General features: G+C 66.7%; 103 protein-coding genes, 1 tRNA gene and 3 pseudogenes (2 of these 107 running past the window's edge). 57 read left to right on the top strand and 50 right to left on the bottom strand.

The genetic code is table 11. The features are described from left to right. A protein-coding gene (locus tag QT386_RS07410; RefSeq protein ID WP_289273113.1) for an acetoacetate--CoA ligase crosses the window boundary here: on the top strand, positions 1–27 show its final stretch. The gene continues 1,926 nt to the left of window position 1, outside the view; the window shows 27 of its 1,953 coding nt (coding positions 1,927–1,953); its start codon lies beyond the left edge, outside the window; the stop codon is at positions 25–27. Further along, a complete protein-coding gene (gpmA, locus tag QT386_RS07405) occupies positions 24–773 on the top strand; it encodes a 2,3-diphosphoglycerate-dependent phosphoglycerate mutase (RefSeq protein ID WP_289273112.1) in 750 nt (249 codons plus the stop codon). The genes QT386_RS07410 and gpmA overlap by 4 nt, the downstream gene beginning before the upstream one ends. A gap of 136 nt (positions 774–909) precedes the next feature. Here the strand turns inward: gpmA and QT386_RS23385 are convergent. The 5 genes and pseudogenes from QT386_RS23385 to QT386_RS07385 form a co-directional block, all read right to left on the bottom strand. Next, positions 910–1,368: pseudogene (locus QT386_RS23385) on the bottom strand (transposase); the annotation flags it as partial. A gap of 111 nt (positions 1,369–1,479) precedes the next feature. Then, positions 1,480–3,546, bottom strand: coding sequence for a TonB-dependent receptor (locus QT386_RS07400; protein ID WP_289273111.1), 2,067 nt, complete (start codon positions 3,544–3,546; stop codon positions 1,480–1,482). Between the two features lie 67 nt (positions 3,547–3,613). Further along, complete coding sequence (locus tag QT386_RS07395; RefSeq protein ID WP_289273110.1) at positions 3,614–3,898, bottom strand: hypothetical protein; 285 nt, start codon at positions 3,896–3,898, stop codon at positions 3,614–3,616. Between the two features lie 47 nt (positions 3,899–3,945). Then, positions 3,946–4,425 (bottom strand): hypothetical protein, encoded by a 480-nt coding sequence (locus QT386_RS07390; RefSeq protein WP_289273109.1) that lies wholly within the window; start codon positions 4,423–4,425, stop codon positions 3,946–3,948. A 66-nt stretch (positions 4,426–4,491) separates the two neighbouring features. Beyond that, positions 4,492–4,866 carry a four-helix bundle copper-binding protein gene (locus QT386_RS07385; RefSeq protein WP_289273108.1) on the bottom strand — a complete coding sequence of 125 codons (375 nt, stop codon included), beginning with the start codon at positions 4,864–4,866 and terminating at the stop codon, positions 4,492–4,494. A gap of 136 nt (positions 4,867–5,002) precedes the next feature. Between QT386_RS07385 and glk the strand changes: the two genes are divergently transcribed. After that, positions 5,003–5,977 carry a glucokinase gene (glk, locus tag QT386_RS07380; RefSeq protein ID WP_289273107.1) on the top strand — a complete coding sequence of 325 codons (975 nt, stop codon included), beginning with the start codon at positions 5,003–5,005 and terminating at the stop codon, positions 5,975–5,977. Between the two features lie 88 nt (positions 5,978–6,065). On the opposite strand, the gene QT386_RS07375 is transcribed toward glk, so the two are convergent. The 3 genes from QT386_RS07375 to QT386_RS07365 all read right to left on the bottom strand — a co-directional run bounded on the left by QT386_RS07375 (position 6,066) and on the right by QT386_RS07365 (position 9,970). Then, positions 6,066–8,237, bottom strand: a complete 2,172-nt coding sequence (locus QT386_RS07375; protein ID WP_289273106.1) for a DUF1302 domain-containing protein — start codon at positions 8,235–8,237, stop codon at positions 6,066–6,068. Positions 8,238–8,300: 63 nt separating this feature from the next. Beyond that, positions 8,301–8,921, bottom strand: coding sequence for a carboxymuconolactone decarboxylase family protein (locus tag QT386_RS07370; RefSeq protein ID WP_289273105.1), 621 nt, complete (start codon positions 8,919–8,921; stop codon positions 8,301–8,303). Next, on the bottom strand, positions 8,918–9,970 hold the full coding sequence (locus QT386_RS07365) for an AraC family transcriptional regulator (RefSeq protein WP_289273104.1): 1,053 nt from the start codon (positions 9,968–9,970) through the stop codon (positions 8,918–8,920). Before QT386_RS07365 ends, QT386_RS07370 begins: the two co-directional genes overlap by 4 nt. A 175-nt stretch (positions 9,971–10,145) precedes the next feature. On the opposite strand from QT386_RS07365, the gene QT386_RS07360 reads away from it, so the two are divergent. From QT386_RS07360 to QT386_RS07350, 3 genes are read left to right on the top strand one after another with little or no spacing between them, the layout of a single operon-like run. Further along, positions 10,146–11,030, top strand: a complete 885-nt coding sequence (locus QT386_RS07360; protein WP_289273103.1) for an SDR family oxidoreductase — start codon at positions 10,146–10,148, stop codon at positions 11,028–11,030. Further along, positions 11,027–12,811 carry a CocE/NonD family hydrolase gene (locus QT386_RS07355; protein WP_289273102.1) on the top strand — a complete coding sequence of 595 codons (1,785 nt, stop codon included), beginning with the start codon at positions 11,027–11,029 and terminating at the stop codon, positions 12,809–12,811. The genes QT386_RS07360 and QT386_RS07355 overlap by 4 nt, the downstream gene beginning before the upstream one ends. A gap of 37 nt (positions 12,812–12,848) precedes the next feature. After that, positions 12,849–13,757: an ROK family protein gene (locus tag QT386_RS07350; RefSeq protein ID WP_289273101.1), complete on the top strand. Its 909-nt coding sequence runs from the start codon at positions 12,849–12,851 to the stop codon at positions 13,755–13,757. An 81-nt stretch (positions 13,758–13,838) separates the two neighbouring features. Here QT386_RS07350 and QT386_RS07345 read toward each other — a convergent pair whose 3' ends face one another. The 3 genes from QT386_RS07345 to ppa form a co-directional block, all read right to left on the bottom strand. After that, a complete protein-coding gene (locus QT386_RS07345; protein WP_289273100.1) occupies positions 13,839–14,192 on the bottom strand; it encodes a hypothetical protein in 354 nt (117 codons plus the stop codon). Between the two features lie 69 nt (positions 14,193–14,261). Then, positions 14,262–15,161: a FecR family protein gene (locus QT386_RS07340; RefSeq protein ID WP_289273099.1), complete on the bottom strand. Its 900-nt coding sequence runs from the start codon at positions 15,159–15,161 to the stop codon at positions 14,262–14,264. Between the two features lie 114 nt (positions 15,162–15,275). After that, entirely contained in the window at positions 15,276–15,806 is a 531-nt protein-coding gene (ppa, locus tag QT386_RS07335) for an inorganic diphosphatase (RefSeq protein WP_289273098.1), read from the bottom strand. Positions 15,807–16,040: 234 nt separating this feature from the next. On the opposite strand from ppa, the gene QT386_RS07330 reads away from it, so the two are divergent. Both QT386_RS07330 and QT386_RS07325 read left to right on the top strand, forming a co-directional pair. Next, positions 16,041–16,604: an adenylate kinase gene (locus QT386_RS07330; RefSeq protein ID WP_289273097.1), complete on the top strand. Its 564-nt coding sequence runs from the start codon at positions 16,041–16,043 to the stop codon at positions 16,602–16,604. Between the two features lie 106 nt (positions 16,605–16,710). Further along, positions 16,711–17,924, top strand: a protein-coding gene (locus QT386_RS07325; RefSeq protein WP_289273096.1) for an IS3 family transposase whose coding sequence is annotated in 2 segments (ribosomal slippage) — positions 16,711–17,068 and positions 17,068–17,924 — 1,215 coding nt in all. Because the reading frame shifts where the segments join, the coding sequence is not laid out codon by codon here. A 59-nt stretch (positions 17,925–17,983) separates the two neighbouring features. Here QT386_RS07325 and QT386_RS07320 read toward each other — a convergent pair. Together QT386_RS07320 and QT386_RS07315 are read right to left on the bottom strand one after the other, a co-directional pair. Then, the gene (locus tag QT386_RS07320) at positions 17,984–18,670 is read right to left on the bottom strand and encodes a general secretion pathway protein GspB (protein WP_289273095.1); all 687 of its coding nucleotides are present in this window, start codon (positions 18,668–18,670) and stop codon (positions 17,984–17,986) included. After that, on the bottom strand, positions 18,667–20,295 hold the full coding sequence (locus QT386_RS07315; RefSeq protein ID WP_289273094.1) for an ExeA family protein: 1,629 nt from the start codon (positions 20,293–20,295) through the stop codon (positions 18,667–18,669). Before QT386_RS07315 ends, QT386_RS07320 begins: the two co-directional genes overlap by 4 nt. Before the next feature lie 186 nt (positions 20,296–20,481). Here QT386_RS07315 and QT386_RS07310 point away from each other — a divergent pair. Both QT386_RS07310 and QT386_RS07305 read left to right on the top strand, forming a co-directional pair. Beyond that, a tRNA-Arg gene (locus tag QT386_RS07310) sits at positions 20,482–20,557 on the top strand. 126 nt (positions 20,558–20,683) lie between these two features. Then, the gene (locus tag QT386_RS07305; protein ID WP_289273093.1) at positions 20,684–23,662 is read left to right on the top strand and encodes a hypothetical protein; all 2,979 of its coding nucleotides are present in this window, start codon (positions 20,684–20,686) and stop codon (positions 23,660–23,662) included. Positions 23,663–23,752: 90 nt separating this feature from the next. On the opposite strand, the gene QT386_RS07300 is transcribed toward QT386_RS07305, so the two are convergent. From QT386_RS07300 to metG, 4 genes are all read right to left on the bottom strand, one after another. Then, entirely contained in the window at positions 23,753–24,109 is a 357-nt protein-coding gene (locus tag QT386_RS07300) for a hypothetical protein (RefSeq protein WP_289273092.1), read from the bottom strand. Beyond that, on the bottom strand, positions 24,106–24,753 hold the full coding sequence (nth, locus tag QT386_RS07295; protein ID WP_289273091.1) for an endonuclease III: 648 nt from the start codon (positions 24,751–24,753) through the stop codon (positions 24,106–24,108). Before nth ends, QT386_RS07300 begins: the two co-directional genes overlap by 4 nt. Then, the gene (locus QT386_RS07290) at positions 24,750–25,367 is read right to left on the bottom strand and encodes an RnfABCDGE type electron transport complex subunit B (RefSeq protein WP_289273090.1); all 618 of its coding nucleotides are present in this window, start codon (positions 25,365–25,367) and stop codon (positions 24,750–24,752) included. The genes nth and QT386_RS07290 overlap by 4 nt, the downstream gene beginning before the upstream one ends. A 133-nt stretch (positions 25,368–25,500) precedes the next feature. Continuing rightward, positions 25,501–27,546 carry a methionine--tRNA ligase gene (gene metG, locus QT386_RS07285; RefSeq protein ID WP_289273089.1) on the bottom strand — a complete coding sequence of 682 codons (2,046 nt, stop codon included), beginning with the start codon at positions 27,544–27,546 and terminating at the stop codon, positions 25,501–25,503. Between the two features lie 128 nt (positions 27,547–27,674). Here metG and QT386_RS07280 point away from each other — a divergent pair, with 128 nt between their 5' ends. Genes QT386_RS07280 through dcd form a run of 3 tightly spaced genes read left to right on the top strand, consistent with a single transcriptional unit; the run spans position 27,675 to position 29,838 of the window. Further along, a complete protein-coding gene (locus tag QT386_RS07280) occupies positions 27,675–28,130 on the top strand; it encodes a hypothetical protein (protein WP_289273088.1) in 456 nt (151 codons plus the stop codon). Between the two features lie 59 nt (positions 28,131–28,189). Next, the gene (gene apbC, locus QT386_RS07275) at positions 28,190–29,272 is read left to right on the top strand and encodes an iron-sulfur cluster carrier protein ApbC (RefSeq protein WP_289273087.1); all 1,083 of its coding nucleotides are present in this window, start codon (positions 28,190–28,192) and stop codon (positions 29,270–29,272) included. After that, the gene (dcd, locus tag QT386_RS07270) at positions 29,272–29,838 is read left to right on the top strand and encodes a dCTP deaminase (protein ID WP_104229613.1); all 567 of its coding nucleotides are present in this window, start codon (positions 29,272–29,274) and stop codon (positions 29,836–29,838) included. Before apbC ends, dcd begins: the two co-directional genes overlap by 1 nt. Before the next feature lie 209 nt (positions 29,839–30,047). Here the strand turns inward: dcd and QT386_RS07265 are convergent, their stop codons facing one another. Then, positions 30,048–31,061 carry an AraC family transcriptional regulator gene (locus QT386_RS07265; RefSeq protein WP_289273086.1) on the bottom strand — a complete coding sequence of 338 codons (1,014 nt, stop codon included), beginning with the start codon at positions 31,059–31,061 and terminating at the stop codon, positions 30,048–30,050. A 105-nt stretch (positions 31,062–31,166) separates the two neighbouring features. Between QT386_RS07265 and QT386_RS07260 the strand changes: the two genes are divergently transcribed. From QT386_RS07260 to QT386_RS07250, 3 genes are all read left to right on the top strand, one after another. Then, entirely contained in the window at positions 31,167–32,912 is a 1,746-nt protein-coding gene (locus QT386_RS07260; RefSeq protein WP_289273085.1) for an alkyl sulfatase dimerization domain-containing protein, read from the top strand. Next, positions 32,912–34,255, top strand: coding sequence for a hypothetical protein (locus QT386_RS07255; protein WP_289273084.1), 1,344 nt, complete (start codon positions 32,912–32,914; stop codon positions 34,253–34,255). The genes QT386_RS07260 and QT386_RS07255 overlap by 1 nt, the downstream gene beginning before the upstream one ends. Positions 34,256–34,566: 311 nt before the next feature. Next, on the top strand, positions 34,567–35,808 hold the full coding sequence (locus tag QT386_RS07250) for a hypothetical protein (protein WP_289273083.1): 1,242 nt from the start codon (positions 34,567–34,569) through the stop codon (positions 35,806–35,808). A 129-nt stretch (positions 35,809–35,937) separates the two neighbouring features. Here the strand turns inward: QT386_RS07250 and QT386_RS07245 are convergent, their stop codons facing one another. From QT386_RS07245 to QT386_RS07200, 10 genes are all read right to left on the bottom strand, one after another. Further along, entirely contained in the window at positions 35,938–36,336 is a 399-nt protein-coding gene (locus tag QT386_RS07245; RefSeq protein ID WP_289273082.1) for an MliC family protein, read from the bottom strand. Positions 36,337–36,355: 19 nt separating this feature from the next. Further along, a complete protein-coding gene (locus QT386_RS07240; protein WP_289273081.1) occupies positions 36,356–36,973 on the bottom strand; it encodes a hypothetical protein in 618 nt (205 codons plus the stop codon). 73 nt (positions 36,974–37,046) lie between these two features. Then, positions 37,047–38,039, bottom strand: a complete 993-nt coding sequence (locus tag QT386_RS07235) for a response regulator (RefSeq protein ID WP_289273080.1) — start codon at positions 38,037–38,039, stop codon at positions 37,047–37,049. Between the two features lie 18 nt (positions 38,040–38,057). After that, complete coding sequence (locus QT386_RS07230; RefSeq protein WP_289273079.1) at positions 38,058–39,416, bottom strand: sensor histidine kinase; 1,359 nt, start codon at positions 39,414–39,416, stop codon at positions 38,058–38,060. A 76-nt stretch (positions 39,417–39,492) separates the two neighbouring features. Next, positions 39,493–41,712 carry a bifunctional 23S rRNA (guanine(2069)-N(7))-methyltransferase RlmK/23S rRNA (guanine(2445)-N(2))-methyltransferase RlmL gene (gene rlmKL / locus QT386_RS07225; protein ID WP_289273078.1) on the bottom strand — a complete coding sequence of 740 codons (2,220 nt, stop codon included), beginning with the start codon at positions 41,710–41,712 and terminating at the stop codon, positions 39,493–39,495. 28 nt (positions 41,713–41,740) lie between these two features. Further along, positions 41,741–42,265, bottom strand: coding sequence for an O-acetyl-ADP-ribose deacetylase (locus tag QT386_RS07220; RefSeq protein WP_289273077.1), 525 nt, complete (start codon positions 42,263–42,265; stop codon positions 41,741–41,743). Positions 42,266–42,367: 102 nt separating this feature from the next. Next, a complete protein-coding gene (locus tag QT386_RS07215) occupies positions 42,368–42,985 on the bottom strand; it encodes an alpha/beta hydrolase (protein WP_289273076.1) in 618 nt (205 codons plus the stop codon). Between the two features lie 67 nt (positions 42,986–43,052). Next, positions 43,053–43,595 (bottom strand): DUF3592 domain-containing protein, encoded by a 543-nt coding sequence (locus QT386_RS07210; RefSeq protein ID WP_289273075.1) that lies wholly within the window; start codon positions 43,593–43,595, stop codon positions 43,053–43,055. A gap of 127 nt (positions 43,596–43,722) precedes the next feature. Further along, on the bottom strand, positions 43,723–44,370 hold the full coding sequence (locus QT386_RS07205; RefSeq protein ID WP_289273074.1) for a TVP38/TMEM64 family protein: 648 nt from the start codon (positions 44,368–44,370) through the stop codon (positions 43,723–43,725). 120 nt (positions 44,371–44,490) lie between these two features. After that, positions 44,491–45,297 (bottom strand): crotonase/enoyl-CoA hydratase family protein, encoded by an 807-nt coding sequence (locus QT386_RS07200; RefSeq protein WP_289273073.1) that lies wholly within the window; start codon positions 45,295–45,297, stop codon positions 44,491–44,493. A gap of 101 nt (positions 45,298–45,398) precedes the next feature. Between QT386_RS07200 and QT386_RS07195 the strand changes: the two genes are divergently transcribed. From QT386_RS07195 to QT386_RS07160, 8 genes are all read left to right on the top strand, one after another. Continuing rightward, on the top strand, positions 45,399–45,998 hold the full coding sequence (locus QT386_RS07195) for a TetR/AcrR family transcriptional regulator (RefSeq protein WP_289273072.1): 600 nt from the start codon (positions 45,399–45,401) through the stop codon (positions 45,996–45,998). 38 nt (positions 45,999–46,036) lie between these two features. Further along, a complete protein-coding gene (locus tag QT386_RS07190; protein ID WP_289273071.1) occupies positions 46,037–46,927 on the top strand; it encodes a fatty acid desaturase in 891 nt (296 codons plus the stop codon). Between the two features lie 10 nt (positions 46,928–46,937). After that, positions 46,938–47,105 (top strand): rubredoxin, encoded by a 168-nt coding sequence (locus QT386_RS07185; protein WP_289273070.1) that lies wholly within the window; start codon positions 46,938–46,940, stop codon positions 47,103–47,105. 425 nt (positions 47,106–47,530) lie between these two features. Continuing rightward, on the top strand, positions 47,531–48,466 hold the full coding sequence (locus QT386_RS07180; protein ID WP_289273069.1) for a tetratricopeptide repeat protein: 936 nt from the start codon (positions 47,531–47,533) through the stop codon (positions 48,464–48,466). A 97-nt stretch (positions 48,467–48,563) separates the two neighbouring features. After that, positions 48,564–48,989, top strand: coding sequence for a hypothetical protein (locus QT386_RS07175; protein WP_289273068.1), 426 nt, complete (start codon positions 48,564–48,566; stop codon positions 48,987–48,989). Between the two features lie 172 nt (positions 48,990–49,161). Further along, positions 49,162–49,560, top strand: coding sequence for a hypothetical protein (locus QT386_RS07170; protein ID WP_289273067.1), 399 nt, complete (start codon positions 49,162–49,164; stop codon positions 49,558–49,560). 79 nt (positions 49,561–49,639) lie between these two features. Continuing rightward, complete coding sequence (locus tag QT386_RS23380; protein WP_367401402.1) at positions 49,640–50,371, top strand: nuclease-related domain-containing protein; 732 nt, start codon at positions 49,640–49,642, stop codon at positions 50,369–50,371. Positions 50,372–50,556: 185 nt separating this feature from the next. Beyond that, the gene (locus tag QT386_RS07160; RefSeq protein WP_289273065.1) at positions 50,557–50,970 is read left to right on the top strand and encodes a hypothetical protein; all 414 of its coding nucleotides are present in this window, start codon (positions 50,557–50,559) and stop codon (positions 50,968–50,970) included. Positions 50,971–51,082: 112 nt separating this feature from the next. Here QT386_RS07160 and QT386_RS07155 read toward each other — a convergent pair whose 3' ends face one another. After that, a complete protein-coding gene (locus QT386_RS07155) occupies positions 51,083–52,063 on the bottom strand; it encodes an NAD(P)H-quinone oxidoreductase (protein WP_367401405.1) in 981 nt (326 codons plus the stop codon). Between the two features lie 210 nt (positions 52,064–52,273). On the opposite strand from QT386_RS07155, the gene QT386_RS07150 reads away from it, so the two are divergent. After that, positions 52,274–52,501, top strand: coding sequence for a hypothetical protein (locus QT386_RS07150; protein WP_289273063.1), 228 nt, complete (start codon positions 52,274–52,276; stop codon positions 52,499–52,501). A gap of 71 nt (positions 52,502–52,572) precedes the next feature. Then, positions 52,573–53,610, top strand: coding sequence for a PHB depolymerase family esterase (locus QT386_RS07145; protein ID WP_289273062.1), 1,038 nt, complete (start codon positions 52,573–52,575; stop codon positions 53,608–53,610). A 274-nt stretch (positions 53,611–53,884) separates the two neighbouring features. Here QT386_RS07145 and QT386_RS07140 read toward each other — a convergent pair whose 3' ends face one another. Next, positions 53,885–56,116, bottom strand: a complete 2,232-nt coding sequence (locus tag QT386_RS07140; RefSeq protein ID WP_289273061.1) for an NADP-dependent isocitrate dehydrogenase — start codon at positions 56,114–56,116, stop codon at positions 53,885–53,887. A 763-nt stretch (positions 56,117–56,879) separates the two neighbouring features. Between QT386_RS07140 and QT386_RS07135 the strand changes: the two genes are divergently transcribed. From QT386_RS07135 to QT386_RS07120, 4 genes are all read left to right on the top strand, one after another. Further along, positions 56,880–57,485 (top strand): TetR/AcrR family transcriptional regulator, encoded by a 606-nt coding sequence (locus QT386_RS07135; RefSeq protein WP_289273060.1) that lies wholly within the window; start codon positions 56,880–56,882, stop codon positions 57,483–57,485. A 199-nt stretch (positions 57,486–57,684) separates the two neighbouring features. Continuing rightward, on the top strand, positions 57,685–58,071 hold the full coding sequence (locus tag QT386_RS07130; RefSeq protein WP_289273059.1) for a carboxymuconolactone decarboxylase family protein: 387 nt from the start codon (positions 57,685–57,687) through the stop codon (positions 58,069–58,071). Positions 58,072–58,483: 412 nt separating this feature from the next. Then, positions 58,484–60,154 carry an MFS transporter gene (locus tag QT386_RS07125; RefSeq protein WP_289273058.1) on the top strand — a complete coding sequence of 557 codons (1,671 nt, stop codon included), beginning with the start codon at positions 58,484–58,486 and terminating at the stop codon, positions 60,152–60,154. Between the two features lie 394 nt (positions 60,155–60,548). Continuing rightward, a complete protein-coding gene (locus tag QT386_RS07120; RefSeq protein ID WP_289273057.1) occupies positions 60,549–61,271 on the top strand; it encodes a dienelactone hydrolase family protein in 723 nt (240 codons plus the stop codon). Between the two features lie 104 nt (positions 61,272–61,375). Here the strand turns inward: QT386_RS07120 and QT386_RS23375 are convergent. From QT386_RS23375 to QT386_RS07090, 6 genes and pseudogenes are all read right to left on the bottom strand, one after another. Further along, positions 61,376–61,597, bottom strand: a pseudogene (locus QT386_RS23375) (TauD/TfdA family dioxygenase); the annotation flags it as partial. A gap of 78 nt (positions 61,598–61,675) precedes the next feature. Next, a complete protein-coding gene (locus QT386_RS07110) occupies positions 61,676–62,566 on the bottom strand; it encodes a LysR family transcriptional regulator (protein ID WP_289273055.1) in 891 nt (296 codons plus the stop codon). Positions 62,567–62,586: 20 nt separating this feature from the next. Beyond that, the gene (locus QT386_RS07105; RefSeq protein ID WP_289273054.1) at positions 62,587–62,796 is read right to left on the bottom strand and encodes a hypothetical protein; all 210 of its coding nucleotides are present in this window, start codon (positions 62,794–62,796) and stop codon (positions 62,587–62,589) included. 19 nt (positions 62,797–62,815) lie between these two features. Further along, on the bottom strand, positions 62,816–63,130 hold the full coding sequence (locus QT386_RS07100) for a hypothetical protein (RefSeq protein ID WP_289273053.1): 315 nt from the start codon (positions 63,128–63,130) through the stop codon (positions 62,816–62,818). A gap of 47 nt (positions 63,131–63,177) precedes the next feature. Then, positions 63,178–65,253, bottom strand: coding sequence for a pyridoxamine 5'-phosphate oxidase family protein (locus QT386_RS07095; protein ID WP_289273052.1), 2,076 nt, complete (start codon positions 65,251–65,253; stop codon positions 63,178–63,180). A 61-nt stretch (positions 65,254–65,314) separates the two neighbouring features. Beyond that, the gene (locus QT386_RS07090) at positions 65,315–65,929 is read right to left on the bottom strand and encodes a glutathione S-transferase family protein (RefSeq protein WP_289273051.1); all 615 of its coding nucleotides are present in this window, start codon (positions 65,927–65,929) and stop codon (positions 65,315–65,317) included. Between the two features lie 251 nt (positions 65,930–66,180). Here QT386_RS07090 and QT386_RS07085 point away from each other — a divergent pair, with 251 nt between their 5' ends. From QT386_RS07085 to QT386_RS07075, 3 genes are all read left to right on the top strand, one after another. Further along, a complete protein-coding gene (locus QT386_RS07085; RefSeq protein ID WP_289273050.1) occupies positions 66,181–66,696 on the top strand; it encodes a nuclear transport factor 2 family protein in 516 nt (171 codons plus the stop codon). A gap of 93 nt (positions 66,697–66,789) precedes the next feature. Continuing rightward, positions 66,790–68,340: an LVIVD repeat-containing protein gene (locus QT386_RS07080; RefSeq protein ID WP_289273049.1), complete on the top strand. Its 1,551-nt coding sequence runs from the start codon at positions 66,790–66,792 to the stop codon at positions 68,338–68,340. Beyond that, positions 68,337–68,984, top strand: coding sequence for a DUF305 domain-containing protein (locus QT386_RS07075; RefSeq protein WP_289273048.1), 648 nt, complete (start codon positions 68,337–68,339; stop codon positions 68,982–68,984). Before QT386_RS07080 ends, QT386_RS07075 begins: the two co-directional genes overlap by 4 nt. A 2-nt stretch (positions 68,985–68,986) precedes the next feature. On the opposite strand, the gene QT386_RS07070 is transcribed toward QT386_RS07075, so the two are convergent. Beyond that, positions 68,987–69,619, bottom strand: a complete 633-nt coding sequence (locus QT386_RS07070) for a TetR/AcrR family transcriptional regulator (RefSeq protein WP_289273047.1) — start codon at positions 69,617–69,619, stop codon at positions 68,987–68,989. 95 nt (positions 69,620–69,714) lie between these two features. On the opposite strand from QT386_RS07070, the gene QT386_RS07065 reads away from it, so the two are divergent. Continuing rightward, positions 69,715–71,076 (top strand): FAD-dependent oxidoreductase, encoded by a 1,362-nt coding sequence (locus tag QT386_RS07065; RefSeq protein ID WP_289273046.1) that lies wholly within the window; start codon positions 69,715–69,717, stop codon positions 71,074–71,076. A 58-nt stretch (positions 71,077–71,134) separates the two neighbouring features. Here QT386_RS07065 and QT386_RS07060 read toward each other — a convergent pair whose 3' ends face one another. Both QT386_RS07060 and QT386_RS07055 read right to left on the bottom strand, forming a co-directional pair. Beyond that, positions 71,135–71,410, bottom strand: coding sequence for a hypothetical protein (locus QT386_RS07060; protein WP_289273045.1), 276 nt, complete (start codon positions 71,408–71,410; stop codon positions 71,135–71,137). Continuing rightward, positions 71,394–72,026, bottom strand: a complete 633-nt coding sequence (locus QT386_RS07055; protein WP_289273044.1) for a cation transporter — start codon at positions 72,024–72,026, stop codon at positions 71,394–71,396. The genes QT386_RS07060 and QT386_RS07055 overlap by 17 nt, the downstream gene beginning before the upstream one ends. 94 nt (positions 72,027–72,120) lie before the next feature. Here QT386_RS07055 and cadR point away from each other — a divergent pair, with 94 nt between their 5' ends. From cadR to QT386_RS07030, 5 genes are all read left to right on the top strand, one after another. Continuing rightward, positions 72,121–72,561 carry a Cd(II)/Pb(II)-responsive transcriptional regulator gene (gene cadR, locus QT386_RS07050; RefSeq protein ID WP_289273043.1) on the top strand — a complete coding sequence of 147 codons (441 nt, stop codon included), beginning with the start codon at positions 72,121–72,123 and terminating at the stop codon, positions 72,559–72,561. An 80-nt stretch (positions 72,562–72,641) separates the two neighbouring features. Beyond that, positions 72,642–73,043 carry a hypothetical protein gene (locus tag QT386_RS07045; protein ID WP_289273042.1) on the top strand — a complete coding sequence of 134 codons (402 nt, stop codon included), beginning with the start codon at positions 72,642–72,644 and terminating at the stop codon, positions 73,041–73,043. Between the two features lie 40 nt (positions 73,044–73,083). Beyond that, a complete protein-coding gene (locus QT386_RS07040) occupies positions 73,084–74,073 on the top strand; it encodes a dipeptidase (RefSeq protein ID WP_289273041.1) in 990 nt (329 codons plus the stop codon). A gap of 136 nt (positions 74,074–74,209) precedes the next feature. Next, the gene (locus QT386_RS07035) at positions 74,210–74,404 is read left to right on the top strand and encodes a hypothetical protein (RefSeq protein WP_289273040.1); all 195 of its coding nucleotides are present in this window, start codon (positions 74,210–74,212) and stop codon (positions 74,402–74,404) included. Next, entirely contained in the window at positions 74,376–74,810 is a 435-nt protein-coding gene (locus QT386_RS07030) for a DUF885 family protein (RefSeq protein ID WP_289273039.1), read from the top strand. The genes QT386_RS07035 and QT386_RS07030 overlap by 29 nt, the downstream gene beginning before the upstream one ends. A gap of 179 nt (positions 74,811–74,989) precedes the next feature. Here QT386_RS07030 and QT386_RS07025 read toward each other — a convergent pair whose 3' ends face one another. Beyond that, entirely contained in the window at positions 74,990–75,787 is a 798-nt protein-coding gene (locus tag QT386_RS07025) for a 5'-3' exonuclease H3TH domain-containing protein (RefSeq protein WP_289273038.1), read from the bottom strand. A gap of 244 nt (positions 75,788–76,031) precedes the next feature. On the opposite strand from QT386_RS07025, the pseudogene QT386_RS23370 reads away from it, so the two are divergent. Together QT386_RS23370 and QT386_RS07020 are read left to right on the top strand one after the other, a co-directional pair. Next, positions 76,032–76,432: pseudogene (locus QT386_RS23370) on the top strand (dihydrofolate reductase family protein). 89 nt (positions 76,433–76,521) lie between these two features. Next, positions 76,522–78,831: a DUF349 domain-containing protein gene (locus tag QT386_RS07020; RefSeq protein WP_289273037.1), complete on the top strand. Its 2,310-nt coding sequence runs from the start codon at positions 76,522–76,524 to the stop codon at positions 78,829–78,831. 27 nt (positions 78,832–78,858) lie between these two features. Here the strand turns inward: QT386_RS07020 and QT386_RS07015 are convergent, their stop codons facing one another. Then, positions 78,859–79,890, bottom strand: a complete 1,032-nt coding sequence (locus tag QT386_RS07015; RefSeq protein WP_289273036.1) for an RNA methyltransferase — start codon at positions 79,888–79,890, stop codon at positions 78,859–78,861. Positions 79,891–80,179: 289 nt separating this feature from the next. Here QT386_RS07015 and QT386_RS07010 point away from each other — a divergent pair, with 289 nt between their 5' ends. Next, positions 80,180–81,409: a pyridoxal phosphate-dependent aminotransferase gene (locus QT386_RS07010; protein WP_289273035.1), complete on the top strand. Its 1,230-nt coding sequence runs from the start codon at positions 80,180–80,182 to the stop codon at positions 81,407–81,409. Positions 81,410–81,526: 117 nt separating this feature from the next. Here QT386_RS07010 and QT386_RS07005 read toward each other — a convergent pair whose 3' ends face one another. The 5 genes from QT386_RS07005 to QT386_RS06985 form a co-directional block, all read right to left on the bottom strand. Further along, positions 81,527–81,937: a low molecular weight phosphatase family protein gene (locus QT386_RS07005; protein ID WP_289273034.1), complete on the bottom strand. Its 411-nt coding sequence runs from the start codon at positions 81,935–81,937 to the stop codon at positions 81,527–81,529. Beyond that, complete coding sequence (locus tag QT386_RS07000; RefSeq protein ID WP_289273033.1) at positions 81,934–82,647, bottom strand: MIP/aquaporin family protein; 714 nt, start codon at positions 82,645–82,647, stop codon at positions 81,934–81,936. Before QT386_RS07000 ends, QT386_RS07005 begins: the two co-directional genes overlap by 4 nt. Further along, entirely contained in the window at positions 82,644–82,961 is a 318-nt protein-coding gene (locus tag QT386_RS06995; RefSeq protein WP_289273032.1) for a helix-turn-helix transcriptional regulator, read from the bottom strand. Before QT386_RS06995 ends, QT386_RS07000 begins: the two co-directional genes overlap by 4 nt. 457 nt (positions 82,962–83,418) lie before the next feature. Continuing rightward, positions 83,419–83,907, bottom strand: coding sequence for a hemerythrin domain-containing protein (locus QT386_RS06990; RefSeq protein ID WP_289273031.1), 489 nt, complete (start codon positions 83,905–83,907; stop codon positions 83,419–83,421). A 126-nt stretch (positions 83,908–84,033) separates the two neighbouring features. After that, complete coding sequence (locus QT386_RS06985) at positions 84,034–84,168, bottom strand: hypothetical protein (protein ID WP_289273030.1); 135 nt, start codon at positions 84,166–84,168, stop codon at positions 84,034–84,036. 566 nt (positions 84,169–84,734) lie between these two features. Between QT386_RS06985 and QT386_RS06980 the strand changes: the two genes are divergently transcribed. The 6 genes from QT386_RS06980 to QT386_RS06955 all read left to right on the top strand — a co-directional run bounded on the left by QT386_RS06980 (position 84,735) and on the right by QT386_RS06955 (position 96,070). After that, positions 84,735–87,080: a fatty acid cis/trans isomerase gene (locus tag QT386_RS06980; protein ID WP_289273029.1), complete on the top strand. Its 2,346-nt coding sequence runs from the start codon at positions 84,735–84,737 to the stop codon at positions 87,078–87,080. Between the two features lie 18 nt (positions 87,081–87,098). Further along, a complete protein-coding gene (locus QT386_RS06975) occupies positions 87,099–88,298 on the top strand; it encodes a YheT family hydrolase (protein ID WP_289273028.1) in 1,200 nt (399 codons plus the stop codon). Positions 88,299–88,544: 246 nt separating this feature from the next. Then, positions 88,545–89,498, top strand: a complete 954-nt coding sequence (locus QT386_RS06970) for a glycoside hydrolase family 16 protein (protein ID WP_289273027.1) — start codon at positions 88,545–88,547, stop codon at positions 89,496–89,498. A 251-nt stretch (positions 89,499–89,749) separates the two neighbouring features. Beyond that, positions 89,750–92,077 carry an AAA family ATPase gene (locus tag QT386_RS06965; RefSeq protein ID WP_289273026.1) on the top strand — a complete coding sequence of 776 codons (2,328 nt, stop codon included), beginning with the start codon at positions 89,750–89,752 and terminating at the stop codon, positions 92,075–92,077. Continuing rightward, positions 92,074–93,969 (top strand): UvrD-helicase domain-containing protein, encoded by a 1,896-nt coding sequence (locus QT386_RS06960; protein ID WP_289273025.1) that lies wholly within the window; start codon positions 92,074–92,076, stop codon positions 93,967–93,969. The genes QT386_RS06965 and QT386_RS06960 overlap by 4 nt, the downstream gene beginning before the upstream one ends. A gap of 253 nt (positions 93,970–94,222) precedes the next feature. Beyond that, positions 94,223–96,070, top strand: coding sequence for a CocE/NonD family hydrolase (locus QT386_RS06955; RefSeq protein WP_289273024.1), 1,848 nt, complete (start codon positions 94,223–94,225; stop codon positions 96,068–96,070). Positions 96,071–96,075: 5 nt separating this feature from the next. On the opposite strand, the gene QT386_RS06950 is transcribed toward QT386_RS06955, so the two are convergent. From QT386_RS06950 to QT386_RS06935, 4 genes are all read right to left on the bottom strand, one after another. Then, positions 96,076–97,857, bottom strand: coding sequence for an ABC transporter ATP-binding protein (locus QT386_RS06950; protein ID WP_289273023.1), 1,782 nt, complete (start codon positions 97,855–97,857; stop codon positions 96,076–96,078). Positions 97,858–98,057: 200 nt separating this feature from the next. Next, positions 98,058–99,155, bottom strand: coding sequence for a crosslink repair DNA glycosylase YcaQ family protein (locus QT386_RS06945; protein ID WP_289273022.1), 1,098 nt, complete (start codon positions 99,153–99,155; stop codon positions 98,058–98,060). Positions 99,156–99,213: 58 nt separating this feature from the next. Further along, complete coding sequence (locus tag QT386_RS06940; RefSeq protein ID WP_289273021.1) at positions 99,214–100,590, bottom strand: sigma-54 dependent transcriptional regulator; 1,377 nt, start codon at positions 100,588–100,590, stop codon at positions 99,214–99,216. Continuing rightward, entirely contained in the window at positions 100,587–102,332 is a 1,746-nt protein-coding gene (locus tag QT386_RS06935; RefSeq protein WP_289273020.1) for an ATP-binding protein, read from the bottom strand. The genes QT386_RS06940 and QT386_RS06935 overlap by 4 nt, the downstream gene beginning before the upstream one ends. 96 nt (positions 102,333–102,428) lie before the next feature. Here QT386_RS06935 and QT386_RS06930 point away from each other — a divergent pair, with 96 nt between their 5' ends. The 9 genes from QT386_RS06930 to QT386_RS06890 form a co-directional block, all read left to right on the top strand. Further along, positions 102,429–103,496 carry a porin gene (locus QT386_RS06930; RefSeq protein ID WP_289273019.1) on the top strand — a complete coding sequence of 356 codons (1,068 nt, stop codon included), beginning with the start codon at positions 102,429–102,431 and terminating at the stop codon, positions 103,494–103,496. Next, on the top strand, positions 103,496–103,963 hold the full coding sequence (locus QT386_RS06925) for a hypothetical protein (RefSeq protein WP_289273018.1): 468 nt from the start codon (positions 103,496–103,498) through the stop codon (positions 103,961–103,963). The genes QT386_RS06930 and QT386_RS06925 overlap by 1 nt, the downstream gene beginning before the upstream one ends. A 192-nt stretch (positions 103,964–104,155) precedes the next feature. Then, complete coding sequence (locus QT386_RS06920; protein ID WP_289273017.1) at positions 104,156–104,845, top strand: thermostable hemolysin; 690 nt, start codon at positions 104,156–104,158, stop codon at positions 104,843–104,845. Continuing rightward, complete coding sequence (locus QT386_RS06915) at positions 104,842–106,338, top strand: AMP-binding protein (protein WP_289273016.1); 1,497 nt, start codon at positions 104,842–104,844, stop codon at positions 106,336–106,338. Before QT386_RS06920 ends, QT386_RS06915 begins: the two co-directional genes overlap by 4 nt. Continuing rightward, the gene (locus QT386_RS06910) at positions 106,335–107,021 is read left to right on the top strand and encodes a TenA family transcriptional regulator (protein WP_289273015.1); all 687 of its coding nucleotides are present in this window, start codon (positions 106,335–106,337) and stop codon (positions 107,019–107,021) included. The genes QT386_RS06915 and QT386_RS06910 overlap by 4 nt, the downstream gene beginning before the upstream one ends. After that, the gene (locus QT386_RS06905) at positions 106,991–107,794 is read left to right on the top strand and encodes an SDR family oxidoreductase (RefSeq protein WP_289273014.1); all 804 of its coding nucleotides are present in this window, start codon (positions 106,991–106,993) and stop codon (positions 107,792–107,794) included. Before QT386_RS06910 ends, QT386_RS06905 begins: the two co-directional genes overlap by 31 nt. 31 nt (positions 107,795–107,825) lie before the next feature. After that, entirely contained in the window at positions 107,826–108,455 is a 630-nt protein-coding gene (locus QT386_RS06900) for a tetratricopeptide repeat protein (RefSeq protein ID WP_289273013.1), read from the top strand. A gap of 788 nt (positions 108,456–109,243) precedes the next feature. After that, positions 109,244–110,353 (top strand): efflux RND transporter periplasmic adaptor subunit, encoded by a 1,110-nt coding sequence (locus QT386_RS06895; protein WP_289273012.1) that lies wholly within the window; start codon positions 109,244–109,246, stop codon positions 110,351–110,353. Then, positions 110,350–112,584 carry the 5' portion of an efflux RND transporter permease subunit gene (locus tag QT386_RS06890; protein WP_289273011.1) on the top strand. 837 nt of this gene lie beyond the right edge of the window, so only the first 2,235 of its 3,072 coding nucleotides appear in the window; its start codon is at positions 110,350–110,352; its stop codon lies off the right edge, out of view. The genes QT386_RS06895 and QT386_RS06890 overlap by 4 nt, the downstream gene beginning before the upstream one ends.

The following is a 112,584-nucleotide window of genomic DNA, read 5'->3' as shown; positions in this document are numbered from 1 at the left end:
AATCTTTCACCTGAGGCACTTAGATGACCAAGAAACTCGTCCTTCTCCGCCACGGCCAGAGCCAGTGGAACCTCGACAACCGCTTCACCGGCTGGGTCGACGTGGACATCACCGAGCAGGGCGCGCGCGAGGCCAAGGCCGCCGGCGAGCTGATGAAGGCCGAGGGCCTGCGCTTCGACTGCGCCCACACCTCGGTGCTCAAGCGCGCCATCCGCACCATGTACACCGCGCTGGACGTGATGGACCAGATGTGGATCCCGGTGAACAAGACCTGGCGCCTCAACGAGCGCCACTACGGCGCCCTGCAGGGGCTGGATAAGGCCGAGACCACCGCCAAGCACGGTGAGGAGCAGGTGAAGGTCTGGCGCCGTTCCTACGACATCCCGCCTCCGGCGATGGACATCAAGGACCCCGGCCACCCGGCCAACGATCCGCGCTACACCAAGCTCGACGCCCAGGCACTGCCCGGCACCGAGTCGCTGGCCACCACGCTGGACCGCGTGCTGCCCTACTGGCACGACGCCATCGCGCCGCAGCTCAAGGCCGGCCAGACCGTGCTGGTCACGGCTCACGGCAACTCGCTGCGTGCGCTGTACAAGTACCTTAACAACGTGTCGCCCAAGGAAATCCTGGAGCTGAACATCCCTACCGGCATCCCGCTGCTGTTCGAGCTGAACGATGACCTCACAGTGAAGTCGTTCCGCTACCTCGGCGATCCCGAGGCGGCGAAGAAGGCTGCCGAGGCGGTGGCGAACCAGGCGAAGGCGAAATAAGCCTTTGGTGGATTCTCAAGGGAAGGCTCCGAAAAGGGGCCTTTTCCTTTTTGTAGGCATGGATGTCGCCAGCAAGCTGACTCCTACAAAAACAGATCTGCTTCTGTAGGAGCCAGCTTGTGGCGACCTGTTCCCTCAACCATATGGCATCCCACAGCGGATAGTCGCCGATCGACTTCACCAGGCCTGACCTCAGCGGATTCGCGATGATGTAGCGCGCCACGCTACGCACATCTTCGTGATGTCGGAGCGCATGGTCATGGAAGGCGGACTCCCATAGAGGGCCCGTTTTGCCCATGGCCTTGTTCACGCGTACGGCACTCGACGACTTCAGGCGGCGGACGATCTCGGAGAGGCTGCGCTTTTCGCCGAGTTCCAACAGCCAATGAAGATGATCCGGCATCAGGACCCAGGCCAGCGTCCGGGCTCCTCCGAGCAAATTCTCGTCGTTGAGTAGCGGCGGGAGCATGCGCCCGACTTGCCAGTCGGCAAAGAAGGGTTCGCGGCCTGACGTCACTGTGGTGACGTGATAGATCTGCCCCGGAGTCGAGACGCGTCCCCTGCGCAATGCGACATGTCCAGAGTTCGCGAGCATGTTCTCGTCCCAGTGCGGTGTCGCCGGCAAGCCGGCTCCTACAGTACTAGCCTGTTCCTGCAGGAGCCAGCTTGCCGGCGACCGCCATCCGGAGAATGGGCCGCTCCGGCCTTACATCGACATCCTCAAGCCGACATACACCCCGCGCCCCGGTGCCGGCACCGCGTCCTTGATGAAAGAGGTGGCGCGGCGGATCTCCTCGTCGAGCAGGTTGGTGCCGCGCAGGTAGATGGAGGTGCCCTGCCGCTCGTCGCCCTGCACGCGCCAGGACAGGCTGGCATTCAGCAGGTCGTAGCCCGACGTCCGTGTCTCCAGCGATGCGATGCGGTCCTGGCTCTGGACGCGGATGTAGTCGAGGCTGCCGGCGAACTGCTGCCAGCGGCCGTCCAGGCCCAGGCCCCAGCGCTGCGGCGTGATGCGCGGCAGGTTGCCGCCGTCTTCGAGCTCGCCGCGCACCTGATCGGTGAACAGGCGCAAGTCCAGGTGCAGCGGCCCCTGGTTCAGCAGGGCATAGCCGGCGGAGGCTTCGTAGCCCCAGAACTTCGCGTCGGCCTGGCGGTAGTCCACCAGCAGGAAGTCACCCGCCGGATCGAGCACGCCGTCCTCATCCACGCGATCGGCCACCCCATCGGCATCCTGGTCGCTCTCGGCGAGATAGATGTAGTTGGCGACACGGTTGTAGTAGACGCTGGCCTGCAGGCTCCAACGCTCGCGGTGATAGTCGTAGCCCAGTTCCAGGTTCTGCGCGCGCTCCTTGCCGATGCCGTTGTCGCCGCGCTCGTAGGTGGCGGTGGCGGCATGCGGGCCTTCGGCGTAGAGTTCCTCGGGTGCCGGCGAGCGCTCTGAACTGGTGGCGTAGAGCTTCAGGTGCGAATACGCGCCGAGGTTGAACACCGAGCCCAGCGAGAAGCTCATCGGCGTGAAGTCGCGCGCCGGCAGGTTCTCGGGATCGTTGGTGTTACGGTCCACCCGGGCGCCGATCTCGATCTTGCCGAGACTCCACGGGCGCTCTTCCACGACGAACAGGCCGGCTTGGCGGCTCAGCACCGGCGGCACGTAGGCCTCGTCGCCGATGGCCTGGAAATCGCGCCAGTTGAGCTGCAGGCCGACCACGCCGCGGAAGCCAGCCAGCGGCGCGTGTACCGCTTCCACGCGACCCTGGTATTGGCGGTTGTCGAAGCGCGTGCCGGGCACGCCTGGCTCCTCGAATTCGGTGTGTTCGTACTCGGAGCTGCCGAGGCGCAGCTTCACCGATTCCAGGCCCGCCATCGGGTTGCGGAAGATGCCCTGGGCATCGACGCGGGTCTGGTGCATGTCGATGTAGGCGGCTTCCTCCACCGGCAGGCCGTACTGCGACTCGAAGCGGCTGACCGCCAAGCCCAGCGTGCGGCTGTCCTCGATCCAGGAGTAGGAGGCGCCGCCGGAGCGCGCCTCGACGTCGCTGTTCGGCAGGCGCCTGCGCGGGCCGCTGCCGTCGACGTTGGCAGGCCCCGCGAGGTCGTAGTCGCCGGCCTTGCGCCAGCCGAAGTCGGCGCGCAGCTGGTGCGGGCCGCTGCCGTAGCCGGCCTCGCCGCTGAAGGCGCCGGCATCGCCGTTGTTGCCCCAGGAGGTGTCGAAGCCGCCATGCAGGCCCTCGCGCACCTCTTCCGGCAGGCGCGCGTCGCGTACGTTGACCACGCCGCCGGAGGCGCCGTTGCCATAGAGCAGGGTGGCGGGCCCCTTGAGGATCTCCACCTGCTCGGCATGCGCCGGATCGATGGTCACGGCGTGGTCCGGGCTCAGCTCGGAGACGTCCATGGTCGACAGGCCGTTCTGCAGCACCTCGATGCGCGGGCCGGCCTGGCCGCGGATCACCGGGCGGCCGGCACCGCGGCCGAAGTCGGTGGTGGCGATGCCCGGCTCGTTCTCCAGCGTTTCACCGAGGGTACCGCGGCGCTTGCGCTGCAGCTCTTCGTCGGCGAGCACGGCGACCGGCTGCACCAGCTCGTCGGCAGTGCGGCCCAGGGCGCTGGCCTGTACGACGACAGGGGCCAGCTCGACCGCGGGCGCTGCGTCGTCGGCGGACGCGGCGAAGGGAAAGCTCATGGCCGCAGCGGGCAGGGCGAGCAGCGGGAACAGCGAAGGAAAACGGCGCGCGGCAGGCAGGGCCTGCGCGCCGCGGAAAGCGGAAGCGTTCATGGTGAATCCCGAGAGGAATGGATCAGGCAGCGCAGGCCGGCGGCCTGCGCAAAGCGGTGCAGCAGCTTCAGGCCTGGGTTTCGGGAGGGCCGCGGATGGGGCAGGCGCGGCGGGGTGAGGCGTAGGTGACGAGGGTGACGGCCGCCGGGGGGGCTTCGTGCGCGAAGCCCGCGAAGCTGACCGGCGCGCTGGCAGCCGGCAGGCCGGAGGCCAGGCTTTGCACATGGGCGCAGAGCTGGCAGTGCACGTCGGCACTGATGGCCGGATGCAGGCTGTCATGGGCGAACGCCAGCCACTGGCCCATCAGCAGGGCCAGGACAAGCAGCAGGGACTGGCGGGTCCGGATTCTCACGGGTGGCACGTTACGCAATGCCGAGGGGCGAAGTCCAGTGCCGCGATTCAGCGGCGGGAGCGTCCGTTGGGGCGCAGGGCTTCATTTACCAGCCCATGGCGCTGCAGGAAGGCGAGTGCGTCGGTACTGTCGCCAGCGAACCACGAGGCGGCGCTGCCGAGCACGAAGTTGTAGCCCCAGGCATCCATGTCGGCGAACAGGCGGGCCCGCGAGTAGCCGGGGAGCTCGTCCGCCAGCAGGGCCTGCAGGTAGCAGACCCCCATCTCCTCGGCGTCGCAACCGTTGGCGTCGGTATGCAGCGTGGCGCGCCGCGCGGAGTCCATGCAGATCCAGTGGCAGGCCTCGTGCAGGGCGGAATGCACCGGGGTATCGGCGCGCAGGTAGAGCGTGTCGCCCACCAGTCCGGCCTCGGTTTCGCCCCAGTAGCTGCCGGGGATGGTGGTACCCAGTGGCAGCCAATGCAGTTGCAAGCCATAGCGTGTCAGCAGGGTGTCGAGCACGCCTGCCGCCAGTTCGCCTGTCCGCATCACTTCCGGGTCCATGGCGCATTTTACGATGCCGGCCGCCCGGTGGTCCGGCGCAGGCGCCGGTTGCTAGAGCGTGCCGGGTCGCAGGCTGGCGGTCGGCGACTGCAGTACGGGTACCGCCATCAGCTCGCAGGCCTCGGCGCAGGCCCGACAGGCGGCCGCGCAGGCCTGGCAGTGCTCGTGAGCATGCTGCTCGCACTCGTCCGCGCAGGCCTCGCAGGCTGCGGCGCAGCTGGCGCAGATGTCGGCGGCCAGTTCGCTGCCCCGCGTCATCATCGCACTTGCCAACCGGCACAGCGCAGCGCAGTCCATATCGAGGCGGATGCAGCGGGCGATGGGAGTGACGTCTGCTTCGCGCAGACAACTGGCGGCACACAGGTCGCAGGCCGTGGCACAGGCATCGCAGGCGGCGATACACGCTTCGAATCTCTCGTTTGGCATCGGGAATCTCCGTCCGTGGAGGGGAAATGCTGGCGCCGTGACAGCGTCCATGCTGTGATTTGGAACCCTCGCCGCGTCGGGAGTTCGAAAGCGCGAGGGATCAGGGCGAAATGCAAGCAAAGAGAAGGGAGCGGACATGGAAGCTGCAAGCCTGCTGGTCGGTGACATCGGAGGGACCAATGCCCGCTTCGCCCTGGCCTCCCCCGGCGAGGGCCGGCCACGTCTGGAAGCGGTGATGCCACTACGCTGCGCCGACTTCACCGGGTTGGCGGAGGCCGTGGCGCATTACTTCGAGCAGACCGGTGCTGCGCGGCCCGAAAGGGCCTTGCTGGCAGTGGCCGCTCCGGTGACGGCGGACCGCGTCTGCATTACCAACAATCCCTGGGTGTTCTCGGTGGGCGCCACCGCGGCATCGCTGGGCCTGTCGCTGCGTGTGATCAACGACTTTGCGGCGGTGAGCCGTGCGCTGCCGCTGCTGCATGGCGAGGACCTGGTCTCCATCGGCACGGTGCCGCTGGCTGTCCCTGGACCGCGACAGACCTACGCGGTGCTGGGACCCGGTACCGGCTTGGGGGTCAGCGGGCTGATCGTCGAGGGCATACATGCCACGGTGATCGAATCCGAAGGCGGTCATGTCGATTTCGCTCCCATCGATGCCACGGAAGCCGAAATCCTGCGCCTGCTGGCGGAACGCCACGGACGGGTGTCCACGGAGCGCCTGGTCTCCGGCATGGGGATTGCCAGCGTATATGCCGCGCTCTGCGAAATCGCCGGGCGTGCGCCACAGGCGGATACTGCCGAGCAGATCGCGGCCCTGGCCGAGCGCGAACCGGAGGGCCTGGCGGCCCAGGCGCTGGATCGCGTCTGCGCGATGCTGGGCAGCTTCGCCGGCGATATCGCGCTAGCCTTCGGTGCCTGGCAAGGAGTCTTCCTGCACGGCGGCGTAGCGCAGAAGCTGCTGCCGCGCCTGCAGCGCGGCGCTTTCCGTCAGCGTTTCGAAACCAAGGGGCGCCATGCACCGCTGATGCGAGCGGTGCCGACGCAACTGATCATGCATCCGCAGGCGGGCTTGCTGGGCGCGGCGGCGTTGGGACTTCAAGCCGCCGCCTGACCCCGAGGCGGGTTGGCTCAGCCAACCGCTGCGTCGATGATCTACTCGGTCGATCGCTCGCGGTCGATTGCAGCGGCGTACGGCGCTCCTAGAAAGTGTATGCCAGGAAGGCGGTGAGGCTGTCGCGGTCACGCATGGTGTCGTTGGAGCCGCTGGAGCCGCGGTAGAACAGGCCGCCGGACCAGTCCTTGAAGAAGTAGAACTCGGAGCCGATCTGGAAGAATGTGCGGCCTTCCGCGAAACCCTGGTAGCCGGACTTCGGCAGCGGCGAGATGCCCTGCACGTCGTGACCCCAGATCAGCCAGGGCTTCATGTTCACGCCGAGAAAGACATCGTTGTATTCCATCATGACGCTGATGCGGTAGCCCCAGGCGAAGTCGTCGGCGAAGCCCTCGGTCTGCTGCGTGGGCGTCAGGCGCAGGCCCGGCACGCCGCCGGAGCCGGTGCCGTCGGCGCCTGGGCTGGCATGCGTGTTCTTGTGCAGGATGAAGCCTTCGAACTGCAGCCGGTCGCGGTCCGGCATGTCGATGACGTGGGTCACGCCGCCCTCGAGCAGCAGCAGGATCTGGTCGGTGCCGATGTCGAAGGGCAGGTCCGAGGGGGACAGGGCCTTGATCGCGGACAGGTTGAACTGGCCGACCTTCAGGCGCTCGTAGCCGCGGATGATCTGTCCCTGCTGGATCGAGCGCTCCGGCACGCTGTTGTCGTAACCGCGGTACACGCTAAGGAAATCCGGAATGAAGGTGCGCGCGCTGGGAATGGTGGCGAGCTGCGGAATGCCGACGACGATGTCCTGCCGCGGGAACAGCGGCTGGGCGGCCGTCATGATCACGTCGGTCAGTGCCACCTGCAGCGGCATGTTGGGGCGGTAGGCGTATTCGCCGGAGAGTGACCAGCTTCCCACCGTGGTGTTGAAGCTGATGCCGTACATCTGGATGTTCTCGGGGTAGTCCAGGAAGCCCTTGGGCGTGTCGAAGGGCAGGGCATCGTTGCCGTTGCTCAGGTCGATGTCGACCGGCGGGATGCCGCTGAGATTGATGCCGGTGTAGTGGTAGAGCAGGTCGGCCAGGTCCAGCGAGCCGCTGACCAGCAGCGGGCAGTCGAGCACGGCACCGACGATGTTGGTGGAATCGCGGATGCAGGATTCGTCGCCGGCGACCATGCTGAGGTAGGGCACGCGGCTGTGGTAGTTCGCCGCGTAGAGGCTGAACTGGGTGCCGCCGAGGAAGTCGTCCACGCGCCAGTTCAGGCGCAGGCCGTACTGGCTGCCGTCCTGGGGATCGTTGCTGCCGATCATCCGCGCCGTGGCGGAGCTGTCGGTGAGCAGCGTGGCCAGGCCCGAGATGTGATGCTCCCCGGTGGGGTCTTCGGGCGTCTGCCCTTGGGTCAGGATGAAGTAGTCGCGGCCGTTGGCGGCCTCGAACAGCGACATGAAGCCGCCAGCCGCCGCGGCGCGGGCCGGGCGCCAGCCGAACTGGTAGAACACTTCGGCGTCGAGGGTGTCGGTGATGTCGGCGGATATCACCGCCAGCGGCACGGGCTGGAAGGCGTCGGGAATCTGCGCGCCCGGCATCCAGAAGACGTTTTCGTCCGGCGGGTTGATCTCCGCCAAGCTGTTGAGGGCCACCAGGTTGCTCTCGCCCCAGCGCAGCACCTGCTGGCCGACGGCCACGTTGACCGTGTGATCGCTCAACTCGAAGCTGTGCGAGATGTAGGCCTGCAGCAGGTCGATGTCGGTGCCCAGGTCGCGCTCCACGGCCTGCGAGCGCCGGGTGTGGCGCGGCTGGTGCGTGGTGTCCGGGTGGTAGTCCTTGGCGTCGACGTTCACGGCGTCGAAGAAGCCCACGCCCGACAGCTTCACCAGGGTCTCGCCCCAGGTCAGGGCCATGTCGGCCTTGAGGCGGGCGACGGCGGAGGTCAGGTCGTACTGGTCGTAGTTGAGGTTGCCGTCATCGAAGGCGTGGCCGATGAAGGCGCCCTTGGCGTCCACCAGCCGTTGGTTGGGTTCGGAATCGCCGCCCAGGTCGATGCAGTCGTCGCGTGCGCAGAGGCCCTGCTGGCCCGGCACATTGAGCTTGCCGATCAGGCGCTCGTCGCGCTCCTCCATGCGCCACATCGCACCGATGCTGGCGCGGCCCGTCAGCGAGACGTTGACGTCTCCCCATTGGTGATCCATCGCCGCCGCCTGGCCGCAGCTCATCAGCCCCGCCAGCAGACCTGCCCGGCGGGCGCGACCGCCCGTCACAGCAAAGTGGTTCATTGCCGTCTCTCTCCTATGCCTGGTTGTTGGCCGCCTCTGGAGGGCGGCTTGTTCGTGGCGCGGCTAACTCATTCCGACGCGCCGGTGAAAGTCCTGCAGGACCTGCTCGATGGCCGGCTCCAGGGCGATGCCGCTGCTGTTGAGGAAGCCGGCCACCATCTGGTAGTGCCCGATCAGGATCGTGATTTCGATCAGCAGCGGCTCACGGTAGTGCGCTGCCAGCGCCGCCCAGGTCGCGGTGGAGATCGCCTGCTCGCGGGCCATGTCGTCGCAGGCCTGCAGCAGGGCGCGCTCGCGCTCGCCCTGCGCCTGTGACGGGCCCTGCGAGACACGCAGCACGTCCGCGTCGGACAGGCCCACGCCGAGGCCGATCTCCAGGTGCTGGCCCCACTCATAGCGGCAGCGGCAGTTCCAGCCGGTGCGCAGGATGATCTTCTCGCGCTCCTGCGCCTTGAGACGGCCGCCCGGCATGAGGCGCGAGGCAAAGAACAGCCAGGGCCAGAACAGGCGGCGGTTGATGTGGAACACCGGGAACAGGTCCGGCAGCTGCTTGCGGCCGAACATGCGGGCGCCGCCCGAGACGGCGCGGAACAGCAGGCCGCGCTGCGAGGGCGGCGGCGGCACCAGCCGCGGCTCGGCGTAGCGGACCCAGCCACCTTCGGGTTGGAGTTCGGTGATGCTCACGCGGCGGAACCTCCTTGCTGTTCCTTGCGGTACTGGCCGGGCGTCTGTCCGCCGCTGGCCTGCTTGAACCAGCGCAGAAAGGCCTGGTGCGAGTTGAAGCCGAGGAAGTCCGCGATCACGGTGACGGAGTCGCTGCTGCCGCGCAGGCGGCCCTGCGCCAGCTCCAGGCGTACCTCGTCGAGCAGCTCACGGTAACCGCTGCCGGCGTCGATCAGCTTGCGGTGCAGGCTGCGGCCGCTCATGCCGAGCTGCTCGGCCACGCGGTCGCGCATCGGCACGCCCTCGATGATCATCGACTGGATCAGGTGGCGCACCTCGTCGGTCAGCGCGCGCGGCTGCTCGCGCTCGGCCAGCAGCGCCTGGGCGTGGCGCTCCAGCAGGTCCTTGAGCATCGCGTCGCCATGCGGCAGGCGCATCTGCAGCACGTGATCGGGAAAGTTCAGGCTCGATTCGGGGCGATCGAAGTAGACCGGGCAGCCGAAGTGCTGGAAGTACTCGCGCGCTGCTTCAGGCGCCTCGGCACGGGAATGGCTGAAGTACACCGACTGCAGCATCTGCCGGCCGAGCAGCACGCGGGTGATGACGGCGAAGGTGCCCAGCACGTACTCGGTGGCCTGACGCTGCAGCGCCGATCCGCCCACCAGGCATTCCCAGCAGACCTGCAACTCGCCCGGCAGACGGCGTATCGAGGAGCGGCCGATGTTGCTGAGCAGGCCGCGGTAGCGGACCACCATGTCCAGCGCATCGGAAAAGGTGGTGCAGGCCTCCAGCACCAGGCCCAGCGGGCCGAAGGAGGCCGGCTTGATGTCCTGGGCGGCGTGCAGGCCTATCAGGGGATCGGGGTAGCGTTCGGAGATGGCCGAGAGCACGGACTCGATGACCGACAAAGGTACACGCCCTTCGCCGTCCACCAGCTTCTCACGCGACAGGCCAGCTTCGCCGAGCAGGTCGTCGAAACGCATGCCGATGGCTTCACCGCGGCCGATCATGTGCTGCAGATGGCGTGCGGAGATCCAGCCCGACAGGGGTTTGGCGGCGGTCGTCGACATGGGTGCAGCGAGGGATTCCGGTTCTGGGGTCCTGTAGCAAATCCTGCCATGCCCCCTGGAGGGCAGGGCTCATGGCCGATTTTGGTCCATGTCATGGCCGCTTTCGAGCCTGTCCGGCGGTGAGGGGGCTGCCTACCATGCCCCTCATACGACGCAATCCCGGCGGGATGACCCCATGAAGAATTTCAAGCAGAAGAAGGCCTTTGTCACCGGGGCCGCCAGCGGCATCGGCCGCGCCATCGCCGTGGCCCTGGGCCGGGAGGGTGCAGAGTTGTTCCTCACCGACATCAACGCAGCCGCCTTGGAGTCGGTGGTGGCCGAGATCCGCGGCGCGGGCGGCCAGGTGTCCATGAGCCGCGCGCTGGACGTGTCGGACCATGACGCCGTACAGGCCTATGCCCGCGACATCCACGCCGCCCACGGCAGCATGGACCTGGTGCTGAACGTCGCCGGCATTGCCATCTGGGGCGCGGTGGAGAACATGGAGCACCGCCAGTGGCGCCAGGTGATCGACGTCAACCTGATGGGGCCGATCCACGTCATCGAGAGCTTCCTGCCCGAGATGGTGCGCGCCGGGCGCGGCGGGCACCTGGTCAATGTTTCCTCCGCCGCCGGCCTGTTCGGCCTGCCCTGGCATGCGGCCTACAGCGGCAGCAAGTTCGGCCTGCGCGGTGTATCCGAGGTGCTGCGCTTCGACCTGCGCCGCCACAATATCGACGTCAGCCTGGTCTGCCCGGGCGGCGTCGACACCGGCCTGGTGCAGACGGTGCAGATCGCCGGCATCGACACCAGTGCGCCCTTCATGACCAAGCTGCGCGCCATGTTCCAGGCCCATGCCATCTCGCCCGAGAAGGCGGCCAAGGCGATCCTGTCCGGCATCCGGGCACGCCGCTACATGGTGTTCACGTCCATGGACATCCGCCTGGGCTATTTCTTCCAGGGCAAGTTTCCCATCACCTACGACATGGTGATGCGCATCATGAACCACGTAATGCACAAGGTGATGCTGCGCCAGGAGCGCGTCCGCGCCGACGCCGCCACGCGCGAGGGCCTGCAGTGAAGCGCGCGGCACTGCTGCTGGCCGCGCTGCTGCTGTCGGCTTGCGGTGCCAGCTCGGACCCGATGTCCCCGGGGGGGCAAGCCCCGGAGGCGGGCGAGGACGCGCCCAAGGTCACCGAGATCGTCAGCTTCGAGACCAGCGACGGTGCAGAGTTGCACGTGATGCTCACCGGCTACGGCGACCTGCGCGCGCGGCCGGTGATCGTCCAGTTCAGCCCCTACGGCGATCTCGGCCGTGACCTGCCGGACTTCGGCCCGGCCTACAACTACGCCTACGTCAACGTGCGCGGCACCGGCCAGAGCAGCGGCGTGTGGTCCGCCATCGGCGTGCGCGACCAGCAGGACATCGCGGAATTCCTCAGCTGGGCCTGCGGCCAGCCCTGGAGCAGCGGCCGCCTGGGGCTCTACGGCTTCTCCGCCAGCGCCATCGCGGTCTACAACTCGATGCACCAGAAGCTGGAATGCGTGCAGGCCGCGGCGCTGATGGCGGGCACGGCCGATCTCTACCGTGACCTGCTGTATCCCGGCGGCATGTTCAACCTGGTGCCCGGTGCCGCTGTGAGTTTCGGCGTAGGCCTGCCGCTGATCGCCGGTGGCTTCATCGACTTCTTCCAGAGCGGCCAGTTGCCGCTGGACGCGATCTTCTCCGGCGTGGGTTTCCTGGGCACGATCCTGCAGGTGATCCTGAACGTGGACGAGAACCCGTTCTGGATCGACCGCACGCAGCGCTTCGAGACCAACCCCAACCGCTTCCCCGTGCTGGCCGACACCGGCTTCTACGATGTGGAGTCGCGCGGTCCCTTCGAGAGCTACAAGCTGCTGCGCGACCAGGGTGTGCCGGTGCACCTGCGCGTCTTCGGCGCGCATGACGGCTACCCCAAGGGCACGCCGGGGCCGATGCCGGAATACCAGCGCTGGTTCGACCATCACCTGCTCGGCATCGACAACGGCATCGACCGCGAGCCGCGCGTGCAGATGCTGATTGGCCACGGCAGCTACGAGGCGCAGATCGAAGGCGCCGTCACCAAGATCGACGCCGGTGACTGGCCCGTGCCCGGTACGCGCTGGCAGACCTTCTTCCTGGATTCCCAGGGGGGCCATGGCACGCTGTCGCTCAATGACGGCGGCCTGTCGCCTGCAGCGCCCGAGCGCAAGGCCCTGCTGCCATACCTGGCCGTCACCTCGCTGCCCACCGCCACGGACCCCAATACCACGGGCACCGTCGCCTCGGCTGGCGCCCTGACGTTGTTCAAGGTCTTCCCGATCCTGACGGAGCTGCGGCTGATGGAGCCGCTGTCGCTGGCCTGGACCACGGCGGAGTTCACCCAGGACGTGGACGTGGTCGGCCCTGCGGCACTGACGGTGTTCGCCTCGTCCGCCTTGCTGGAGGCCGATCTGCACGCGGTGGTCGCCGACGTCTGGCCCGACGGCAGTGCCCACGCCGTGGGCCTGGGCCGCCTGCGCACCGGCTACCCGCACATCGTCGAGGCGCGCACCGTGCGCGACAGCCGCGGCGAGATCGTGCAGCCCTACAACGACTTCAGCGCCAAGGACCGGGCGCTGCCGGGGCAGACCCGGGAGTACCACGTGGAGTTCTGGCCGATCGGCAACCGCTTCGCCGCCGGCCACCGGCTGCGCCTCTACCTGGTCGGCGCCGCCACCTACACCGTGCCCACGCCGAGCCTGAACTTCGTCTCCATTGGCGGAGACACGCCCTCGCGCCTGCAGGTGCCGGTGTTGCCGGGCAGCGATGCCTGCCGGGCGACAGGGGCCAGCTGCTGAAAGCTAAGATGGTGCTTCTGAAAAGGGAGCGCATCGGATGTACAGGATCGGCATCGACCTCGGCGGCACCAAGATCGAGGGCGTGATCATGGGTGAAGACTCGTCCATCCTCGCCCGCCAGCGCATCGCGACCCCGGGTGGGGATTACGCGGCCACGGTGCAGGCCTGCGCCGATCTGGTCGCGAGCCTGGAGCGGGAGGCCGGCCAGGGTAGCCTGAAGGTCGGCTTCGGCACCCCGGGCGCGATCTCGCGCCTCACCGGGCGCATGAAGAACTGCAGCTCCACCTGCCTCAATGGAGAACGGCTGCAGCAGGACCTGGAACGCGCGCTGGGTCGCGAGGTCCGCATCGCCAACGACGCCGACTGCATGGCCTTGTCCGAGGCCAGCGATGGTGCGGCGGCGGGCGTGGCGGTGGTGTTCGGCGTGATCCTGGGCACCGGCGTGGGCGGCGGCATCGTGGTGAACGGGCGATTGCTGAACGGCCCCAACGCCATCGCCGGCGAGTGGGGACACAACCCCTTGCCCTGGCCGCGACCGGAGTGGGATGAGATTCCCGGGCCGCTGAACTATGACGGGCGCCATGGCGCCATTGAGAGCTGGCTGTCGGGCGAGAGCCTGGCGGCGGATCATTGGCGCGTGACGGGTGAGCGGTTACGTGGCGAAGAGATCGTGTCGCGGGCCGAGGCGGGTGACGCACATGGCGAGGCGACGCTGGCGCGCTACGAGGACCGTCTGGCGCGGGCGCTGGCCCATGTCATCAACCTGATCGATCCGGATGTGATCGTGCTGGGTGGCGGCCTGTCGCGCCTGCAGCGGCTCTACCGCAACGTGCCGGCACTATGGGGGCAGTGGGTGTTTTCGGATAGCGTCGAGACGCGGCTGGTGCCGGCGATGCATGGGGATTCCAGCGGCGTTCGCGGTGCTGCCTGGCTGTTCCCCGAATAGCCCTCGGTGCTTCGCAGGAGCGGCTGACAGCCGCGATGAGTCCGATCGCGGCTGTCAGCCGCTCCTACGAGTGCGTGTCCCTCACCCCACCGGCATCGGCCGCTTCTCCATGAAGCTGAGCACGCCGCGCACCACGCGGTACAGCCACCAGATGGCTACCACCAGGTAGACCACGAAGCCCACCAGCACCCACATCAGGATGGTGGCGACCACCAGCCACAGCAGGCCCCACCAGAAGGGGTGGATCAGCCAGCGGTGGTGGCTGCGGATGAATTCGTTGCTCGTTTCGTTGATCTTGATGTGATCGATGATCACGCCGACGATCGCGGCGGTCCAGAACGTGAAGGGCGCGACGATGTGCAGGATGTAGGCGACCAGCAGGGTGCTGCGCTCCTGCTCGGGGATGGCGTTGTCGACGGGAAGCGGTTGGTTCATCGCTGGGTTCTCGCATTGAGGGCGGGAAGGGTAGACGGTGCTGACTGCATCGCGGCTGAATCGCCGGGATCAGGGGCGCATGACCCAGCTGCCGCTGATCCGGAGCCGCTCGCTGACGATGCCGCGGTACTGCTGTGCGTCCTCGTAGCGGGCGAAGCCGCCGAGCACCACGCGGTGGCGCGGCCCGGTGGGAGTTTCGCTGGCGAGCACGTCCACCGGGTAGCCCAGCGCGGCGAGTCGCGCGGCCTCACCGGCGGCCTGCTTTTCCGTCCCCACCGACAGCAGCACCAGGCGGTAACGGCCGCCGGCATTGAGCGCCGCCTCCTGCGGGCGCATCTCGGTGGAGGGCAGCCAGCTGTCGAGCTTGTCCTGCGGGGTGGGGGAGATCGGCTTCGGCGGCTGGCCGCGCGGGACCACGTAGAAGGTCCTGGGCTGGTCCATGGTCTGGGCCGGGGTATCCGGGCTCCAGACCTGCACCGAGCCTTCCAGCAGGCACAGCAGGTCCTGGGTGTCGTCGCTCTTGCCGAACACGTCGGTGCCGCGGATGCCGGTGGTGACGGTGGGGCCGATATGGACGTCCAGGTCACGCTTGCGGAACTGCGCCAGCGCGCCGGTGGTGAAGCGGAAGGCGCCCTTGGCGAGCTTCAGCACGCCCTTGAGCAGGCCGGTATCGCTGCCGTCGTCAATCACCTGCAGGGCCGGCATCGCGAAGTCGGCGCCTTCGCCGAGCTTGATGGTACTGCTGTCCTCCAGCTCCAGGTGCAGGCGGCCGCCGGCACCGGTGGAGATGCGGTCGCCGGGGAAGACGGTGGCGCCGGGGCGCAGGGGCTTCCGCTGCTCGCCGCGCTCCACCCATACCGGAGGCTGCAGGGTCATGGCGCGCGCCAGTTCCGGTGCTTGGGCCGTGGCGGCCCCGCTGGCCAGCAGCGTCACGCAGGCAAGCCCCTGCAATCCCCCCTGCAACCGCATGCGAAATCTCCCCGTCCCTGGTGCGGACGAGTATAGGCAGGCGGTCGTGCAAAATGAAAAAGGCAGGCGCGAAGCCTGCCTTTTCCTACAGCCTTGTCGGAATCCGACCGGGTATCAGCCCTTGTAGTCGCGGATGCCCTTGGCGATTTCCTCACGCGCGGCGGCGGCGTCGCGCCAGCCGGCGATCTTCACCCACTTGCCCTTCTCCAGCGCCTTGTAGGAGCTGTAGAAGTGGTGGATCTCGTTCTTCACGCGCTCCGGCACGTCGGCCAGGTCCTTGAGGTGGTCGTAGGCGTTGTTGCTGACCTTGTCCACCGGCACGGCGAGCAGCTTGGCGTCGGTGCCCTTCTCGTCCTCGGTGTCGAGCACGCAGAGGGCGCGGCACTTGATGATTGAGCCAGCCACCACCGGATGCGGGGTGATCACCAGCACGTCCACCGGGTCGCCGTCGCCAGCCAGGGTCTTGGGCACGTAGCCGTAGTTGGCCGGGTAGGACATGGCCACGTTCATGAAGCGATCGACCATCAGCAGGCCGGTGTCCTTGTCCACTTCGTACTTCACCGGCGGGCCGTAGGCCGGGATTTCGATGACGACGTAAAACTCGTTCGGGGCCTTGTCGCCCGGACCCAGTGCTTCGATGCCCATGTGCTTGATTAACCTCATTAGTTGCCGGCTGGCGGGGGTGCGAACAAGCCAGGGGCCAGGGAGCACGGACGATGCGTCGGCGTTCCCTGGCCCCTAGGCTAGAGCCCCATAGTTTAATAAACTGCCGGCAGCCACGCATTTCCACCGGGCAAATGTCGCCGGTGGCCGTTTCAACCCCGGCGGGGGACTTCCTTAGGCGCCGCGGGTTCTACATAGAAAGAGGCTGAAAACAAGATGAGACTCGTTCTGCTGGGTGCGCCCGGCTCGGGCAAGGGCACCCAGGGTGAGAAGTTGGTCGCCCATTTCGGTATTCCCAAGATTTCCACCGGTGACGCCCTGCGCGCTGCCGTCAAGGCCGGCACGGAGCTGGGCAAGAAGGCCAAGGCGACGATGGACGCCGGCGGCCTGGTGGCCAATGAGATCGTGATCGGCATCGTCGAAGAGCGCCTGGGCCAGGCGGACGCACAGAAGGGCTTCATCCTCGATGGCTTCCCGCGCAACACGGCGCAGGCCGAGGTGCTGGACGGCATGCTCAAGCGCCTGGGCCAGCCGGGCATCGATAAGGCCGTGCACCTGCACGTGACCGACGAGGAGATCGTCAAGCGCCTGCTGGACCGCGCGCAGAAGGAAGGCCGCGAGGACGACAAGGAAGACGTCATCCGCAAGCGGATCGAGGTCTACAACGCCGAGACGCGCCCGCTGCTGGACTACTACAGCAAGCAGGGCAAGGTCGTGACGGTGGAAGGCATCGGCAGCCTGGAAGACATCTTCAACCGGATTCTGGCCGTTACGCGCTGAGTGGGGTGATGCAAAGAATAAGGGCCCGCTGATGCGGGCCTTTTTCACATCTGTGACCCGTCCTGCCCAGGGTTGACACCTTTTCGAAGTCGAGAAGGAGAGTCAAATGGAATCAAGGGTTAAGAGGACGCAGCGCGATTACACGATGGCCTTTAAGTTGGCGGTTGTGGATCAGGTGGAGCGGGGTGAGATGAGTAGTCGTCAGGCCCAGGATCGGTACGGCATCCAGGGTGCCTCGACGGTTCTGAAGTGGGTACGGCGATATGGCCGGCCTGCGGCGGTGCGGGCATCATGGGCTTCTTCAGGGAAGCCCATGATGAGTGAAAAGAAGTCACTGACCCCCGAGCAGCAGATCAAGCAGCTGGAGGTCGAGCTGCGGGAAGCCAAGGAGAAGGCGCAGTTTTTCGAGGCGGTGGTGGATGTCCTGAAGAAGGACTACGGGGTGGTGGTAAAAAAGCCTGTGGGCAAGTCCTGGCGCAAAAGCTCGTAGTGGGCTTGAGCGTGACCAGGGCTTGCCGCTACATGGGCATCAGCCGGCAGGCGTACTACCAGCGGCTGGCGTGCGCGCGTGAACGCGCGCAGGTCTGTTCCGAGGTGATCCAGCGCGTGGAGCAGATTCGCCTGCGCCAGCCGCGCGTGGGCACTCGCAAGCTGCAGCACCTGCTACGGGGTGACCTCCAGGTGGGACGGGACAGCCTGTTCAGCATCCTGCGCAACGCCCGGATGCTGGTCCCCAGCCGCCGGGCGTACCACAAGACCACCGACAGCCATCACCGCTTCCGCAAGCATCCGAACCTGCTCAGGCCGGACAGCGGCATCCAGCCCGTAGCCGGCGAGCAGGTCTGGGTCGCCGACATCACCTACCTGCCGACGCGGGAGAAATGCGTCTACCTGAGTCTGGTCACGGATGCCTACTCCCGCAAGATCGTCGGCTATCACGTCCACGACAGCCTGCAGACCGAGCAGGTCGGTGAGGCTCTGAAAATGGCGCTCAAGACCCGGCAGACGGCTCAGCGGCTGATCCATCACTCCGACCGGGGCATCCAGTACTGCGCGAACGTCTACCAGCAGATTCACCAGCAACACGGGCTGACTTGCTCGATGACCGACGGCTACGACTGCTACCAGAACGCCCTGGCGGAGCGCGTCAACGGCATCCTGAAGAACGAATTCCTCCTCCAGCGACCCGCCAACCTGGCGCAGGCCCGACAGATGGTCCGCCAGTCCATCCACATCTACAACCACGAACGGCCACACTTGGCCCTCAAATACAAAACGCCCGATGAAGTCCATCGGGCGTCTGTATCCAGCATACTTTAGCAACCAGCTTTATCCCGCATAGGTGTCAACCTACTTCAGGACGGGTCACCCGGGTCGCCCTAGCGGGTGATCGGGTACAGCGCCCGCTGTCCCTGCTGCTCGAAGACGATGCCGTCCGGCGTGATCTCGATCAGGCGCGGACCTTCCGCCAGGGCCTCTCCTTCCCGGTAACGGCGAGAGCCGATCATCACCCAGCGCTTGTCGCGACTGTGGTTGTAGACATGGACTTCCACCGTGAGCTGCGGGAAGGCGGCGCGCCAGGACGGCGGCATGTCGCGCACCAGCGGCAGCACCGGCTCCGCCATCGTGGCCGGTTCTTCCACCAGCTCCTCTTCCTGTACCGGCGGCGCCTCCGCAGGGGCGGCCCGCGCGGCGGGTGGCGGGGGCGCGGCCACTTCAGCCGGCATTTCCTCTTCCTCGACCGGCGGCAGCGCGGGTTCCGGCGGAGCCAGGTCGTCGAAACTGCTGACCGCGCCGGGTGCCGGCGCCGGCAGGGCTGCGGCGGGCGCCCGATCCGGCGTTGCCTCGGCCGGTGCCACCGCTGCGGGCGCGCGATGCCGCTGCCAGGCCAGCGTGGCGGCCGTGGCAATGAGCATCAGCACGGCCAGCCCCAACAGCAGCGGCCATAGCGGGCGCCGCTGGGGCCGGTGTAGGGCCGAGGGCTGGGTTACCGCCTGCATCGAGGGCGGCTGGCCGAGGTTGCGTTCGCGCTCGGCCTTGCGCAGCGCGTCGAGGATGTAGCTCATCGGGTGTTCCCCAGCAGCGTCGGCGTCGAAGGCTGGCCATCGCCCAGTGCGATCAGCGTGCGGGTGTTCAGCACGCCGTCCACCGGCAGGCCGCGCTGCTGCTGGAACTGGCGCAGCGCGTCCTCCAGCTTGCGTCCGTAATAGGTATTCACTTCCGGCGGGATCGCCACGCCGTCCAGCTCCGCCAGGCGCTCCCAGACCAGGGGCACGGCGGCGCTGCGGTCGCCCGGGCGCAGGGGGCCGTCGGCGGTATCGCGGCGCCACAGCAGCAGGAAGTCACCGCTCCACAGCTTGTCGAGCTCGCCGAGGGTGATGCGCACGGTGCCGAAGGGGGTGTCGAAGCCGGCGTGGGTGGTGGTGAGCTCGCGCAGCAGCACGTGCTGTTCGCCCTGCGGCGTCTTCAGCACCAGGATCGCCGCCCGGTTGATCTGGCCCAGGTCGGACCAGCTGCCGTTGCTGCGATAGCACTCCAGCCGGTCGCGGCTCAGCGCCTCGCAGGGGTTGCCCCCGCGCGGCAGGCGCAGCTGCGCACCCCAGAGGCGCACCAGCTGCCCCATCAGGTCCGGCAGCGGCTGCGGCATGCGCAGCAGCTGGTCGAGCTGGCTGGCGGGCATGGACGTCGGGGCGACTGCCGGCCGTTGCGGCACGGTCGCCGCCGGGGCGGGGCGGGCGGCGGGCGAGGCGGCGACCGCCGGGGTGTCGGCTTCACCGGCGGCCGGGGCGGGCTGCAGGCGCGGAGCGATCACGAAGGTGTAGAGGAAGGCCAGGGTACAGGCCGCCAGGGCCAGGGCACTGAGCGTCTCGATGCTGGCCCAGCGCCGCGGCGCGCCGGGGTCGAAGGTGGTCGGCAGCTCGCCGATGGCCTCGCGGGCGGCGTGCTTGATCATGTCCGGGCTGATGCGGCGCTGGCCCTGGGAATAGGCTCCCAGCAGCGCACGGTCGCAGACGATGTTGATCAGGCGCGGGATGCCGCGGGCATAGCGGTGGACCTGCTGGCAGGCCGCCGGGCTGAAGATCTCGGTCTCCGCCCCGGCGACCCGCAGGCGGTGCTGGATGTACTCGGTGGTCTCCGCGGCACTCAGCGGGGTCAGGTGGAAGCGCGCGGTGATGCGCTGTGCCAGCTGGCGCAGGTCCGGCCGGGCCAGCAGCTCGGACAGTTCCGGCTGGCCGATCAGCATGATCCGCAGCAGCTTGTCCTTGGTGGTCTCGAGGTTGGTCAGCAGGCGCACCTGCTCCAGCACCTCGGGCCGCAGGTTCTGCGCCTCGTCGATGATCAGGACCGTGCGGCGCCCCTCGGCATGGCTCTTCAGCAAATGGCTGTTCAGTGCATCGACCAGGGTCTTGAGTGTGACCGGCGCCTGGTAGCCGACGTGCAGTTCGTCACAGATCGACTGCACGAACTCCATTTCCGACTGCCTCGGATTGTGCACCATGGCCACGTCGACATCGGCCAGGCGCTGTTCCAGCAGGGTACGGACGATCGTGGTCTTGCCGGTGCCGACCTCGCCGGTCAGCTGGACGAAGCCGCCGTGCTGGCCGGTGCCATACAGCAGATGCCCCAGCGCCTCCTGGTGGCGCGGGGACATATAGAGGTAGGCAGGGTCCGGGGTGATGGCAAACGGCATCTCCCGGAGTTGGAAGAACTGGGTATACACAGGTTTGGGATCTTTGAAGGATCGGTCCTTGGACCGGTTCGAGTATAGCGGATGGCTTACAGCCGCTTGGACACGGTCGGCGCTACAATATTCCGGGCCGGTTGCCACGACACGTCGCGCGCCGGACCTCAAACCGTCGCCTGGCCATGCCAAGATGCCTTTGTAGCTCAGTGGATAGAGCGACCGCCTCCTAAGCGGTAGGTCGCAGGTTCGATTCCTGCCAAGGGCACCACCCCAGCGCGCACTTTGCACTCTACTTTCACTTGTCGCCTGATTTGCTTGTTTTGATTGATTTTGTGGGATAGCATCGGGCTGACTTTTACCTCGAGCCGCGGGGGACGCGGCGGGCTGGAGCAAAATGTTCAAGAACACTCGTGGGTTCCTGTTTGCCGTGGTTTCCACGCTTGCGCTTTCGGCCTGCGGCGGGGGTAGTGTCGGCGGCGATGGTGGCAACAACGGCGGAAATAACGGCGGCAACAACGGCGGTGGCAATCCCAATACTCCTGTCTATCGCCTGGGGGTTCTCAACGGCAGCACATTCACGCCGGGCACGATCGAGATCGGCAGCGCATCGGTAGCCGCCGGTGGTAGCACCACCCTGCGGGTCAACATCGTTGACACGGCCAACAATAATGCCCTGCTGACCGACCTGGTCGAGGTGACCTTCTCCTCGCCCTGCGCGTCCAACGACCGTGCGTCGATCGATTCTCCCGTGCTTGCCACCGGCGGCAGCGCCACGAGCAACTACCGTGCGCTGGGTTGCTCCGGCAGCGACCTGGTCCGCGCCACGGCGACAGTCGGAGGCGCCTCGCTCGTAGCCCAGGGTTCGGTCACGGTGCAGCCTTCGCCGATCAGCTCCCTGCAGTTCACCTCCGCCGCTCCCGCGGCGATCCGCCTGCGCGGAGCCGGCCAGCCGGAAACCTCGGCCGTGCGCTTCCGTGCGCTGAATTCCGCCGGCGGCCCGGTAGCCAATGTCAATGTGACCTTCAGCCTCGACACCACGGTGGGTGGCATCACGCTGAATCCCACCACCGGCACCACCGACAGCAACGGCTTCGTCCAGACCACCGTCCGGTCCGGTACCGTGGCGACCAGCGTGCGCGTCACGGCTCAGACCAGCCTGCCCAACATCCCGCCGGCACAGTCCGACTCGCTGGTCATCTCGACCGGCCTGGCCGATCAGGACAGCTTTTCGCTGAGCGTGGGCTGCTTCAACATCGAAGGCGGCGATTACGACGGCGTCACGACCAGTGTCAATATTCTTGCCGCTGATCGCTTCAACAACCCGGTACCTGATGGCACGGCCGTTGCCTTCCGGGCCGAGGGCGGCTCCATCCAGCCGCAGTGCCTCACTTCCGGTGGCGCCTGCAGCGTGACCTTCCGCAGCCAGAGCCCGCGCACCGGGGATCACCGCGTTACGATCCTGGCCACGGCCATCGGCGAGGAAAGCTTCACCGACGTAAACGGCAACGGCCGCTACAACGCCGGCGAGCCCTTCACGGACCTGGCGGAGGCTTTCCTCGACAATGACGAGGACGGCGTTCGCGATTCGGTGGAGCCGTTCCTGGACTTCAACAACAACGGCAGCTTCACGGCCGGCAGCGGCAACTTTACCGGCGTGCTCTGTGATTCCGGCTGCGACACGGCGACGTCGCTGCATGTGCGCGATTCGCAGCGCATCATCATGTCGGGCTCCGCCGCCACCATCCAGATTTCTCCCAGCCCCATCGATCTCTCTAACGGCGCCGTGGGCGTGAACGTGCTGGTCTCCGACAGCGCCGGCCAGCCCATGCCGGGCGAGACCACGGTGACGGCGACGACCTCGCTGGGCTCCATCGTGGGCGACAGCACGTATGTACAGCCCTGCACCAGTACAGCGGGGGCGTACCCCTACAACTTCGCGATCCAGCCGCCGGAAGGCTTGGATGAGCCCCGCTCGGGCGTCTTTACCATCAAGGTGACCACGCCCAAGGGTGTCGTCTCCACGCGTGCCGTGACGGTGACGTTCACGCCAGATCCTGCGCCGCCTCTGCCTCCGCCGGGCCCGCTGAACGCGATCAGCTTCGTTTCCGCCACGCCGACCACCGTCGGCATCAAGGGCACGGGCCTGAATGAAGTCTCCGAGCTGGTGTTCCAGGTGCAAACCACCAACGGCGGCCCGCTTCCGGGTCAGACGGTCACCTTCAGCCCGAACACGGTTGTCGGCGGCATCCAATTGGAGCCGACCAGTGCGGTGACCGACGCCAATGGTCGCGTAGTGACCCGCCTGCGCGCCGGTACGGTGCAGACCTCGGTGCGTGTCACCGCGACCGCCACCCAGGTCAACAGTGGCGTGGAAACCAAGGTTTCGACCGTCTCCAGCAATCTGACGATCACCACCGGCCTGCCCGACCAGGACAGCGTGTCGCTGTCGCTGTCGACGCACAACGCCGAGGGCCTCGATCGGGATGGCACTGAAGTTACGGCAACGATTCGTGCTGCAGACCGATTCAACAATCCGGCCCCGGATGGCACCTCCTTCGCCTTCCGCACCAATGGCGGCGCGATCGCGGGTAGCTGCATCATGACCAACGGCACCTGCTCGGCAACATGGCGCAGCCAGAACCCTCGCCGGCCGCGGACGCAGATTCTCGCCTTCGGCATCGGCGAGGAGAGCTTCGTCGATCTCAACGGCAATGGCCGGTATGACGCCGGCGAGCCGTTCCAGGATCTGCCGGAGCCCTGGCTGGACAACAACCTGGACGGCGTCTACAACGCGGGGTCCGAGGAATTCCAGGACTTCAACAGCAACGGCGTGCGTGACGGTCCCAACGGCAAGTTCACCGGTACGCTCTGCGATGCGGGGACGGCCCTTTGCGACACGCAGAAGAGCCTCTACGTGTTCGACACACAGGTGCTGACCATGTCGGCCTCGCGACCGGAAATCGACATCACGCCTCCGACGGGTGATGTTACGGTCAACGGTGGCAGCTTCGTGTTCGAAGACGGCAATGTCCCGACCGTAACCATCCCGACGCGGGCGGGAACCGGTGGCACGGTGACCTTCCGTGTCGTGATCCGTGACCGCAACGATCAGCCGATGCCGTCGGGGACGATCATCTCTCTGGTCAATGACGGAGGCGACGTGACGATCACGCCCACGGACGACTTCATCGTGCCGGATACCAACGACGATTCGGTCGCGGGCAACACCTACTCCTGGACGATTGTGGACGAGGCATATGTCCCGGGCGATCAGTTGGGCGCGCTGACACTGAGGGTGATTAGTCCCAGTGGGGTCGATACCCGCTACGAGCTGCGTTTGCGTCTGGATGACGTGACGCCCCCGGGCCCCTGACAGATTCGGTAGCCAGTGAAACGATGAAGAAGGGCGGCCTTGAGCCGCCCTTCTTTATTCTGGTGTGGGAAAAATCCTGCCAGCCCCTGCTCAGCCTCCGCGGCTGCGTGAGCGCAGCGCCAAGTATCCCCCTCCGAACAGCAGCATCAGCATCGCGCCCGCAAAGCCCTGTTTGACCTCCCGTCGCTCGCGGGCGATGTCCGCGTCGATCTCCTGGCGGATCTGGTTGCGCAGCCGCTCGCGGTCTTCCACCGAGGGCTGCAGGGTGGGACCGCGGCGTTCCAGGTCCATGGCGAGGTTCAATTCCACCGAGGCCTGCAGATCCTGCTCCGTGTATCGCGGGAGCTTGTACCAGCGTTCGCCGTGGTAGGCGCCGAGGCCCAAACCCAGGGTAACGGCGATGATCGGCAGGGCGTGCAGGCGTGGTCTGGGGGCGAGTGGTTTCATGGAATCGGGGGCGGCAGGCGTTTGTGCTTGTATTCGCAGAGGTCGGCGATGCGGCACTGCATGCACTCGGGCTTGAGCGCCTTGCAGACGTAGCGGCCGTGTAGGATCAGCCAGTGGTGGGCGTCGCGGCGGAATTCCTCGGGGGTGAACTTGAGCAGGCGGTCCTCCACCTGGCGCACGTTCTTGCCGGGAGCCAGGCCGGTGCGGTTGGACACGCGGAAGATGTGCGTGTCCACGGCGATGGTGGCCTCGCCGAAGGCCGTGTTCATCACCACGTTGGCGGTCTTGCGGCCGACCCCCGGCAAGGCCTCCAGCGCCTCGCGATCGCGAGGCACCTCGCCACCGTGCAGGTCCAGCAACTGCTGGCAGAGGCCGATGACGTTCTTGGCCTTGGTCTGGTACAGGCCGATGGTCTTGATGTGCTGCTTCAGGCCGTCCTCGCCCAGGGCCAGGATGGCTTCTGGCGTATTGGCGACGGGAAAGAGCCTGGCCGTGGCCTTGTTGACCCCGACGTCGGTGGCCTGGGCGGACAGCACCACGGCCACCAGCAGTTCGAAGGGCGTGCTGTAGTTGAGCTCGGTGGTCGGCGCCGGGTTGGCGTCGCGCAGGCGCGAGAAGATCTCGTGTCGCTTCTTGGGGTTCATGGGGTCTTGCTGGCCTTGGCGCGTGCGGCGGCCAGCGCACGGGCCACGGGGTCGGACGGCGCTTCACTGGGATCGCTGGCGGCGGCTCGCGCCTTCAGCAGGGCCTTGCGCTGCTCGTGCACGTTCCGGCGCTCATCGGCGATGCGTGCCAGGCGGCGTTCGCGCTGCTCATAGCGGTGGCGGAACTGCGGAGCCCGCGCTGGCATGGACAACTGCGGGGCCGGGATCATGGCGATGCAGTCCACCGGGCAGGCGGGGATGCAGAGCTCGCAGCCGCTGCATTCGGCCTCGATCACGGTGTGCATCAGCTGGCTGGCGCCGAGAATCGCGTCGGTGGGGCAGACCTGGATGCACTTGGTGCAGCCGATGCAGACCGGCTCGTCGATCACGGCGACGAAGCTTTGCGTGATCGGGACGCCGTTGACGGGGTTCATCGGGACAACCGGCTTGCCGGTGAGCGCGGCCAGCGCGGCGATGCCCTCATCGCCCCCCGGTGGGCACTGGTTGATGCCGGCGACGCCCCCGGCCACGGCCTCGGCGTAGGGCCGGCAAGCCGGGTAGCCGCAGCGCTGGCACTGCGTTTGCGGCAACAGCGCGTCGATGCGGTCGATCAAGAGCCCCTCGCCCGCTTGCGGGAGAGGGGAAGGGGAGAGGGGTTCTGTAGAACTCGCAGTGGTCACTTGCCTTGCCTTCTACAGAAGCCCTCTCTCCCGACCTCTCTCCCGTAAACGGGAGAGAGGAGAACGTCTACTTGATCCGCATGCCCGGCTCGGCGCCGTCGTCCGGCAGGAGCAGGAAGGGCTTGCCGTCGCCGTGGCTCGCGGCAAGCACCATGCCCTCGGACATGCCGAACTTCATCTTGCGCGGCGCCAGGTTGGCCACCATCACCGTGAGACGGCCGATCAACTGCTCCGGTGCGTAGGCGGACTTGATGCCGGCGAAGACCTGGCGCTTGCCCATCGGTCCCAGGTCCAGCGTCAGGCGTAGCAGCTTGTCGGCACCTTCGACGTGTTCGGCGTTCTCGATGCGCGCGACGCGCAGGTCCACCTTGCCGAAGTCCTCGATGCCGATGTGTCCGGTGTCGGAGGCGGGCGCGGGCGCCGAGGCCTTGGACTTGGCGGCGGCTTCGGGCTTCTTGTCGGCGGGCGCGGCGCTGGCGGCTTCTTCGGCGATCATGGCTTCAGTGGCCTTCGGGTCTACACGGGTGATCAGGGCGGCGTAGGGGCGGATATCGGTGCCCAGCAGGGGCTTGTGCGCGTCCGCCCAGGCCAGCGGCTGCTCGGCAAGCAGGAAGTGCTCCACCTGCGTGGCCAGGTTCGGCAGCACCGGCTTGAGGTAGATTGTCAGCTGGCGGAACAGGTTGAGGAAGGTGGTGCAGACCTGGTGCAGTTCGTCGCGCCGGGCATCGTCCTTGGCCATGGTCCAGGGCGCGAGTTTCTGCACCTCGGCGTTGGCGTCGTCGGCCATCAGCATGATCTCGCGCATGGCACCGGCGTAGTCGCCGGACTCGTAGAGGCGCGCCAGGTTCTCGGCCTCGGCGGCGAAGTCCTCGAACAGCGTGCGGTCGTGCATGGCCACGGCCAGGCGTCCGCCGAACAGCTTCTCGATGAAGCCGGCGCAGCGGCTGGCGATGTTGACGTACTTGCCTACCAGGTCGCTGTTTACGCGGTTGGTGAAGTCTTCCAGGCTCAGGTCCAGGTCGTCCGGGCCGTCGCCGAGCTTGGCGGCGAAGTAGTAGCGCAGGTATTCCGGGTTCAGGTGGTTGAGATAGGTGCGCGCACGGATGAAGGTGCCGCGTGACTTCGACATCTTGGCGCCGTTGATCGTCAGGTAGCCGTTGACGTGCAGGCGCGTCGGCGTGCGGTGCTGCGTGCCCTGCAGCATCGCCGGCCAGAACAGGCCGTGGAAGTTGACGATGTCCTTGCCGATGAAGTGATGCAGCTCGGCCTTGGAGCCGGCGGCCCAGTAGGCGTCGAAGTCCAGCTTGCGCGGGGCGCAGAGCGCGCGGAAGGCGGCCATATAGCCGATCGGCGCGTCCAGCCAGACGTAGAAGTACTTGCCCGGCGCGCCGGGGATGGCGAAGCCGAAGTAGGGCGCGTCGCGCGAGATGTCCCAGTCGCGCAGGCCGCCGTCGAACCACTCCTGCAGCTTGGCGCGGATCGAGGAATGCGCCACGTCGCCGGCCAGCCACTCCTGCAGGAAGGCCTGGAAGCGCGGCAACTCGAAGAAGTAGTGCTCGGAGTCCTTCATCACCGGCGTGGCGCCGGAGACCACGGAGCGCGGGTTCTTCAGGTCGGTGGGCGCGTAGGCGGCACCACAGTTCTCGCAGTTGTCGCCATACTGGTCGGCCGTGCCACAGCGCGGGCACTCGCCCTTGATGTAGCGGTCCGGCAGGAACATGTCCTTCACCGGATCGTAGAGCTGCTGGATCGTGCGGCTGGCGATGGCGCCGCCCTGCTTCAGCCGGGTATAGATCAGGCCGGCCATCTCCTCGTTCTCGGACGAGTGCGTGGAGTGGTAGATGTCGAAGGCCACGCCGAAGTCGCGGAAGTCGCGCTCGTGCTCGACCTTGACCCCGGCGATGAAGGCCTCCGGCGTCACGCCGGCCTTTTCCGCCGCCAGCATGATCGGCGTGCCATGGGCGTCATCGGCGCAGACGTAGTGCACCTCATGCCCCTGCAGGCGCTGGTAGCGCACCCAGATGTCCGCCTGGATGTAGCCGACCATGTGGCCCAGGTGGATCGGGCCGTTGGCATAGGGTAGGGCGTTGGTGACGAGGATCTGGCGGCTCATGGGCGGACAGGTATTTGTATGAGCTGGGATTATCGCACCTGCCGCCGGGTGGGGACAGTTCAGTCCCAATTCATCGGCGCGGCCTAAGCTGGGTTCCAGTCCTGCAAAGCGCCCTTCGGAGGCCCCCCATGACCCGCAAATTGCTCGCCCCCCTGCTGCTGGCCTTCAGTGCCACGCTGCTGCCGCTGGACGCGGCCTTCGCCCATCCGCCCGACTGGGCGCCGGCCCATGGCCATCGCGCCAAGCATCGCTACATGTACTACCCCTCCCACCAGGTCTACTACGAGCCCGCCAGCACCACCTGGTTCTGGCTGGACGGCGGCAACTGGCGCTTCGGCAGCCGCCTGCCGGTCTACTACCAGCAGTACACCCGGGGCGGCGTCTGGGTGGACCTCGACGATGACCGGCCCTACCACCGGCACGACTACGTGGTCCGCCATTACGGCCGCCCGCGCCCGGTCGTCGTGGAGCACCACTACCACGACCGCCCACGCAAGGTGGTGGTGGACCACCGCTACCATGACGACCGCCGCCATGGGCACAAGGGCAAGGACAAGCACCGACGGCACGATCGTCACGATTAACCCCGAGCCCGGCGCGAGCCGGGCTTTTTCATGGGGTGGCGGGTTAAACTCCCCGCCCCATGAGCGCCCTGACCCCTGATTCCATCGCCGCGGTCCTGGACCGCCACGTCCACCCACTGATCGGCCGCAGCCTGCTGGCGGCCGGCGCCGTGCGCCGCATCGAGGCCGGCCGCAAGCCGGCCATCGATCTGGAGATCGGCTTCCCCGCCGCCGGCCTGCGCGAGTCGCTGGCGGCCGCGGTTCGGGCCGAGGTCAAGGCGGCGCTGGGCATCGAGCCCGAGGTCCGGATCGGCTGGAAGATCCAGTCGCAGGCGGTACAGAAGAACCTGCAGCCGCTGCCGGGCATCCGCAACGTCATCGCCGTGGCCAGCGGCAAGGGCGGCGTCGGCAAGTCCACGCTCTCGGTGAACCTGGCGCTGGCGCTGCAGGCCGAGGGCGCGCGCGTCGGCATCCTGGACGCCGACATCTACGGCCCCAGCCAGCCGCAGATGCTGGGCAGCCGTGACCGCCCGCAGTCGCCGGACGGCAGGAACATGCATCCCATCGTCGCCCATGGCCTGCAGGCCATGAGCATCGGCTTCCTGGTGCCGCAGGACGACCAGCCGATGATCTGGCGCGGCCCGATGATCGCCCAGGCCCTGGGCCAGCTGCTCAACGAGACGCGCTGGGACGACCTGGACTACCTGGTGATTGACCTGCCGCCGGGCACCGGCGACATCCAGCTGTCGCTGTCGCAGCGCGTGCCGGTCAGCGGCGCCGTGGTAGTGACCACGCCGCAGGACATCGCCCTGCTGGACGCCAAGAAGGCCCTGCAGATGTTCCGCAAGGTCAGCGTGCCGGTGCTGGGCGTGGTGGAGAACATGAGCACCTTCTGCTGCCCCAACTGCGGCCACAGCACGCCGATCTTCGGCGAGGGTGGCGGCGCGAGCATGGCGCAGGACTACGGCGTGGAACTGCTGGGCCGCCTGCCGCTGGACATGCGCATCCGCCAGCAGGCCGACAGCGGCAAGCCCACGGTGGCGGCAGACCCGGAGTCCGATCTTTCCCAGCTGTACCGCGACATCGCCCGCCGCGCCGCCGCGGGCCTGGCCTACGGCACGGCCGACGACGCATTCCCGAGCATCGAGATCACGGAAGACTGATGAGCATCAAATCCGACAAGTGGATCCGCCGCATGGCGGAGCAGGGCATGATCGAGCCGTTCGCGCCGCAGCAGGTGCGCCACGCGGCCGACGGCCACAAGATCGTGTCTTACGGTGTCTCGTCCTACGGCTACGACGTGCGCTGCGCCGACGAATTCAAGATCTTCACCAACATCAACTCCACCATCGTGGACCCGAAGGCCTTCGACCCGAAGAGCTTCGTGGATGTGAAGTCCGACGTCTGCATCATCCCGCCGAATTCCTTCGTGCTGGCACGCACGGTGGAGTACTTCCGCATTCCGCGCAGCACGCTGGTGGTCTGCCTGGGCAAGAGCACCTATGCGCGCTGCGGCATCATCGTGAACGTGACGCCGCTGGAGCCGGAGTGGGAGGGCCATGTGACGCTGGAGTTCTCCAACACCACGCCGTTGCCCGCCAAGATCTACGCCAACGAGGGCGTGGCGCAGATGCTGTTCTACGAATCCGACGAGGTCTGCGAGACTTCGTATGCGGATCGCGGGGGCAAGTACATGGGGCAGCAGGGTGTGACTCTGCCGAAGACCTGAGCTTCGGATGCCTATCTGATTTCACACGGCATGCCGGCGACTACGCCGGTCAGGTGCTGTTGATCTCCGCTGGTTTATTTCGCCTAAGGGCGAGTCACTTTTTCTTTGCTTGCCCAAAGAAAAGACGTACTGCCCGCCGCGCCCACGAGGGCCCGGTGCGGTAGTTTGTATCCAAACAAACAGCATCTCTCTTCCAGAAGGAAGAGAGTTCAGGACACCGCGGGCCGCTGCTGCTCCTGCCAACTCGCCGGAGCCATTCCCGTCCATCTCCGGAACGCCCGCGCGAAATTGCTCGGGTCGGTGAAGCCCAGCAGCCAGGTCACTTCCGCCGCGCTGCGTCCCTGCCGCAGGTACGACAGCGCCAGCTCTCGCCGCGTCTCGTTCAACAGCTCCTTGTAGTTCGCGTTCTCCGCCGCCAGGCGGCGCAGCAAGGTGCGTGGCGTCAGCTTCAGGGCAGCGGCCACGGCCTCGCGCGACGGCTCTCCGGCGGGGAGCTGGCGGATCAGGTGCTCGCGTACGCGTTGCGACACCGGCTGGGCGTCGAAGCGGCCCAGGTAGTCGGCGGCCACCGCGTCGTAGTACCGCAGTTGCTGCGGGTCGGCGCCGGGCAGGGGCTTCTGCAGCTCGGCCAGGTCGAAGATCAGGCGGTCCTGGGGCTGGCCGAAGCGCACCGGGCAGCCGAAGGCCTGAACGTAGGGCGCGGTGTCCGGCGGCGCGGCGTGGCGGAACTCGCAGGCCAGCAGGGCCTCGTGCTGGGCGGAGAGGCCGCGGCCCAGTTGCACGGTAGTGGCCATGAAGGCCTCGAAGGCGGCGTGGGCCAGGGGCACGTCGTGGTGCGGTGGGCGGAATACCAGGGACAGCTGGCCGCCCTCCTGCTCCAGGGCGATGTGGGCGGCGTCGCTGACGATGCGCGAGTAGCGCGCCAGGCGCAGCAGGCCGTCGTAGAGGCTGGGGCTGATGACCAGGGCCGGGCCCAGGGCGTGGAGGGTGCCGGGCTGTACCTGCTTCGGCAGGTCAAGGGCGAAGGCGGGGTCTCCGGTGGCGGCCACCGCCAGCTGCCACAGGCGGGTCATGCCGCGCAGGGGGTAGCGGGCCTCGGGCTCCTCGCGGCGGGCGTAGTCCAGGCCGGCCTGGGCGAACAGGGCGGGGGCGTCACAGCCGCGGGCCTGCAGGGCCCTGGCGATGGCGGCGGCCCAGGTGGCGAGGGTGGTCGGTTCCGGCAAGGGTCGGAGGGGGTGTGGGTATCGGTGAAACACTGTCCCAAAAGGACCAGTCCTGCAAGCGGGCCCCGGCTTAAGCTGGCGCAAATCATCCTGGGAGGAGAACCCATGAAGCGTCCGACGACCCGTCCGATCGCCGCCCTGGCCGCCGCCGGCCTGCTGGCCCTGCTGTCCGCCTGCAAGGAGAAGGCTGCTCCCGCCGCGCCGCCGGTGACCAGCCCCGAGGCCCTGAGCGCGCACAGCGCCGAGTTCCGCAAGGAAGTGGTCAAGGCCGCCGAAGGCGTCTACGTGGCGGTGGGCTACGGCATCGCCAACTCCATCATGCTGGTGGGCGACGACGGCATCATCGTGGTCGACACCATGGAGGACGAGGCCACCGCGCAGGCGGTGCTGGCGGAGTTCCGCAAGATCACCGACAAGCCGGTCAAGGCGCTGATCTACACGCATTCGCATCCGGACCATATCGGCGGCGCGCGCATCTTCAGCGGCGGCTCCGATGCGGTGCCGGTCTACGCGCAGCGCGAGGTGATCCGCAACATGGATCGCACCACCTTCGAGCTGCAGGAGGCGATCACGCGCCGCTCGCTGCGCATGTACGGCCCGATGCTGCCGCCCGAGGAGATGGTCAACGTCGGCCTCGGCCCGGGCCTGGAGATCCACGAGGGCAGCAAGATCGACATCCTGCGGCCCAACAAGCTGTTCGACGAGAACCTCAAGGACCGTGTCGCCGGCATCGACTTCGAGCTGGTGCATGCGCCGGGCGAGACCACCGACCAGCTGTTCGTGTGGCTGCCCAAGCAGCGCGTGCTGCTGCCGGGCGACAACCTCTACAAGACCTTCCCCAACCTCTACACGATCCGCGGCACCACCTACCGCGAGCCGCGCCTGTGGGCGGACTCGCTGGACAAGATGCGCGCGCTCAAGCCCGCGGTGCTGGTGCCTAGCCATACGCGTCCGCTGCAGGGCGAGCAGCAGATCGACGAAAACCTCACCACGTATCGCGACGGCATCCGCTACGTCAACGACCAGGCCCTGCGCCTGATCAACCTCGGCTACACGCCGGACGAGATCGCGCCGCGCATCAAGCTGCCGCCGCACCTGGCGTCCTCGCCGTTCCTGCAGGAGTTCTACGGCAAGCCGGGCTGGTCGGCGCGCAGCATCTTCAGCGGCAACCTCGGATGGTTCGATGGCAATCCGACGAACCTGCAGCCGCTGCCGCCGGAGGAGCAGGCGCAGAAGATGATCGCGCTGGCCGGCGGCGCCGAGGCCATGCTGAAGCAGGCACGGGACGCCGACGCCAAGGGCGAGTCGCAGTGGGTGCTGGAGCTCACCGACTACCTGCTGCGAGCGCAGCCGCAGGCGGCGGAGGCCAAGCAGCTGCGCATCAAGGCACTGCGCGCGCTGGGCGAGCGCGAGGCCAACCCCAATGCGCGCCACTGGTACCTGGTCACCGCGCGCGAGCTGGCGGGTGAGTTCAAGCTGCCAGGGCGCATCATGCAGCCCACGCCGGAGATGCTGGCGCAGCTGCCGCTGAACCGCTTCTTCGACGCGCTGGCGATCAACCTCAACCCCGAGGCCTCGGCGGACGTCATGACCTCCGTCGCCTTCGAGTTCACCGACAGCCCGGAGCGCTACACCTACATCGTGCGCCGCGGCGCCAGCGAGGTGGTACCGGAGCTGCGCGGCGATGCCGACATCGTGGTGCGCGTGTCCGGCCAGGCCTTCAAGGAGATGCTGGCGAAGCTGCGCAACCCGGCGATCGCCCTGGTGCGCGACTTCGAGGTCACCAAGGGCGGCAAGCTGGAGTTTGCCAAGTTCATGAAGATGTTCGAGCCGATGGAAGAGGGTCACTGATGCTGCGTCTTGCCATTCCCGCGCTGGCGCTGCTGCTGGCCGCTTGTGGCGGCAGCAGCGCGCCGGGCACCGCCGCAGAGACGCCGTTGCCGCAGCCCACACCCGAGACCCAGGCGATCGCGCTCAACTGCAGCTGGCTGGTCCGCAGCGATCCGGACCTGCTGAACATCGCCTTCCCCGACGAGGCGGCGACCTATTGGGTGGCGGCCGTGCCGGCGCTACCGGGCATGCGCCTGCGCATCGAGGGCGAATACCCGCACTCGCGCTACTTCTCCTACAACGCCTATGACCCGGCGCTGCGTCCCACCGACGCCATCACCGACTACCAGCTTGACCCCAGCGAGGGCGGCAATCCCTACCGCAGTGCTGGTGCCACCCAGGGGCGCTATGTCGCCTACCTGAAGCCGGGCGCGGTGCCCGAGATGCGCGAGCCCAACACGATCTATGCCGGCAGCATCAACCTGCTGAATCGCGTCGACCTGCCCAACCCGGTGTGGCTGCTGATCTACCGCATCTACCTGGCCGAGGGCAGCCGCAGCGGCGGCGTGCCGCTGCCCAAGCTGACGTTGGAGACCGCGGGCGGCACGGCCACGCCGGTGGCCCTGGAGAGCTGCAACCCGCTGCCGCCCGAGGGCTTGCCGGGCCTGGTCAACGGCGTGATCCGCGACAGCAGCAATCCGCTGCCGGGCCTGCCGTTCCCGCTGGCGCCGAAGCAGCCGCAGATGGTGCGTTTCTACGGCCTGCCCGAGGCGCTGCGCCAACTGGTCAGCAATGCCGTGGGCTTCCAGCTGCCGCTGGGCGCGATCACCGGCGCCGATACCGGCGGCGGCTTCCTCAGCAACATCGACAATGCCTACGTCACCAGCATCGCCAGCCGCGACAAGGGTTCGCTGTACATCCTGCGGGCGCGCGCGCCGAGCCATGCACAGCGGCCCTCGGAGGCGCCGCTGGGGGCGGCGCAGCTGCGCTACTGGTCGATCTGCACCAACGAGTTCGTGACCCAGCGCTACGTCGATTGCCTGTCGGACTTTGAGGTTCCGGTGGACGCGCAGGGCTACTTCACGTTGGTGGTGTCGGACCCGGCGCAGAAGCCGGCCAACGCCACGGATGCGAACGCCATGGCCTGGCTGCCCTGGGGCTCGATCTATCCGGACTCGGTGCTGATCTACCGCCACATGCTGCCCTCGCCGCACTTCACGCAGGCGGTGCAGAACGTGCCCTACGGCACGCCGCCGGTGGACGTGATGGGCGAGTACCTGCCGCGCATCGCCTACTGCGACAAGGCGACGATCGAGGCGGCGGGCAGCGCGGCGCAGGCGTTCGCGGCTTGTGCCGCGGAGTAGGGCGGTATTCCTCAGGCGGCACGGAGAACGTCATGCAGCCGAGGGCCGGCGTCCAGTCGGGCGGGGGGGCACCCCTGTCCGGGACTGGATGCCGGCTTTCGCCGGTATGACGACGCCCTTCAAAGCTGGTATGGGAGGCAGGTGCGAGCGCTGGTGGTGGGAGTGACCGGCGTTCGCGGCTGACAGCCGCTCCTGCGGGGTCGGGGGGCGAGGCGGGCCTGCTAGTAAAAATCGCCTTGTCGCAAATATTTCACTTGGCATCCCGACGGTCGCAGGCATCCTTGCCGCTCTGACGACCTGACCGACTGCACATGTCCAAGCTCCTTCCGCGCCTGTCCGCCACCAGCTTCCTGCTGCTGCTCTGCGCCTGCGGCAGCTCCGACCCCATGGGCGATGGCCCGCGGCCTGGCACCCCCGCCGCTGCCAAGGTCTGCGATGCCTATGCCGGACCGGTCCTGGCGACCTTGAAGCATCAGCGTGGTGCATTGCACGAGCACAGCTCCTACTCCGATGGTGACATCCATTCGATCCCGGCTGACTACTTCGCCGCCGGCAAGGTGGGTGGGCTGGATTTCATGGGCAGCAGCGAGCACACCGACAACCTCGATCCGCTGGTGTTCATCTCGCTGGGCAGCGACTGCTTCACTACGCCGGACGGCCTGCTGACCTGCCTGACGCCCAGCGTCGACGAACTGAACAAGTGGGAGTCGATCAGCCAGCAGAGCGAGGCGGCGAGCGACGCAAGCTTCCTGGCCTTCCGGGGCTTCGAGTGGACCTCGGACCGTTTCGGCCACATCAACGTCTTCTTCGGCAAGGACCAGACCAACGCCAAGCTCGACGGCGGCTACCTGCTGACGATGGAGTCCTTCTGGAGCTGGTTCGACCGTTCGCCGGACACGCCGCTGCTGGGCGGTGGCAACGACAGCATCGCCATCTTCAATCACCCTGGCGACAAGACGCTGGGCGACTTCGACCCGGGCGGCAACTGGTGGAATCTGCGGCACGTACCGCAGGCCGACGAGCGCATGGTCGGCATGGAGCTGTACAACGGCGGCAGCAGCGATCGCTACGTCGATTGGTATGCACTGGCGCTGGACAACGGCTGGCACGTAGGCGCGGTCAGCGGCGAGGACGAGCACGGCACGAACTGGGCGTCGCCCGAGCTGCCGAAGACCGTGATCCTGGCGCCAGACCTTGCCCCGGCCACGATCAAGGACGCCATGCTGGCGCGGCGCATGTATGCCGTGGTCGGCGGCGAGGACCTGGAGATCGAGATGACCGCCGAGGGGCACCCTATGGGTGCGCGACTGGGCTGCGACGTCAATGCCAGCGTGCCGCTGCAGGTGTCCGTGCGTTACCGCGACGGCCGCAGCTACCCGGGGCGCATCGCGCTGTACGACAAGGCCGGCGAGCCGCTGCTGCGCAGCGGCGGTAGCCGCCTGGAGTACGCCCTGCCGGTGTCGGCGAACGAGCGCTGGTACTACGTGCGCGTGGAGAACGAGGCGGGCGAGGCGGTGGCCTATACCAGCCCGGTCTGGGTCAAGGCGCGCTGAGGAAGCCTGGGAAAGTTGCCGTTCGCCCTGAGCCTGTCGAAGGCTGAACGGCAACTGATTGACCGCCAGTGGGGAAGTCTGCTCGCGCTTCGACGGGCTCAGTCACGAACGGACTTTTTTGGAGCGTCCCTAGCCGGCGGCGGCCTGCAGCTTGCAGCCGCTGAAGACGGTCTTGCCGTCGCGCTCGAACGTGGCCTCGTCGCCCTTGCCCAGGAACACCAGCTTGTCGCCGACGTACCTGGCGCCGGAGGCGGACGGGGCCTGGCTCAGTTCCACGGCGTCTTCGCCGGGCAGGGTGACGGCGACCTTCTCGGACTCGGCGTCGAGCATGGCCACCGTGACCTTGGCGTCGCCCTCGCAACGGTAGAGCATGGTCATCGGCTGCGCCGTCGCCGGCTCCTCGATCACCACGTTCTCCGGGATCGGGGCAGGGGCGTCGGCGGCCGGCGCGGCCGCGGGAGGGGCCTCCGTGCCGCGCGAGCAGCCGGCGAGCAGGACAGCGATCAGCAGCAGGCGCAGGGCGGGCATCGATAATCCTCGGAAGGCCTCAGCGCGGGCGTAGCGGCGTCCAGTTCTCGCCGTTGTCCGAGGTCAGGATGTTCTTGGCGTCGGCGGCGAGATAGAGCTTGCCCCAGTAGCCATACTTGTAGCCGGTGTCGTCGTACTGGTTCGGGGCGCGGTCCAGGGCGTCGCCGCAGGCCGGCAGCGGCAGGTTGCCGACCGTCTTCCAGGCCCCCTCACCGTAGACGCTGCAGCTGCGCTCCTCGACCTGCGGGATCGGGGAGGACGGCTGTAGCACGTCGGCAGTGGCCACCGGTAGCGTGACCGGCTGCAGCGGCGCGGCGGCATCCAGGATCGCCTTGACCGAGCCACGGTAGCCGAAGGCGCTCCAACTGCGGCCCTGGTCCTCGGAGCGGTAGAAGTAGTTGTTGTCGGCGGCCAGCAGCTGGCGGCCGGCCAGGCCGAACTTGAAGCCCTGGCTGTTGTAGCCGAGCACCGACTGGTCCACGGCCTTGAGGCAGGATTCCAGCGAGCCGCGGCCCAATGTCTGCCACTGGCCATTGTCGTAGGCACGGCACAGCGCCGCGGGGGCATCCTGCGCGGCGGCGGCAAGGCTGGAAAGGCTGAGCAGCGCGAACAGCGCGGCGCGCATCGGGTGGACCATCTTCGACGCTCCTGGAATCGGGTGCGCCGACTCTACCACGCCGGCCCCTCCGGACCGACCCCCGGGCGGGGGATCAGGCGCCGGGGCTGGCCGCGGCGCCGCGGCCGCGGATGCGGCACAGCAGGCCCATCACGCGGTTGGCCACGGTGCCGCTGGCTTCCTCGGGCTGGCGGATCTTCTCCACCTGGTAGGCCGCGCGCAGCTTCGGCGCGTCGCGCAGGGCGCGATGATGGCGCAGGGCCGAGGCGATGTTCATGCCCAGTGGGCCGCGGCGCACCGGCTTGGGCAGCAGGCGATAGACCTGGCCCTGGTTGATCAGGCCGATGAAGACGCTGACGTCCTGGAAGGGCGTCAGAACCAGGGTGACCACCTCCGGGTGCTGGGCCTTGAGCAGCTTCAGCAGGGGCGTCACGGTCTCGCGCTTCACCACCAGCTCGGAGACGATCACGGCGATGTCGTGCTGCTCGATGGCGGCCATCGCGGCGTCCAGGGTCTGCGCCCACAGCACGCTCATCGAGGGGCCGACGATCTCCTGGACGGCCTGGACCACTTCGGCGTCGTCGTCGATCACGAGCAGGGTTTCGCCGGGTGCCGGCTGCTTGCCGGGCAGGGCCATGGCCACCGGCGCCACGAAGCTGCCGGTCTCGGTGAACAGCGGCTGCGGCGGGGCTACCGGGCCGGCGGCCATCAGCGCGCGCGAGATTTCGGCGGCCTGGCGCACGGTGTCGCGCAATTCGGCGGCGTCCCAGGGCTTGTTGATGAAACGGAAGATCTCGCCCTCGTTGACCGAGGCCACCACGGCTTCCAGCTCGGAGTAGCCGGTCAGCAGCAGGCGCATGGTGTTGGGCGATTTCTCGCGCACCTGTCGCAGCAGCTCGGCGCCGCGCATGATCGGCATGCGCTGGTCGCTGACGATGACATGCACCGGCTCGCGCGCGATGATGGCCAGGGCCTCGTGCGGATCGGTGGTGGCGTGCAGGCGGTAGTCGCCGCGGAACAGCATCGCCAGCGAGCGCAGGATGCGTTCCTCGTCGTCGATCAGCAGCAGCGTGGGCTTGGCATTCATGGGGGAGGTGTCTCGGCTTCAGGCGGCGATGGCGGCCACCCGCTCGGCCGGTTCGGCCGACGGCCCCGCCGCCTCGAGCGGCAGGCTGATGACGAATTTGGTGCCGCGGCCCGGCTCCGACACCACGTCGATGCGGCCGCCGTGAGCCTGCACGATCTGGAAACTGATCGACAGGCCCAGGCCGGTGCCCTGGCCGATGGGCTTGGTGGTGAAGAAGGGGTCGAAGACCTTCTTCAGGACCTCCGGCGGCATGCCCTTGCCGTTGTCCTGGATGTGGATGCGCACCCACTGATGGTCCGCCTCGGTGCGCAGCAGCAGCTTGCCCTGGTCATGTTCGATCGCCTGGGCGGCATTGGTCATGATGTTGAGCAGCACCTGGTTGATCTGCGAGGGCGAGCAGCGGATGTTGGGGATGTCGCCGAAGCGGCGGATCACCTCGACGCGCGCCTTCAGCACGTTGTTGGCGATCATCAGGGTCTGTTCCAGGCAGTCGTTGAGCGAGACGTCGGCAACGCGGGCCTGGTCCAGGCGCGAGAAGTTGCGCAGGCTGATCACCAGGTCCTTGATCGTGTCGACGCCGAACAGGGTGTCGCCGAACAGCGCGCGGGTGTCTTCCAGCAGTTGGTTCTCGCGCAGGTCCGCCATCAGTGCGGCGCACTGCGCCATCTGTTCGCCCAGGGCCTGCTCGTCGGCGGATTCGTCGTTGAGTAACTGGCCCAGCTTGTCCTGCGCGGCGATCACTTCGCCGAGCTGCTCGAACACGCCCTGGACCATCTCGACATTGTTGCGCACGTAGCCCAGTGGCGTGTTGATCTCATGCGCCACGCCGGCCACCATCTGGCCCAGCGAGGCCATCTTCTCGGACTGCACCAGCTGCGCCTGCGACGCCTGCAACTGGCCGTAGGCCTCGCCCAGTTCGCGGGCAGCCTGGTCCACACGGCGCTGCAGTGCCGAGATCAGGTCCAGCACGATGCCCATGCCGAGGTAGCGGCCCCGGTCCACGATCACGAAGTCCTCGGTGATCGGCGAGCCCAGCTTGGCGGTGATGTGCGCCGCCGCTTGCTCCAGCGTGCTGCTGACGTCCACCACCAGCGGCTCGGCGTTCATCGCCTGTGTCACCGCGCGTGGGCCGAAGATCTCGCGGCCGAAGCGGCGCAGGAAGATGCCGTTGAGGGTGTGGCGGCTCAGCGTGCCCACGGGGACGCCGTCCGGCGTCACGATGGGCAGGCACAGCATGCGGGCGTATTGCGGCTCCAGGAGGACGTCGGCGGAGGCGTCGATCGTCAGCCCGGGGCTGACGGGAGCCACCGTCTGCAGCAACGCGGCAACTTCGCCGCTGGCGACGGGAACAGGCAGGGATGGCGGCGCAGCGGTCATGGCCCCTTCAGGCTACGTGACCGCAGTTACGACTTTGTTGCAGTGACGAGGTGGGACCGCGTTCAGCCGCCGGAGGTCAGTCGCGCCTGATCTGCCAGCAGCGGTGCGCCGGCGGCGGACGCTTGAAGTCCTCGTCCAGCGTCTGCGCCGTGATGTCCTTGATGATCAGGCCTTCGAGCTGCGCCTCGTCCAGCTTGAAGCCGCGGCGGTTGGTGGAGAAGTACAGCACGCCGCCCGGCGCCAGCAGCGCCGCGCAGCCCTGGATCATCTCCACGTGGTCGCGCTGCACGTCGAGGATGCCTTCCATCTTCTTGGAGTTGGAGAAGGTCGGCGGGTCGCAGAAGATCAGGTCGTATCGCTCGCCGGGCTTGGTGCCGGCGATCTTGAGCCACTGCATGCAGTCGGCGCGCACCAGTTCATGCGGCGCCTGCGGCTTGGCCTTCCAGGGGCTGCCGCCGCGGGCGGGCCGATGGATATGGTCGCGGCGGTCGCGCAGCGTGCCGGTCTGCTGGCTGTCGAAGCCGTTGAGGCGCAGGTTCTCCGCGGCCCAGTCCAGGTAGGTGTTGGACAGGTCCACCGACACCGATTCGCTGGCCCCACCCATGGCGGCGTGTACGGTGGCGGCGCCGGTGTAGCAGAACAGGTTGAGGAAACGCTTGCGGGCGCTCTCTTCCTGGATGCGCTTGCGGATCGGCCGGTGATCCAGGAACACGCCGGTGTCGAGGTAGTCCTCGAAGTTCACGCGCAGCTTGCAGCCGTATTCGTCGATCTCCAGGAAGTGGCCGATCTCGTCGTGCTTCTCGTACTGCGCGGTGCCCTTCTGCGACTTGCGCATCTTGAAGTGGATGCGCGAGGCCGGCACCTGCAGGATGTCGCTGGTGTGCGCCAGCGCCTCGCGCAGGCGGATCTCGGCCTTTACCGGGTCCACAGTCTTGGGGGCGGCGTACTCCTGCACGTGCACGTGCAGTTCGCCGTCGGCCTGGTAGAGGTCCACGGCGATGGCGTAGTCCGGCAGGTCGGCGTCGTAGACGCGGTAGTTGGTCACGCCGCTGCGCTTGACCCACTTGCCCAGGTGCTTGAGGTTCTTCTGCAGGCGGTTGGCGTATTCCTCGCCGCCGCGCGGCTGCGGCGTGGCAGAGGCGGGGTTGATGTCGAAGTTCAGCAGCTTGGCCTGCAGCGCGCCGTTGTACAGCGAGTACATGCGGCCGGCGCGCAGGCCCAGGCGCGGGCCCAGGTCGGCGCGGCTGGTGAAGACCGCGGCTTTCCAGCCGGGGAAGTGCTGCTTCAGCGACATGCCGAACAGCGAGTACAGCTTGATGATCTCGCCTTCCGCACCCAGGCGTTCGCCGTAGGGCGGGTTGGTGATCACCAGGCCCGGCTGGTCGCCGATGGCGCGCGCTTCCAGGGCATCGCGCTGGGTCCAGTCGATCTTGCCGGTGAGGCCGGCCTGCGCGGCGTTCTTGCGCGCCGACTTCAGCGCGCCCAGGTCGACGTCGCTGCCCGCCATCGGTGGCAGCTTCTTCAGGCCTTCGTTGCGCCGCTCCACGGCCTCGGCATGCAGGTCGGCCCAGAGCTTGGGGCGGTGGTCCAGCCAGGCCTCGAAACCCCAGTGCTCGCGCATCAGGCCCGGTGCCACATCGCCGGCCATCCAGGCGGCCTCGATCACCAGGGTACCGGAACCGCACATCGGGTCCACCAGCGGCGCGCCCTGGGCGGCCAGCTGCGGCCAGCCGGCGCGGACCAGGATCGCGGCGGCGAGGTTCTCCTTCAGCGGCGCCTCGACCCCGCGCAGGCGATAGCCGCGGCGGTGCAGGCTGTCGCCGGCCAGGTCCAGGCTCAGCGTGGCCTGCTCCTTGTCCAGGTGCAGGTGGATGCGGATGTCCGGGTTGTCGGTGTCCACGTCCGGGCGCTGGCCCACGGTATCGCGGAAGTGGTCGACGATGGCGTCCTTCACCTTCAGTGCGGCGTAGTGCGTGTGCGTGATCGTGGGCGAATGGCCGGCGACCTCGATGGCGAAGCGGTGCGAGGCGGTGAACAGGTCGTCCCAGGCCAGTTCGCGCGCGGCGCTGTAGAGCGCGTCGGTGCCGCCTTCGATGGGAAAGCTGCGCAGGGGCAGCAGCACGCGGCTGGCCAGGCGCGACCACAGGCAGGCGCGGTAGGCCACGGCGGTATCGCCCTGGCAGGCGACGCCGCCCATGCGCTCCTTGACCTCGGTGGCGCCGAATTGAGTCAGCTCGGCGGCGAGCAGGGGTTCGACGCCGCGAGGCGTGGTGACGAAGAGGGGAAAGGCGGACATCCGCTAATTATCCCGTAAATCCGTGGGTTCAGGCGGGCGGGCGTGCCAGTTCGCGCTCGTAGGCGTCCAGGACCGCCTCATTGAAGCAGGCAAAGACCACCTCCAGCGGCTGCCCATGGGCCGTGACGAAGGCGCGCACCTCGCGCACGGCGATGGCGGTGGCAGCCGCCACGGGGTAGCCGTAGACCCCGCAGCTGATGGCGGGGAAGGCGATACGGCCCACGCCGTTCTCCAGCGCCAGACGCAGGCTGCTGCGGTAGCAGCGCGCCAATAGCTCCGGCTCGCCGGCGTGGCCGCCCTGCCAGATAGGCCCCACGGTATGGATAACGTGGCGGGCCGGCAGGCGATGGCCGCCGGTGATGCGCGCTTCGCCGGTGGGGCAGCCGCCCAGGCCGCGGCACTCGGCCAGCAGGCCCGGGCCGGCGGCGCGGTGGATGGCGCCGTCCACGCCGCCACCACCCAGCAGGCTCTCGTTGGCGGCGTTGACGATGGCGTCGACGCCCAGCCGCGTGATGTCGGCGATTTCGGCGTAGAGCTGGGGCGGCATATGCATGCCGCAGATAGTAGTCGGTAGATAGTAGATAGTAGTAACGGCCCGGGCACGCCTGGCTGCTACTACTATCTACAAACGACTATCGACTATCTGGCTTCTCGGCTACCAGGCGAAGCCGGCGGCCTGGGCCACGGCCGGGGTGGTGAAGCCGGGCCGGGCTTCGCGGCTGCGGCGCGGCAGGGGGCGCGGCGATTCGTGCTTGGCTTCCAGGCGCTCCAGCAGGTTCAGGCCGTCGGCCCAGGGGCCGTAGCCGCTGTCGGTGTTGACGTGGCCGGCGTCACCCAGGCTGAGGAACTCGCTGTCCCAGGTGGCGGCCAGGGCGCGGGCGCGGGACTGACTCAGCCAGGGGTCGGACTGGCTGCCGACCAGGATGCTGGGGATGCCCAGGGGCGCCTGCGGCAGCAGGCGGGTGATGCCGAACTTCTCCGGCGCGGCGGGCGCCACCAGCAGCAGGCCGCGGACTTTGGGCGCCACGCGGCGCAGGGCGTGGACGCTGGCCAGGGTGCCGAAGCTGTGTGCGATCAGCACCACCGGACGCGGGTCGGGGTTCACCGCCGCCACCACCTGGGCGCTCCAGCGCTCCAGGTCCGGCGTGTTCCAGTCGGCCTGCTCGACGCGCGAGGCGCCCAGGGCGCGCTCCCAATGGGTCTGCCAATGCCCGGGGCCACTGCTGCGCAGGCCGGGAACGATCAGGTACCGCAACTTGGTTTGCCAGCTCATGTGAATCCTCCAGTTGCCGGCAGGTTACGGGAGGCTCATCCAATGAAAAAGGAATTTGGAATTGTATTTATATTCCAAAACGAGCGTCACGCCGCTGGATTTCCAGCAGCTCGAAGGACGGCGTCGGCTCCTGCCAGGGGCGGCGCAGCAGGCCCAGCCCCAGGGCGGCGGCGGTGAGGGCCGCCAGGGCCGACCACAGGAGCAGCAGGGGGCGGCCTGTGTACTGCAGGGCGCTGCCGCTGGGCTCGGCGGTGTACAGATCGGCCGTCAGGGGCTGGGCCGGGTCATAGCGCACCCACAGCGGCTGTCCGGGTCCCAGCGGCTGGTCGCGCAGGAATCGGCGCTGGTGGCCGTCGTAGCGCAGCTCGTAGAGGTACTTCTGCGAGCTGGCGCCGCGATCCTGCGGCAACTGCTGGGCCTGCTCCAGCAGCAGGGTGGCGGGGGCGGTGCGGCCGTCGCGGTCCAGCGTGGCGGCGCGGCGCAGTTCCGACACCAGGCCGGCGCCCATCGCCAGGGCCGCCGCGATCAGGGCGACACCCAGCAGGCTGCGCAAGCCCTGCGGCAGCGTCGGCTGGGCGGTTTCGGGACGATTCCGGGTGGCGGTGGACATGGCGGACTCCGTGTTGCGGTGAGTGCAACCAGTGTCGTGCCGGCCCCTGTCAGGCGGCAGACACAGGGGAGGGCGGCTTGTACTCCTTTCTGTACTCCTGGTGTCGTATCCAGGGGGATACAGATGCCTATTCGTCCCGCTGTGCCCTACGCCGCAGCCAGGCCAGCCAGCCGGCGCCGGCGACCAGCACGGCGGCCATCAGGGCGTAGCCGGCGGGGCCGGGATCGCGCAGCAGCGCGCGGAGCTGGTGGCCGAAGGCGGTCACCAGCAGGTTGCCGGGCAGCAGGCCGATCAGGGTGCCGGTCATGAACACCCAGAAGCGCACCCGCAGGGCGCCGGCCGCCAGGTTCACCACGCTGAAGGGGGCGAGCGGCAGCAGGCGCAGGCCGGCGATGCCGGGCACGCCGCCCTTGCGCAGCAGGCGGCTGAGCTTGTCGATGCTGCGGATGTTCAGGGATTGCAGCCGATCCTGGCCGTAGCGCGCGCCCAGGCCGTAGAACACCGCGGTGGCGACCAGGCTGCCGCCCAGGGCATAGGCCAGGCCCAGGCCGGTGCCCATGGCCAGGATCACGGCGACGTTGAGCAAGGTGTTGGGAAACAGCACGGCGCTGGCACCGACATACAGGCCCAGGATCACCGGGATGGCCCAGGGGCTATGGCGCAGGCTGAACAGCCAGTGCGCGATCTCGCGCGGTTCGGCGTAGTCGTGCAGCGGGGTCCAGCGCCAGGCGCCGGCGACGATGAGGATGGCGGCCACCAGCACGGCGGCCGCCATCAAGGCGACCCTGCGGGATCCTTCCGCCTGGGAATTCATATGGGGCATGCGTCCTTGCCTGCCGGGGGGTGATGCCCTATCTGACCGGCAATCCGGCCGGCGGTTGCATCGCCTTGGCGATCAGCGCCCGGTGAACTGCGGCGCGCGCTTGGCCAGGGCGGCTTCCACGGCCTCGCGGTGGTCCTCGGTCTCGTGCGCCAGGGCCTGGAAGGCGGCGGAAAGCTGCAGCACGTCGCTGAGGCGCTGCTGCTGGCCCTCGCGCAGCAGGCGCTTGGACAGGCGCAGGGTCTTGGCCGGGTTGGCGGCGATGCGCTGGGCCATGGCCAGGGCTTCCGGCAGCAGGGATTCGGCCGGCAGCACGCGGGACACCAGGCCCAGGGCCTTGGCGGCGGCGGGGTCGATGCTGTCGCCGGTGAGGATCAGCTCGGAAGCGGCGGACAGGCCGATGATGCGCGGCAGGATCCAGGCGCCGCCGTCTCCCGGGATCAGGCCCAGGCGGATGAAGCTGGAGGCGAAGCTGGCTTTCTCGGAGGCCAGGCGGATGTCGCAGAGGCAGGCCAGGTCCAGGCCCAGGCCGATGGCGGGGCCGTTGATGGCGGCGATCATCGGCAGCTCGCATTCCCACAGGGCCTCGATGGCGCGCTGCACGCCGCGGCGGTAGCTGGCGCGGGTGTCCACGGCGCCGTCGGTGGCATCGGCGATGCCCTGGCGCTGGTGGATGGCCTGCAGGCTGCCGCCGGCGCAGAAGGCGCTGCCGGCGCCGGTGAGCACGATGCAGCTGGCGCGGCTTTCCTGGGCCTGGCGCAGGGCGGCGGCGAGGTCCTCGCAGTCGGACACCTCGGCGATGGCGTTGCGACGCTCCGGCCGGTCCAGGCGCAGGGTGACGACGTTGTTCTCGAGGCTGTAGTGAACGAAGGGACTGCTCATGGGGAATCCTGTGCGGTGCGCCAAGGGCGGCGAGCGTAGCAGGGCCGGGCAGGGCGGAGCATTCCTTGACATCGTTAAATTAACGACGTTAATGTTTCCCCATGCCACGGGCCCAGCTCACCACCGACGAACTCGAAGCCATGCGCCGCCGCCTGTCCGCGGCGGGGCTGGAGATCTATCGCGCGGAAGGGCTGGAGGGCGTCAGCTTCCGCCGGCTGGCCGAGCAGTTGAGCGTCAGCCACACGCTGCCCTACCGCTACTTCGACAACAAGGACGCGCTACTGGCGCGCATGCGCGTGGATGCCCTGGCGCGCTTCGAGGCCGAGGTGCGCGAGCACGAGTCGCGCGCCGACGGGCCGATGGCGCAGGTGCATGCGGTGGCCGAGGCCTATGTCGCCTTTGCCCACCACAACCAGGCGGAGTACCTGCTGATCTTCGCTACGCACCAGCCGGCGGTAGAGCAGTATCCGGAGGTGATGGAGGCGCGCCGCCGCATCTTCGAGCATGCCGTGGAGGTGCTGCAGCGCTGCATCGACGGCGGCCTGCTGCGTGGCGATGCGCGCGAGCTGGCCCACGCGCTGTGGGTGACGCTGCACGGCCTGATGAGCCTGCATGCCGCCGGACAACTGATACACGGCAAACCGCTGGACGAACTGGTGGAGCCACTGCTGGGGCGGCTGCTGAGCGCCTACAGGACCTGAAGCGGCCTTTAAAGCCGCGGTGCATCGGAGGAGAACCGATGAGCAAGACGATCGTATCGCTGGACAGCCTGGACCCTGAGCAGACCGCGCGTTTCCGGCAACTGACGGCCGCGCCGCCGCTGGCCTGGCCCACGGCGATCCTGTGGGCCATCCTGGTGATCAGCTTCCTGTCGGTGTACTGGCTCTGCGGCACCGGCCGCTGGCCGCTGTGGCTGGGCATGCTGCTGAACACCGGTGTGGGTTACATCGCCTTCAGTGTGGCGCATGACGCGATCCACCGTTCGATCTCCAAGAACACCAAGCTCAACGACTTCATCGGCCAGTCGGGCCTGAATGTGGTGCTGCCCTACGTGGACCTGCGCATGTTCCGCTGGGCGCACATCCTGCACCACCGCTTCGCCAACGGTGTGCGCGACCCGGACCAGGTGTTCCACGGCAAGTGGTGGACGCTGCCGTTTCGCTGGGCCTTCATCGACCTGTTCTACTTCGTCTTTGCGCTGCAGAACGGCGACAAGGTCTCCCGGCCCTTCCTCAACGCCTGCCTGCGCCGGGCGGCGGTGTTCGTGCCGGCGCTGCTGGCGCTGGTCTGGGCGGGCTACGGCATGGAGGTGCTGATGCTGTGGTTCATCCCCTCGCGCCTGATCCAGATGGCGCTGGGTTTCAGCTTCTTCTGGCTGCCGCACGTGCCGCACGACGTGTCGCAGGAGGAGAACTTCACCCGCGCCACCACGATCCGCCAGGGGCACGAGTGGTTCATGGGGCCGGTGCTGCAGTACCAGAACTTCCACCTGATCCATCACCTGTACCCCGCGACGCCGTTCTACAACAACGGCAAGGTCTACCAGTTGATCGAGCGCGAGCTGCAGCATAAGGAGCTGGCGGTGCAGCACGGCTTCGCCATCCATCCGACGATCCATCCGGCTCGCTGAGGGTCTGCCGATGCGACGCTACCAGTGCCGTTATTGCTCACACGTCTACGACGAACGCCTGGGCGATCCGGACAGCGGCATCGCGCCGGGGACGCGCTTCGAGGACATTCCAGATGATTGGATGTGTCCGGAGTGTGGGGCGGCGAAGTCGGACTATGACTTGATTGCGGAGCAGTGAGGGCTCGAGGAAGCCCGTTCGCTCTGAGGGCGAACGGCAACTTTCTTGAAGCGGATCTGATGTGAGGCCTGCTCTTAGGCCCAAAGCGAACATCGCGGTCGCCAAGATCAGCGCCTCAAAGCTAAACAGAGGCGAGCTGCTGCGCCAGTTCTCGTGCCGTGTTTTCGACCTGATTCATTCGTCAGGTTTTCTCCTCGGCGCATTCTGACTGATGCCGCGCGGATTGATAACCGATCAGGTGGTTTTGGTTTTAGCAGCAGCAAGGTAGCATCTGAAAGGCTCATCGGATTGCGCGGCATAAACCGCGCAGTCGACTTGGGCCCGTCCGAGCCTACTGCCTGACGCGCAAAAGTAAGACCTCGGGAGTGTGCAGGTTGTCGAAATTGAATGCTGCATTTAGGCAGTCTGATTCGCGTGAGGCTGCCATGCACACTTTTTTGAATCTCACGGGGGCAAATATGAAGCGATTCCTTGCAGCGATCCTGGCATGCCTTTTCGCTACCGTCGCCTTTGCAGGCGGCCCGCCGTCAGCGTCGTTCATTTTTGCCGGGCCTGTTGCAGAGCCGCAACCTGATGGCACGATGACCGTCCGTTTTAAGTACGTTCTGGCCGTACATTCGCTTAATCCCCAGCGGATTCAGGTCATCGACGCAGGTTCGGGGGCAATCATCATCGATGACGCTAAACCCGTTCTCCGTGAAAGCAAGTTGAAGCACCCTGATCCATCCATCGCTGTGTATGAATGGGAAGGCCGTAGCCCGCCTGAGGCCATTACCGGGTCTGAGCCGGCATGGCTTCATGACAAGAAGGACATGTCTGTCTCCCTGGAGCTCCGTGTCCACTCCGCGGAAAAGCCCCCCTTTTCGCTTGCTCAGCCAGCGAAATACAGCGCTGCTGCCAAGCAAGCAATACTGTCGGCAGTCGAATATAACCGCGCAGCGGCAAATGATTTTAAGGCGCAGCTTTCACGGGCGCAGGCGGGCGACCCGGAGGAGCAGACAAGCGTTGGCGTGAGGTATGCGCGAGGCCGCGGAGTTGCCCAGGACGATGCGGAGGCTGTCAAGTGGTATGAGAGGGCGGCGGCTCAGGGCCATGTGCAGGCCAAGGTCAATCTGGGTTACATGTATGAGAATGGGAGAGGGGTCCCCAAGGACTATTCACGTGCGGCTACCCTTTACGAAGAGGGAGTGGCATCGGGAAGCGCCGATGCGATGCGCAATTTGGGGTGGGCCTACGCGATGGGCCATGGCGTTCCGAAAGACAAGGAGAAAGCCCGCGAGCTGTGGAGCAAGTGCGCGGCCATGAAGGATAGCCAGTGCGAGGAAGCTCTCTTCATGATGCAGGCGATGCCTGGGAAGTGAAGTTGAACTGATGACGGATGGTGTACGCAGGATGCGTCCTTGCCTGCCTTTCGCGACCGGCGGGTCAAGGCCCGCCCTGCACGATCTGAAGGGTTCTATGAAAATTGGATTCATCGTTAGGCTCTCGGTAGTAGCCCTATCATTTGCTCAAGGGGCGCTCACCAGTCAGCTTGTTGCACCTGCTGAAGGCGTATCCGCTTCAATGTTGGTTGTCGTATTCCTATTCGGCATCGTCAGCATGCTTTTCGTAGTCGGAATGCAAAGAATCAATCCACGCTCTGCTTCTGTATGGCGTTATCCGAATTGGGATATCAATCCGTTTCTGCTGAATGAGCCCTTGCAGTTTTTCCACCTTGGCGGATATTCCTTCATCGCAGTTGGAGTCGGTAGCGCTTTACGCCTTTTAGTCCTTGGCCAAGCTATTCCAGTGTCCGTCATGTTTGCGCCGGCAGCTGGAGCGGGCGTATTAGCTGGTGTTTATGCGTGCACCATCGTTTATCGCGGCAAGATGGAGCGTGTGTAGGGCGGGTCTTGAGCCGCCTTCCGCGACCGGCGGGGCAAGACCCGCCCTACATGAGCTAACGTAGAAGGCCGCTATCGTGAGAAGTGTTCCTTCAGCATGGGCCGTGATCCTCATGTCTTTTGGGGTCCTCCTGGCTGCATGCTCGTCTGGAGCCCGAAAAGGTACGACTACGATGGAACGGCTCGTAGTGGAAGTAGAACCAACTATCGATGCACTCGTCCGAGAGTGGTTCAAGGGTCAGACGGCGGGGTTGGCCCCCGACGAACTTCCTTCGCCAGAGGAGATGGAAGAAGATATCTCAGAGATGCGGGCTCGTGTTTTGGCGAAGCTAGAACCAGCGCTTGAACACGGAAACTGCACAACAAATCGAGTGCCGAATGATTCCGTCAATTCACGCGTGCTCGGCGACCTCGTGGAAAGTTACAAGGGCTTAGAGAAGAAAACTCCAATCTTTACTTCCCTTGCACTCTCGAAGCGCAATCAACCAGGCTACATGTCAGGATGGCCGTTGTGCGCCATTCGACTCATTGCGGAAACTTCATTGGTAGATGCGCAGAGGATGATGAAGTGATGTTAAGCCGAAAAGTGCCTGTAGTGGACGTTCTCGCCTTAGGCGAGGCCGCCACTGAAGCGGGGCATTGGGCGGCACCATGAATTTCGATGACATCGCACGTGGCATCTCGGCTGTGTCAAATAGCGCGATGATTCAGCGCCTGTCGCAGCTTCTCCTTGATTGGCAGTTGGACAAAAAGACCACTATCTATGTCCTCCTCGCTCTTGCCGTTGGCTTCGTCATTGGTCGCTGCCGTGCCTCGCGTGCCGCCTCGTTCCAGAATCGTGGCGAGGCGCTGCTGTCCCGCGTCGCGCTGACGAACTTCGGTCCTCCTGACTATCATCTGATGAATCACGTTACCCTTCAGATGAACGACGGTACAACTCAGGTTGATCACATTCTCGTTTCTCGGTTCGGTGTTTTCGTCATCGAGGTCAAGGACTACAAAGGATGGATATTCGCCAACGCGAGTCAGGCGAACTGGACTCAGGTCATTTTCAAGTGGAAGTTCAGATTTCAGAATCCAATATTTCAGAATTTCCGGCACGTTCGAGCGGTGCAAGATTTGCTCGAATTCTTGCCGCCCGGCGCCATCAAATCGGTTGTCGTTTTCACAGGCGAAGCGGAGTTCATGACAGAGGTTCCCCAGGGGGTGTTTAGCATCCCCGGGCTCATTGACTACCTGCGTGGGCAGACGGTCGAAGTTATGTCCGTCAATCGAGTGCAGTTTTGCGTGGGCCGGCTTGAAACTGCGCGCCTTGCTATCAGTGGAAGAACGGATGTTGAACATGTTCAAAGCCTCGTACGGAGGCACGGTAGTGGGGCCTGACCCATCTGCAATCGAACGACTCAAAGCGTATATAGAGCGGGTCTTGGCCCGCCTTCCGCGACCGGCGGGTCAAGACCCGCCCTACACGAGCTGACAATAGACTCAAGGATCGACGCCCCCATCTTTGGTGAGTCAGCCCCATGAGCCCGAGAATTGGACGTCACGAAAGGTATGAGCGCGCTTCCATGCTAAAAAAGCTGCCGATCCCAAATTTCACTGAGAGACTCTACGGTTTCACGATCCCTAGCGCTGGAAAAGTATATGCGTGCGATCACGACGAGTCGTTCGAGATCATGCTCGGAGAGGCTCCCAAAATCGTTGTCTTGGAAGACAACCCGTATGAGTTCATCGGGTCATTTGAAAACGCGCTGGGCGCTTTCGGCGGCAAGCCAATCCATCAGATAAACGGAATTCGTGTCAGCTACTCGTTTGACGGAAGCGAAGACTACGTTGCGGTTGTAGTGTCTCTGGAGAACTCATCAGAAACAATATCGTTCCGGACGCTTTCAGGTGATTGGTTTGTCGCCACCTTGTCTGTGTGTGGAAGATATCTCGTGCTTGCAGAGCCATATCTTTTTGAATGCTATGAGTTCGTCTAGGCCAATCATGTTCAGCCAACGTCCCTGCTTCCTGAGCTAAGATCAGTACAGCAGGGAGTGGCAGTCGGCTCAGATCGGTTGAAGCATGCTGCCGGCGCCTGCCGCCTAACCTTCAGTCAACGCGCAGCACCAGCTTGCCGATGTGCTGCCCGGCTTCCATCACTCGATGCGCCTCGGCGGCCTGGTCCAGCGGAAAGCTGGCGTGGACCACGGGGCGGATCTTGCCGGCGTCGATCAGTGGCCAGACGTGTTTGCGCAGGGCCTGGGCCACACTGGCCTTGTAGGCCAGGGAGCGTGGCCGTAGCGTGGAGCCGGTGACGGTCAGGCGGCGCATCAGCACCTGGGCCAGCGGCAGTTCGCCGCGCACGCCGCCGAGCAGGCCAATGATGACCAGGCGGCCGTCGTCGGCCAGGCAGGAGATTTCCCGCTTCAGGTAGTCGCCGCCGACCATGTCGAGGATCATGTCCACGCCGCGGCCGTCGGTGAGGCGGCGCACTTCTTCGGCGAAGTCGGACTCGCGGTAGTGGATGGCGCGCTCGGCACCCAGGGCCTCACAGGCGCGCAGCTTCTCGGCGCTGCCGGCGGTGGCGAAGACGCGGTGGCCCAGGGCATGGGCCATCTGGATGGCGGTGACGCCGATGCCGCTGCTGCCGCCCTGCACCAGCAGGCTCTCGCCGGGCGCTAGCGCGGCGCGCTCGAAGACGTTGCTCCAGACGGTGAAGCAGGTCTCCGGCAGCGTGGCGGCCTCCAGCGCCGACCAGCCGGTGGGGATCGGCAGGCACTGCGTGGCGGGAGCGACGCAGTACTCGGCGTAGCCGCCGCCGTGCACCAGGGCGCAGACGCGGTCGCCGAAGTTCCAACCGGAGTCGCCGGGGTGGCCGCCGACGATCTCGCCGGCCACTTCCAGGCCGGGCAGGTCGCAGGCGTCGGGCGGGGCGCGGTACTGGCCCTGGCGCTGCAGCACGTCCGGCCGGTTGACGCCGGCGGCGCTGACCTTGATCAGCAGCTCGCCTTCGCGGGGGACGGGCAGGGGACGCTTGCCGGGCTGCAGGACGTCCGGGCCGCCGGGCTCACGGATCTCGATGACATTCATGGAGGTGCGCATGCTGCGGACTTTACTGCAGGCGGGGGCGAACCGGAGGGACGGGTCCGGAGTCGTGGCTCAGTCACGGCTCACTCGCGCCTCGATCGCGGTCCAATTGCCTGTAGGGGATGTCGGGCTTGCCGGGCAGTGAGCAAGGGCGGTTGCCGCCTTGAATGCGCGCGGGCCGGCTCGCAGTCTCGCCGCTGGAGATCGACGCCCTTGCTGGCGCTGTGCTCCGGCGTGATGCGCGGCCAGATCATGGGCCTGCCGCACGACACCCTGAAGGAGATGGTGGTGAGCTGCGTGGTGCCGCATGATGACGTGCAGGTGTACGAGGCGGCGTGCCGAGGCGTGTACCGAGCAGCTTGCTTCCAGCAGCGAGAGTGGCCCGGCGTTGCTGCGGTGCGGCATGGATGGCGACGGCCGATGTCCGGATTCAGCAATTGACGTCCGGAAGGATCATTTGAGCCCGGAGTGCGAACTTCTAATGTTCACAGGATTTCATCCTTGAGAAATCCATGAAGTTTCGTATTGGACTACTGTGGCTCGCGATTGCGGCTTCGTGCCTCTCGGCCTGTGACCGGGAGAGCGACGAGGCGGGAGTGGCCGACGAGACGGTCGAGATACATCACTCAGGCGAGCTTGGCCGGTATCGTGGATTGGTCTATATCCCCGGCTCTTCGGTCGGTGAATCCTCGGTTCCCCTGGTCGTGGTGATACACGGCGCCAATATGTCTGCGGAAGTCCAGCGCGAGGTGACGAGATTCGATCTCGTTGCGAAGCGCGAAGGCTTCATCGTCATGTATCCAGATCACGAGAACGATGCTCTCCATCCACTGCAGAGCTGGAGGTTCTACAACCCGACCGAGATGCAGCGGGGTGCTGGAGACGCCGAAGCGCTGGCTGCGCTGACGAGGAAGGTCCTGGATGGCTGGAATGTCGATCCGGAGCGCGTCTATGCCATCGGCCTGTCAGCGGGTGGATTCATGACCAGCATCCTGGGTGCCGCTTACCCGGACCTCTTTGCCGCCATCGGGCTCGTGGAGGCAGGCGGCTATGGCATCGGCCTCTTGGGTATCGCCCAGCCGGTTGGCCCACTGGTGTTGCGCCCCGAAATAACAGCACGATCTGCCCGGCAGGCAATGGGCCCTCGGGCACGCATTCTTCCTGTCATCAACTTCCAGGGCCAACAGGATCTCGCGGTACGGCCTGAGACTGGCGCTCACGCGGTGCAGCAATGGTTGATGACGAACAATCTGGTGGCGTCCGGGACGCTCCGCCAACCCTTTCAATTGACCCCTGCCGAATCGATCGGCATCGTTCCCGAGCGAGGATATCCGTACCAAATCGACATCTACAGGGATCCGGAGGGATGCCGGATGGCCGAGCAGGTCCGCATCGAAGGCATGGGGCATTTCTGGCCTGGGGAGGCCAGTGATCCTGGGCTGGCTGGAGTGCTTTCTCCGTCTCCGAATGGAGCGGAGCTCGCGTGGTCTTTCTTCAAGCGCTATCGCAAGTCCGACACCTCGCTTCCTTGCGTGGAATCAGCGTTGTGAGTTCGGCGTTGTGAGTGAGGCGTAGACCCGGTGTCCTATGAATCCAAGGTCGGATGGTCTCGGGCATCGGGCTTTTGGGCCTGGCGCTGCTGACGATGATGGGTTGCAGCGTCGGTAGGCAGGATGATGGCGGCCACATGACGAAAGCGTGTACGGGGTGGATCAAGATGCGCCCTGAATGGCCTGAACGGCCCATAAAAAAGCCCGCCTTCCGGCGGGCTTTTTTATGGGCCGTGCGTGTCGGATGACCCGTACGCGCGGTGACGGCAGCTGCCTACTTCCCCGCCAGCGCCGCATTGAACGCGGCGCTCGGCCGCATCACTGCGGCCAGCTTCTCGGGGTCCGGGCGGTAGTAGCCGCCGATGTCGGCCGGCTTGCCCTGGATTGCGGTGAGTTCGGCGATGATTTCCGTCTCCTTGTCGGCCAGCTTCTTCGCCAGCGGGGCGAAGTGAGCGGCGAGTTCGGCGTCCTCGGTCTGGGCGGCCAGGGCCTGGGCCCAGTACAGGGCGAGGTAGAACTGGCTGCCGCGGTTGTCGAGCTGGCCGGTCTTGGGCGAGGGGTTCTTGTTGTTGTCGAGCAGCTTGCCGGTGGCCGCATCCAGCGTCTTGGACAGCAGCGTGGCACGAGCATTGCCGGTCTTGATGCCCAGGTCTTCCAGGCCTACCGCCAGGGCCAGGAACTCGCCGAGGGAATCCCAGCGCAGGTGGTTCTCTTCGGTGAGCTGCTGGACGTGCTTGGGCGCGGAGCCGCCGGCGCCGGTCTCGTACATGCCGCCGCCGGCCATCAGAGGTACGATCGACAGCATCTTGGCGCTGGTGCCCAGCTCCATGATCGGGAACAGGTCGGTGAGGTAGTCGCGCAGGATGTTGCCGGTGACGGAGATGGTGTCCTGGCCGCGGTTCACGCGCTCCAGCGTGTAACGCATGGCGCGCACCTGCGACATGATCTCGATTTTCAGGCCCTTGAGGTCGTACTCCTGCACGTACTTCACTACCTTCTGGATCAGCTCGTGCTCGTGCGGGCGGTAGGGGTCCAGCCAGAACACGGCGGGCGTGTTGGACTGGCGCGCGCGGGTGACGGCGAGCTTGACCCAGTCCCGGATCGGGGCATCCTTGACCTGGCACATGCGCCAGATGTCGCCGGTCTCCACGTTCTGGGTCATCAGCACTTCGCCGGTGTCCAGGTCGGTGATGTTGGCGATGCCGTCTTCCGGGATCTCGAAGGTCTTGTCGTGCGAGCCGTATTCCTCGGCCTGCTGCGCCATCAGGCCCACGTTGGGCACGGAGCCCATGGTCCTGGGATCGAAGGCGCCGTGCGTCTTGCAGAAGTTGATCATCTCCTGGTAGATGCGGGCGAAGGTCGATTCCGGCATCACGGCCTTGACGTCCTTCAGGCGGCCATCGGCGCCCCACATCTTGCCGCCGTTGCGGATCATCGCCGGCATGGAGGCGTCGACGATGACGTCGTTGGGCGAGTGGAAGTTGGTGATGCCCTTGGCGGAGTCGACCATCGCCAACTCGGGGCGGTGGGCGTGGCAGGCGTGCAGGTCGCGCTTGATCTCGTCCTGCTCGCTCTGCGGCAGCTTGGCGATCTTGGTGTAGAGATCGACCATGCCGTTGTTGACGTTGATGCCCAGCTCGTCGAAGGTCTTGCCGTGCTTCTCGAAGGCGTCGCGGTAGAAGATCCTCACGCAGTGCCCGAAGACGATCGGGTGGGAGACCTTCATCATGGTCGCCTTGACGTGCAGCGAGAACATCACGCCGCTCTGGTGGGCATCCTCGATCTGGGTCTCGTAGAACTCGAGCAAGGCCTTCTTGCTCATGAACATGCTGTCGATGATTTCCTTGTCCTGCAGCGCCACGTGGGGCTTGAGGACCAGGGTCTTGCCGCTCTTGGTCAGCAGCTCCATCTTCACGTTGCGCGCGCGGTCGAGTGTCATCGACTTCTCGCCGTGGTAGAAGTCGCCCTTGTGCATGTGGGAGACGTGCGAGCGGGAGGCCTGGCTCCACGGCGCCATCGAGTGCGGATTCTTGCGGGCGTATTCCTTGACGGCCTTGGGTGCGCGGCGGTCGGAGTTGCCTTCGCGCAGTACCGGGTTGACGGCGCTGCCCAGGCACTTGGAGTAGCGCTTGCGGATCGCGGTCTCTTCGTCGGTCTTGGGCTGCTCGGGGTATTCGGGCAGGTTGTAGCCCTTGGCGCGCAGTTCCTTGATCGCGGCCAGCAGCTGCGCCACGGAGGCGCTGATGTTGGGCAGCTTGATGATGTTGGTGTCGGGGAGCAGGGTCAGCTTGCCCAACTCGGCGAGGTTGTCCGGAAGCCGCTGGGATTCGGTCAGGAATTCAGGGAATTCGCCGATGATGCGGGCGGCCAGCGAGATGTCGCTGGTCTTGATCTGGATGCCGGCCGGGGCGGCGAAGGCTTCGATGATCGGCAGGAACGACGCGGTGGCCAGCAGGGGGGCCTCGTCGGTCAGGGTGTAGATAATGGCGGGTTGCTCTTTGCTCAAGGGGAGTCTCCGGGCGTTCTTTATTTTTGAACCAGCAAGGAAATACTCAAGAAATGTTGCGACGCCATAAAAGGCGCGTCTCCATGGCTGGCCCTCTGCGCTGGGCTGCATGATAACGCGGCTGATGGCCACCGTTCGCCGGAAACGGCTTCCGGCAGCCATTTGCCGGCATCTCCGGGTGCCATAAACAGCCTGGGGAAATGCGTGCAGGTAAACGAGTGTAAACAGCGCGCCCATCCGCGTGTCCGGTGCGCAGAGTGGCCACGGCGGCCTGCGGGACTCGCGCCGATAAACCCAGGCTGCCGCTGGGAACATGTGCATCAGAGTGCGGGGTTGGAACTGCGCGCGCTCGGTGTGCGCCAAGCCGTCGAAGAACAGCTTGCTGCCATCCAGGCCCGGCGAATACGCCGCCCAGGGGGCGCCGCGGGCCAGCAGCGGCCAGAGTCGGATGATGTGGCCGCGGAGCCGAGGGGCAGCTTGCCTGCTGTGGGAACGGGTGAACTCCTGGTGTTGTTCCGGCTGTGAAGGCTGTCTCCGGATTTGCCCTCGAGCCCTGGCCGCTCTGGGGGGCGGTCACCTTGCCGCGTGGGTCCTTGAGCTCAAGGATCGTGTTCTGCGCGGCGGTTGGCGGTTTGATCGTGACTTTCCAGGTTCCTGTGGCTGACATGGGTATCTGTTTGGGTGATTTTGACTGAGGCCAGATTCGGCCCTTGATGTGAACTATAATGGTTCGTATAAGTTCCGCAGCTCTTAGCCCATCGGGATGACGAACAAGATCTACCGGCCGCATCTGTCGACCGCGAGCGACGCCCGTGCCGTGCGCACGCGCGAGGCGCTCCGTGTTGCCTTGCTGGACCTGCTGGAGTCCAAGCCGCTGGACCAGATCACCATCCGCGACATTGCTGCCGCAGCCAGCATCGGCTACACGACGTTCTTCCGCCATCACCCCACCAAGGAATCCTTGCTGGATGATCTCGCCGCCGAGGAAATCCGCAGTTTGATCGGCTTGGTGATGCCGGTGATGGATGCGCGCAGCGCCCGCGAGGGCTCGGAGGCGCTTTTCACCTACGTGGACGAGCGCCGCGCGCTGTGGGCCACGCTGCTCACCGGAGGTGCTGCCGGCGCCCTGCGCTCGGAATTGCTGCGCATCTCCATGGAGATTGCCGCGGAGCGTTCGCCGCCCAGCACCTGGCCGCCGTTCGAGGTGGTGACGCTGCTGGTGGTGAGCGGCACCCTGGAACTTCTGTCGTGGTGGTTGCGCCAGGCCAGTCCGCTGTCGATCCCCGAAATCGCGGAAATCCATCATCGCAACGTGGTCGAGCCGGCCTGGGTGCCCGGCCAAAAGCCGTCGGGGCAGGCCAAGGCCTGAGCACTCCGCCGGGCGGGTCGCCAGCATGGGCGATGCCGCCGGACCGGAAGCGGCAGCCGTCGATCTTCCTGGGGCAGTGGACCTTGGGCGCCGCGGAGCGCGGCGCAGAGAGCGGCTGCATCGGGATGCCGCCATGGATGCTCCCGGCGGCACTGGTCTGCGACGTAATATTTCACCCCAACTTTTCAGGAGCGAAACCATGACGAGCGAGAATCTCAAGAAGGGCCTGGCGCGCCGCACCGAGCTGCTGGGCGAGGCTTACGTGGCCAACGCCATGCACAACGCGCCGGAGTTCAACCGCGACATCCAGGAGTACGTCACCGAGGCGGTCTGGGGCAAGGTCTGGAGCAGCGGCGACCTGCCGATCCGCGAGCGCACCCTGATTACCGTGGCCCTGGTCAGCGCCATGGGCCGCACCAACGAGATGAAGGTGCACATCCGCAACGCGCTGCGCAACGGCATCAAGCCGGAAGAGCTCAAGGCGCTGTTCTTCCACGTCACCGGCTACTGCGGTGCGCCGGCCGGCCTGGAATGCCACCGGGCCTATCACGAGGTGGTCGCGGCGATGGCGGCCGAGACGCCGTAGTCCCGATTCGCCGGTGGAGCCCGGACGCCCGACGCCGGGCGGTGCCGGCCTGGACCTGGCCGCGGACGCAGCCGGCCCGGCGGATGGGCCCATGTGAGCGCGGCGCCAGGGACGTGATCGCCTAAACGGACAGCGGTGCGGAGGGCTTCACCAGCCAGGAGGTGGCGGCAGTCTCCCTGCCGCACGGCGAGCGCCCGCGCAATGCCAGCGGGCCACAGCGCCACCTGCGCCCGTGCAAGGGGGAGCCAGGCACTGGCACGGGAATCAAGCCGTATCGATCGGCGGGGCGGGGCGCGCGGCACGGCGAGCGGGTAGGCTGTATCGATGCACCGTCATCCCCAGGCATGAGTCACCCCGCCGCCAGCCTGGCCGTTTGCGGCGTGGCCGTGTGCGGGGAGCGGCCTGCGTCCGCATGAGCGCCCCGGCGGTCCAGCCTTCGCCCCGTCGCTGGGCCGCCTTCGAGCCGCTGCGTGAGCGCAGCTTCCTCATCATCTGGTCCGCCAGCCTGCTGTCCAATCTGGGCCAGCTGATCCAGGGCGTGGGCGCGGCCTGGGAGATGACGCGCCTCTCGTCCTCACCCGGCATGGTGGCCCTGGTGCAGACCGCCCTGATGCTGCCCCTGATGCTGGTGGCGGTGCCGGCCGGCGCTATCGCCGACATGTTCGACCGCCGCAAGGTGGCGATGCTGGGCCTGAGCCTTGCCACGCTCTGCGCCGCCACGCTCACCGCGCTCTCCGGCCTGGGCCTGGTCACGCCCTGGTTGTTGCTGGTCTTCTGCTTCCTGATCGGCTCGGGCGTGGCGCTCTACGGTCCCGCCTGGCAGGCCTCGGTGATCGAGCAGGTCAAGCCGGAGACCCTGCCGGCCGCTGTCGCCCTATCATCGGTCAGCTACAACATCGCGCGCAGCTTCGGCCCCGCTGTCGGCGGCCTGCTGGTAGTGACGGCCGGTGCAATGGCCACCTTCGCGATCAATGCCGTGTTCTACCTGCCGCTGCTGCTGGCCTTCTACATGTGGCAGCGCCGCCATGTGCCGCCGCGCCTGCCGCCGGAGCGCCTGCACCGCGCCATCATCTCCGGCGCGCGCTATGCCATCCATGCGCCGCCCGTGCGCAGCGTCATGGTCCGCGGCTTCGCCACTGGTTTTGCCGGCGCCTCGCTGTCTGCACTTACGCCGCTGGTGGCCCGCGATCTGCTGCACGGCAATGCCAGCACCTACGGCATCCTGCTCGGGGCCATGGGCATCGGCGCCATCGCCGGGGCACTGGCGGTCAGCGAGGTGCGCGAGCGCTTCAAGGCCGAGACCGCGGTGAGCCTCTGTTCCGTGGCGGCCGGCCTCATGGTGATCCTGCTGGGCCTGAGCCACAGCCTGCTGCTGAGTGTGCTGATCATGGCCGTTGCCGGTGTGTTCTATCTGCTGCATACCACGCTGCTCAGCGTGGGCGTGCAGCTGTCCACCCCGCGTTGGGTCGCGGCGCGGGCGCTGTCCTGGTTCCAGTCCGCGCTGACCGGCGGCATCGCCCTGGGCGCCTGGTTCTGGGGCGCGGTGACGACCGATTGGGGGCTGCAGGCCGCGCTCATCGTATCGGGCACGGTGCTGATGCTCACCCCCCTGGTCGGCCGCCTGTTGCCGATGCCGCCGCTGACGCCGGCCGCGATCGAGCCCTTCGAGATCGCCAACGAGCCCGAGGTGGCTCTGGCCATCACGCCCCGTAGCGGCCCCATCGTGATAGAAATCGAATACCGCGTGGCGCCGGAGCAGGCTCGCGCGTTCTACCAGGTGATGCAGCAATTGCAGGGTATGCGCCTGCGCAACGGCGCCTTCGACTGGTCCCTGGCCCGCGACATCGCCGACGCGGAGTTATGGACCGAGCGCTACCACTGCCCGACCTGGGGCGACTACCTGCGCCAGCGCAGCCGTTTCACCCAGGGCGACCGCGCCCTGCAGCTCAAGGCGGACAGCTTCCATACACCCGGCAGCGGTCCTCGCGTGCACCGCCGCCTGGAGCGCCCGCTGGGCTCCGTGCGCTGGCACGCGGATGTGCCGGACAATCGCAGCGATCATCCGGCCTTTTTCAATCCCTGAACCAGAACCCTCTCCGGCAAGCGGGCGAAGGGCGCGATCTGTTCGGTAGTTGAATAGCAGCTAAAAGTCGTCTCTGCTGCCACATCAAGATCATCCCGGACCTCGACGGCCTGGTGCTGAGCCCCCCCGCCAGCCAGTTTCTCGTTCACAACGGCGAGCCCAGTTTCGCCGCACAGGCACTGGGAGGCTCTCCTCGTCGGGTCTTCTTTTATTGTGCGGAACGGTTTTGCCGTTCCACCTTTTTCAATTGTGTTGCTGTCACCTCTCCCGCTTGCGGGAGAGGTGGACGCGAGGGGATGGCCCCCCGAGATAGGGCAACGCATGGAGCAGTTGCCGAGAGGGGGTTTCTGTGACACTGATCAAATATCGGCACGCCACGTCTGGAGAAATGCCCATGCACCAGCAAACCATCGAATCTGGCGAAAACGGCCAGCGCCACTTCCACCAGTTCTTCCTCGACGAAACCCGCCCCGGCTCGCGTCCCGGCGTGCTGGTCTTCCCCGAGGCTTTCGGCCTGGGCGAGCACGCCCGGCAACGCGCCCGGCGCTTGGCCGAGCTCGGCTACGCCGCGCTGGCCGTGGACATCCACGGCGAAGGCCGCGAGTTCCAGGACCTGGCCCAGGTCCGTCCCGCGATCCTCGCCTTGTTCGGCGACCGCACCGCCTGGCGCGCCCGCCTGCGGGCCGCCCATGCGGTGCTGCTGGCGCAGCCGCAGGTGGACGCCACCCGCACCGCCGCCATCGGTTTCTGCTTCGGGGGCGCCTGCAGCCTCGAGCTCGCGCGCAGCGGCGCGCCCCTGTCGGCCATCGTCAGCTTCCACGCCGGCCTGCAGCCGCCCCTGGAAGCAGACGCCGGCCAGATCACGGCCAAGATCCTCATCTGCCACGGCGCGGAAGACCCCCTGATGAAGCCCGAGCCCCTGGCCGCTGTCCTCGCCGAGCTGACCCGCGACAAGGTGGACTGGCAACTGCTCAGCCATGGCAATGTCGTCCACAGCTTCACCAACCCGGATGCCGATACCCGCGCCACGCCGGGCTTTGCCTACAACGCCAACGCCGACCGCCGCTCCTGGGTGGCAATGCAAGGGTTGTTTGACGAAGTGTTCGGTGGCGGTTGAGAGCAGCCAGGCGTTCCATTCAAGTTGCCGTTCGCCCTGAGCCTGTCGAAGGATAGGCGGCGACTCGTTGACCGACGCCGGAAAAGGGAGCTCGTGCTTCGCGCGATGGAGCCCTTCAGGCAGTAGGCCTTGGCGTTGACCTTGGTATCGAGCGTCACTTTGTAGATGAACTCGCCGTCGTGCTCAGGCGCGAAGGTGCCGAGCGTGTTGGTGAAGGCCACCTGCTCCTCGTCGTTGAAATCGATCTTCGGGAAGACCCGCACGCCGCGCGGTTCCAGCAGTTCGCGGATTTTCCTGGCGTACTCGCCGCTCGGCAGCTCGCCCTTGCCCTCACCCGCATCAGCCGCGAACTTCGCGAAAGCGCCGCCCAGGTCTCGCGGCAGCTCGGCTCCAGCTGAGATTCCCTAGTTCAGGAGCCGGTTCGCCCGCAGGCGTGACACGGCCAGTTCCACGAAAGCCCTGACCTTGGCGGACGCGTGGCGCCCCTCGGGGTAGAGCACGTGGACCGGCAGCGCCGGTTCCTCGTAGTCGCCGAGCACGATCTGCAGCCGGCCTTCCAGCAAGGCCGGGCCTATCTGGTAGTGGAGCACCCGGGTCAGTCCCCAGCCTGCCGTGGCAGCCGTGATCGCGGCCTCGTTGGAATTGGTCTGCAGGGCAGGGTGGACGGTCACGCGCTGATCCTGCGCGAAGCGCCACTCCGGCGAGGACCAGGCACTGGTCGACGCGGCGATGCGATGATCCCGCAGGTCGGCAGGCGTCCGGGGGATGCCGTGCCGTGCAAAGTATTCCGGAGCGCCACAGATTACGCGCCGCACCGAACCCACCTGCACGGCCGTGAAGCCCGAGTCCGCCAAGTGCCCGATGCGCACCGCCACGTCGATCCCCTCCTCGATCATGTTGACAGGGCGGTCGACGAAGAAGGTCCGGGCAGTCACCCCGGGATGTGCATCGATGTACTCCATCACCACCGGCAGCACATGGATCTGGCCGAACAGCATGGGCGCGGTCACCGCGAGCGTGCCGCTGGGCTTGGCATAGGATCCCGCGGCGGAAGCCTCTGCCTCGGCGATGTCCGAGAGGATCCTGCGGCAATCCTCGAAGTAGCGGGAGCCGGCGTCGGTGGGCTTGACCGAGCGCGTGGTGCGCACGAACAGCCTGGCGCCGATCAGTTCCTCCAGCGCCGCGACCGCACGGGTGATGGCCGGGGCACTCATGTGCAGGTGGCGCGCCGCCTCGGCGAAGCTCTCCGTCTCCGCGACCTTCACGAAAATGCGCATCGCTTGCCAGCGATCCATCCACTTCTCCCGGGTGGCTGCTACCAGAACAGGCGCGCCAGCGTTTCCGGCTGGATCGCGGGATCCCGCTCCAGGATGGCCCCATGGGCATCCGCTGACGGCGGCTCATCATAACCGCTGGACGGCGTCGGGCCGCGCCATGCCCGCAGGTAGGTCCACAGGGACTGCAGGAGGGCCGGGCTCGAGGCCGGGCCCAGGTGAGTTGCGACCAGCGTTGCGGTGGGTGACATGGTTGATCCTCTCCTGGGTTCAGTGGCTGAAGCGGGCCGCCAGTGCCTCGATGTCGTGACAGGCCTGCGAGCTGAGCCCCGCCCGCAACGCGCGCCCGACCTGTTCGCGGTGCCGCTGCGGGTCCTTGCCCGCAACCACGGCCAGGGTCATCGCGATACAGGTACGCGCGTCGAAGCTCCAGCCACGCCGCGCCGCGTCGATTTCCGCGCCGGACATTCCCAGCGCCCGGGCCTTGATCTCCTGTCGCTGATGGAATTCTGCATCCTGCGAATCGTCCGCCATCGCCAGCTCGATGGATATCCGCGTCCGTTCATCGAGAACGGGAGTTTTCATAGGGCTGTCCTTGAGGCGTTGGGCTAATCGGGCAAGACACTTCCACTTCACAGCGCGAGCTGGATGCGGTTTTCCTGTCCAGCTGCCGGCGTCGCGGGAGCCGTGCAACAGAGCAGGACCTCGCCCTCGCCGATGGCCGCGGTAGTCGGCCTCATGTAGGTGACGGAGCCGGACAGCAGGCGCGTACGGCAGGAGCCACAACTGCCGGTGCGACAGCTGAACTCGGGCGAGAGACCCCGCAGCTCGGCCAATTCGAGCAGGCTCCCGGATTCCGGTGTCCAGCGGGCTTCCTTGGCGGATTCGGTGAAGACCACCGATACCGGCGTGGTGGCGGGCGGCGGCTGCGGCGGCGCCGCGGCGGTGGCTTCCCGTGTCCGCTTCAGGGACGACGGGCCGAAGGCCTCGGCATGAATGCGCTCATCCGGCGTGCCGTAGTCGCGCAGGCCGTCGTAGAGATCCTGCGTGAAGGACGCGGGCCCGCAGACGTAGAAGTCGTAGCCGCCAAAGGGGAGGAAGCGGCCCAGCAGCGCCATGTCGATGCGGCCGGCTGCATCATAGTCGGCCCCTTCGCGGGCGCCCTCGACGTCGCTGAGCACGCGAACGCAGCGGATCGCGCCACCGGCGGCACGGACCAGCTCCGCCAGCTCGCGCTCGAAAGGACGTTCCGCCCGGGTGCGCACGGCGTGGAACAGCACGGCCGGCCGGATGCCGCGGGTGCGCAGGCCTTCGTAGACCAGGTGGCGCAGCATGGCGAGCATGGGGGTGATGCCGACACCGGCCGCCAGGAGCACCGCCGGCCTCTTCTGATGGGCGTCGATGGTGAACGCGCCGGCCGGCGCCCGGGCCTCGATGATGTCGCCCACGCGCAGGCGGTCGTGCAAATGCTGCGACACCTGTCCGTCGCGCTTGACGCTGATGCGATACGCGCCGTCGGAGGGCGCCGCTGAAATCGTGTAGGTCCGGATGAGCGGCTTTTCCATGCCCGGAATCGCCAGGCGGATCGGCAGGTGCTGGCCGGCCTCGTGGGGCAGCAGCCCGGCGCCATCCTTGGGCTGCAGGTGGAAAGAGCGTATCGAGCGGCTTTCATCCACGATCCCGGTGATCTCGAACGGACGCCAGCGCGTGGCCAGTGCCGCGGCTTGCACACGGCCCGCCGCCTGCTCCCAGTCTCCGGTCATCAGGGAGTTGGGTGACCAGCCGTCCTGCCGCAAGCTCCAGCGCAGGGCCAGCGCTCCGGGCCGGCGCAGGACCTGCGTCGGCCGGAAGCTCCAGAGCCGCTCCGCCCCCTGGAAGGCCGCGATCTCCGGCGAGTCCAGGATGACCTCGGCGCGGCCGGTCATCTGCAGCAGGTCGCCGCTCGCAAAGTCCATGAACACCAGCCCGGCCCGGCCGTTGAGCAGGATGTTGCCGAGCGTGTTGAAGAACAGGTTGCCGGCGAAGTCGGGGATGGTGAGCGTGCCGTCCTCCGCCACCCGCACGAAGCCCGCCTTGCCGCCCCGGTGCGAGACATCCACCTGGCGGCGGCCTTCGCGGTCGGCATAGGACGCCACGAAGAAGGTATCGGCGGCCTCGATCATCGCGCGCGCCACCGGGTCGACGACGCTGCCGGCGTGAACCTCAGCCGGGAACTCCCCGGTCGGGTCGCGCACGAAGGCATGATCCCGCAGCTGGATGTACTGCGGGCAGTTGCCGAAGCTCTGGTCCACCGTGAACTGCAGCCGGCCGTCCTCCGAAGGGCCCAGGGTGCCGTTCACGCGGTTGCGGCGGCGCGTATGCAGCTCGATGCCCAGCAGTCCGATGGCGTCTCCGGCGCCCATGCCCCGGCTGGCCGGGTCCTGGGGATTCCGGCGCGCCTGTATCGCCAGCGTGGCCGGCGTGGGCGAGGAGATGAAGCCGGGCGGGCCTTCCAGCAGCGTGGCCCAGGCATCGCCCTGGCCGTCCACGCTCCCCAGCACGATGAACGGGACCTGCGCGTAGAACTCGCGGTGCTGGTCCGGCATGTAGTCGCGGATGACCCGCTTGCCGACCGACTCCATCCGCTCGGCAACGCCCAGCGATTCCTGGATCGCCTTCTCGCCGGCATGCCAGGCCGACGGCTTTTGCTGGGTGGGTATCTCGACCATGTCCGCTCTCCGGGTTCATCGTGCCGGCCGGGTGCGCCCTGGAGCATACCCGGCCTGGCTGTTACGCCGCCGCGAGGCCGGCCGCTGTCTTCACGAAGGGGACGAAGCCGGGCAGGGCTTCGATGCGGCCGAGGAAGGCGTTCACGCGCGGGTAGCCCGACAGGTCCACGTTGCCTTCCGGAGCGCGCGCCAGGTAGCTGTACAGCGCCACGTCGGCGATCGTCGGCCGGTCGGACGCCACCCAGTCACGGTTCGCCAGATGCGCCTCCAGCTTGCCCAGGATCGTATGAGCGCGTCCGATCACTTCCTCGGGGTTGAATTTCGCCCCGAAGACGGTCACCAGGCGTGCCGCGGCCGGTCCGTAGGCGATCTCGCCCGCCGCCACCGAGAGCCAACGCTGCACCGCCGCCGCCCCGGCCGCATCTTCCGGCAGCCAGTCCGTGCGGGCGTTCTTCTTTGCCAGGTACACCAGGATCGCGTTGGAGTCCGAAACCAGCGTGCCATCGTCGTCGAGCACGGGCACCTGGCCGAAGCCGTTGAGCGCGAGGAAGGCCGGCTGCTTGTGGGCGCCCGACTTCAGGTCGATCTCGACCAGCTCATGGGGCAGGCCCAGCAGCGAGACGAACAGGCGGGCGCGGTGCGCGTGACCGGAGAGGGGGTGGTGATAGAGCTTCATGATGGTTTCCTGTTGGGGTGGACGGGACCGTTCCCGATCCGCCCATGCAGGTTCGCCCAGACAGGCTCCAGCGAGAATCACCGGGCTTGGCACTTCATTGTTTCGCTGGATGCAATGATCGCCCGGCGGCTTGCCGGGACTTGAACGGCCTGCTCCCCGGGCAGGGCCGGAGTCGTCCAGGCAGACGACGCCGGCGTCGGGGGCGGTCCATACCCTACCGTTACGAGGGGTACACGGACCTGGGAGCGGGAATGACGGACGTCGATGCACAAGTGCGGGATCGCGTTGCGCTACAGGACCTGGCAGTTGAATACGCCAATGCCATCGATGCACGCCAGTGGCATCGGCTGGACCAAGTCTTCCTGCCCGACGCCCGCATCGACTACAGCGCCACCGGCGGGATCGATGCCCCGTATCCCGAGATCAAGCCCTGGCTGGCGAAGTCACTGTCGTTCTTCCGCCGTCACATGCACCTGATGGGCAATTTCCACTTCGAGATCTCCGGCGACCAGGCGACCGGGCAGGTGGCCTGCTACAACCCGATGGTGATCCGGAACCTGCTGGGCATCGGCACGCGGACCGTGGTGTTCGGCATCTGGTATCACGACCGCTACGTCCGCAGCGAGCAGGGGTGGCGCATCGCCAGCCGCCGGCAGGAGCTCTGCTACACGCTCAACATGCCGCTGTGGATGCGCATCGGTCGCTACCTGTACGTGAAGCTCCAGGCCAGGGCGCGGCGACGTCTCGCTGTGTCCCCCATGTCCTGACAGCGGGCGTCAGAAAGTCGCTACTGCGATCAGCCCCGCATGGCGATATATTCCCTGGAAATCGCGTCACACAAGAACCAGAGGAGAGTAGGCATGGTGCAGCAGGGTCTGAGGGTGGCACTGGCCGCCATGGTCCTCACCGTGGTCGCCGGCTGCGGCAGCAGTGAGGCACCGGATCTGGGCGTCCCTGAAAACGGCACCGCACTCGCGGCCTGCGGACCCGGCTCCCAGCCCGAGACCGGCCTGCAGGGCCAGGTGCCGCTGGCTGATCGCCAGAGCGGCCGCAACCTGCTTGGCTACAAGTGCAACCTCGAGGTCATCGGCCAGTATCAGGGCGCCGGCGCCAGCGTGGTCAGCCCCTCGTACGACAAGTGCGCCTACATGTCGACCAGCGGCGTCATCCTGGATCCTCTGCAGTTGCTGGGGCGCAATCCCGGCGTGCACGTGGTGGACGCCAGCAACCCCGAGCAGCCCTTCCTGTCCGCGAACCTCACCGGGCCCTCCATGGCCATCGGCACCTGGGAATCGCTCAAGGTCAACGAGCCGCGCAAGCTGCTGGGCGGCGTCGCCGTGGGCCCGCTCGCCGGCGCCGCCTTCTTCGACGTCTACGACATCTCCGACTGCACCAAGCCCGTCCACCTCAACGGCATCGCCGGCACCGGCCTGGAGTTGCCCACCAACGTGCTCGGCCACGAGGGCAACTGGGCGCCCGACGGCATGACCTACTGGGCCACCGGCCTGCTCGCTGGTTCCATCACCGCCATCGACACCAGCAACCCGGCCTCGCCCAGGATCGTCTACACCGGCCTCAAGGGATTCCCGGCCAACCACGGCGCGGAGTTCAGCGCCGACGGCAACACCTTGTACCTCGCCACCTGCCTGCCGGGCGGCGTCACCATCCTCGACGTCAGCGACGTGCAGGGCCGCAAGCCGGCTCCGCAGCTGCGCCAGCTCGGCTCCGTCACCTGGAACCCGCTCAGCTGCGGCCAGCACGCCATCCCGGTCACCTGGAAGGGCAAGCCGCACCTGATCGTGCCCGACGAATTCAATTCCGAGGGCATCCATTTCGTCGACATCTCCGATCCCACCGAGCCCAAGGTGGTCAAGCAGATCCAGCTGGAGATCCAGCACATCGAGCACGCCAGGACCCGTATCGCGGACGTCACCGGCAACGGCGCCTTCGGCTACGAGTCGCACTACTGCACCGTGGACCGCCACGAGAATCCCACCGCACTGGCCTGCGGCTACTTCCAGTCCGGCATCCGCGTATTCGACATCCGCGATCCGGATCGCGTGCGCGAGATCGCCTACTACAACCCTCCCGCCCAGACCGGCAAGGGCCTTGCACTGCAGCACTCGCTGCATGCCTGGATCGGCGGCCTGCTGCCCACCATCTCCGATCTCAACAGCTCCGGTTCCACCCTGCCGGAAGCCGGCCTGCGCGACCTCGCATCCGTCGTCGCCTTCGTCGCCTCGCTGCCGGGCCTGCTCGACAATCTCGGCACCGGCCCCGTCTCCGGCAACCTCAGCGCCGACTGGTGCAGCTCCCCGCCGCGCTTCGTCGGCGACAAGCTCTGGGTCACCTGCATGGACAACGGTTTCCTCGTGCTCGGCTTCCAGAACGGCGTCTATCCTATCCGGTGAGCCTGCGCCGATTCAGCCGGGTCCTGCTGCTGGCCGGTGGCGCGGCGCTGCTCGCCGCCGCCGGCTACGCCTATGGCCTGCGCGCCTCGCCGCCGCAGGCCTTGGGCCCCAGCGCCGTGGATGTGGGCTTCGCGCAATTCATGCGCAGCCATCACGACCAGGCCATCGTCATGACCGAGATACTGCTGGCCGACCGCAGCAGCAAGCTGGCCGGCATGGCCAGCGCCATGCAGGCCGCCCAGCTCATCGAGATCGGCCAGATGAAGGGCTGGCTGTTGCTATGGGACAAGCCGCTGCTGCCGGCCAGCGACAGCATGGACTGGATGCTGTTGGGCCAACAGCCGCCCAGCGAGGCCCTGAACCGTTATCTGATCGCCTGCCGCAACTCACCCGGCGGCATGCCGGGCCTTGCCACCGCCGAAGAGCTGCAACGGTTGCACACGCTGCAGGGCGACGAGCGTGACCGGCTGTTCCTGCAGCTCATGGTGAAGCACCACCAGGGCGGGCTGCCCATGGCCCAGTTCGCCGTCGATAACGCCCGTGCGCCCGCGGTACGCCTGCTGGCCGCGCAGATGGTGGTGGAGCAGACCCGGGAAATGGCCACCATGGCGCTGATGGCCCGGCGCGCATCACCCGCGCCGTGACGCTAGCCCCGCGCTGAAAGACCCGACAGGTAGCTACGGATCACCAGCCGGCTGAGCTTTGCCCCGTCATTCCAGGGATATTCCGGGATCGTGATCAAGTTCAGCGCCAGCCCCTGCACCACGCACATCAGGCCCTGGGCGATGTTGGTGGCATCCTCGCCCGCGAGCTCGCCTGTTGACTGCGCCTCCTCGACCGCCCGCCGCAGCATGTCGAAGCGCTGCACGATCCCCGACGTCTCCACGTAGGCGCGCGTGCCGCCGGGCGTCAGGTCCTTCTGCAGGAACACGATCATGAAGCGCTCGGGGTACTCCATCCAGTAGTCGAAGTACCCGCAGGCCAGCTGCTCCAGCCGCGCCCGCGGCGACTTCGCCTTGATCTTCTTCAGCCGCGCGAACAGCTCGTCGAAGAACACATCCCAGACCTGCGTCAGGATCTCCTGCTTGCTGCCGAAATAGCGGTACAGCCACATCGGCGAGCAGCCCACCTCGGCGGCGAGATTGCGCATGGAAACCGCCTCCACGCCATCGCGCAGGAACAGCTTGCGCGCCGCCGCCACGATGCGTTGCCGCATGTCGCTTTCATCGACGGCCGCCTGCCGCGGGCGGCCCCTGGATTTGGCTTCGGATCGGGTCATGTGTATTATTGTTTACGCGTATAGTTAATCATGAGGACGCCCAGGATGACTCTCCAGCTGACAGGCGGCGCCCTTCCGCAGGGCGGGACCGTAGCATGACCGCCCCGGAGCGCGTGGACGTCTGCGTCATCGGTGCCGGCGTCGCCGGATTGCGCGCAGCACAGCAGTTGGCCGAGCGCGGCCTCACCGTGCGCGTGCTCGAAGCGCGCGACCGGGTCGGCGGCCGTACCCTGGGGGGCAGCCTCTGCGGCCAGGCGGTCGACCTGGGCGGCCAATGGCTGGGTTCCGGCCAGAGCCACGCCCTGGCGCTGTGCGAGGAATTCGGCCTTCACGTGTACGAGCAGTACGCCGACGGCCGGCGCCTGATGGAGATCGCCGGCCGGCTGCGCGGCTACCAGGGCACCGTGCCCCCGATGTCGGTGCTCGGCCTGCTGGATACCGCCTGGGGCATGTACAGGCTGAATCGGGCCGCGCGCAGCGTCGATCCCGCTGCCCCCTGGCAGGCGGCCGACGCCGCGGCCTGGGACCGCATGACCATGGAGGAGTGGATGCAGCGCACGCTGCACACCCGCGGCGGCCGCAGGCTGATGCAGGCCGTCATGCGCGCCCTCTGTTGCGTAGAACCGCACGAGATCTCCTTGCTCAGCGTGCTGAGCGGCGTTTCGGCCGCCGGCTCCCTCGAGACGCAGGTGGAGGTCCGGGGGGAGGGCGCCCAGCGCTTCAAGGTCCACGGTGGTGCCTTCCAGATCGCGCAGCAACTGGCGCAACGCCTACTGCCGGGAGCGTTGATGCTGGATGCCCCCGTCCACGCGGTCGAACAGTCCGAGTCCGGCGTGACCATCCGCCATGGCCGCGGCGAGCTCCAGGCCTCGCGTCTGGTCGTTGCCCTGCCGCCCGCCCAGGCCGCACGCATCCACTTCGGCAACGCGCTGTCATCGGCGCGGCTGCAACTGCAGTCGCGCATGCCGATGGGCTCCATCATCAAGGCACTGGTGGCCTACGAGCGACCGTTCTGGCGCGAGCAGGGCTGGTCCGGCGAGGTGGTCAGCGACCAGGGGCCCTTCGGCCCCATCGCGGATGCCACGCCGCCCGGAAGCCAGCACGGGTTCCTCGTCGGCTTCTTTGACGGCGCCCACAGCCGGGTTCTGGCCGGGGCCGACGAGCCCCGGCGCCGCGAGGCCGCGGTGAAATCCCTGCAGCGCTACTTCGGCCCCCAGGCGGCATCACCCATCGGTTACATCGACAAGGACTGGATCTCCGATCCCTGGAGCCTGGGTGGCTACGCCGGCTTCATGGCTCCCGGCACCATGACCACCTGTGGCCATGCGTTGCGGGCTCCCTGCGGCCGCATCCACTGGGCCGGTTCTGAAACCGCGCTGCGCTGGATCGGCTACATCGACGGCGCCATCAGCTCCGGAGAACGCGCTGCCGCTGAGGTGGTGGCGGGTCTGGCGTAGCGCCACAGCCGCAGTAGCGGCGGTGGCGCGGCCTTCTCCGGTGCGCCTGCCGGGCCGATCAGCCCAGGCTGGCCCAGAAGCTCCGCTCGTCGCCGCAGCCCGGCGACAGGCGCCGGATCCAGATACTGCCCACCAGTTGCACCAGGATCAGGCCCAGGTGCAGCATCATCAGCAGCAGGCTGGCCACGGGCCCGGCCGTGGTCGGTATCAACAACGCCGCGCTGGTCAACACCTCCACGATGCTGATGTGGCGCTTGGTCATCAGGTGGTGCAGCAGGTGCAGCGTCTGCACCGCCAGTAGTGCCATCCAGGTGACATCAGGCGTGAGCAGCATGGCCGGCCTCCTTCAGTTCAACGCGCGCCTGGGTAATGACGGAGCGGGCAGCCGAAATTCCCAGGCCCGCCATGATCACCGCCACCACCAGGTCCGGCCAGGCGGATCCCAGTCCGAAGACACCGCCAGCCGCCAGAATCACCGCGATGTTCCCGATGGCATCGTTGCGCGAGCACAGCCACACCGAGCGCATGTTGGCGTCGCCATCGCGGAAGGCATAGAGCATCACCGCCACCGACAGGTTGGCGACCAGGGCGAGGGCGCCCACCACGCCCATCGTGTACGCCTCCGGCACCACGCCGTGCATGGCGTTCCAGCCCGCGTGGCCCAGCACGAAGAGGCCGTAGAAGCCCATGGTGGCACCCTTCAGCAGCGCCGCGCGCGAGCGCCAGACGAGCGCCATCGACAGCACCCACAGCGACACGCCGTAGTTCGCGGCGTCGCCCAGGAAGTCGGCGGCATCGGCGAGCAGCGAAACCGAGCCGGCGTTCCAGCCCGCCGCCATCTCCACCACGAACATCACCGCGTTGATCGCCAGCGCCATCCACAGCGCCCGGCGGTAGCGCGGGGAGGCCTGGCTCTGGCAGGAGTTGCTGGCGCAGCAGGAATCGCCCATGGCGGTCTCCGGTTGATCTGGGGCCATTGAACACCCTGTAGCCGCTAAAGGGTCAAGGGGGTAGGATGGACAGGCCCGTTCATCCGGAGAACACATGCGAATCGGCGAGTTGAGCGAGGCCACCGGCGTGGATGTCGAGACCATCCGCTACTACGAGCGATCCGGCCTGCTGCAGGAACCCGAGCGGCGTGCCAACGGCTACCGGGCCTACGGCCCCGTGCACCTGGAGCGTCTGTCCTTCATCCGCCATTGCCGCGCGCTCGACATGCCCCTGGCCGACGTGCAGCGCCTGCTTGGTTTCGTCGAGCGCCCCCAAGCCGACTGCGGCGACATCAACCAACTGATCGACGAGCACCTCGCGCGGGTTCGCGCCCGCCTCAAGTCCATGCAGGCCCTGGAGAAGCAGCTCACCGCGCTGCGGACGCACTGCGAGGCCGGGCACACCGCGGCGGAGTGCGGCATCCTGCATGAGTTGGTGGCCGCGGCCCATGGCGAAGCCTGTGCCTGCCATCCAGGGGCGGCACCCAAGACCTAGGCCTTGCACTTCGACTACTTCTACCGCTGCATGTCGGCGTTCTTCGACAGGCACCTCAGGAACCGCCGGCCGGCCGTCGCATGAGCAAGCTGGTCTTCATGTCGCCGGAGCACGTCGCCCGCATGAACGAGCTGCTGGCGGCCGACCGGGTGAGCCAGGACGAATGCGCACGGCTGGACCGGCACTGGGACATGGACTACGAGCTCGCACATGGCGAGCGGACCGTCTGGTGGACGATGAGCGTTGATTCCGTCCCGGGCGTATCCTTCAGCCTGGAGCCGCCGGCGCAGCCCGCCGGCATCCTGCTCAAGGGTGACTACCGCGCCATGATGGAATTCATGCGTCGCAGCAAGGCAGGGGAAACGCCGGGCAGCGAGCCGGTGACCCTGTCCGGCGAACCTGAGGGCATGAAGATCATCGATGCCGCCTTCCAGGCTGCCAGCCGCGCCGCCACGCTCGATACCGAAATCCGGATGCCCTGACCGCAACCCGTCCGCTCCCTCAACCTCCCGCAAGGACATCATGGACCGCCCTCGAACACAGCCGCTGACAGACCGCCGCCTGGTGTGGGACAACCACGCCTGCATGCCGCTGCGGCCCGACGACAAGGACTTCCTGCCGCAACTGGAGCGCCACCGTGCCGCAGGTGCCACGGTGGTGATCCTCAACGTCAGCTGCGATTGCGACGCCATCCAGCGCCCGTTCGAGATGCTGGCCTCCGTCCGCGACTGGCTGTCTGAATGGCCGCAGCACTACATCGTCGGCGCCGGTGTCGGCGATATCGAGCGTGCCCATCGCGAGGGCAAGCTGGCGGTGTTCTTCGACATGGAAGGCGGCATCCCGGTGCAGGATGAGCCCTCGCTGGTGCCACGGCTCTACGCACTCGGCGTGCGCTGGATGCTGCTGGCCTACAACCAGAACAACAAGCTAGCCGGCGGTTGTCAGGACGAGGACATCGGCCTTACCGCACAGGGCCGGCGCGTGATAGACGCGATGAAGGACTGCGGCATGGTGCTGTGCTGCACCCACACCGGCGCCCGCACCGCGCGAGAGGCCATCGACTACATCCAGCAGCCGGTGATCTTCTCGCACTCCAATCCGCGGGCCGTCCACGACCACCCGCGCAACATCACCGATGACCTGATCCTCGCCTGTGCCGCTAGCGGCGGCGTGATCAACATCAATGGCGTCGGCCTGTTCCTCGGCGACAACGACAACTCCACCGAGACCTACCTGCGCCACGTGCGCTACGTCGCCGACCTGGTCGGCCCGCAGCACGTCGGCATCGGCCTGGACTACGTCTTCGACCGCCAGGAGCTGGACGACTTCGTCACCGGCAATCCGCAGATATTCCCACCGGCTCTCGGCTACGGTGCCGGTATCCGCATGGTCGAGCCGGAGCGTATCCCCGTCATCGCCGACGCCCTGCTGGCCAGCGGCTGGAGCGATGCCGACCTGCAGGGTTTCCTCGGCACCAACAACCTGCGCGTCGCCCGCGCGGTCTGGAAATGATCACAACATTGTACGCATCGCATCACACCGCCGGAGCAGGCCCTGAGCGCGGTCAGCCAGGCGCGGGACCTCGCCTGCGGCCACATCGGCAGCGACTTCTTTCGTCGCAGAGGTTACCCGGCGTGTGGAGCAGCAAGTGCTGCCGGCCTTCGATGCGCTGATCGCGCAGCTCGACGCCGACTACGAGCGCCTCGCACTCGATGAGGTGGGCCTGGACAAATTTCCGGGTGGCAAGGAAGCGCATGCCTGGCTGTTGCGCCATTACCCCACGCACGATTTCACCGCTGCGGCGCAACGCCTCGGTGAATGCCTTCGACGAAGCCCGGGCTGAATACTCCGCCACGCTGGCCGGGGAAATGAGTCTCCACGACGATCCCTTCGACCCCTATGGCCGTCTCTGCAAGGACGCCTTCCTCGCCTGCCGCCTGGTGGTGGACACTGGCATGAACGCCCTTGGCTGGAGCTGGGTGCAGGTCAGGGACCACCTGCGCCAGTACACGCTCTGCGCCGATGCCGAGATCGAGTCCGACAGCCTGCGCTACTCCTGCGGCATCCCCGCGCAATCGATCGCCTACAAGCTTGGCGATGAAGACCTGCTGCGGATGCGCGACAAGGTACGCACGAGGATGAAGGATCGTTTCGACTACCGCGACTTCCATTCCGCCATCCTCGAGGCCGCTGCCCTGCCGCTGCCGGCCGTGGAGTGGCACCTCGGCAAGGTCTTCATCGAAGCCTAGGGAGAGTGTCGGAACGGGCGAACTGCAAGGCCCGGATTCTGATTCAGCACAGCACTTGGCCACATCCGGCACGCCTGCTGATTTGTTGTCCAAACCGCTCAGGGCAGGGGGCAGGGCGCATTTAGCGGCAGCTTATCAACGGCCTTATCCACAGCCGCTGTGGATAAGGCCGGCATCCATCAAGGGCCCGCGGGGGCAGACCCACCGACACGCATGTCGGCCCATGACACGCCGATGGACACATCGGTCTTGAAGCCGACCAGCGCCTGCGACAGCAGCGCCATCTCGCGATTCCGCACTACCTGCCTGGCCACTTTCTGCAGCGATCGGCTTTCAAGGATCCCCTGCAGGGACTTGAACTCCTTCAGGAGCTGCACCGCCTTCACCGGACCGATCCCCTCCACGCCAGGAATGTTGTCCGTCTTGTCGCCGACCAGGGCCAGGTAATCCTGGATCAGGCCCGGCTCGATGCCGAACTTGGCCAGCACCCAGGCCGCATCACGGCTCACATTGCCGAAATGGTCGTGCACGGACACGGACGGGCTCAGTAACGCGCAGAGATCCTTGTCGGTGGACAAGATGGTCATGGTCCCGCGATTCCGCTGTTGCCAGCGCATCGCCAGCACCGCGATCGCATCATCCGCCTCGATATCGGGAACGCTGAGCGTGCGCAGACCTTGGCCCTCCAGCTCCGCTCGCAAGGATTTCATCAGCTCGTCCAGTCCCACGGGTGATGGACTGCGGTCCGCCTTGTAACGCGGATAGAGCCGGTGCCTCCAGTTCTGCCCGCCCGCATCGAAGACCGCGAGCGCATGTGTATGCGGGTGGTTCTGTCGCGCCCTGCGGAATGAGCTGCGGCAGGAACGCAGCGTTTCCGCCATATGCGCCGCCGGATCCTCTTCCTTGATCGCCGCATGAATGCGGCGGACCAGGTTGTTTCCGTCGATGACCAGCAGGTGTTCGCTATCGCCTGACATGGAGGGATATCAGCGCACGCGCAGGGTTACGGCCTGCGCCACCACCATCCCCCACCCGCCAACCTCGTCGATCTGCTTCTGGCGGCTCATGCCCCGATCCGGATTCACGTCTGTGACCCCGGATCATAATCCGGATCGCGCCCGGCTTGACGGCGTTCTCCGTGCAGCCCGGATTCGCTGTGCCGCCTCATCCGCCGCCGTCCCTCCGCAGGAGCGCGCATGCGCCCCTCCGCTATCCATCAACATCACGCTGGACGGCTGCTGCGACCACCTCGGCATCACACCGGACGAAGAACTGTATCGCCACGCCACCCAGGGCATCGCCCGGGCCGACGCCCTGCTGTTCGGGCGGGTCATCTACCAGATGATGGAAGAGGCCTGGGCCCCCGTGGCCCGGACCGTCGTACGGCCGTCCAGCGGCCCAAGCAGGAGCCGGGAAACGGGCTGTTCGTGGGCGGGCTGCAGTTGCCGATGGCCCTGCAGGGCTGGGCTGATCGACGAGTACGAATTCATCGTGCATCCCCGGATCGCAGGCCGCGGTCCGGCCCTTTTCGCAGATTGCCGAAACACCTCGACCTTCAGCCCGTAGGGCGCAAGGAATTCGCCTCCGGCTCGGTAGCGACCCGGTATGCACCCGGAGGGTAGGTCCGCGGCAGGGGCCAGGGCATGCGACTGATGCAGGCCTGCCCGCGCGGGTAGAATGCGCGACCCGCCCCATGCCGTGCAGGCCAACCATGTCGCTGTTCTCGCGCTTCTTTCGCAAAGTGCCATCGCCTGCGCCCGCACCGGCGCCGTCCCGGCAGGCCAGCAAGGCCCCTCCCAAGACCAGCGCCGCAGATCGCGCGCTGACCGACGACGCCGAGAGAAAGGCCCTGCAGTCGGCCGTGGAGGCCGAAGACGCCCAGGCCATAGCCCGGCTGGTCGTTGCCGGGTCCTCCACCAGGATTCGCCAGGCGGCCGCCAGTGCCATCCAGGATCCGGACCTGCTGCGGCAGCTCATCCGCGACGTCCGCGGCGGCAAGGACAACAACGTCTACAAGATCCTGACGGCCAAGCGCGATGCCCTGCTCGAGCAGGCCCGCAAGCTCGAGCAGCTGCAGGCCGGCATCCGTGATACCGCGGCCGCCCTCGAGCGCCACAGCCAGCGCCCGTACGACGCCTTGTACGGCCCGCGGCTGGAGCAGTACGAGATCAGCTGGAACGAAGTAGCCGCCCAGGCCGACCCGGAGCTGCGCGGCAAGGTGCAGCAGTGGATCGACCGCTCGCGCCAGACCGTTGCCGAGCATCATCGCCAGGTGGCCGAGCAAGCCGCACGCGAGCAGGCCGCCATCGACGCCGCCGCAGAGGCACGGCGCCTGCGCGAGCAGCAGGCGCAGGAGTCCGCCGCCGCCGCTGCGGAGCAGGCCCGTGTCGCGAGCGAGCAGAAGCGCGCGCTGTCCGAACAGCAGCAGGCCGAGCAGCAAGGGGCACGCCAGATCGGCGAACTGATCCGCAAGGCACGCGCCGCGCTGGGCGACGGCAGCACCTCCCGCGCAGCGGGCATACGGCGGACCATCGAAGAGAAGCTGCCCGCGGCCCAGCCCCTGCCGGCCAACCTGGCCAGCCAGATACAGCAGCTCGATAACCAGATCGCCGAGCTCAAGGACTGGAAGAGTTTTTCAGTGGCGCCCAAGCGCGCCGAACTGATCGAGGAAATGGAATCGCTGATCGGCGTGCCGCTCGATCCGCAGGCACTCGCCGATCGCATCAAGGGCCTGCAGGACGAATGGCGCACCCTGAGCAAGGGGGCCGATGAAAGTCTCGAAGCCGAATGGCAGCGCTTCCACCAGGCCGCCCAGAAGGCGTATCAGCCCTGCAGCGAGTACTTCGCCGCCCAGGCCCTGGTCCGCGCGGAAAACCTGCAGCGCCGTGACGCCCTGCTGGCCCGGCTCACCGCGTTCGCCGCCGAGTACAACTGGGAGCAGGCCGACTGGCGGGACGTCATCCGGACACTGCGCGAGACCAAGGAAGAGTGGCGCAACTGCTCCCCGGTGGACCGCCAGGCCGCCAAGGCGCAGCAGAAGGGCTTCGACACCCTCACCGCGAGCCTGCAGGGCCGGGTGGATGCCGAGCACGCCCGCAACCTGAAACAGAAGGAAGCCCTGATCGAGCGCGCCCGCCAGTTGCTGGCGAGTGACGACAACCGCAAGGCCATCGACGCGATCAAGGGCCTGCAGCAGCAGTGGCAGGCCGTGGGCCCCGTACCACGAGAAGCAGACCAGCGCCTCTGGGGCGAATTCCGCCAGCACTGCGACGCCGTGTTCCAGAGGCGGCAGCAGGCGGTTGCCGCCTTCACGGCCGATCTCGAAAACAACAAGGCGCAGGCCCTGGCCCTGTGCGAGCAGATCGAGAGCATCGCCGCGCTCGAAGGCCCCGAGCTGCTGGCGCGTGCCGGAGCGCTAGCCGAACTGCGCAGCGCCTTCGAAGCGCTCGGCGAGCTTCCACGTGCCGACACGCGCGAGCTCCGCAACCGGCTCGACCAGGGTCTGGATCGATGCAGGAAGGCCGTCGCGCGCCAGCATGCGCGCGACGCCGAACATTCCTGGAGCGACCTGTTCACGGCCGCAGACCACGTGCGCCGCTACAGGCTCGCCCTGGCAAGCGGCGCGGACACACAGCCGCTCGGCGCCCTGAAAGAGGCGGCCGAGTCCCACATCGCCTCCGTGCAGCGCTGGCCCAAGGGAGGCCTGGACGCCCTCCGGCAGAGCCTTGCCCGCGAGCCCTCCGCGGACCTCCAGGCCCATGAAAATGCCCTGAAGCTGCTCTGCATCCGGGCCGAACTGGTGACCGACACCCCGACGCCGCCGGAGGATCAGGCCCTGCGTCGCGAATACCAACTGCAGCGCCTGGTGCAGGGCATGGGGCAGGGCTCCAGGGCCGACGAGACACCGCTGGACGCCATGGCCATCGAGTGGATCGGCATCGGCCCCGTGGAGGACATGGCCTACGAGCCGCTCCTGCAGCGCTTCCGGCGCTGCCGCGAGCTGGGCAGCGCCCGGGCCTGACAGGCCCCGGTGCGTTGGAGCGCCGGCCTACTGTTGGATAGAGGGGAGAACGGCTGGCGCCTTGATACGCGCCGCCCGCGCGCGCAACTGCCCGCAGCCGCCGTCGATATCCTGCCCGGCCGATTGGCGCAGCTTCGTCAGCACGCCGCGCTGGTGCAGGTCGCCGGCAATCGTGCGTGCGCGCTCCCAGCTCGGGCGCCGGAAGGGCAGGTCGTCCACCGCGTTGTAGGGGATCATGTTCAGCACGGCATAGCGGCCCTTGAGCAGCCGCACGATGCCATCCAGTTCGTCCGGGCCATCGTTGATCCCATCCAGCAGGGTCCATTGGTACTGGATCGGGTACCCGGTGCGGCGCGCATAGTCTTCGCCCAGCGCCACCAGTTCCTCCGGCGCAATGCGCGGCGCGCGCGGCAGCAGCCGCTCACGCAGGGTAGCGTCCGTGGTGTGCAGCGACAGCGCCAGCGCCGGTTTCACCGGCCCCTGGGGCAGGCGCTCGAACACCCGCAGGTCGCCCACCGTGGAGAACACCAGCTTCTTGTGGCCGATGCCGCCGCTGCTGCCGAGCAGCTCGATGGCCTCCAGCACCGCGTCGAGGTTGTGCGCCGGCTCGCCCATGCCCATGAACACCACCTTGTTCACCGGCCGGCGCTGGCGCGCGAGCACCACCTGCGCCACGATCTCCGCACTGCCGATCTGGCGGAGCAGCCCCGTGCGGCCGGTCATGCAGAACACGCAGCCCACCGCGCAGCCGACCTGGGACGACACGCACAACCCCTCGCGGGGCAGCAGCACGCTCTCGATGGTCTGGCCGTCGCGCAGCGCCAGCAGCAGCCGTTCCGATCCGTCCTCGCTGGGGTGGACCGATCGCAGCGCCACCAGGCCCGCCAGGTCTGCCTCCAGCGCCGGCAGCGCCTCATGGACCGTCCGCGGCAGGAAATCGTCGAGCTTGCGCTTGCCCGCCTGCGCCGCCCCCTGGGCCCAGTGGCGCAGCAGGCGCCGCTCGTGGATCGGCGCAGCGCCCGCCTCACGCAGCCGCTCGCGAATCTGTGCGATGTGCATTGCCGCCGCCCCCGGTCCGCCCGCGGTCCGTGTGGAAAAACAGCCCGCTATTCTACGGAATCACGTTCCCGCGCAATCGCGGTGGCGCTCATGCAGGCAGGCCCGGCGCCCCCAGGCCCATCCCCGTCTTGCCCAGCCTGGGCGTCCGGGGGGCACAGGCAATCCCGGGGCGGGGGTGAGGCGCCCTCCAGGGCCTGCGCCGGCCGGCGGGTGTTGCCGGGAGCGCCAGCGGACGAGATGTCGGGGCTTTTCTGCCTTATGATCAGCGCCTTTCGCAGACCCCGTCCCCATGAAAGCCATCAAAAAGTCGAGCAAGCTGGCTCACGTCCTCTACGACATCCGCGGACCCATCATGGATCGGGCCCGGCAGATGGAGGATGAAGGCCAGAAGCTGATCAAGCTCAACATCGGCAACCTCGCCGTGTTCGGCTTCGACGCCCCCGAGGAAGTCCAGCAGGACATGATCCGCAACCTGCCCAACTCGGCCGGTTACTCGGACAGCAAGGGCATCTTCGCCGCCCGCAAGGCGGTCATGCATTACTCCCAGACCCAGGGCGTCCAGGGCGTCACACTGGAAGACGTCTACCTGGGCAACGGCGCCTCCGAGCTGATCACCATGGCGACTACCGCCCTGCTCGACAACGGCGATGAACTGCTGTTGCCCGCCCCCGACTACCCCCTGTGGACCGCCGTCGCCAGCCTGTCGGGTGGCAAGCCCGTGCACTACCTCTGCGACGAAGCCAACGGCTGGGTGCCGGACCTCGCCGACATCCGCGCCAAGATCACCCCGCGCACCAAGGGCATCGTCGTCATCAACCCGAACAACCCCACGGGCGTGATCTACTCCGACGAAGTGCTGCGCGAGATCGTCGCCATCGCCCGCGAGCACAACCTGGTCATCCTGGCCGACGAGGTCTACGACAAGGTCCTCTACGACGACGCCCGCCACACCGCGCTGGCCAGCCTCTCCACCGACGTACTGACCCTCACCTTCAACTCCCTGTCCAAGAGCTACCGGGCCTGCGGCTACCGCGCCGGCTGGATGGTGGTCTCCGGCGACAAGGCCGGCGCCTCCGACTACATCGAAGGCCTGAACATGCTGGCCAACATGAAGCTCTGCGCCAACGTGCCGGGCCAGTGGGCCATCCAGACCGCCCTGGGTGGCTACCAGAGCATCAACGACCTGGTGGGCGAGGGCGGCCGCCTGCGCCGCCAGCGCGATCTCGCCTACGAACTGATCACCGCCATCCCCGGCGTCACCTGCGTCAGGCCCCAGGCCGCCCTCTACATGTTCCCCCGGCTCGACCCCGAGATTTACCCGATCAAGGACGACCGCCAGTTCTTCCTGCAACTGCTGGAAGCCACCCGGGTGATGCTGGTCCAGGGCACCGGCTTCAACTGGCCCAAGCCCGATCACTTCCGCATCGTCTTCCTGCCCCACGAGCCCGACCTGCGCGAAGCCATCGGCCGTATCGCCAAGTTCCTCGCCGACTACCGCGCCAGGCACGGCAAGGGCTAGTGAAGCCTTGATCTGATTGCCGTTCGCCCTGCGCCTGTCGAAGGGTGGGCGGCAACTCATTGGCGCCTCGCCGGCCAAGCCCCGATCCTGCGCGGGCATGGGCAGGCGCTCAGTTCCTCAGCCTGGCGCTGCCGTCCACCCGTTCGCCTGCAACAGCTGGACAACCCGCCGGCGAATATCGTCGCGGATGCCACGCACCTGCTCCGCCGAACCACCCTTGGGGTCCTGCAGGGGCCAATCGTCCCGCCGCAGCCCGGCAACATACGGGCACTCATCGCCGCAGCCCATCGTCACCAGCAGCTCCGCCCCTTGCGCCAGCTCCGCCGTCAACTTCGTCGGGCGCGCGGCAGACAGATCGATACCGTCTTCGCGCATGGCCTCTAGCACCTCCGGATGTACCCGCGCGGCTGGCTGCGTCCCGGCGGAAATCGCCCGTGCTTTCAGGGGATCGGCAAGCTGGTTGAAGAAGGCCGCAGACATCTGCGAACGGCCCGCGTTGTGCACGCAGGCAAAGATCACGGTCTTCATGTTCGGACTCGGTCATGTGGGAGGGACAACGGCTCAGGCGCATGGCGTGGCGCCGCAGGCACCAGCCAGCCCAGCAGCATCGTCGCGCAGAGGGCTCCGGCCAGTTGCGCCAGCATGAAGCCTGGGACATCGGCCGGCCGTATGCCGGCAAAGCTGTCCGTTGCCGCGCGTGCCAGCGTCACCGCAGGGTTGGCGAACGAGGTGGACGCGGTGAACCAGTAAGCCGCCACGATATACCCCGCCACCGCAAAGGGCAGCGACTCCGCGCGGCGGCGCGAGCATCCCCAGATGATCGCCAGCAAGCCGAAGGTCGCCACGAACTCGCTGAACCACTGTGGCGCCCCGGTCCGTATCCGGATCGACGCCGAGAACAAGGGCTCGCCAAACATCAGGTGCGCAGCGGCCACGCCGGCAAAGGCCCCCGCACCCTGCGCAATGACATAGCCCGGCACCTCGCGCCAGGGCAGGCCTCGCTGCCAGGCATCCGCGAGCGTGACCGCCGGGTTGAAGTGCGCGCCGGAGATCGGCCCCAGCGCCAGGATCAATGCCATCAGCACCGCGCCGGTCGCCAGCGCGTTCGCCAGAAGGGCCAGCGCCACATTCCCCCCGGCAAGACGCTCGGCCATGATGCCGGAGCCCACCACCGTCGCCAGCAGCAGCGAGCTGCCCAGGGCTTCAGCGGCCAGGCGGCGTGAGAGACTGGCATTCATCGGGGTGGGCAGCAGGGGTCCGCGGTCTTGCTGCCGGCGCAGCAGTTCTCGCTCAGGTAGGCCACCAGCCCGTTCATCACCTTGAAGTCCGGCGCGTAGTAGATGAACCGGCCCTCCTGCCGGGACTTCAGCAGGCCCACCTTGCTCAGTTCCTTCAGGTGGAAGGAGAGCGCATTCGGTGCAACGCCCAGGCGCTCGGCAATCTCACCCGCCGCTATCCCGTCAGGCCCCTTCTGGACCAGCAGGCGGAACAGCGCCAGGCGCGACTCCTGCGCCAAGGCACCCAGCAGTGATACGGCAGCATCGAGTTTCATGTTTCAATGATCGTTGAAACAATATGAACGTGTCAATGATTATTGAAGTATCGAGGCTGGCGGTTGTTGCTCATGCCAGGGTCCGCTCCCAAAGCGTCCAGCCAATCCCCCAAACTGTCCGCTGTTGCCGTTCGCATGGTAGCGACGGATAGTGCGCCGAGCAGGGCTCGAATCAGGTTCCATCTGGCAAATTCTTATGCGGACATCGTCTGAAGCCGTGCCCATGGGAAACGGCATCGGTCGCGCCATGATGCTTCCACTGGAAAGCATGGCGCTGGGCCCAGGAGGCTGCACCTGGAGTCCACCTTCAATGCGGCGCGGTTCTACCGATCGCTAGGCTTCCAGGGGGGCGATGTATCCATTTACCAATCCCCAAAAGGGATAAGCCTGCCCTGTATCCCCGTGGTAAAGGGCCTGTAGGAAAGCCACGGCAGGAGGGGTGCTCGTCCGCGCTGCCTCACGCACGCTTCAATCGCGAGATCTGCGTCTCGCCGCTGGCAAGAGATTTCACCATCCGGGCATATTCCTTCCGGTAACGCTTCGCCAAGCGCGCCTTCTGTACCTCGTCGAGAATCTTGCCGGACACCTGGAAGAACTTCTTCTCCTCCTCGCGCAGGTGGTGGTGCACCTTCTCGGAAAGCTTGCGCGCGGTGGCCATCCAGGACCGCCCGGAATGGTCCAGAACCTGCAAATCCTCGATCAGCTCATCCATCTGGTGATGCTCGTGGAGGGCATGGCGGGCAGAGGACAGGCCCGTATCTTCCATCAGGATGGGCACATACAGATGCCGCTCCTCGGCCGCCGCGTGAGCCGCCAGCTCGATCCTCAGCGCCGAGAACGTCTGCGTGCGGTGCTCGGTATGGGCCTTGGATGCCAACAGCTGCCGGCAAAGCGAACGCTGGCGGTCATGGCTCTCGCGAAGTGCGGCGAAGATCGTTTCAGACATGTAGTGGCTCCTGTGCGCTTGGTGTTCCAGGCTTCGATGATGGGCGATTCACGTCCCGGCGAGGACGAATCCTTGAGGAGTGCCTGCGCCGTAGGGGGCATGCGGCTTGCAGCGCACGAGGCGCGCTCACGCAAAGGGCGCCTGCACCGACGCGGGGGCGGCCGTCTTGCGGTGAGCTGATGACGCGGAGCCCGGACTCCGGGCCGACCAGAGTTCGAGGGCCAGCAGCGCCACGCCCGTCAACAACCAGAAATCGCTCATGTTCAGCACTCCCTTGATGGCTCTGTACCTACACGAGGCGTGCCACCTTCAAAACACTGAATTAAAAGGAATATTTCCCAAGAATGCCTGCAAATTGCAGGAAATCGCGGCTTTATCCGATCTGTGGTCGTGCAAAAAGCTGGGGAGCTCGCGACACCACGGGCTCTCCCCGTCGCGCGCGGCAACGCTTGCCCTTTGCAAGTCTCGGGGAATGCTTCCGTGCATTAAGGGGATGGCCGCCCAGGCGAAGCATGCATTTCGCATGAATTTTATTGAGAGGGCATTTGTTGATCATTTAAAAATCAATGGCTTGTTCACGGAAATTTGCGGCATGCCCATTGCACTGCACCTTGCACTACAAGATCGAGCGCAAACGCCATGTCGTCCTTTTATACCCTTGCTCCCGGCTTTCCGGGGGTAGTTCCGGTGGGAGCAATTGCCTGCGGGCCCTGGCCCTTCTTGGCATCCGGCGGACTTCCCGCCCACTTCGCTGCCTCCGCTTCTCAGGCCAGCACGGCCCATTCGCGCTCGCGCCCATGAAAATCATCCCCATGTGCTCTTCGGCAATGAAGCTCTTGGCACTGATCGCCTGTCTGGCCATCACCACGGCGTGCTCCGACAAGCTCGTATATGAAGATGTCACTCCGCCGCCCGCACTGCGGCAGACCGTGAGTTACCAGCGCGACATCCAGCCGATCTTCGAAAATAAGTGCATCGCCTGCCACTCCTGCAACGATGCGCCCTGCCAGCTTAAGCTCGAAAGCCCCGCCGGCACGCAACGCGGCGCCTCGAAGCTACGGGTATACGACGGCACCCGCGCAGAAGACCTCGCTCCCACCCGCCTGGGGATCGACGCCCTGTCCACCGCGGAATGGAGAAACAAAGGCTTCTACTCCACGCAGTACGGGCCGGCGGGCAAGGACAGCCTGCGGGAGGCCTCGCTGCTTAGCCGCATGATCGAGCTCGGTCACAAGAACCCTTTCCCACCCAACAGCAAGCTGCCGGACAGCATCGAGCTCGGCACCGAGCGCACGAACGAATGCCCCACGCTGGACGAGTTCGATCGCTACGCCAGGAAGCGCCCGGAGCAGGGCATGCCCCTGGGCGTGGCTGGCCTGACCGGCGCCGAGTACGCCAAGCTGCAGACCTGGGTGGACGAGGGCAGCCGCACCGAGCCCTCCAGCCTGCAGCCCACGGCGGCAGAGGTGAAGGCCATCCAGAAATGGGAGCGCTACCTCAATCGTGACGGCGCCCGCGAAAAGCTGGTGGCGCGCTACCTGTACGAGCACCTCTTCCTCGCGCACGTCCACTTCAACACGGACAAATCCCCGCATTTCTTCGAACTGCTGCGCTCGCGTACGCCGGACGGCCCCATCGTCCCGGTGGCTACCGTCCGCCCCAATGACGATCCCCAGGGGCCGTTCTACTACCGCTTCCGCCTCATCACCGAAACCCTGGTCGAGAAAACCCACATCACCTACGCGCTGACCGACGCGCGCATGCGCCGCTACGACCAGCTCTTCTTCGGCCAGAAGTGGGACGCCGGCCAGGCCCCCGGCTACAGCGACGCGGAGAAGGCAAACGCCTTCCTCACCTTCGCCGCCATCCCGGCCAAGGCGCGCTACCAGTTCATGCTCGACGAAGCCGAGTACTTCGTGCGCACCTTCATCCGCGGCCCGGTCTGCAGCGGCCAGATCGCCACCGATGTGATCCGCGACCACTTCTGGGCCGTATTTGAAGACCCGGATACCGAGCGCTACGTCAACGACGCCGCCTACCGCCAGAAGGCTACCCCGCTGATCGGCGTGCCAGGGCAGGACTCCGATCTCACCGGCATCGCCTCGGAGTGGAAAAAGTACAACGAGCAGCGCAACCAGTACGTACTGCTGCGCCAGGAGGAGCTAGCCCGCACGCAGCCCCAGGGCCCGGACTTCCGGAACATCTGGGATGGCGACGGCTGGAATCGCGTGGCGCTGCTGACCATCTTCCGCCACTTCAACAATGCCGCCGTCCGGCGTGGCCTGACCGGCGACGTGCCCGACACCATCTGGATGATGGACTACCCCCTGCTTGAGCGCAGCTACTACCAGCTCGTCGTCAATTTCAACGTCTACGGCAGCGTGTCCCACCAGCTCAAGACGCGGCTGTACTTCGACCTGATCCGCAACGAGGCCGAGTACAACTTCCTGCGCCTGCTGCCCAGGGAGTCCCGCAACCCGCTGCGCGAGCAGTGGTACGCCGGCGGCGGCAAGGACAAGAAGTGGTTCAGCGAATACGCCCCCGCCGACGATCGCGTCCCCACCCGCATCCGCTACCAGGGCGGAGACGTCAAGCGCCAGTTCGCGGCGCAGCTCTACCAGCGCATGCGCCCGATCATGGGCCCGGCGGACACTCTCAACCGCTGCGCCAGTGGCAGTTGCACCGCGGCGGGCGAGAGCCCTGCCACGCGCAGCGCCAATACCGCCTTGCGTCGCCTGACGGCCAGGACCGCCGCGCAGCTGCCGGTCATCAAGTTGATGCCGGAGCTCAGCTACCTGCGCGTCACCGCCCCGGGCGGAGAGCGCCTGATCTACTCCCTCATCCACAATCGCGCGCACAGCAATGTCGCCTTCCTGTTGGGAGAAGAGGATCGTCGCCTGCCGGAAAAGGACACGCTCACGGTCACGCCCGGCGTCATGGGCAGCTATCCCAACTTCATGTTCGATGTACCCTTGGCGGAAATGGACCGTTTCACCTATTCACTGAGCCAGGTCACCGATGCGCGGCAACTGGAAGCCGTGGTGCAGATCTGGGGCGTGCGCAGGACCCGGCCGGACTTCTGGGAGGTCTTCCATGACCTCACGCGCTACCTGCAGGAGACCGATCCGGTGCAGGCCGCCCTTTTCGACATGAACCGATATGAAAACCTGTAGAGGGCAGGGGGCCAGGCCATGATGATCGTCCTCGCGCTGCTGCTGGCCCTGTGGTTCGCGCACTACCGGCTGCGGGCGGTGAGCCGCCCGCAGGTGGACTTCCACCCCTCCGCCTTCAACCGCGCAGTCCTCGGCCGGCTCGATCAACTGCGCCAGGCGTACCACCCCACGCCCTGGCTGTACAACCATCACCTGCAAGTGATCTGGCTCATGCTGAGCGAGGCCATCACGCCCCGTCTGCGCTACGAGCGGCATGATGTCCTCACCATGCGCGACGGCGGCACCACGGCCCTCGACTGGCTCGGCCTGGATACGGCGCCTGAAACGCCCACCCTGGTGCTGCTACATACCGTGACAGGCGACGCGCAAAGCATGCGCGTGATCGCCAACGACATGAGAAAGGCCACCGGCTGGCGCGTCGTGCTGTGTACGCGCCGCGGCCATGGAGGCCTGCCGCTGACCGCACCCCGGGTCAACACCATGGGCTGCACCGACGATCTGCGCGAGCAACTGCAGCGCATCCGCGATGAATTCCCGGCGTCCCCGCTTTATGCCGTAGGGGCTTCGGCCGGCTCCGGCCTGCTGGTGCGCTATCTGGGCGAGGAAGGCCCCCGCTCGCTGATCCAGGCCGGCGTCGCCTACTGCCCCGGCTACGACATCGGCGTCGCCTGGACGCGCGCAAAGCCGTTCTACAGCCGGGCCATGGCCACGCGGCTCAAGCGGCATTTCCTGGAGCCGCATTCGCAGTCCTTCGCCCACCTGGGTAGCTACAACAGTTGCCTGGCCGCCACGGACCTCAGCGAATTCCATCAGAACCTGTACGAAATGGCAGGCTGCGCCAGCGTCGGCGACTACTTGCAGCGCTCCAATCCCATGGGCGTGTTCAATAGCATTGCCGTCCCCATGATGATCCTGAACGCCGACGACGATCCCGTCTGCGTCGTCGAGAACGTCCTGGACCACCTGGACGCCATCAAGCGCATCCCGGATGCGCTGCTGGTGCGCTCGGCCCGAGGCAGCCACTGCGCCTTCTTCGAGGGCTGGGCGGCGCGCTCCTGGGCAAACCGGCTGATCGCCGGCTACCTGGTCGCCGCGCACGAGCAATTGACGCCATCGGAAGAGGCCGCCAATGCTGGCGCGCAGGCGCTCAATCTGCCGCCCGCCGGCGGCGCCAGCCTGCACAACGGGCCCATGCCAGCGTCCACCGCGCTTGGATGACCAAGAAGCGTTGGTAAAAATCGCTCTCGTCGCCGCGCTTCGGAAGTCTCCGGCCTGATCGCTCTATGCCTTGCGCGGCGCTATTGCAGTAAATCCGGATCATGAGAGCCGCTCGCTGCGGCGGCTTGTGGCTCCGAGCCAGGCAGCCGCTCACAACGCCCCCTTTTTTGAAGGCGCTTTCCTACAGACATCCCCCAATCGAGATACATAGGCTTTCCTGGGGTAAAACCAAAAGGGGAGAATGTCGTGACAACTCGATTCGCAAGCGCCGTACTGATTCTTGTCCTCGCCGCGTCGGCTTCCATGTTCGCACCAGTGGCAGGCGCAGCAACCTGTGCCGACTGGAAGCCGAACCTGGCAAACGAACTGTCCTGCAATCTCAAGCTGATCGGGCCACCCGAGACGCCGGCCGCTTCAGGGATGATCGATGCCGGGGGCTGCGGCGCAACCGTGGTGAAATCCGACGGCACCCCGTGGCAGTGCACATTCTCCGACAACTTCGACGGCACCAGCCTGGATCGTTCGAAGTGGGTCCCGCAGACCAACTTCGTGAACGGCAGCAACACGGTCTACGCCTGCTACATCGACGATCCGGCGGTCATCAGCGTCTCCGGCGGCAATCTCAATCTCTCGGTCAAGGAGATGGCGCAGCCGGTCGCCGGCTGCCCCAGCAACCGCGCCGGCTCGCGCTTCGCCGCAGGCCAGATCTCAACCTACTACCTGTTCTCGCAGAAGTACGGTCGCTTCGAGGCCCGCATGAGGGTGCCTTCCGCAAGCGCGCCGGGCCTGCAGGAGGCCTTCTGGCTGTGGCCAGACGTGCGCTACCACAGCACCGCGCTCTGGCCCCTGTCCGGCGAGATCGACATCGTCGAAACCTACTCGCAGCACCCGAACCTGGCCATCCCGTTCCTGCACTACGCCGCCGACCTGCTGGGTCCGCAGCCGGGCATCAACACCGCCTGGACCTGCCAGGCCAACCGCGGCCAGTGGAATACCTACACCTTGGAGTGGACCTCGAACCGCCTGGAAATCCTGGTCAACGGCCAGTCCTGCCTGGTGAACAACTCCAACGATTCGGCCTTCGACAAGCGCTACATCATCGCGCTCACGCAGGCGCTGGGGACCGGCGCCAACGCCTATGGTGGCGTTGGCATGCTGCCGGCCACCACGGAGATCGACTACGTGCGAGTCTGGAAGTAACAGCACGGTCGCAGTATCACGCCCGCCAGGGAAACCCTGGCGGGCGCTTATTTTTGGCTTGGCGAAGGTTTTGCGTTCCGGTTGTTTCTGGTGTCCACTCGCAGCCCAAAGCGGAATACAGCGGCGGCGATTGCTGACCCCGTAAGCTGACTGTCGAGCCTCGTTCCATAGGCTACGCGCAGCGGCCTGCCATTGCGTTCACTGGATCGCGGTCTATTGCCTTGGTCTACAATCCCGAGGAGGGGGTAGCCATGCGCATCGAATTCGTTGAGATCGCAAACTTTAGAAAACTACTATCGACTCGGGTCGGCTTATCACCCGAAAAGACCGTTTTCGTTGGAGCCAATAACAGCGGAAAGACGTCAGCCATCACGGCGCTGCGCTATTTCCTCGTGGATCGAGAACGATCCAGCTTTCGCTTCAACGACTTTACGCTCTCACATTGGCCGTCTATTAACGCGATGGGCGCCGCCTGGGAAGCGGAGCATGTCGCGAACCAGCCGTTGCCGGAGCCCGAATGGGCCCCATTGTTGCCGTTTCTCGATATCTGGCTTCACGTAGCCGAGGACGAAGTGCACTATGTCCAGAAGATCCTGCCCACCCTCGATTGGGATGGTGGAAGACTAGGCGTGCGCATGCGCCTGGAGCCGAAGGATGCCGCACAACTGCAGCAAGAGTATGTGGCGGCACGGGCGCAGGCGTTGGCGTTGCAGGCGGCCGGTGCTGCCCTAGCCAAAGAGCAAGGCAAGGATGCAGCCGATTTTCAGGTGGCAATCTGGCCGCAAAACCTCGTTGAGTTCCTACAGCGCCGGCTGCCAGCATTCTTTACGGTCAAAGCCTACGTGCTCGATCCGGCCGCTTGCGTCGATCCTGAGCATGGCTTGGCTAGGCCGCAGGCACTCAATGGAAGCGAGCCGATCGACGGCGACCCATTTCGTGGTCTCATTCGGATCGACGAGATTAGCGCCCAGCGTGGCTTCGGCGTAGCAGGCGAGGATAGCGATGATGAGGCCGCTGTCACCGTCAGCGGATCGCGGAAGCTGTCAGTCCAGCTTCGCCAGTACTACAGTCGCCATCTCGACCCCTATGAGACCCCGGATGCGCAAGATCTACTTGCACTCAGGGCGATCGAAGAAGCCCAACAAGCCTTCAACCTACGGCTTAGCGACGGATTCAAAAGCCCGCTCAAGGAGATGCACAAGCTGGGCTATCCGGGTGTCACGGATCCAAAACTGAATATTTCGACACGGCTGCGTCCCGTTGAAGGACTGAACCACGACGCTGCGGTGCAGTTCGTCGTGCCGATCCATGACGGCGAAAGCGCCACGGATCTGTACCTGCCGGAGGACTCCAACGGGCTGGGCTACCAGAATCTCATCTCTATGGTCTTCCGCCTCATGGCCTTCCGCGACAGTTGGATGCGGGTTGGCAAGGCCAAGCATAAGGCTTCCGACGACACGATTATCCCGCCCTTGCACTTGGTGCTGATTGAAGAGCCCGAGGTGCATCTTCATACCCAAGTCCAGCAGGTTTTCATCCGCCAAGCGCACAAGATTCTGCGCAGCCATGGCGACCTCGGCGCGAGTCCAAATTTCGTGACGCAGATGGTGGTCAGCACTCATTCGAGCCACATCGCCCATGAGTGCGAGTTTGACTCCTTACGCTATTTCCGCCGCCTGCCGAGCGGTAAAATGGCGATCCCGACCTCGTGTGTCGTCAATTTGGAGAACGCGTTCGGCACCGATCTGGACACTAAGCGCTTCGTGACCCGCTATCTGCGCGTTACCCATTGCGACCTGTTCTTTGCCGATGCTGCGGTGCTGATCGAGGGGCCGGCAGAGCGCATCCTCGTGCCTAATTTCGTGAACTACCATCCGGAGTTCGAGAAACTCTCGGAGAGCTACATCACCTGGCTTGAAATTGGCGGCAGCCATGCTCACAAGCTACGCAGCCTGATCGAGAAAATCGGGCTCACAACGCTGGTCATTACTGACATTGATTCCTGCAATGCCGCGGGCAACAGTGCGCCGCCAGTGCGAGGCACGGGGTGCACAACTCGCAACGCAACACTGCGGACGTGGTGGCCCGTCATTAACGACCTCGACCCGCTGCTCGATAAGCCCGAGAACGATAAGGTCAAAACCTATTCAGATGAGAATTTCTCAGTGCGTGTTGCCTATCAGTCGCCCATCCAGGTAGCGTTCAAGGGCACTATCGCCGAGGCGCTTTCCTACACTCTGGAAGATGCGATAGTGATGGCAAATCTTGATCTGTTCGAGGCATTGCCGGGGACTGGACTCATTGCCAAGTTTCGTGATGCCGTAACTAATAGTGCCGATCTGAATGCCCTGAGCGGGGCACTCAATATCGCGCTAAAAAGTGGGGGGAAAGCTGAATTCGCGTTGGACCTGCTCGAAATCGAGGACCCGCTTTCGCTGAAGACCCCGGCCTACATCCGCGACGGCTTGCTGTGGTTGGCGACTCAGCTTGAGCATAAGCAGATCGAACTCGGGCTCGTTCAGGTGACAAGCGAGGATGAGAGCGAGACAGCCCCTACTCCGGAAGGAGCCGCAGCGTGAACAACGTTGTCAGAGCGATTTCGAACGTCACGCTCGACGATCATGTGGAAGAAGAGCTGGCTGGGTTTCTGCGTTTGGAGAAGCCCACCAGCTTCTTCCTGTTTGCAGGAGCTGGGTCGGGCAAAACGCGCTCACTGGTGAATGCGCTGAAATATTTGGCGAAAACCTACCGCGACACGCTTCGTCTGCGCGGGCGACAGGTTGCCGTTATCACCTATACCAATGCGGCATGTGATGAGATTAAGCGGCGAACCGAATACGATCCACTGTTCGTGGTGAGCACTATCCACAGCTTCGCGTGGTCGCAAATACAAGGGTTCAATGCGGATATCCGCGTTTGGCTGAAAGACAACCTGCAACGCGAGATCGCAGACATTCAAGCCGAAGAGGAAAAGGGGCGGCCAGGCACCAAGGCATCGGCCGCCCGCCAGGCCCAGATCGAGTCCAAGAAGCACCGATTGGACCGGCTTACAGACATCAAGACGTTCACCTACAACCCCAATGGCGACAATCGGGAGCGCAACGCACTAAACCATAGCGAGGTCATCAGAATATTCTCGGCGTTTCTGTTTGCGAAGCCACTCATGCAGCGCATGTTCGTCGAGAAGTTTCCGTTTCTGCTGATCGATGAAAGCCAGGACACCAGCCGAGTGCTTATTGATGCTTTGTTCGTCGTTCAGAATGCGCATGCCGAACGCTTTTGCCTGGGCTTGATCGGCGACACGATGCAACGCATCTATCCGGACGGAAAAGAGCGGATCGAAAGCTCAATACCGCAGAGTTGGGCAACGCCAGAGAAAAAACTAAACCACCGTTGCCCCCACCGCATTGTGCGGCTCATCAATCAGATTCGTGGCGCCGCCGACAATCACAAGCAGGAGCCGCGCGATGACCGACCGGAAGGCTGGGTGCGGCTCTTTGTATTTCCGGTCGATACACCGGACAAACCTGCTCTGGAGAAGGGGGTCCGAGACTACATGGCAGGGCTGACCAGTGATCAGGGCTGGACTGACGCTGGAGAATGCAAGATTCTGACTTTGGAGCATCACATGGCAGCCCGGCGGATGGGCTTCCTGCAAATGTTCGAGGCGCTAGCTTCTGTCGATGATTATCGGACGAGTTTTCTCGATGGGAGCTTTGCACCCACTCGATTCTTCACACATTACGTACTGCCACTCGTCACCGCCCAGCAGAAGGGTGATAAGTTCGCGGCTACTAAGCTAGTACGGGAAAGCTCACCGCTGCTCAGCAGGGAAAATTTGAAGGGCAACGAGAAGCCGGTATCGCAACTCCGTGCAGCCCAGGCCGCCATCGATGGCCTGATGGCCCTTTGGGCCAATGGCGAACCCACTTGTGCTGAGATTGCCGCGAACATCGCGGAATCCAATCTCTTCGCGATCCCTGACCGTCTCAAAGCAGCCTTAGCTGCCCAGCAGGTCGGGCCGGCGGAGTTGCCTGGCGATGAAGAGGCCGATCCTGTCAGCGATCAGATCGCGGCGCTCATTACGTTCCTCGACTGCACATTCTCAGAAATCGCACCGTATGCCACCTACGTTGCACGTGAGGCTCCATTCGATACCCACCAAGGGGTAAAGGGGTTGGAATTCGAGCGCGTCATGGTTCTCATGGATGATGGGGAAGCCCGAGGCTTCCTGTTCGGTTACGACAAGCTTCTCGGCGCTAAGACGCCCACTGCCGCCGACATCAGGAACGCCCAGGAGGGCAAGGAAACTTCCGTCGATCGCACGCGCCGCTTGTTCTATGTGACCTGCAGTCGCGCTCGATCGAGCCTGGCTCTCGTAGCCTATTCTCCCGATCCCGCTGCAGTTCGTGCACACGTTATCGAGAATGAGTGGTTCGCGGCTGACGAAGTACTATCCGAACTTCCGTAGATCGACAGCTTCCAGTTGTTGGCAAGGTCAACCAGTTGACAGCCAACAGCTTGGGCGCCCGGAAGCCGCCATTCACGGGTGTCTGGAAATGGCACAAAGCGGAAATCGAAGCGGGCAGAGTGCCCTAATGCGCTCCCAGGCCAAGGCTGACCAGGGGCCAAGTGCAGCGAGCGCTCCTCACATCCCGCATTTCCCCTACCATTCCCCCTGATCGCCCGAAGATACCGGGTGGCAACTCTCCGGGGAGCTTCAATTGAAACCGCTATTCAGGACCATGGGCCTTGCCCTGGCCCTCGGCTTGGCCGCCTGCCATGACTCGTCCTCCGTCTCCGGTAGCGAGCAAGCGCCGGTCGAAGCCTATGGCCCGGAAACGACCACCCAGGACGGCTACCTGACCCTCAAGGATGGCACGCGCCTGCGCTATCACTGGGAGCGCGCCGTGGACGCGCCCCCAGGGCCCGTGGTCATGCAGTACGACGGCTACGACGCCGGCACCGGCGGCTACTTCAGCAACATCCCGGGCGTGAAGGCGAAGCTGCTCCTGCGCGGCTACACCGTGCTCGGCGTCTCCGTGCGCGGCACGGGCTGCTCCTCCGGCGGCTTCAGCCTGTTCGATCCGCAATGGGGCATCGACGGCGCCGAGGCCGTCGAGTGGGCGGCGCAGCAGCCCTGGTCCGACGGCAACATTGGCATGATCGGCTACTCCTATCCCGGCATCATGCAGCTGTTCACGGCAGCGCAGCGCCCGCCGCACCTGCGGGCCATCGCGCCCTCCAACGTGATCTTTGATCTCTATCGTGACGTCGGCGCCCCCGGCGGCATCCTGAACTCGGTCTTCTCCGGCCTGTTCACGGTACAGCAGCAGCTGCCCGGGGCAGAGGCCGTGCCGGCCGCCATCCTGCAGGCCGATCTCGAATGCGCCGTGAACTACGCCGCCAACAAGCTCGCCTATGAGTCCTTCGTGGTGCAGGGCATCCTCAGCCCCAAAATCGACGGAGCCTTCGACTGGCACAGCCGCAGCCCCGCGGCCACGGCCGCGCAGATCGACGTGCCGGTGCTGAACATCGTCTACTGGCAGGACGAGCAGACCGGCTCGCGCATCGGAGGCCTGCTGGAGCCGGGTGGCCTGCTCGGCGTGCTGGACCTGCGCAAGACCTGGAGTGTCATGAGCAATGGCAACCATGACCTGACCGAAGACCAGCCGCAGCATTCGGAGATGCTGCTCGAGTTCTACGAGCGCTACCTCCGCGGCAGGGACAACGGCTGGGAGCGCACCCCGCGCATCCAGGTCCTGCACGACCTGCGGGCAGAGGATTATCAGCCGGGTTGGATCACCGCCTACGACCGGCTGCCCTCGCCGCGTCCGGTGGAACTGTTCCTGAGAGAGGCAGAGACGCTCGCCCTGGAGCCGCCCACCGCAGGGCAAGCCGGCAGCCGCTATCTCTACCCGCTGCCTTCGCCGTCCACCAATCCCTTGCCCTGGGCCCTGAGTGCCCTGGACCTGCTGTGGCAGCTCCCCGCGCCCGACTCCGGCCGCGTGGTCTGGACCACGCCCGCGCTGGAGCAGGATGCGCAGTTGCTCGGCTCCGCCAGCGCGGATCTCTGGCTCACTGCCACCGTCCCGGATGTCGATCTCCAGGCCACCCTCACCGAGGTCCGCCCCGACGGCCAGGAGCTCTACGTCGCCCGCGGCTGGCTGCGCGCCTCGGCCCGCGCGCTGGATGAGAGCCGCTCAACCGCCACGCGGCCGTTCCACCACTTCACCTCGGGTAGCGTGCAGACGCTGCAGACCGGCGAGCCGGTGCTGGCACGCCTGGAAATCTTCCCCTTCGCGCACCGCTTCCGTGCCGGCAGCGCGCTGCGCCTGATCGTGGATGCGCCCACGGGCATCACCGGGGATTGGGGCTTCCTGTTCCAGCCGCTGCCGTCGCTGAACACCATCCTGCATGACCCGGAGCATCCGTCGAAGCTCGTGGTTGGCGTGATGGACGACGGCCCCGCCCAGGTACCTGCGGCGTTGGCCTGCAAGGAACTGGCGAACCAGCCCTGCCGCGGCTCCACCGGTACGGTACCGGCTGGCCGCCTCTCGCTATCGGAGTAGGCGGACTACGCCGCGTCCTCGTCCTCCGGCAAAAAGCCGTCGGCCTGCCGGCTCCACAGCCGGTGGTAATGCCCCTGCAGCGCCAGCAGCTGCTCGTGGCTGCCGTCCTCGACGATCCTGCCGCTGTCGAACACCAGGATGCGGTCCAGGTGCGAGACCGTCGACAGGCGGTGCGCGATCACGATCACGGTCTTGCCGTGCATGGCTTTGTCCAGCGCACGCTGGATCGCCTGCTCGGTCACCGAGTCCAGGCTGGAGGTCGCCTCGTCCAGGATCAGGATCGGCGCGTCCTTCAGCAGCACGCGGGCAATGGCGATGCGCTGTCGCTGGCCTCCGGAGAGCTTGATGCCGCGTTCGCCGACCATGGCGGAATAGCCGCCCTCCAGTGCGGTGATGAAGCCATGTGCCTCCGCGCGCCGTGCCGCGTCCTCCACCTCGGCCTGGCTCGCGCCCTTGCGGCCATAGCGGATGTTGTCGGCCACCGTGCGGTGGAACAGCCCCGGGTCCTGGGGGATCAGGCCGATCTGGAGGTGCATCGACTCCAGCGTCACCTCGCGCAGGTCGGTGCCGTCGATCAGGATGCTGCCCTGCTGCGGCTCGAACAGCCGCAGGATCAGGTTGACGAAGGTGGACTTGCCGGAGCCCGAATAACCCACCAGGCCCACCCGCTGCCCCGGCTCGATGCGCAGGTCCAGCCCGCGGAAGATTTCGGCGCCCTGCGGATACCGGAACGACACTCCGCGGAACTCGATCTCGCCACGCTCGATCCTCATCGGCCGCGCGCCGGGTGAATCCACGATCTCGTGCGGCCGGATCAGCGTGCCCACGCCGTTCTCGATGTTGCCCACGTACTCGAAGAAGTCCAGGAACTGCCGGCCCAGGTTGTCGGCCTCCGCGATGATCAGCAGGGCGATGCCCGCACTCATGACGAAGGCCCCGGCGTCGATGGCGCCGCTGCGCCACAGCCACAGCGCGGTAGCCAGCGCGCCCACCTTCAGGGCCAGGGTCGCCGCATGCTGGAACCACTTGATGCGCTCCACGTAGCGCTGCGCGATGCGCGTCTTGCCCAACTCCTCGGACAGCACGCCGTCCAGCCGCTGGCGCTCGTTGCCGGACTGCGCGAACAGGCGGATGTTGGTCATGTTGGTCACCGCGTCGATGATCTGCCCCGTCGTGCCGCTGCGCGCCGCCGAGTGCTCGCGCATGTAGGGCAGGCACTGGCGCGCCAGCACATAGGCCACGCCCACGAAGACCAGGGCCCAGCCGATCACGATCAGCGCCAGCACCGGGTTGGCCATGCCCAGCAGCACGGCCGCCGTCGCCACCTTCACCAGCACCGGCAGGAAGATGAACAGGATCGCGTTGTTCGCCTGCATCACCCCCACCGAGGTTTCGGAAATGCGGTGCGCCAGCGCGCCGGCAAAGCGGTCGGTGAAATAGCGGTGCGAATGGTGCTGGATGTAGCCGAACAGCTCGGCGGTGACCCTCGCGCGCACCAGCGGCGCGATATGCATGTGCGCCGAGCCTGCGCCGCGCGCACAGAGCATCTCCGCCAGGCCCAGGCCGATGAACACCAGCAGCGCATGCAGCACGCCCTGTGTCGCCCCGGACGTGACGGTGCGCAGGATGCTGCCGATGGCCCAGGGCACCGCGATGGCGCTGGCCGAGGCCGCCGCCTGCAGGAAGAGCACCAGGGCATACCAGCCGGCGAACTGGCGCGCGAAGTGCAGCGAGAACCGCAGCGGCTGCGAGGGCAGGGTGGAAGCGGGTGGGGTGGGTGTGGTCATGGAGTCCGGCGGGCAGGCTCGTCCGGTGGATGGCGGCCGGCTCTCCCGGCTTCGTCAGTTTCCCTCAAAAGCTGCAGGCAAGTGTGCTGCGCCTGGGCAAGGAAAGTGCAATTCCTGTGCAAAGGCTCGGAAGCCTGGAGGGCCATGGAGGATTCGTTCCGTTCGTGCTGAGCCTGTCGAAGCACGGCAGTACCGTATCCTCAGTCGGCCACCGACAGAAACCCCGCCATCCGGCTGCGCTCCTCCTCCAGTGCCCGGCGGAAGGCCGCCTCGCGCGGAGCGCGCCCGCTGATGTAGCCACACTCCAGTTGCAGGCGCCCGGCCTGCACCGCGGCATTGGCCCAGCCGATCACCTCGTCACGCCATAGCAGGGGCAGGGCGTAGTGGCCGTAGCGGCGCTTGGGCGCCGGCGTGTAGGCCTCGAAGCGGTAGGCCCAGCCCCAGAACTGCTCGAAGCGGCGGCGATCCCAGGCCACCGGGTCGAACGGTGCCAGCAGGTACACGCGCTCCAGTGGGCCGTGGCGGCTGGATGCCGGGTTCTCGCCGGACGGCCAGTACCAGTCCACGCCACCCACCCGATCCCGGGCCGCTCGCCGCTTCGCCCGCGCCAGCGCCGCCGCGCGTTCACCGCGCCATTGCGGCACTCCGCCCGCCAGCAGGCTGGCGAGCTGTGCCAGGCTGGCCGCCGGCAGCGGCGCGTACTTGGCGATCACCAGGTCCAGCAACTCGTCCATGCGCGCGTGCACATCGGCGTCGTCCGGCGCTTCATGGCCGTGTGCCACCGTGTAGACCCGCACCCCGGCATCGCGGCGGGCCACGCGCAGCAGGCCGCGGTAGTGCATGCCGTCCAGCAACTGGGTGCTGGCATTGGAGGAGCCGCCGAACCAGTTTCGCGTCTTGCCATGCGCGAACTGTGCGTCCACCTCGCGTGGGTGTACCGCGCCGCGCTCCTGCACGAAGGCCAGCACCTCATGCGCCTGCTTCCAGCGTGCCGCATCCCACACGGTGCGCGGCGTGCGCGGGTGCATCAGCGCCAGGTGGCGGCGTGGCAGAAAGCCGTAGTTGACGAAGAAGTCCTCCTCGATCGCCAGCCGCGGGTAGCGTCGCTCCAGCTCCCCGGCGGCATAGCCGCTCACCCGGTGGCGCAAGGTCAGGTCCTGGGCACGGGCCGGCGCGCGCAGCGGGTCGGCCTGCACGAAGCCCAGGCGCTCGATCGCGCGCGGCAGCGTGGTGGGGGCAAACAGGCTGCGCGCGATAGCGTATCGGCGCAGGTCGTCGAGCTGGAGGGCACGTGGCATGGCGCGATGATGCCATCCGGCACGCCCCAGGTGTGGCCCCTGTCCGGCCGCTTGGCGGTCAGTCCGCGGCGGCGCCCAGGCGATACTTCTTGAGCTTGTACCAGATCGACCGCTCGCTGATGCGCAGCAGTTGCGCGGCGCGCGTCTTGTTGCCGCCGGACTGCGTCAGTGCCTCGTTGATGAGGCGTATCTCCAGGTCCTGCACCGCCGCATCCAAGTCGAGGCTTTCCGGCAGGGCTGCGCTGTCGGCAGGGGATGCCAGCGGCTCCGGCGGCGCCTCGTCCAGCGGGAAATGATGCAGGTCGAGGGCACCGCCGCCGCTCAGGATGCTGGCGCGCTCCACCATGTTGCCCAGCTCACGGATGTTGCCGGGCCAGCGGTACTGCCGCAGGTACTCCAGGGCCTGGGTGGTGACGCCGGGGTGTGAGTTCGGTCCCCGATGCAGGGCGCCCAGGAAATGCCGTACCAGTTCGGGCAGGTCTTCCAGCCGGTCCCGCAGCGGCGGCAGCTCGATGTTGAAGACATTGAGCCGGTAGTAGAGGTCCTCGCGCATCAGGCTGTCGCGAACCGCCTGGCGCGGCACGCGGTTGGTCGCCGCGATGACGCGCAGGTCCAGCTCGATCGTGGAGTTGCCCCCCAGCCGCTCGATGACGCCCTCCTGCAGCACGCGCAGCAGCTTGGACTGCAGCGCAATGGGCATCTCGGTGATCTCGTCGAGGAACACGGTGCCGCCCTGGGCCAGCTCGAATTTCCCGACGCGGTCCTTGAGTGCCCCGGTGAAGGCGCCTTTCTCGTGGCCGAACAACTCGCTCTCGAGGATATCCGCGGGGATCGCCGCGCAATTGATCGGGACGAACAGGCTCTCGCAGCGGGGCGAGGCGCGATGGATGGCGCGCGCCACCACTTCCTTGCCGGTGCCCGTCTCGCCAGTCAGCAGTACGCTGGCACGGGTCGGGGCGACCTGGGCGATCTGCTGTCGCACCCGCTGCATCGCCGGGCTGCCGCCGACCAGGCCATCCCAGTTCCTGTCCAGCTCGCCGCGCAGGAACTGGTTCTGCTGCTGCATCTCGTGCGCTGCGAAAACGCGACCGATGGCCAGGTCCAGGGCTTCGTTGTCGAAGGGCCGCAGCAGGTAGTCGCAGGCCCCCAGGCGCATCGCCTCCACGGCGCTTTCGATGGTGCCCTGGGCCGTGATGATGATCAGCGGCAGGTCATTGCCTTGCTTGCGCAGCTCGCGCAGCAGTTCGATGCCGTTCATCCCCGGCATGCGCAGGTCGCTGATCACCAGGTCCACGGGATGTTCCTGGACCATCGCCAGGGCCTGCCTTCCGTCTTCCGCGCTCAGCGTGCGGTAACCGCGGCGGGACAGCATGATCTCCAACACGCGGCGCATGTTGGCTTCGTCGTCCACTACCAGGACGCGGTGCTTGCTCATGGAATACGGGTTCCTTGTAGAGGCAGCCAGAAGCGGAAACAGGCTCCGCCGAGCCGGCTTTCGTCGACGGAGATATCGCCGCCGTGCTGACGCAGGATCTGACGGACCACGGCCAAGCCCAGGCCCAGCCCGCCTTCTCGCTTGAAGACGAACGGCTCGAAGATCCGGCTGCGCTCCGCGGCGGCGACGCCGGGACCGTCGTCGGATATCTCCACGACGAGGCGGCCCGATTCGTTGCGGCTGCGGATCTCGATCCGGCCCTCGGCGGGCAGGATCTGCAGCGCATTCATGGTGAGGTTCAGCAGCACCTGGGTCAGTTGCTCGCCGTCGCCATCCACCATGCTGTTGGCCGCATCCAGCTCCATCGCGAGCTGGATGCGGCGATCGCGCAGTTGCGTATTCAGCAGGCTGGTGGAATGGCGCGCCAGCGCATGCAGGTCGACGGCCGCGAACTGCGGGCTGCGGGTGCGCGCGCTGTCCAGCAGCGAGCTGACCAGGCGATTCAGTCGTCCGGTCTCGCTGTCGATGATCTGCAGCAGCTCCTGTGCCTCCGGGCTCAGGCCATCCTCGTAGCGCAGCGTCTGCGCGGAGCTGCGCAATATGCCGAGCGGCGTCCTGACCTCGTGCGCGAGCAGGGCCGTGACTTCGCCGACCGCCGCCAGCTTTGAAGCCTGCGCCAGCGTCTGCTGGGAATGCGAAAGATCGTCCACCAGCCTTACGAAACTGCGTCCCAGCTCGCCGATCTCCGCCGGGCCACCCTGTGGCAACTGCGGTCGCGCACCCGGTTGCGCGTAGCGCCGGGTGAAGTCGGTCAGCGCCAGCACCGGCCGGGCGATCTGGCCGGCGACCAGCAGCGACACCAGCACCGTGATCAGCGCCGTCACCGCCAGGAGTCCGGCAAAGGCCCAGGCCATCCGCTGCACCGGTGCCAGCACCGCCTGGCGCGACTGCAGCATCAGGTAGGACCATCCCAGCCCGGGGAAGCGTGCCAGCCCAGGCGAGACGGCGTGTCCCACGATCACGGCGCCCTCCATGAACGGCGGGCCCTCGCGGTCGAAGGCATGCACGCCCGGCGGAGGCGGCCACCAGCCCAGGGGTAGCGTCTTGCCCGTCGTTATTCGCGGTAGCAGGCCGGCGGACGCGCCAAGCGCATGGCCCTGGTCGTCCACCAGCAGGATCTGGCGCGAAGCATCGGAGGCGCGATCCATCACCGACTGCAGCGTGGTCCAGTCAAACTCCAGCAGCAGGTCGCCGATGTCTCCTTCTTCGAACAGGGAGGGGATCGACACCCGCAGCAGCAGGACACGGCTGCCAGCGGTTTCGCTGGGCTGCTCCACGCGGACCAGGCCACCGGGCAACGCGGCCTGCGCCCAGGGATGGGGCGTCGGATAGGCCTGGCCGATGCGCGCGGGGTCGCTGCTGGCCACGATGCGGCCGGCGCCGTCCACGGCATGCAGCGCACGGTAGGTTCCGCCGTAGCGCAGCTTCATCTCCGACAGGAAGGACGACAGGCGCTTGTCCACGTCGTCGATGCGCAGGTCCTGCATGACCTCCAGGTGATTCCAGGTGGTCGCATTGAGCAGCCGCTCGTACAGCAGCTTGTCGGCCTCGGCCGACACCGCCGCGGTGCTGCGCATCACGCCCTGTTCGATCTCGCCCAGCATCGCCGCGCGGCTGCGGTCGAAGGCCAGGCGCGTCAGCACCGCCGCCGGCAACAGGCTGACCAGCAAAAAGGCGAGCAACAGGATTCGACGGATCGTCACGGTGCGATAGAGTAAGTCTTTCCCGGGCGCGCGCGGCAGTCCTCGATGCTGAACAGGTTTGATTCTCTTTTGCGTATGGCGGCATGGTCGCTGGTCTTCGCCTGCCCGGCGATCCTGGCGCAGTCTCCCCCGGAGCCTGAGCCGGAGCCGGAGCCGGCGGTGGAGGAGAGCACGCCCATCGCGCCTTACCAGCTCGGCCAGGGGCGAGCCCTGGGAGACAGCGGGGTCACGCTGGGCGGCTACGCCGTGGCGGCCTACGACGGCACCGGGGGCGCGTCGGGAGAGCCTGACTGGAGGGCGGGCCTGGATTCACTGAGCGGGTTCCTCTGGTGGGATGGCGGCGGGCGCTGGCGTTTCTTCACCGAGGTGGAGCTGGAGGACAGCCTGCTCGCCAACTCCGACGAGTTCACCACCGACGAAGCCTACCTGGGCCTGGAGCGTCTCTACTTCGACTACAGCTATAGCGACTCCCTCACGTTCCGCTTCGGCAAGTTCCTGACCCCTATCGGCCACTGGAACCTGATCCACGCGGCGCCACTGGTGTGGACCACCTCGCGGCCATTGGTCACCGAGGCCACCTTCCCGGTCAATGCGACCGGCGCGATGCTGACAGGCGTGCTGCCCTGGCTGCCGCGCGGCCTGGAGTATTCCATCTACGGGTCGCCCGGACAGGAACTGTTTCCCAATCCGGAACTGGACGCCTTCAAGGAGGCCTATGGCCTGCACCTGTCCACCGACCTGTTGCCGCAGCTCAACGTGGGCCTGTCCTTCGTCGATTTCGAACTGGACAGCAGCGTCGGCCAGCGCCGGCGGCTCTACGGCGCGGATTTCCAGTGGAACTGGCGGCGGTTCGAACTCACAGGCGAATTCGCCTACCGCGTCACCAGCCTGACCAATGCCGAACGTGACGAGCAGGGCGGCTACCTGCAGCTGGTGGCCCCGCTGGGCGAGCGCCTGTTCGCGGTGGCCCGCTATGAAACCTTCCGGGACACGGCCGCCACGCGCGACCTCAACGTCTACCTGGGCGGACTGAATTACCGGCCGTATCCCGGGCTGGTATTCAAGGCCGAGTACAGCCGGGCCACCGATAACGACATCGACGCTCGCGACGGGCTGCTCGCATCGTTCGCGGTGATGTTCTGATGCGCCGGACTCTCCTGGCGCTCGCGCTGAGCCTTGCCTCGGCTGCCCAGGCGGTCGAGCCGGTGATCGCCGTGATCGCACCGGTACAGCGCGGGCCGGTGAGCTTCGACGCGGACGATGTCTCCCTGATCTACAAGCGCAAGAAGCTGATGTGGCCGGACGGACGCCGCATCGAGCCGGTGAACCTGCCGGCGGACCATCCGCTGCGCCGCCGCTTCACCGAGTCCCTGCTGCGGCTGACACCCGAAGCCATGGAGAGCTACTGGAACGAGCAGTACTACCATGGCATAAGGCCGCCCCACGTGCTGGCGTCGGAGGCCGCGGTCCTGCGATTCGTCGCGGGCACGCGCAACGCCATCGGCTACCTGCCGTACTGCTCGATGGATGAGCGCGTCCGCGCGGTGCTGCTGGTGGACGCCGAGGGTCGCGTGCTGCCGGCGGACACCCCGGTCGACTGCAGCCGCTGACCCTGCAAGATTTGTCGGACAGGGCTTGCGGGTCTGACAAGTCCTGCTGCCTCCGCAGCGCGGACATTGCTCCGTGGAATTTCATGAAAACCATTTGAATTCATGATGTTGTCTCAATAGCTCGGCTCTGGCACCGGCGTTGCTCCCTTTCTGGCATGGCCCACTCCGGGCCCTGACCAGGAAGCGATTCCCATGTTCTCCCACGCCTCCCCCGAAGGCGAGACCAGCCAGGGTGCAGTCTCCGGCGATCTGCTGCCGGACAGCGGTATCCGCCTGTGCCGAGCCGAACGCGAAGAACGCGTGCGGCTCGAGCGTTTCATCGCCGAGCGCTTTGCCGCAACCTACGGCGCCGAACTCCACCGGTTCATGCCACGCCTGTTCGGCACCTATGACGACGACGGCCAGCTGCATGCCGCCTTCGGCATGCGCTCCGCAGCCGAAGAGCGCTTGTTCCTGGAGTGCTATCTCGACGAGCCGGTGGAGCAGCTCGTCTCCCGGCGGGCCGGCGAGCCCGTCCTGCGCCGGCACATTGCCGAAGTCGGCAACCTGGCCGGTGCCTCGCCGGGCGCACTGCGCGAGCTGATCCCGCTGCTCACGCGCCTGCTGCACCGCCAGTCCTTCCACTGGGTGGTATTCACCGGCGCTGCCCGACTCTGCAATGGCTTCACCCGCCTGGGGCTGCCGCTGAGCGTCATGGCTCCGGCACCGATCGAGCGGCTGCCCGAGACCGAGCGTGGCCACTGGGGAAGCTACTACCGGCACTCGCCGTCGGTCATGCTCGGCGACGTGCGCAACGGCTGGCGCCAGCTGGAGGAGATGGCGTCCTCGCCGCGCTTGCTGGCCGACGCACTCGCGCCGGTGGCCAAGGTGGGTGCGCCGTGAGCCTGGTTCTAGATGCCATTGCCGCCCACGCCCGTCGCCAGCCCGATGCGCTGGCCCTGGATGGGTCCGAAGCGCGCCTGAGCTATGCCGAGCTGGAGCAGGCCATTGAGCGCCTGGCGGCCCAGCTGTCGTCGCGAGGCCTGAAAGTGGTCGGCCTGCTGGCCGACAACGGGCTGGCCTGGGCGCTGGCGGATCTGGCTGCCGTGCGTGCCGGCGTACGCACGGTTCCGCTGCCGCCGTTCTTCTCGCCCCAGCAGATGGCCCATGCCCTGCGCAGCGCCGGCGCCCAGGCCCTGCTCGTTCCGCCCGCCTTCGCCGTGGCGGGCCCCTTCGCCGGCTTGCCGGCAGAGGCTCTGGAGGTGGGGCTGGTGCCCGGCCTGCTGAGCCTGCTGGAGCTGCCACCCCAGGCGCCCGTCCCGGTGCCGGAGGGTACGGCCAAGATCACCTACACCTCCGGCACCACTGGCGAACCCAAGGGCGTCTGCCTGGCGCAGGAGCAGATGGAGCGCGTGGCCCTGGCCCTGGCCGAGGCCAGCGGAGCGGGGCCGGGCGATCGGCACCTGTGCGTGCTGCCGCTGGCAACGCTGCTGGAAAACCTGGGCGGCCTGTACGCGCCGCTGCTGTCGGGAGCCGCCGCCTGCCTCTGGCCGATGTCCGAGGTCGGCCTGCGCGGCGCCTCTGGCTTTGACCCGCGCCTGCTGATCGAGGCGCTGGAAGTGGCGCGCGCCAGCACCGCGATCCTGGTTCCGCAGATCCTGCAGGGGCTGGTCGAGGCCATCGAGGCCGGTCTGCGGCGTCCGTCGCAGCTGAGGTTCATCGCCGTAGGCGGTGCACCGGTAGCCCCGCGCCTGCTGCAGCGCGCCCATGCGGTCGGCCTGCCGGTCCACGAGGGCTACGGCTTGTCGGAGTGCTCATCGGTGGTGGCGCTGAATACCGCCGCGGCGAACCGGCCTGGCAGCGCCGGGCGGCCCTTGCCGCACGTGGAGGTGTCGTTCGCCGACGATGGCGAGATCCTCGTGTCGGGCAACGCCTTCCTGGGTTACGTCGGGGAGCTGCCGCGTGCTGCAGACCAGCCGGTGGCCACTGGAGATATCGGACATCTGGACTCGGACGGTTACCTCTGGCTGACCGGGCGCAAGAAGAACATGTTCATCACCGCCTTCGGGCGCAACGTGGCGCCGGAGTGGGTGGAGCGCGAACTCTGCCTGCAGCCGGCCATCGCCCAGGCGGCCGTATTCGGCGAGGCGCGCCCCTGGAATGCCGCCGTGATCGTGCCGCGGCCAGGCGTGAGCCAGCAAGCCGTGGACCTGGCGATCGCCGAGGTCAACTCGATGCTGCCCGACTACGCCCGCGTGCGCCGCTGGCTGCCGGCGCAACAGGCTTTCACGCCGCAGAACGGACAACTCACCGCCAATGGGCGCCTGCGTCGCGCCAGCCTGTGGGCGCAGTACGGCGCCTCCCTCGATTCCCTCTACCAGGAAACCCCAGCATGAGCTTCTATGACACCCTGCAGGACGCCACTGCGGCCGACCGCGCCGAACTGCTCGGCTTGCCCCTGTTCGCCGATGCACTGGCCGGGCGCGTCACCCGTCCTCTCTATATCGCCTTCCTTACCCAGGCCTACCACCACGTCAAGCACACCGTGCCGCTGATGATGGCTTGCGGCGGACGGCTGACCGACGACTACGAATGGCTGCGTGGAAAGATCGTGCACTACGTGGAGGAGGAATACGGCCACCACGAATGGGTGCTGAACGACATCCGCGCCGCCGGCGGAGATCCGGAGCGGGTGCGCTACGGCCGCCCTGCGGTGGCCACCGAGCTGATGGTGTCCTACGCCTATGACACCGTGATGCGTGGCAACCCCGTGGGCTTCTTCGGCATGGTGCATGTGCTCGAGGGCACCAGCACGGCGCTGGCCACGCAGGCCTCGCAGAAGATCGCCCAGGCCGTGCAGCTTCCCAAGTCCGCCTTCAGCTACCTCGCCAGCCATGGCGCCCTGGACGTGGATCACGTGGACTTCTTCCGCGAGCTCGTCGACCGCCTCACGGATCCGAGAGACCAGGATGCCGTGATCCACGCCTCGCGCATGTTCTACCGCCTCTACGGCGACATCTTCCGTCACCTTCACCAGGAGCATTCCTCATGCAACTCCAAGACCGCTGCATCCTTCTGACCGGTGCCACCGGCGGCATCGGCCGTGCCGCGGCACTGCAACTGGCGGCACGCGGAGCCAGGCTTTGGCTCAGTGGCCGGCGCGAGGCCGAGCTGCAGGAACTGGCCGCCCAGATCCGCCGTGAGGGAGGCCGAGCCGAGGTGCTGGTCGCCGACCTGACCGAGCGTGGTGCGGCACGCGACCTGATCGCGCGCCTGCGCAGCCTCGAGCCACGGCTGGATATCGTCATCAACTGCGCCGGTGCCATGCATTTCGGCTACTTCGAGTCGACGCCGCCGGAAGCCATCGAGCAGCTGTGGCGCACCAATGTCCTGGCTCCCATGCAACTGGTGCAGGCGGCGCTGCCGGTGCTGCGCCAGGGCGGCGGCCTGGTCGTCAACGTCGGCTCCATCTTCGGGTCCATCGCCTTCCCCTGCTTTGCCACCTATTCCAGCACCAAGTTCGCGCTGCGCGGCTTCTCCGAGGGCCTGCGGCGGGAACTCTCGGGCAGCGGGGTCGACGTCCTTTACTTTGCGCCGCGCTACACGCGTACCGCACTCAACAGCGGTGCCGTCAGCGAGATGGCCAGTGCGCTGGCGATGAACCAGGACGAGCCCGATGCCGTTGCCGCGGCCCTGGTTGAGGCGATCGAACGCAATCGCAAGGAGCGCTACCTGGGCTGGCCCGAGAAGCTGTTCGTCCGCATCAATGCCTGGTTCCCGCGGCTGGTCGACGCTGCCCTGCGCAAGCAGGGCCAGCAGATGAGGCCCTACGCGCTGCGCCAGCTCCCCTGAGAATCCTTACCGTCATCTGGAGATGAACATCATGATCCGCAATCTGTCCTACGGCCTGCTGCTCGGCTGCCTGGCGCTGGCTTTCTCGGCTCGCGCCGAAACCGTGGAGGAGGGCCTGGCGGCCTTGCAGCACGGCTGGGCCGAGGCTTTCTACACCACGCCCGCCGCCGACAAGGAAAAGCAGTTCGAGAAACTGGCCGGCCGGGCGGCCCAATTCACCGCCGCCAATCCCGGCCGGGCCGAACCGCTGGTCTGGCAGGCCATCATCCTCAGCAGCTACGCCAAGTTCGAGGGCGGGCTGGGAGCACTCTCCAAGATCAAGACCGCCCGGGAGCTGCTGCTGCAGGCGGAGAAGATCCAGCCGACCGCCCTGGATGGCTCGATCTACACCTCGCTGGGCAGCCTCTACGCCAAGGCGCCGGGCTGGCCGATCGCCTACGGCGACAAGAAGAAGGCAGCGGAGTACCTGCAGCGCGCCTTGCAGATCAATCCCAGCGGCATCGATCCGAACTACTTCTATGGCGAACTGCTGCTGGATCAGGGCAAGCGTGCCGAGGGAGAAAAGTATCTGCGCAAGGCCCTCGCTGCGGCACCGCGTGCCGGTCGTGCGGATGCCGATGCGGGTCGCCGTGCCGAGATCACCGCCCTGCTGGGCGAATAAGTCGATCCCGCGGAGGAGGACTCTTGGGCCTGGTTGCTCCGCCGCAAGGCGCGGGCAGCCAGGCCTGCGGTTCTCACCGAGACCTCGCCGCCATTAGCGGCACGCGCTGAATTGCCCGGAACGAGGGCCGGGCCTGTCGGTATTGTCCGGGTGTCAGTCTGGTGGCGCGGCGGAGGGCGTGGCAGAAGTTGGACGAGGACGAGAACCCCGGCGTGGAGGCGATGCCCGCCATGCTCTCGGATGCGATAACCACACCGTTCGCACTGAGCCTGCCGAAGGGTGAGCCGGGGCTGTCGTGGAGTGCCTTGAATGGCACTCCAGGCCGGCGAACGCCCGGCCATGGATGGCTCGGCAGGGGCTCGATTCGGAAGTGCAGCCTCGCCGAGGACGGCGGTTCCGCAGCAACAAATACGGAACTCCGTTAGGGATTCCCAACCCCAGCGGTCAAAATATCCCCATGAGCCCAGGTGCACCTCGGGCTACAGGCGCAGGGCTCCGCGCCGACACAGACCATCCGGCAGACAACCGAGTAGGGCTCTGCCCCTGCATCCGCGAAAGGGTCCTGGGATGGGCTGTCTCCTTAACAAGTTGGCATTGCTGTCCGCCGGGCCCGCCAGGGCCCGGCGCGACAGTTCCATTCCAGGTTGACAGGGCTTCGCCCATGCCCTGTAATTATCAAGATATGAAACACAGTGTTTCATGAATTCTGGGCGTGGCGCTGGGGTGCCACGCCGCCAATCAAGGGGGAGGGGAGGCTCGTTTCCAGCCGCCGCCCCTGCAGGGATGTCATGACCGTTCAAGCCGTCTTCACCGGGGGCCGCCGCCCCCTGCTCGCTTTGCTGGCCGTATGCGGCCCCCTCCTGCTGTCCGCCTGCGGCGGCAAGACCGAGGAGCCCGCGGCCCCGCAGCCGGTCCTGACGGTCGAGGTGATCTCGCCGCAGCGCGAGACCTGGCCCGACGCCCTGGTCGCCAGCGGCGAGGTCACCGCCTGGCAGGAGGCCGTGATCGGAGCCGAAGTGGCCGGCGTGCGTCTCGACGAGGTGCTGGTCAACGTCGGCGACAGCGTCCGCAAGGGCCAGTTGCTGGCCCGCTTCAGCGAGGACAGCCTGCGCGCCGACCTGGCGCGTGCCGATGCGATGGTCGCCGAGGCCTCCGCCAATCTCGAAAAGGCCAAGGCCGACGCCGTGCGCGCCGACCGGCTCGAATCCCTGGACGCCATGGCCAAGCAGACCGGCCAGATGTACCGCACCCAGGCCCGGGTCGCCGAGGCCCAGTTGGCCTCGGCCCAGGCCCAGCATCACGCCCAGGCGCTGAAACTGCGCTACGCCCGCGTGGTTGCGCCGGACGACGGCGTGATCTCGGGCCGTGCCGCCACCGTTGGCGCCGTCAGCATGATGGGCACCGAGCTGTTCCGCATGGTGCGCCGCAACCGCCTGGAATGGCGTGCGGAGGTCACCGCCAACGCCATGCAGCGTCTGCAGCCCGGAGCCGTCGCCACGCTCACCGCCCTCGACGGCAGCACCGTGAAGGGTGAGTTGCGGCAGCTCGCGCCGACGGTCGATTCCGGTACGCGCAATGGCCTGGCCTATGTCGACCTGCCCGCCGGCAGCGGCCTGTCCGCCGGCATGTACCTCACCGGCCGTTTCGCCCTGCTGCCCCGCGAGGCCCAGACCGTACCGGAAGCGGCGATCGTGCAGCGCGACGGCAACCAGTACCTGATGCAGGTCGATGGCGAGAGCCGCGTGCACCTGATCAAGGTCCGTACCGGCCGGCGCCAGGGTGAATCCATCGAGCTGCTGGGCAATATCGATCCCGCCGCCCGCTACGTGAAGTCCGGCGGCGCCTTCCTGTCCGAAGGCGTGCTGGTGCAGGTGGTGGCCGCCGGGCCCAAGCCATGAACTTCTCGTCCTGGGCGATCAACAAGCCCACGCCGTCGATCCTGCTGTTCATCATGCTGACGGTCGCGGGCCTGGTCGCCTTTCGCGGCCTGGGCATCCAGTACCTGCCGGACATGGCCTTCCCGTCGGTGACGGTGCAGGCCGCCATGCCGGGCGCCTCGCCGGTCCAGCTCGAGGCCGAGGTGGCGCGCCCCATCGAGGACTCCATCTCCAGCATCGGCGCCGTGCGCCATGTCACCACCACCATCAACGATGGCATGGTGCTGCTGATGGTGGAGTTCGCCTACGAGAAGAACCTCACCGAAGCGGTGACCGACGTGCGCGATGCCATCACGCGCATCCGCACCAAGCTGCCGCAGGAGATGCAGGAGCCGGTGGTGGCGCGCGTCGATGTCGCCGGCATGCCGCTGCTGACCTACGCCGTCATCGCGCCGACGATGGACGAGACCGACCTGTCCTGGTTCATCGACGATGTCGTGGCCAAGACCCTGCTGCGCGTGCGCGGCGTGGCGCAGGTCAACCGCAAGGGTGGCGTCACGCGCGAGGTGCAGGTGGAGCTGGATCCGGTGCGCCTGCAGTCCCTGGGCGTCACTGCCGGCGAGATCAGCGCGCAGTTGCGCAGCATGCAGCAGGAAGCCCCGGGCGGCCGCGGCAGCCTTGGCGGGCTGGAGCAGACGGTACGCGCGCTCGGCACCGTGAGCAGTGCCGAGGAACTGGCTGACCTGTCGCTGCCGCTGTCCGATGGCCGGCGCCTGCGCCTGGCCGATATCGCGCGGGTCAGCGACACCATCGCCGAGCGCAGCCAGATCGCCCTGCTGGACGGCAAGCGCGTCATCAGCTTCGAGGTCATGCGCGCCCAGGGCATGGACGAGGTGACCGCCGCCCGCGGCGCCCGCGCCGCGGTGGAGAAGCTGCTGCAGTCGCATCCGGCGGTGCAGATGGTGGAGGTCTCCAACTCGGTCGACTTCACCGAACAGGAATACGGCCACGCCATGGGCGCCCTGATCGAGGGCACCATCCTCGCCGTGCTGGTGGTCTGGCTGTTCCTGCGCGACTGGCGCGCCACCTTCGTCTCCGCCGTGGCCCTGCCGCTGTCGATCATTCCCACCTTCCTGGCGCTGCAGTGGTTCGGGTTCACGCTGAACGTGCTGTCGCTGCTGGCGCTGACGCTGGTGATCGGCGTCCTGGTCGACGACGCCATCGTCGAGGTCGAGAACATCATGCGCCACCTGCAGATGGGCAAGCCGCCCAAGCAGGCCGCGATGGAAGCCGCCGACGAGATCGGCCTGGCCGTGATCGCCACCACACTGACCCTGGTCGCCGTATTCCTGCCCACCGCCTTCGTCCCCGGGCTGACCGGCGACCTGTTCCGCCAGTTCGGCTGGACCGCGGCCGCGGCGGTGCTGTTCTCGCTGCTGGTGGCGCGCCTGCTGACGCCGATGATGTCAGCCTACATGCTGCGGCCGGCGGCGCACGAGTGGACCGACGGCCCGCTGATGAAGCGCTACCTGGTCACCGTGCGCTGGTGCCTGGAGCACCCCTGGGCCACGGTGCTGGCGGCAGGTGCCTTCTTCCTGATGTCCATCGTCCTGATCAGCCAGTTGCCCACCGCCTTCATCGCCGGCCAGGACGAGAGCACCGAGTTCGTGATCCTGGAAGGGCCGCCCGGCAGCTCGCTGGAGCAGACCACGGCATTGGCGGAGCGCGCGCGCAGCCTGCTGGCCGAAGTGCCCGAGATCAGCTCGGTGCTGACCGTGGTCGGCGGTGGCGTGAAGACCGGCGCCATGCGCGCCGACATGGCGGCCGCCGAGGTGCGCACCGCCCAGCTCACCCTGCGCCTGCTCAACATCGCCCAGACCGGCCGCAAGCTGCCCGAGGTCCGTGCCGACATCAACCGGCGCCTCGCCTCGCTGCCCGGTGCCCGCACCAGCCTTGGCCGCGGCACGCCGGGCGAGAAGATGACGATGATGCTCACCGGCGATGACCCGGCGGCCACTCTGAAGGCGGCCCGCACGCTGGAGAGCGAGCTGCGCAGCCTGCCCGGCATCGGCGCCGTGACCTCTACCGCCAGCCTGCTGCGGCCCGAGATCGTGATCCGCCCGGACTTCGCGCGGGCCGCGGAGATGGGCATCACCTCCGCCGCCATCGCCCAGGCCGTGCGCGTCGCCACCAGCGGTGACTATGACTTCAACCTGCCGCGCCTGAACCTGCCGGGCCGCCAGGTCTACGTG

The sequence above is a fragment of the Solimonas sp. SE-A11 genome (assembly GCF_030345715.1).
Classification (GTDB): domain Bacteria; phylum Pseudomonadota; class Gammaproteobacteria; order Nevskiales; family Nevskiaceae; genus Solimonas_A.
This window is presented reverse-complemented; position numbering and strand designations above follow the sequence as displayed.

What these genes read in the sequence shown, in the direction of transcription:
- gpmA (WP_289273112.1), top strand. Translation starts at nt 24, where the DNA reads ATGACCAAGAAACTCGTCCTTCTCCGCCACGGCCAGAGCCAGTGGAAC.
- QT386_RS07400 (WP_289273111.1), bottom strand. Translation starts at nt 3,546, where the DNA reads ATGAACGCTTCCGCTTTCCGCGGCGCGCAGGCCCTGCCTGCCGCGCGC.
- QT386_RS07390 (WP_289273109.1), bottom strand. Translation starts at nt 4,425, where the DNA reads ATGCGGACAGGCGAACTGGCGGCAGGCGTGCTCGACACCCTGCTGACA.
- QT386_RS07385 (WP_289273108.1), bottom strand. Translation starts at nt 4,866, where the DNA reads ATGCCAAACGAGAGATTCGAAGCGTGTATCGCCGCCTGCGATGCCTGT.
- glk (WP_289273107.1), top strand. Translation starts at nt 5,003, where the DNA reads ATGGAAGCTGCAAGCCTGCTGGTCGGTGACATCGGAGGGACCAATGCC.
- QT386_RS07375 (WP_289273106.1), bottom strand. Translation starts at nt 8,237, where the DNA reads ATGAACCACTTTGCTGTGACGGGCGGTCGCGCCCGCCGGGCAGGTCTG.
- QT386_RS07365 (WP_289273104.1), bottom strand. Translation starts at nt 9,970, where the DNA reads ATGTCGACGACCGCCGCCAAACCCCTGTCGGGCTGGATCTCCGCACGC.
- QT386_RS07360 (WP_289273103.1), top strand. Translation starts at nt 10,146, where the DNA reads ATGAAGAATTTCAAGCAGAAGAAGGCCTTTGTCACCGGGGCCGCCAGC.
- QT386_RS07350 (WP_289273101.1), top strand. Translation starts at nt 12,849, where the DNA reads ATGTACAGGATCGGCATCGACCTCGGCGGCACCAAGATCGAGGGCGTG.
- QT386_RS07345 (WP_289273100.1), bottom strand. Translation starts at nt 14,192, where the DNA reads ATGAACCAACCGCTTCCCGTCGACAACGCCATCCCCGAGCAGGAGCGC.
- QT386_RS07340 (WP_289273099.1), bottom strand. Translation starts at nt 15,161, where the DNA reads ATGCGGTTGCAGGGGGGATTGCAGGGGCTTGCCTGCGTGACGCTGCTG.
- ppa (WP_289273098.1), bottom strand. Translation starts at nt 15,806, where the DNA reads ATGGGCATCGAAGCACTGGGTCCGGGCGACAAGGCCCCGAACGAGTTT.
- QT386_RS07330 (WP_289273097.1), top strand. Translation starts at nt 16,041, where the DNA reads ATGAGACTCGTTCTGCTGGGTGCGCCCGGCTCGGGCAAGGGCACCCAG.
- QT386_RS07320 (WP_289273095.1), bottom strand. Translation starts at nt 18,670, where the DNA reads ATGAGCTACATCCTCGACGCGCTGCGCAAGGCCGAGCGCGAACGCAAC.
- QT386_RS07315 (WP_289273094.1), bottom strand. Translation starts at nt 20,295, where the DNA reads ATGCCGTTTGCCATCACCCCGGACCCTGCCTACCTCTATATGTCCCCG.
- QT386_RS07305 (WP_289273093.1), top strand. Translation starts at nt 20,684, where the DNA reads ATGTTCAAGAACACTCGTGGGTTCCTGTTTGCCGTGGTTTCCACGCTT.
- QT386_RS07300 (WP_289273092.1), bottom strand. Translation starts at nt 24,109, where the DNA reads ATGAAACCACTCGCCCCCAGACCACGCCTGCACGCCCTGCCGATCATC.
- nth (WP_289273091.1), bottom strand. Translation starts at nt 24,753, where the DNA reads ATGAACCCCAAGAAGCGACACGAGATCTTCTCGCGCCTGCGCGACGCC.
- metG (WP_289273089.1), bottom strand. Translation starts at nt 27,546, where the DNA reads ATGAGCCGCCAGATCCTCGTCACCAACGCCCTACCCTATGCCAACGGC.
- QT386_RS07280 (WP_289273088.1), top strand. Translation starts at nt 27,675, where the DNA reads ATGACCCGCAAATTGCTCGCCCCCCTGCTGCTGGCCTTCAGTGCCACG.
- apbC (WP_289273087.1), top strand. Translation starts at nt 28,190, where the DNA reads ATGAGCGCCCTGACCCCTGATTCCATCGCCGCGGTCCTGGACCGCCAC.
- dcd (WP_104229613.1), top strand. Translation starts at nt 29,272, where the DNA reads ATGAGCATCAAATCCGACAAGTGGATCCGCCGCATGGCGGAGCAGGGC.
- QT386_RS07260 (WP_289273085.1), top strand. Translation starts at nt 31,167, where the DNA reads ATGAAGCGTCCGACGACCCGTCCGATCGCCGCCCTGGCCGCCGCCGGC.
- QT386_RS07255 (WP_289273084.1), top strand. Translation starts at nt 32,912, where the DNA reads ATGCTGCGTCTTGCCATTCCCGCGCTGGCGCTGCTGCTGGCCGCTTGT.
- QT386_RS07250 (WP_289273083.1), top strand. Translation starts at nt 34,567, where the DNA reads ATGTCCAAGCTCCTTCCGCGCCTGTCCGCCACCAGCTTCCTGCTGCTG.
- QT386_RS07245 (WP_289273082.1), bottom strand. Translation starts at nt 36,336, where the DNA reads ATGCCCGCCCTGCGCCTGCTGCTGATCGCTGTCCTGCTCGCCGGCTGC.
- QT386_RS07240 (WP_289273081.1), bottom strand. Translation starts at nt 36,973, where the DNA reads ATGGTCCACCCGATGCGCGCCGCGCTGTTCGCGCTGCTCAGCCTTTCC.
- QT386_RS07235 (WP_289273080.1), bottom strand. Translation starts at nt 38,039, where the DNA reads ATGAATGCCAAGCCCACGCTGCTGCTGATCGACGACGAGGAACGCATC.
- QT386_RS07230 (WP_289273079.1), bottom strand. Translation starts at nt 39,416, where the DNA reads ATGACCGCTGCGCCGCCATCCCTGCCTGTTCCCGTCGCCAGCGGCGAA.
- rlmKL (WP_289273078.1), bottom strand. Translation starts at nt 41,712, where the DNA reads ATGTCCGCCTTTCCCCTCTTCGTCACCACGCCTCGCGGCGTCGAACCC.
- QT386_RS07220 (WP_289273077.1), bottom strand. Translation starts at nt 42,265, where the DNA reads ATGCATATGCCGCCCCAGCTCTACGCCGAAATCGCCGACATCACGCGG.
- QT386_RS07215 (WP_289273076.1), bottom strand. Translation starts at nt 42,985, where the DNA reads ATGAGCTGGCAAACCAAGTTGCGGTACCTGATCGTTCCCGGCCTGCGC.
- QT386_RS07210 (WP_289273075.1), bottom strand. Translation starts at nt 43,595, where the DNA reads ATGTCCACCGCCACCCGGAATCGTCCCGAAACCGCCCAGCCGACGCTG.
- QT386_RS07205 (WP_289273074.1), bottom strand. Translation starts at nt 44,370, where the DNA reads ATGGCGGCCGCCGTGCTGGTGGCCGCCATCCTCATCGTCGCCGGCGCC.
- QT386_RS07200 (WP_289273073.1), bottom strand. Translation starts at nt 45,297, where the DNA reads ATGAGCAGTCCCTTCGTTCACTACAGCCTCGAGAACAACGTCGTCACC.
- QT386_RS07195 (WP_289273072.1), top strand. Translation starts at nt 45,399, where the DNA reads ATGCCACGGGCCCAGCTCACCACCGACGAACTCGAAGCCATGCGCCGC.
- QT386_RS07190 (WP_289273071.1), top strand. Translation starts at nt 46,037, where the DNA reads ATGAGCAAGACGATCGTATCGCTGGACAGCCTGGACCCTGAGCAGACC.
- QT386_RS07185 (WP_289273070.1), top strand. Translation starts at nt 46,938, where the DNA reads ATGCGACGCTACCAGTGCCGTTATTGCTCACACGTCTACGACGAACGC.
- QT386_RS07180 (WP_289273069.1), top strand. Translation starts at nt 47,531, where the DNA reads ATGCACACTTTTTTGAATCTCACGGGGGCAAATATGAAGCGATTCCTT.
- QT386_RS07175 (WP_289273068.1), top strand. Translation starts at nt 48,564, where the DNA reads ATGAAAATTGGATTCATCGTTAGGCTCTCGGTAGTAGCCCTATCATTT.
- QT386_RS07170 (WP_289273067.1), top strand. Translation starts at nt 49,162, where the DNA reads ATGGAACGGCTCGTAGTGGAAGTAGAACCAACTATCGATGCACTCGTC.
- QT386_RS23380 (WP_367401402.1), top strand. Translation starts at nt 49,640, where the DNA reads ATGAATTTCGATGACATCGCACGTGGCATCTCGGCTGTGTCAAATAGC.
- QT386_RS07160 (WP_289273065.1), top strand. Translation starts at nt 50,557, where the DNA reads ATGCTAAAAAAGCTGCCGATCCCAAATTTCACTGAGAGACTCTACGGT.
- QT386_RS07155 (WP_367401405.1), bottom strand. Translation starts at nt 52,063, where the DNA reads ATGAATGTCATCGAGATCCGTGAGCCCGGCGGCCCGGACGTCCTGCAG.
- QT386_RS07145 (WP_289273062.1), top strand. Translation starts at nt 52,573, where the DNA reads ATGAAGTTTCGTATTGGACTACTGTGGCTCGCGATTGCGGCTTCGTGC.
- QT386_RS07135 (WP_289273060.1), top strand. Translation starts at nt 56,880, where the DNA reads ATGACGAACAAGATCTACCGGCCGCATCTGTCGACCGCGAGCGACGCC.
- QT386_RS07130 (WP_289273059.1), top strand. Translation starts at nt 57,685, where the DNA reads ATGACGAGCGAGAATCTCAAGAAGGGCCTGGCGCGCCGCACCGAGCTG.
- QT386_RS07125 (WP_289273058.1), top strand. Translation starts at nt 58,484, where the DNA reads ATGAGCGCCCCGGCGGTCCAGCCTTCGCCCCGTCGCTGGGCCGCCTTC.
- QT386_RS07120 (WP_289273057.1), top strand. Translation starts at nt 60,549, where the DNA reads ATGCACCAGCAAACCATCGAATCTGGCGAAAACGGCCAGCGCCACTTC.
- QT386_RS07110 (WP_289273055.1), bottom strand. Translation starts at nt 62,566, where the DNA reads ATGGATCGCTGGCAAGCGATGCGCATTTTCGTGAAGGTCGCGGAGACG.
- QT386_RS07105 (WP_289273054.1), bottom strand. Translation starts at nt 62,796, where the DNA reads ATGTCACCCACCGCAACGCTGGTCGCAACTCACCTGGGCCCGGCCTCG.
- QT386_RS07100 (WP_289273053.1), bottom strand. Translation starts at nt 63,130, where the DNA reads ATGAAAACTCCCGTTCTCGATGAACGGACGCGGATATCCATCGAGCTG.
- QT386_RS07095 (WP_289273052.1), bottom strand. Translation starts at nt 65,253, where the DNA reads ATGGTCGAGATACCCACCCAGCAAAAGCCGTCGGCCTGGCATGCCGGC.
- QT386_RS07090 (WP_289273051.1), bottom strand. Translation starts at nt 65,929, where the DNA reads ATGAAGCTCTATCACCACCCCCTCTCCGGTCACGCGCACCGCGCCCGC.
- QT386_RS07085 (WP_289273050.1), top strand. Translation starts at nt 66,181, where the DNA reads ATGACGGACGTCGATGCACAAGTGCGGGATCGCGTTGCGCTACAGGAC.
- QT386_RS07080 (WP_289273049.1), top strand. Translation starts at nt 66,790, where the DNA reads ATGGTGCAGCAGGGTCTGAGGGTGGCACTGGCCGCCATGGTCCTCACC.
- QT386_RS07070 (WP_289273047.1), bottom strand. Translation starts at nt 69,619, where the DNA reads ATGACCCGATCCGAAGCCAAATCCAGGGGCCGCCCGCGGCAGGCGGCC.
- QT386_RS07065 (WP_289273046.1), top strand. Translation starts at nt 69,715, where the DNA reads ATGACCGCCCCGGAGCGCGTGGACGTCTGCGTCATCGGTGCCGGCGTC.
- QT386_RS07060 (WP_289273045.1), bottom strand. Translation starts at nt 71,410, where the DNA reads ATGCTGCTCACGCCTGATGTCACCTGGATGGCACTACTGGCGGTGCAG.
- QT386_RS07055 (WP_289273044.1), bottom strand. Translation starts at nt 72,026, where the DNA reads ATGGGCGATTCCTGCTGCGCCAGCAACTCCTGCCAGAGCCAGGCCTCC.
- cadR (WP_289273043.1), top strand. Translation starts at nt 72,121, where the DNA reads ATGCGAATCGGCGAGTTGAGCGAGGCCACCGGCGTGGATGTCGAGACC.
- QT386_RS07045 (WP_289273042.1), top strand. Translation starts at nt 72,642, where the DNA reads ATGAGCAAGCTGGTCTTCATGTCGCCGGAGCACGTCGCCCGCATGAAC.
- QT386_RS07040 (WP_289273041.1), top strand. Translation starts at nt 73,084, where the DNA reads ATGGACCGCCCTCGAACACAGCCGCTGACAGACCGCCGCCTGGTGTGG.
- QT386_RS07025 (WP_289273038.1), bottom strand. Translation starts at nt 75,787, where the DNA reads ATGTCAGGCGATAGCGAACACCTGCTGGTCATCGACGGAAACAACCTG.
- QT386_RS07020 (WP_289273037.1), top strand. Translation starts at nt 76,522, where the DNA reads ATGTCGCTGTTCTCGCGCTTCTTTCGCAAAGTGCCATCGCCTGCGCCC.
- QT386_RS07015 (WP_289273036.1), bottom strand. Translation starts at nt 79,890, where the DNA reads ATGCACATCGCACAGATTCGCGAGCGGCTGCGTGAGGCGGGCGCTGCG.
- QT386_RS07010 (WP_289273035.1), top strand. Translation starts at nt 80,180, where the DNA reads ATGAAAGCCATCAAAAAGTCGAGCAAGCTGGCTCACGTCCTCTACGAC.
- QT386_RS07005 (WP_289273034.1), bottom strand. Translation starts at nt 81,937, where the DNA reads ATGAAGACCGTGATCTTTGCCTGCGTGCACAACGCGGGCCGTTCGCAG.
- QT386_RS07000 (WP_289273033.1), bottom strand. Translation starts at nt 82,647, where the DNA reads ATGAATGCCAGTCTCTCACGCCGCCTGGCCGCTGAAGCCCTGGGCAGC.
- QT386_RS06995 (WP_289273032.1), bottom strand. Translation starts at nt 82,961, where the DNA reads ATGAAACTCGATGCTGCCGTATCACTGCTGGGTGCCTTGGCGCAGGAG.
- QT386_RS06990 (WP_289273031.1), bottom strand. Translation starts at nt 83,907, where the DNA reads ATGTCTGAAACGATCTTCGCCGCACTTCGCGAGAGCCATGACCGCCAG.
- QT386_RS06985 (WP_289273030.1), bottom strand. Translation starts at nt 84,168, where the DNA reads ATGAGCGATTTCTGGTTGTTGACGGGCGTGGCGCTGCTGGCCCTCGAA.
- QT386_RS06980 (WP_289273029.1), top strand. Translation starts at nt 84,735, where the DNA reads ATGAAGCTCTTGGCACTGATCGCCTGTCTGGCCATCACCACGGCGTGC.
- QT386_RS06975 (WP_289273028.1), top strand. Translation starts at nt 87,099, where the DNA reads ATGATGATCGTCCTCGCGCTGCTGCTGGCCCTGTGGTTCGCGCACTAC.
- QT386_RS06965 (WP_289273026.1), top strand. Translation starts at nt 89,750, where the DNA reads ATGCGCATCGAATTCGTTGAGATCGCAAACTTTAGAAAACTACTATCG.
- QT386_RS06950 (WP_289273023.1), bottom strand. Translation starts at nt 97,857, where the DNA reads ATGACCACACCCACCCCACCCGCTTCCACCCTGCCCTCGCAGCCGCTG.
- QT386_RS06945 (WP_289273022.1), bottom strand. Translation starts at nt 99,155, where the DNA reads ATGCCACGTGCCCTCCAGCTCGACGACCTGCGCCGATACGCTATCGCG.
- QT386_RS06940 (WP_289273021.1), bottom strand. Translation starts at nt 100,590, where the DNA reads ATGAGCAAGCACCGCGTCCTGGTAGTGGACGACGAAGCCAACATGCGC.
- QT386_RS06930 (WP_289273019.1), top strand. Translation starts at nt 102,429, where the DNA reads ATGGCGGCATGGTCGCTGGTCTTCGCCTGCCCGGCGATCCTGGCGCAG.
- QT386_RS06925 (WP_289273018.1), top strand. Translation starts at nt 103,496, where the DNA reads ATGCGCCGGACTCTCCTGGCGCTCGCGCTGAGCCTTGCCTCGGCTGCC.
- QT386_RS06920 (WP_289273017.1), top strand. Translation starts at nt 104,156, where the DNA reads ATGTTCTCCCACGCCTCCCCCGAAGGCGAGACCAGCCAGGGTGCAGTC.
- QT386_RS06910 (WP_289273015.1), top strand. Translation starts at nt 106,335, where the DNA reads ATGAGCTTCTATGACACCCTGCAGGACGCCACTGCGGCCGACCGCGCC.
- QT386_RS06905 (WP_289273014.1), top strand. Translation starts at nt 106,991, where the DNA reads ATGCAACTCCAAGACCGCTGCATCCTTCTGACCGGTGCCACCGGCGGC.
- QT386_RS06900 (WP_289273013.1), top strand. Translation starts at nt 107,826, where the DNA reads ATGATCCGCAATCTGTCCTACGGCCTGCTGCTCGGCTGCCTGGCGCTG.
- QT386_RS06895 (WP_289273012.1), top strand. Translation starts at nt 109,244, where the DNA reads ATGACCGTTCAAGCCGTCTTCACCGGGGGCCGCCGCCCCCTGCTCGCT.